A 93,865-nucleotide genomic window follows, 5' to 3' on the forward strand; every position below is an offset into this window, starting at 1 on the left:
GTGCCGGTCGACAGCGGGGTGGGCTATAACCTCGGGTATGCCCACGGTGACCGTGAGGCTTATCGTCAGGCCGACCTGACCTGGCGCTTGCAGGCCGTACAGTTGCAGGTCGGCGCGTATGGCAGCGAAGACGACACCACGCGTTGGGCCGATGCCAGCGGTTCGCTGGTGTGGATGGACGCCGGGGTGTTTGCCGCCAACCGCATCGATGATGCCTTTGTGGTGGTCAGCACCGATGGCTTTGCCGATGTGCCTGTACGCTACGAGAACCAGCTGGTAGGCCGTACCGACCGCAACGGCCATTTGCTGGTGCCGTGGAGCAGTGGTTACTACCGGGGTAAATATGAAATCGACCCGATGGAGCTACCCAGCACCGTGCAGGTGTCGCAGGTGGAACAGCGCGTAGCGGTACGTCGCGGCACGGGCTATTTGCTTGAGTTCCCGATGCAGCAGGTGGTCGCCGCGAGCCTTCATCTGGTCGATGCCGCGCAGCATGACTTACCACTGGGCAGTCAGGTGCAGCACGATCAGAGTGGTGCGCGCACGGTGGTGGGGTGGGATGGTCTGGTGTATCTGGAGGGGCTTTCGGAACACAACAGTTTGACGGTGCAACGCAGCGATGGCAGCCGCTGTCGGGTGCAATTCACGGTGCCGGGCGAACAGCCACAGGTGCCACTGATCGGGCCGCTGGTGTGTCAATGAAGTATCTGATGGGGTGTCTGGCACTGCTGGTCAGTGCCCAGGCACAGGCGTTGTGTTCAGTGGTGGCAACCAACCCGGCGAGTTTTAGCTCGTTGAATTCGACCCTGGTGCGCACGGCGATTCAATCCGCCTCAACCAACAATGCCGGCTTGAGTTGCACCGGTTCGTTGCTCAGCGTGCTGGCCAGTGACGATCATTTTTATGCCACCTTCACGCCTGTTGGCGGCACCACCGGGCTGGTTGGGCCGAAGGGCGATATCATCAATTACACCCTGTATGCCAACAACAGCATCAGCTTTCCCATCACCCGCAGCCAACGCTATGACTTCGCGCGTAATGGCATCATCGATGCGTTGGGTCTGCTCAACGGCACCACCCCCAAGAGCGTGCCGATTTACCTGAAAACCCTGATCGGCAGCAACGTGGCGGCGGGGCTCTATCAGGAGTCCTTCGTGGTGGAATGGGACATCAACTACTGCTACGGCATCGGCGTGGGCAGTGTGTGCCTGGGCCGACAGGTGTTCAAGCAAACCACCAATCTGACCGTCAGCTTGACGGTGACCAACGACTGTCAGATCACCACGCCGGCCATCAGTTTTGGCAGTGCGCCGGTGATCAGTGGCTTTGCCCCGGTCAACCAGAGCATCAGCCTGTCATGCACCAAAGGCAGCAACTATACCGTGGGCCTGGATGATGGCCAGAACGCTGCGGCGGGGCGGCGGCGGATGAAGTCTGGCAGCGCTAATTTTCTTGCTTACGATATTTTCAAAAGTGCCGGTACCCAGCGCTGGGGTTCACTCACCAGTGCACGCCGGGCAAGCAGCGACGCCGACATCAACCCGGGGGAGGGCTCCGGGACCGGCAGCCAGGTGTTCAACTACAACGCCAGAATCTACACCGACCAGAGCACACCGCCTGCTGGTACTTACCTGGACAACGTCATCCTCGACGTTCAATTCTGAACAGTGGAGGCGGGCTTGCGGGGTGGGAGCGGGCTTGCCCCGCGATTGCGGTATGTGAGCTATATAGCAATCGCGGGGCAAGCCCGTTCTCACACTGATCCGTACAAATCCCCCTGACCTGAATCTGTAACGCAGTACACCCAAACGCCAATATAACGGCCTCCGTGATGAGGTCTGAACCATGTATCAATATGACGAGTATGACCGTGCGCTGGTGTTTGAGCGCGTGGCGCAGTTCCGCGACCAAGTGCAGCGTTTCATGGCTGGCGAACTGAGTGAAGAAGAGTTCCTGCCACTGCGTCTGCAAAACGGCCTGTACATGCAAAAGCACGCCTACATGCTGCGCGTGGCGATTCCTTATGGCACCTTGGGTGCCCGCCAGATGCGCACCCTGGCGCACATTGCCCGCGACTATGACCGCGGCTACGGCCATTTCACCACCCGTCAGAACATCCAGTTCAACTGGATAGAGTTGGCCCAGGTGCCGGACATCCTCCAGCGCCTCGCTGAAGTCGAAATGCATGCCATCCAGACGTCCGGCAACTGCGTACGCAACATCACCACTGAAGCCTTTGCCGGCGTCGCCGCCGATGAACTGCTCGACCCTCGTCCGCTCGCCGAAATTCTCCGTCAGTGGTCGACCATCAACCCGGAATTCCTGTTCTTGCCACGCAAGTTCAAGATCGCTATCTGCTCGGCTCAGGAAGACCGGGCGGCGATCATGATGCATGACATCGGCCTGTACCTGTACCGCGACGGGCAGGGTCGGATGTGCCTGCGGGTCATGGTGGGTGGCGGCCTGGGGCGCACGCCGATTCTCAGCCAACAGATTCGCGAGGGCCTGCCCTGGCAGCACCTGTTGTCTTACGTCGAAGCGATCTTGCGGGTGTACAACCGCCATGGCCGACGCGACAACAAGTACAAGGCACGGATCAAGATCCTGGTTAAAGCACTGGGCATCGAGGCCTTCTCCCAGGAAGTGGAGCAGGAGTGGCAACACATCAAAGACGGCCCGGCGCAGCTCACCGAAGAGGAGTTTCAGCGTGTGGCTGCCGCCTTCGAACCGCCGGCCTACGCCAGTGTGGACAATAGCGATCTGGAGTTCGAAACCCACCTGGCCCAGGACCATGGGTTCGCCCGCTGGGTGTCGTGCTGTGTCAAAGCCCATAAAGTCCCTGGCTATGCCAGCGTGGTGCTGTCGACCAAACCCGGTGTGACCTCGCCGCCTGGCGACCTGACGGCGGCGCAGATGGAGGCGGTCGCCGACTGGTCGGAACAGTTCGGTTTCGGTGAGATCCGTATCGCTCACGAGCAGAACCTGATACTCCCTGACGTGCGCAAGCAAGACCTGCACGCCCTGTGGCGGCTAGCCTGCGAACGCGACCTGGGTACCGCCAACATCGGCATGCTGACCGACATCATTGCTTGCCCCGGCGGCGATTTCTGCGCCTTGGCCAATGCCAAGTCGATCCCCATTGCGCAGTCGATTCAGCGCTGCTTCGAAGACCTGGATTACCTGCACGATCTGGGTGAGCTGAGCCTGAACATTTCCGGTTGTATCAATGCTTGCGGTCATCACCACATCGGCAACATCGGCATCCTCGGCGTCGATAAGAACGGCAGCGAGTGGTACCAGATCACGTTGGGTGGCGCTCAAGGCAAGGACAGCGCCCTGGGCAAGGTGATCGGCCCTTCGTTCAGCGCCGAGGAGATTCCGCGGGTCATCGAGCAGATCATTGCCACTTATTGCGCTTACCGTGAGCTGGACGAGCCGTTTATCGATACGGTCCGCCGGGTCGGGCTTGATCCGTTCAAAGAGCGGGTGTACGCCAAGCGTTCCGAGGAGTTGATATGCGTAATGTGATTGCCTTGCGCAACGGTGAGCCGCAGCTGCTGGCCGACGACGACTGGCAACTGGTCCGCGACAGCGCTTCGCAGATCCCTGAGGGCGCATTGATATTGCCACTCCAGGCCTGGCTGGCGCGCCAGGCGTTGTACCCCGAGCGTCGTGACGCATTGTGGCTGGGGCCGGATGATGAAGTCGAACCGCTGCGGCCTTGGTTGGCGCAGTTGTCGCTGATTGCCGTGGACTTTCCCAGCTTCCGTGACGGTCGCGGTTACAGCCAGGCCTATCTGCTGCGCACGCGCCTGGGCTGGAGCGGCGAGTTGCGTGCCATTGGTGATGTATTGCGTGATCAATTGAGCCATATGCGCCAGTGCGGTTTCGACAGCTTTGCCATCCGCGAAGACAAGAGCGCCGAGGATGCGCTCAAAGGCCTGGCCGGGATGAGCGTGTTGTACGGGCGCTCGGTGATCGAGCCACGGCCGTTGTTCCGTCGCCGTTGACAAGGAGTGCCGGCGTCCTCAGGTAGGAGCGGGCTTGCCCCGCGATTGCGATCAGGCTGACACACCGCAATCGCGGGGCAAGCCCGCTCCCACTTCGTTGAAAAATCCTACCGAGCAGAGCGAACGCTTCCGATTGGTAAGCCCAGGTTGTGGGAATACTCTTGCGCCGTCTTAACCAAACGGCTGTCGCCGATGTTCAGTACATCCCACCCTTCGTTGCGTATCGTGCGCTGACAGCGCCGATCATCATCCCCGGTTCGCAGACTTTCTGACACCTCCATTGCCCTGCACTGCAGGGCAATGCTGGCGTCTGCGCGCCTGAATGGTGGGAAGACTGCTTAAACGCAGATGGAGTCTTTCTATGGCTGTAAAACGCACTTCAAAACACCTGGCCGCCGGCGCTCTGATGGTGGCGCTGCTTGCGTCACTCGGCGGTTGCGCCAGCGTCGCCGCGCCCACCGAACAGGTGGAGCTGACCCGCAATGCGGTCAGTCGCGCGGTCACTGCCGACGCCACGCAATTTGCCCCGGTGGAAATGAAAGACGCTCAAGACAAGCTCTACGCGGTAGAGCGAGCCTTGGGCGAGCAAGACTTTGCCCAGGCCCGGCTGCTGGCCGAACAGGCTGAATCCGACGCCAACCTGGCTGAGCGCAAGGCGCGGGCGCTGAGGGCTCAGCAACAGCTCAATGAAGCCCGCCAGGGCATCGAGGTGCTCCGGCAGGAAATGCTGCAAGCCCCCGACGCCATTGCTCCGCTCAGCCACTAAGGATTGCCCGCATGCCCATCAAAAAACTTCTCGTTGCCACTTCCATGTCCGGCCTGCTGCTCAGCGGCTGTGGCACCACCCCTGAACATGCCGGTTTGCTCGAAGCCCGCGAGCAATTCAGCGCACTGCAAAGCAAGCCTGAATCCAGCCGCCTGGCAAGCCTGGAAACCAAAGCTGCCTTCGCCGCCCTGAGCCAGGCCGACCAGGCTTCGCTCAAGGACCGCAAGGCCCCTCAGGTCGAGCAATTGGCCTATCTGGCCAAACAGAAGATCGCCCTTGCCGAACAAACCATCGACCTGCGTGTGGCCGAAGCGGGTCTGCAAGGCATTGAGGCACAGCGCACTCAGGCGCGCCTGGATGTGCGTACCGCGCAACTCAAGGCACTGCAGCAGCTCAAGGCCACCCAGACAGAACGCGGAGCGGTGGTGACTTTCGGTGATGTGCTGTTCGATACCGGCCGCGCCGAGCTCAAGGCCAGCAGCCTGCGCAATCTGGACCAGTTGACGGAATACTTGCTCGCCCATCCTGAACGTAAGGTGCGTGTCGAAGGCTTCACTGACTCAACGGGCGGCGAGCTGTTCAATCAGCAGTTGTCAGAACGCCGTGCGGCGTCTGTCGCTAACGCTTTGCGCCGTAATGGCATTGCGCCTGAGCGGGTCAAGGTAGCGGGCTATGGCAAAGAGTACCCGGTGGCTTCCAACGCCGATGCTCAGTCGCGGCAGCTCAATCGTCGTGTGGAAGTAATCATTTCTCACGGTAGTGATGCAGTCAGCGATCGTCGCTGAAGGCAGAGCGGGCCCAGCCTTGCGCTGGGCCTTTTAACGTCAGCCTTCAGAAGACGTGGCTTAACACCCAGTACAAGCTGCCGGCCAGCACAATCGCCGCAGGCAAGGTCAGCACCCAGGCCATCAGCAGGTTGAAGATGGTACGCATCTGCAAGCCTGACCCGTTGGCCACCATGGTCCCGGCCACCCCTGACGACAGCACATGGGTGGTCGACACCGGCAAGCCATACATGTCCGCAGCACCGATGGTGCACATGGCCACCAGTTCTGCCGAGGCGCCCTGAGCGTAGGTCAAATGGGTTTTGCCAATCTTTTCACCAACCGTCACTACAATACGCCGCCAACCCACCATGGTGCCCAGGCCCAAGGCGATGGCCACGGAGATCTTCACCCACAGCGGTATGTAGCGGGTGGCATCATCGAGTTGGTGCTTGAACAGCTTGAGGTTGGCCTCGGTATCGACATCGAAGGTGACCAGTTTGTGCTTGTCGATCAGGCGAATGGTTTCGCTGGTCAGGTACATGTCATTGCGCACGTTGGCCATGGCTTCGGCGGGCACTCGGTTCAGTGAACCATAGGCTTTGACTTCGCTACCAATCGAGCCGGTCAGAGCGGCGAGGGCGGGAACCAGCTCAGGGCTGGCGGCCGGTTGGCGAATGAATTCCGTCAACGTCTTGCGCGGGTCGGCCTGCAGGGTCGGCAGTTCACCGCGCTGCAAGGCGTGTTGGGTAACCTCTGCCACGGCTGCGAACTGCAGGGTCTGTTCCGCAGGCATGGTGCGGTTCAAGGCGTAAGCCATTGGCAGAGTGCCAACCAGAATCAGCATGATCAGGCCCATGCCTTTCTGGCCATCGTTGGAACCGTGGGCAAACGACACCCCAGTGCAGGTCAGAATCAGTACACCGCGAATCCACCAAGGTGGCGGGGTGTTACCGACCGGCGCCTGATACAGGTCGCGGCGCTTGACCAGATGGCGCAGGGCAATCAGCAGCAGGGCCGCACAGGCAAAGCCGACCAGCGGTGACAACAGCAGCGAATAGCCCACCTTGCTGGCTTGTGCCCAGTCCACACCGCTGGTGCCATCGCGGCCGTGCATCAGGGCGTTGGCCACGCCGACGCCGATGATCGAACCAATCAGGGTGTGTGAAGACGAGGCGGGCAGGCCAAGCCACCAGGTGCCCAGGTTCCAGATGATCGCCGACAACAGCAGGGCGAAGACCATGGCAAAGCCGGCCGAAGAGCCGACCTTGAGAATCAGTTCAACCGGTAATAGCGCGATAATGCCAAAGGCCACGGCGCCGCTGGACAGCAACACGCCGAGAAAATTGAAAAAGCCTGACCACACCACCGCCACCGAGGCGGGCAGGGAGTGAGTGTAGATCACCGTCGCCACGGCGTTGGCGGTGTCGTGGAAACCGTTGACGAACTCAAAGCCCAGCGCGATGACCAGTGCGACGCCGAGTAACAGGAAGGGAGTCCAGGTGGTGACGACCGTGCCGCTGGCATCGATGTCGTGCGCCAGGCTCCAGGCGGTGAAGAGCAGGCCTGCCAGTAACAGACCGAAGAACAGGATCAACGTGCTGCGAGCGGGCTTGTGATGCAGCTGCGGCCTTGGGTCGGAAGAGGCCAGCGACGAGCCGCTGGCTAACGTCGGGGTACGCATGATGGCTCCGGGTTGGTTACCTGGCGGCAAGCATAGAAAAATCTCCTGCCCTGAAGCTGATCCCGATCAATGAAAGGACTAGGCTGAAACAAAAAATGCAGAGGTGCCGATGATCGGCTGCAAACGCGTTTACGATCCTCCCGAGGCGGCAGATGGCCAGCGTGTGTTGGTTGATCGCCTGTGGCCGCGTAACCTGCGCAAAGCGCAGTTACAGGCACTTTGGATGCAAGAAGCCGCGCCCACTACGGCATTGCGTCAGGCGTTTCATAAGGGTGAAGTGGGTTTCGCCGGCTTTACCCAGCGCTACCGTGAACAATTGGCGGCGCACCCTGAGCATTGGTGGCCGCTGTTGGGTATGGCCGGGAAGGGCGACTTGACCCTGCTGTATGCAGGCAAGGACAGGCTGCACAATAATGCCGTGGTACTGGCCCAGTGGCTGGAAGACGAACTGGACAGGCAAGGCCCGCCGAGCTCACCAGTGTGTTATGCCAACGAGGTCGTTCCCACCTGAATGGAACCCGTCACCTTGCAACTGATCCCCGCCACCGACCAGCACTGCACTTTCGCCCGCAACCTGACCCGTCGGGCCATGCTCCGTTATTACCATGAGTTCGACCTGCTGTGGATCGAAGAGGCCTTCGACCAGGCTTGGGGCTGGCGCGAGCAGTGGTTGATCGTCGAGGGGGATACGCCGCTGGGCTTTTGTAGCCTCAGCCAAGACCGCCAGGCTTTGTACATCCGTGAGTTGCACTTGATCGAGGCGGCACGGGGGCGGGGGATCGGCACTCAGGTGCTCGAACAAATGGCCGTCTGGGCCGCCGAGCGGCGTTTGCCGTTGTTGCGTTTGACGGTGTTCAAAAGCAACCCGGCGCAGGGCTTGTACCGGCGCCGGGGTTTCGCCGCTGTCGGTGAGGACGAGTGTTTTGTGCGTATGCAACGGGTTATACGCCCGGGACACCTGTAGGAGCGGGCTTGCCCCGCGATTACGGTTTATCTGTCAAATTGCATCGCGGGGCAAGCCCGCTCCCACCGTGCTGGTACGTACCACGGGTTATGCGCCCGGGACAGCTGTAGGAGCGGGCTTGCCCCGCGATTGCGGTTTATCTGTCAAATTGCATCGCGGGGCAAGCCCGCTCCCACCGTGTTGATACGCACCACCGTGCCCTGGCGCTGGGTCGCCTCCAGTAACTGGCCTTGAACGCTCAGCAGGTCACCGATCATCAGGTTCTGCAGCAAGGGTTTGCCTTCAAAACGGTTGCCGCCCAGCACCACCTGTTGCATGCCTTCAACGCGCACCACTGCCTTGCCAGCTTTGCCCAGGGTGTTGCCACTGAGGATCATCGGGCCCGCCAGTGGCGCGGCGTTGCGCAGGCTGATGGCATATTCCGGGGTATTGCCGATGCGGTTGTTGATCAGCGCCACGCCGCTTACCTCACTGCCATCCACGGCACTGCCCTGGCTGTTGCCAATCAGGTTGTCTTCAATCAGCAGGGGAGCCTGGGCAGAAGGTGCCAGGTTGCGCAGTTGTACACCGTTGCCACGGCTGTCGCCGATCAGGTTGGCGCGTAGCAACAGGGTGCCGCGCTGATCGCTGACTTCGATGGCGGCTTTGTGTGCACCGAGGATCAGGTTGCGTTCGACCCGTGCTTCAGTGTGCCCGCGCAAGCGGATGCCGCTGTTGTTGTCGATGCCCCGCACTTGGTTGTCGAGCAGGTTGACCTGACTGTCACGCACATCAACAGCGTACTGCTGCGACTGCTCGAAGCGACTGTCATTGATCTGCGCCAAGGTGTGCTGCAGTTCCACCGCGCTGGACAGGTTATTGAAGTGGCTGTTGCGCACAATCAGCGTGGCTTGGGCTGTACCTGCGGCTTGCTGGCTGCTCAACGCGGTGCTCAGGCCTCGCGACAGGTTGGCGTTGTAACCCAGCCGCTCGAGGGTCGAGCCGATCACCTGAGTATGGCTACCGGCCCAGGCCACCACGAAGGGCCGCCAGGCACGCTCAGTATTGCCGGGTTTGTCGCCGGCAACGCTTTCAAGACGTGACTGGTTCAGGCCCAGCCAGCCCTGGTTGATCAGTGCCGTGCCGGAATAGCTATACAGATACAGGCTGGTGCCTTCGACAATCAGCCCCGCGTCGCTGCCGATCATCAGCGGGTAGCTGAGCAAGTAGCCATCCTTGTAGGGCTTGAGGATGCGCGGGTCATTCAGGCTCTGCTGCAGTTGCGCCAGGGTGATGCTGCCACCCCGAAGGATCACCGCTTGCGGGTGGTGCGCCTGGTACCCTGCGATGGCACGGAACAAGCCATTGTTGACGAAAGGCTCAAACGGCCAGCTGCCGCTCTGCGAGGAGAACATCGGTTGCAGGCTGACGCTGGCACGGCCAGCGGGGCGTGGACGTTCCTTGACGTGTAATTGCAGCGCTTGAGCGCTCTGTTGCAACTGGTGGAGCTGCGCCTGATGCTCGGGTTGGCTGATAACGCTGAGCGATTGCTGTATGGGCAGGCTTTGGCTGGCGGCCTGGGTGGTGCCAACACACAGCAGCAGAGCGAGGCTGCAAAGGGAAAGAGGGCGCTTGGCCATAGCGATTCGTCCTTGGGTTACGGCAGTTTGGGGTACAACGGCTTGAGCGGGCCGCCGATCTGGCTGTAGTTGTCGACGTCGCCGTCTTCGCTGTCATACAGCTCACGGGCCAGATGGTGCTGCGGTGCGCGTTGCAGAAAAGGGATCAGCCAGGCCAGCTTGTACGGCGCCACGCTGATCTGCGATTGCCCTTTGAGTTCGGGCAACTGGTCGGGGTCGAGAATGCTGCGCGCAGCGAAAGCGCCGAGCAGCTCCAGTGTGTGCTGATCGTCGGCGCTCCAGGGCAGGCCATTGGCGCGTGCCGATTCGGCCAGCAACACCAGCGGTACCAACGCGTACTGGCTATAGGTTGCCGCCAGCTTGCCGCGGGCGACTTCCAGTGGCAGATAGGCGTAACTGCCATCTTTCGCCCTGACGGCTTGTTGCAGGCCAAGGCGCAGATTGCCATCGGCCCATTGGATGAAATCGTCGCGCTGGATCAGCATGCCGGTGGCCGCCACCGCCCAGGCTGCCCAGTAGTCATGGTTGTTGAACCAGGCAAAGCCTTGCGCCCGACGCGGCTGATACTCGGCGATGATGCGTTCGCCCAGTTGGGCGAACCAGTCGCGTTGCAGCGCTGACAGTTGCAGCTTGCCGTCGCTGGCGGCCTGGGTCATCAGCAAGGTCGAGGCCATCGCCGCCACCGCCCATTTACGTGCCGCCATGCCGGTGCTGCTGGCGTCCGGGTTGAGCAAGGCCCCGGCTTGCGCCCAGTGTTCAAGCCACTGGTCCTGACAGGCCAGGGCCATGTTTGCTTCCTGCGGGGTTTTCGCTCGCTGGAATCGCTTGCTGGCATAGATCAGCCCGCCGATGAACTGCTTGACCTGCTTGCCGATCGCTTCGCTGTTGGCATCGGGGCTGCTGCGCAGGGTCGATTTGCTGGCGTCGCGCTGATCGTATTTGCTCTGCATCTGCAAGCTGCCGGTGTAAGGCGCAGGCGGCTCTTTGCTGCAGTCCAGGGTACGGTAGTCGGCAATCATCGCTGACTGCGCAGTAGCCCGTGGCGGCCAGATCGAACTGGCCGCCAGGCTTTGGCTCATGTGCAGGCTGGCGTAAAGGCACAGGGCCATTGCACTCCAGGTTTTCACAGGCATAGTCGGGTTTCCACCTGGGTGGCAGCGCTACCGGGCTTGGTCGGTTCCATGAACACCGAGAGCAGGTTAGCGCCGGCAAATTCCTTGGCGCGGCTCAGTTCCAGGTAGTACTGGCCGCCGGTGACGACCGCCTCGCGGCGGAACCAGACTTTGTCGCGGGCACCGTTGTCGTAGTACACGATTACGTAGAAGTCCTTGACGTTCTTGTCGCTGATGCGAATGTCGAGAAAACCACCGTTCACCGTTTTACGCGCCTCGCCCGCGTTGCTGAGTAGCTCAATGCGCTCGTTGACCTTCAGCGCAGGCCGCTGCAAGCGGTTGGCCATGACCTCGGTGGATACCGGACAGCCGCCTTTGATTGCCGGAATCAACTGGCGATACATCAGCTCAGACTCCAATTGGTAGTTGGCCGGCAGTTCCCAGATGATCAACTTGGGTGGCGCTTTGGGCTTGTAGTTCTCCGACAGTAGGTACTCGAGCAGCGAGCCATCCTGGCCTACACCGGGCAGGGCGTAGTTGAGGATGTCGACGTCCAGGTACTGCTTGAGGTAACCGTCAAAGTTGAACTGCTTGCTCTCGTCCTCCCGCGCTGCGGCGTTACTGTCGCCGACCAGGATCACTTGCGGGTCCGGGGCGTCGTCGAACAGGGCGTCGGCCCCTTGATCCGTGGGGATGGTCTGGTAGCCGCGCACGTACTGGAACCCGTAGTTGTTGCCACAGATATAGCTCAGCGCCAGGTTCAGGGTGCCATCCTTGGGCACCATTACTCCGGGCTCGGTGCGGTACTGTTTTTTGTCCAGCTCGGCGTAGAACGGCTGGCGGCGAATTTCCTCGGCCATCAGGCGGGCCGTGGCTTCAGCGCCGCTCGGCGTCCAGTGGTGATCACGGCGGAAGAAAAACTCGCCGGTGGGCGGCGTCTGCACCAGTTGCATCATCGGCGCGACGATGGCGCCACCGTTGCGCAGCTGTTGCAGGTAGTTGCTCAGGTTGTTGCTCGCGCGGTTGTAGTCGAAGCCATGCAGTTTGTCGGCGTACAGCTTGTCACGGTGCATCAGGCCACGGGTCGGCTGGATGGCCATGGCCACCTGGATGCCCTGACGATGGAAGGTGTCCATCAGGCGGGCGAACTCCGGGCGCATGGGGGCCGGAATGCCGAAGTCGTTGGTCAGGTCGACGGCTGAGCGAAACAGCCAGCGGTCCTTGCCCGGTACGATTTCGCGCATCAGCTTCATGCGCCCTTCGGTGTAGTGGCTGGGGTCACTCAAGCCGGTGCACATCAGGCATTCGAGGCCTTTGCAGGTGCCAGGGTTATTGTCGGCGGCCGCGCCTTGCACGCTGAACAGCGCGCAGGCGGCCAGGCCCAGGGCGATCAGGCTTTTCATGGTGCGACTCACTCGCTCGGGTCGATGCTGTTGGCCAGGCTCATGCTGCGATAGCCGGCGCCTTGCGGCAGCAGCACGTAGCTGTAGGAACGGCCTTTCTTGAGGAACAGTTCATCGAACTGGGCGACTTTCTGTTGTGCGTCGTAAGCGGCAAAGCCGATCTTGATCTCGTTGACCATGCGGCTGCCGGTCTGACCGTTGCTCAGGGTATCGACTACCACGCTTTTGCCATCGACGGTTTTCAGGGCCACGTTGGCTGGGGTCAGGTTGTAGAAGGCGATTTGGGCCTTTTTCGGCTCGTTGACGTACTTGTCGGCGATCAGGGTCAAGGTTTTGCCGTCGTACACCACGGTGCTGGCAGCGTTGGCCTTGAGCTGTGGCTCGATGGCGTTGGCGCCCACGGCAATCTTGTGGCTGCCGGCCGGGGTAAAACGGTAGCCGCTGAGTTGCCCGGCGGCGACTCGCTGCGGGTTGACCTTGCCACTCAGGGTCACGTCAATGTTGCTGTCGGACAGGTTGAGTACGCGTACGAAAGCCGAGTCCGCCGGGGCCACGGCATCGTACAGGTCGGCATTGCCTTCGGCAGCATTGCCGTGGACGCTGACCAGTAACAGGGTAGCGGCGGCGAGGGAGGTGAGCGAACGGTTCATGAGGATCTCCTTGAAAGGTCAGAAATGTTGGGTCTGGCCGGGGCGGCTCAACGAGCCCATGCGGTGGGCGAGCAGGGTGCGCAGCGGGAACTCCCAGATCACCGTGTCGATCTGCGGGTTGTTCAGGTCGTCGCTGGCCAGGAACTGATTCATCGCCTCGAACGGGCCGCGGGCTTCAACCGCCACACTGATCAGGTCGCGGTTCAGTGCTTCTTTGAGAAAGCCGGTGAAGTTCCAGTCGTCGAGTTTGCTGTAACTGGTGCCCACCAACAGCAAGCTCTGTTGCTCATCGGCAAACAGCGCATCGCTGCTCTGGTCAGCCTTGAGGGTTTCGTACAGGGCGATCTGGCTGGGGCCGAACTGCGGCGCCAGTTGCGCGTGGTTGAACTGGATGTAGTTCATCAGGTCGCCTTTGACGGTTTTCTCCGCCACTTTGTGCGATACATAGCGCTCATCCCCCAACAAGTCGGGGCGCTGGCGGGCCAGTTCATAGGCGGTCAGGCGCGCACCTTGCGGGCTCCAATGGGTGTCGGACTTAAGGAACAGCTCAGGGCCACTGAGGTTGCCGAGAAACGCCGAACGCACGGGCGTTACCTCGGTGTTTTGTGCTTGCAGGGCGGTGACGAAACGGTCGTACAAGCTGATCGCCCGTGGGTCGACCGACCGTTGTGTGTGGGCGCTATAGACATCCACTTTCATCGGCAGCGGCAATACGATCAGGCGTTTGTTCTGGGCCTTGAGCTGTTGTTCGACCTTGGCAATCTGTGCCAGCTGGCTGTCGAGGTTGGCTTGCAGGTTGTTCGGTACGCGGTATTCCTGATTGGTGTACAGCCAGCCGTCCTTGCCCAATACGACACCTTTGGTGCCCTCATGGAACAGGCGGTACTGGACGTTGGCCCAGCCTTCTACCGCTGGCTCACGCAGGAAAAAGCGCTTGTCATAGACCTGCTCGAACTTGCGCAGCAACTTGCCATCGACGAACAGGTTCCAGGCGTCGTTCTGGCTTTTCGCGAAACTGAACACCGGGGGTAGGGAGTACACGAACATCCCTGCCAGCACCACGCCGAAAAGAATGCCATTGACCTTGCTCGCCGAATTCATGACCGGGTACATGGCCGTCTCCTAGAACTGGAAGTACAGAAAGGGTGAGAAGGAGTTCGCCGCCAGGCTGCTCAGCGCCAGGGCGAAACCGGCCCACAGCAGCACAGCCTTGAGGCCGCCGACGTGGCGCATGAAGTAGTGCTCTTTGTTGCCGGCGTAGTAGCGCACGTTGTTGCTGCCGGCCAGGATCAACCAGCACAGGGCCACGACGGCAAACGACATGGCCATCTTCGAGGCGCCGAGCACATATAGGTCCAGCGAGCCGAAGCCGTTGAGGCCGAACAGTGCCTGGTAGATGTCCAGGCTGTGGCGCAGGTCGTTGGTGAAGAACAGCGGCATGCTCAGAATGATCAGCACGAAGGTGCGCAGGTTGCGCCCCAGGTGGTATGGCGTGGTGATCTTGGTCGCCAGGTTGTACTTGCGCTCGATAACCATCCCTAAACCAAAGAACAGGCCCCAGCAGATGAACGCAAAGCTTGCGCCGTGCCACAGCCCTGACAGCAACATGGTGTAGACCAGCGCCGGCAGTGCCCCGGCCACCCGTTTGCGCACCAGCGGCATGTACACGTAGTCACGCAGAAAATGCGCCAGGGTCATGTGCCAGCGCGCCCAGAATTCGGTGATGCTCTGCGAGACGTAAGGCTGGTTGAAGTTCTCCGGAAAGCGGAAGCCCATCATCAGTGCCAGGCCCAGGGCCATATGGCTGTAGCCGGCAAAGTCGAAGTACAGCTGCAGGGTGGAAACCACCAGGCCGAACCAGGCATCACTGAGCTGCAGGGTGCCTTCGCTGATGAACAACACGTTGATCGGCGCCAGTTGGTCGGCGATCAGCACCTTCATGATGAAGCCGAGCATGAAACGGCAGACCCCCAGGGAAAACAGCTCCAGGGAGTGGGTGCGCTGGCGCAGTTGTGGCGCCAGTTGGCTGTAGCGCAGGATCGGCCCGGCCACCAGGTGCGGGAACAGTGCGACGAATGCAGCAAAGTCGATGAAGTTGTTGGTCGGCGTAGCATCTTTGCGGTAGATGTCGACGATGTAGCTCAGGGCATGGAATACATAGAAGGAGATGCCCAGCGGCAGGAAGATGGTCTCCAGGGTCCAGGTATTGATGCCCAGCGGGGCGAGCAGGGCGGCGAGTACTTCGGCGCCGAAGTTGGCGTATTTGAAGTAGCCCAGGGTCGACAGGTTGCCGGCGATACCGATCCACAGCAGGCGCAGCGCCCAGCGTTTGTCACCAGCGTCCAGGCGCGCCTTGATGCGCAGGCCGAACCAGTAGTTCCAGTAGGTGATCGCCACGAACAGCAGCAAAAAGTCGGGGCGCCACCAGGCATAGAAGATGTAGCTGGCGGCTACGATCACGGTCGAGCGCCACTGTGGCCGGGCGAGAAAGTACACGGCGAAGAACAGCGGCAGATAGAGGAATAAAAAGACGTTGGAGGCGAAGATCATCGAAGGGTCCGTCCTTAGTAGCTGATCACGACGCCGACACTCAGCTGGTAGTCATCGCCACTGTCCAGGGCGTTGCCAGCATTGAGGTAGCTGGCGCTGACCAGGGCGTTGACGTCCAGGTGCTTGCCGTCGATGGCCACCGGAAACATCTTCCAGTAGTAATTGAGGTCGTACATTTGCCCGACCTGCTTGCTGCCGCTGCCGTTACCTTGGGCGATGGCGCGGTTGCGTTCGCTGCGCTGGTCACCGTCGATACGCACCGGCAAGGTGCCGTCGGCGTCGCGCAGCTTCAGGTCGGTCACACGCAAATCCAAGGCGCTGCGCGGGGTCGGGTTGGTTTCCAGGCTGATGCCGTAATAGCTGAGGTTGCGCAGGTCAAGGCTGACGAAGTTGCTGGTCAGACGCGTGCTGTAACTACCCTGACGGGTAATGCGGTCGGACTGGATGGCGTTCAGACGAAAACCATCGTTGTCGTTGCTCGGCTTGTCGGTCAGGCCGCCGCGTAGGGCAAGGCGTGGGGTCCAGGGCAGGTCGTGAAAGCGCTTGCCGATCTCGCCCAGGGCCGCCCAGCCGCTGGCATGGTTGCCGGTGCTGGTCACGCCATTGCCGTCGGTGTTGTCGACCTTGCCGTCGAGGCCGGCCAGCTCCAGGTGGTAGTCGCTGAACAGCGGGCTCACTTGCAGGTCGTCGGCCTTGAAGAACAAACCGTAGCGCATGCCTTTGAAGTCGTAGCGGTCTTGCGGGTCGTGGCCGCTGTGATCGTTCTCGTGCATCAGGCGCACGCCGGCCCAGTTGCGCTCACTCCAGCGGTAGGCATATTCACCCATCAGGTAGGTAGTGCGCTCTTCGCTGTCGGCCAGGCTGTTGACGTCGCTGTTGTAGTTGTAGAACTTCTGCCCCACGGCAAAAAAGCCACGAGAAAAAGTGTCGTTGTAGTTGAAACGCAGCGACTCCAGGCTGTCGTCCCACCAGATGCCGTAGTCATCAAAGTAACGTTGGCGGCCCGCCGACAGCGAGAAACGCGGGTCATCGCCGAGCAGGTTGCGTTTCACATACAACTCACGCAGTTCGGCATACCAGCCTTCGGGCTGTTCGCGGTCGAAGCTGTTGCTGTTTTCGTTCTGGGCGCTGATCGACTCGCTGGAGTCGTAGTTCAGCCACAGGCGGCCATAGACCATCCATTTGGCCCAGCGTTTTTCCGGCGAGTACCAGGCAAACGAGGGTTCGTACCGCAGGCTGTAGAACATCTCGCGGCTGCGGCCGACTTCGGAGTTTTCCGGGCCATAGCCGGTCTGCACGGTGAGCTTGTTGAAAAACTCCGAGGTGATTACGGGTGCACTGCCATCACTGGGCGCCACCCGTACCGGTTCGTTGCTGTCGGCTTCGGGGCCGGTGATTTCTTCTGCGGCTATGGCCGAATACAGCGGTGTCAGGGCCAGCAGGGCGCCGAACAGGGGGGGATGCACTTTCACAGGGTTGCCTCCTTCAACAGATCGGCGCGGGCTGCCAGGGCGCGCTCGATGTCATCCTTTTTAAGCGTCCTTTCCAGGCGCTTGATCAAGTTGCGTGCACCGTTCTCGCCGAGTGCCAGGGCCACCTGGGCATAGGTGTAGGCTTTGACCGGGTCGTTACAGATGGCCCGACCGTAGGCGTGCAGGGTGGCCATGCGGTACCAGGCGGTGGTGGATCCAGCGCGGGCCTGGGCCTGGAAGATTTCCAGGGCTTTGTCCTGGTCCGGCTCGTCCTCAACCCCTTTGCTGTAGTACTCGGCCAGCAGCAACTCGGCGTCGGGGTAGTGACTGGCAATCAACTCATCGATCAGCGTGCGGGCTTTCTGCGGGTCCAGGGTCAGCCAGTTGTTGACCATGTAGAACGAGGCCTGCAGCGCCTTGGCACGGGTCGCTTCGCGGGCGCGGACCTGATCGATCAGGGCCTGGGTTTCTTCGGCGTTATGCTCGGTGGGGTTGGAAATCATGAAGTTGGCCTTGGACACCATGGCCGGTACAAATCCACGCTCTACCGCACTTTCACGCCAGCGCTGGGCCTCGGCGCGGGCAGCGTCGAGGGCCTCGGTCCGGGCTTTTTCAGCTGCCAGTTGCGCGGCGTCGGGCGGCACCTGGGCGATGCCCATGGCACTGCTCTGACGCTGGTAACGGTCGGCTTCAAGTTCGGCGCGCTGTACGCTGTTGATGCTGTCGAGCATCGCGCCGATACGGTGCACGATGTCGACGGCCAACGCCGGGCGCTCGGCCTCCAGCGTGCGGGCAAAGGCTGGGAAGGCGCGGTCTTGGTCGTCGCCGAGGAAGCGGTAGTAGCGATCGATGGCGCGCACATCCACGCGCGCCGCCTGCTGGTACCAGTGCGCTGCCGTCTGCCGGTCGCCCTGACGTTCGGCCAGCACTGCGCGGTACAACTCGGGGCGGCAATTGAGCAAACACGACTGCTGGTACAGCGCCAGCAACTGCGCGGCCTGATCGTTGGGCACCAACTGCGGGTAGACCAGAAACACTTCAAGCGTGGTGCTGGCGTTCCGCGGGTCGAGGGTGGCCGGGTAGCGCGTCAGGGCCTGGGCGACCCAGTCGCGCTGACCAGGTTGCAGGCTTGGGGTACGGTCGAGCAGGCGCGCCAACGACGCCAGTGCCGGAACCTGCCCGCGGCCATCGGCGAACGCCTCTTTATATAAGGCAATCACTTCTTGGCGGCTGGCACCGTCAGTGTTGGCCAGCACATCACCAAGCAACAGCTTGGAGGCCAGGTCGCCACGTTCGGACAACAGGCGCAAGTCACCACTGACATTGGCACTGGGGTCTTTGTACAGCGCATAGCGGATCTGCTCCAGGCTTTGCCCGGCCGAGACTGCGCTGGCGCAGGCCAGGCTCAGGCCTGCCAGCAGCAGGCGGGAGGGCATCTTCGCGTTCATCGCCAATCCTTCCTTTGCGCTCAGCGTGAGGCCATGAACGGCAAGCCGAGGAACAGGTCAACTGCCACGGGCTTCTGGTAGGCCTGGCGCGGCAGCGGGGTATCCGGGGCGATGGTCAGGGCTAGGTTCTTGTTGGCTTCATCGACACGCGAGTCCACCACCTTGCCGCTGAAGTGCTCATCGAAGCCGAAGACTTTCAAGTCCACCGAGGTCACGCGGGAGATATCGGCCAACTTGTCGAAGGGCACGTTAGCGGTGACGAACAGGCCTTCGTCGCGAGGCAGCAGGTGCATCAGCGGTGCTTGTTTGTAGCCGTAGCCGTCCAGCGGTTTGCCAGGGAAATACACCTCGCAGTCGCATGGGCTGTTGATCACCGTTTCAATGGTGGCGCGTCCGAGCAAGGTCTGCAGGTCACCCGGCGCCAGGTCGGCCAAAGCCTTCATGTCGGCAGGGCTGGTGAAGCTGGTGGCCAGTTGCGTGGAGATATTGGCCAGAGGCTGGCCGGCTTTCACCTCAGTCTGCCCAGGCTGCAGCAGAAATTTCACGTAGCCGTTGTCCGGCATGCTGATCACCTGGGCGTTGGCCGAGACCTGAGCCTGTACCGCCGGAATGCGGAAGAACAACTGGTAGCTCTTGTAGGCAACGAAGCCCAGGGCGGCGAGGCCGGCAGCGGTATACAGCAAGGTGCCGGTCACTGCTTTGAGGCGGTCTGCGCTGCTGCGCGCACTGGCGTGCTGTTGCTTGCGTTCCTTGATGTAGTTTTCCCGCTGCATCACATTGAACAGGCCATTGATGTCGGCTATCTCACCCGACAGATAGGCACTGATGATGTAGCGCAGGATGTCGCGCTTCTGTGCGTCGAGGTCAACGAACTGGGCGCCGACTTCCTCACCCCGTTGAGAGACGATACGCACCTTGCTGTCCAGGCTCAGGTCAACCTGATTCAGGCGCAGGCGGATCGAAGCGTTGTACAGGCTGCCGGTGGTCAGTGGTTTGTCGTGACGCAAGCCGATACCGCCCAGGGAAATGTCCTGCAAGCTGGTTTCGATGTTTGGCTGGCCGGCGGCGCTCAGGGTGACGCGGGCATTGATGCGGGTGCGCACGTACTGGCGTTCGTCGATCGCTTCATGTACCACATTGGCGGCAGTTTTTGCAGAAACGGTAGGTGTACTTGAGCTACTCATGGCAGGCGCCTTTCCTTAACGTTGCGTGAGTTCGAGAAGAACCGAGATGACCCCGAAGAAGATGGCTATCGATGAAAACAGCATCGCCTTCGAGGACCAGCGGTTCAGGGCGGCATCGAAGTCGACGCTACCGTTGCTTAACGTGGTTTTCTGTCGGGTCCAGCGCTGTTGGTCCATGTGGAACAGCGCATAGATTTTCATCACCGAGCCAACAATCTGGTTGTAATAAAGAACGAAGGGGTACACCGGGCTCACCGGGTGGCCTGCGAACAGGAACAGCACGGTGACGATGCTGCGCGACAGCAGCACCCAGAACAGGTACACCAGCAGGTACTGAATGCCGAACACCAGGCCTGCGACCACCGAGGCGGTCAGGCCCATCAGGCAGGTCCACATCGACACCCGCTGATCGAGCAGCACATACAGGGTGAACAGGCCCAGGCGAGCGCGGCCGAGCAGGGCCGTGGCGCGAAAGTTCTGGCGCAGCGAGTTGCCGTACCAGCGGAACATCAGTTGTCGGGTGGCGCGCCAGAAGCTGTTATCTGGTGGATGCTCGACGGTCAGGGTATTGCTGTCGGGTACATAGAAAGTGTCCCAGCCGGCGCGCATCAGGCTCAGCCACGACGACTTGTCGTCACCGGTGAGAAACTGGAAACGACCCAGGCGCCAGTGCTCAAGAAAGTCGGCTTCCACATCACGGATGAAATCCGGATCGGTCATGACGCTGGCACGGAAGAACGACAGACGCCCGGTCAGGGTCAATACACGATGCGACAGGGCCATCGAGCACATGTTGATGTGCCGCTGCACGAAACGCATCGAGTGCCATTGGCGCATCAGGTTGCTGCCTTCGACCTCGCAGAACTCGTTGGTGGTCAGGCCACCGACCTTGGGCAGGTAGGCAAACAACTTGACCGCGCGCTCGACGCAGCCGGGCAGCATCATGGTGTCGCCATCGACCACGCCGACCACCGAGTTTTCCAGCGGCATCTGCCGTGACAGGGCGCGGAAGGCATGGGCCAGGCCATCACGCTTACCAGTGCCGCGGGCACGGACGATAACCAGCTTGATGTCGTCGCGGTCTCTGACTTCGTTGCGCATGATCTGCTTGATGAACTGCTCGTCGCCCTTTTCAACGATCGAGGCAATCACCGTGCACGGCACGTTCAGCCGTTGCACTTCCTGGAATACCGATTGGTAGACCTTGAAGGTGGTATGGGTGGGAATACGAAAGCTGGTGACCACCATGAACATGTGCGCGGGCAGCGCCGCGTCGCCCATGCGTTCAACCGCCTTGCGCATGCGCGGGAACTTCCAGTGCAAAAAGTACATGCCGCGCACAAAGTGAACGATGGCATTGCCATAGCGCCACATCCCCAGGGTACCGATGATGAAGATGAAGCTGTGGTGGCTGGGGTCCAGATACGCCGGGGCGATCATCTCCGAGGCCAGGGCGATCAGGCCGAACAGGCAGGCCCAGGCGCAGAAGCTCGCGGCTGCCCGGCGTGCGCCGGAAGGCGGTTGTTGCTGTCGTTCCATCTAACCGTTGCTCCGTTGTACAGGCGCTGCAGCCTGAGCGAAACGCGCACTTACCGGGCCCGGCCGCGGGGCGGCAGGCAAAGGCAGGTGTTCAGTTCACTCAGGCGCAGGCGTGGATGCTGCTGACCGGGTGCTCGCGACGGAGCGTGGGTGTTACCAGCAGATACCCTGTTGGTTGCGGTTGCTGCCGTGGGGCATGAAGCCAACCAGGTCGATCACCTGTTTACCCTCGGTAACATCCAGCGCCTGGGCAAAGCGTTCGTCGTTGTTGCCCAGCACGATCACATCGGCGCCATTGATCACTTGGCTGAGGTCGTTGCACAGCAGCGACGACACGTGCGGAATCTTCGATTCGATGTAGTCACGGTTGGCGCCAAACACCCGGGCGTACTCAACGTTGGCGTCGTAGATGCTCAACTCGTAGCCCTTGCCGATGAGCATTTCTGCCAGCTCCACCAGCGGGCTTTCACGTAGGTCATCGGTGCCGGACTTGAAGCTCAGGCCGAGCAGGCCGATACGGCGCTTGTCCTGGCGGGCGATGAGGTCGAAGGCATTGCGCACCTGATTGCGGTTGCTGTCCATGATCGACGCCAGCAGCGGGTGCTCGACGTCCAGTTGACCGGCGCGGTAGGTGAGGGCACGGACGTCCTTGGGCAGGCAGGAGCCGCCGAAGGCGAAGCCCGGGCGCAGGTAGTAACGCGACAGGTTGAGCTTGTAGTCCTGGCAGACCACGTCCATCACTTCGCGGCCATCGACGCCTGAAGCCTTGGCAATGTTGCCGATCTCATTGGCAAAGCTGACCTTGGTGGCGTGCCAGACGTTGCAGGTGTACTTGATCATTTCGGCGACTTCGACCGACTTGCGGATCACCGGGGCATCCAGGCCCTTGTACAGCGATTCGAGCAGGTCACCGGAATGTTGATCCAGTTCACCGATCACGGTCATGGCGGGGAAGTCGTAATCCTGGATCGCCGTGCTTTCACGCAGGAACTCTGGGTTTACAGCAACCCCGAAGTCGATCCCGGCACGTTTGCCCGAGGCCTTCTCCAGCAGCGGGATAACCACATTCTTGGCCGTGCCCGGCAGCACAGTGCTGCGTACTACGATGGTGTGGCGGCTGGCTTTGTCGCGCAGGGCCATACCGATCTCGCGGCATACCGCTTCCATGTAAACCAGGTCCAGGTCGCCGTTTTTCTTGCTGGGCGTGCCGACGCACAGTAGTGACAGTTCAGTTGCCAGCACGGCGGCCTGAACATCGGTGGTGCCGCGCAGGCGGCCGTGGTTCACGCCGTTGAGCAGCAGTTGCTCAAGCCCTGGCTCGACAATCGGCGACTTACCCTGGTTGATCATGTCGACCTTGTCCTGCGAGATGTCGACCCCCAGTACCTGATGGCCGCGGGCGGACAAACAGCCCGCACACACAGCACCCACATAACCCAGTCCAAAAATACTGATATTCATAGTTCCCTCTGCCGAGATCAGTGTTGTTGCAGTACTGATTCGGTTACTCAGTTAATCGGTGAAGTCGACTTGGCAAGCACGCATTAACACATCGCGCTTAGAACAGGCGATGGCCGTGTTGTTCGTTGTCTTATTTCTATCCTAAGGGGTGGTTTTTTAGTTATGCAAGCAATCTGTTCTATGTAATTTGAATTTATTCAGTATTTTATCGTTAAGTTTAAAAAACACTTAAAAATCAATAAGTTAAAGTTGTCAATAAGTTGTGTGTCAAAAAATAGTCTGACTCTTCATGTCAAAGTAAAGGCGTCAAAAAAACGTATTCCCGTTGTTTTTGACGATCTTTTGGCTGTTTTTCCGCCGGTTTTTTCCCGGTTTAAAACTTTAATTGACGGGGTAAAGTTGTCGGCGCAGGTGGCAGTTAAATGCTGTTTTCTGAGATTAAAGTTTCGGGAATTTGGAGCGGAAAGTTGCCTGCGTGGCATTTGGCTAGTAGCGATGTCAATGTGCGATGATGGCCCTGTACAGACAAGCACAGACAGGAAGTGCATCTGTTGACTTGTGCAGTGCTGGCGTTCCTGTGCATAGTGCTGCCTGAGCGGCCTGGCCCGCAGGTTTGCGCGGGTGGCCAGCATGGATGATGTACAAGGAAATTGAATGGCAATGAACGGAATCGGATCTCGTCTACGAGAAGAAAGGGAGCGTTTGGGCCTGACTCAGCGCGTGTTCGGTGACATCGGTGGGGTCGAACCCAATGCTCAAGGCAAGTACGAAAGCGGCGAGCGTACGCCCAAGGCAGACTACCTGGCGGCGTTGGCGGCGCGCGGGGTCGATGCTTTGTATGTCTTGAGTGGTTCGCGTACCCCCGTACCACAAGGAAGTCTGAGTCCGGAGGAAGACCGCTTGCTGGGGGTTTTCCGCGATTTGCCCGCCATGGATCAGGCGGTCATACAGCAATTGCTCGGCCGTCTTGCCGAGTCTCTGCCAAGAGGGCGCATGACAGCCTCGGGTCGCGATCCCGGTGCCATTGTGCGGATGACGCCCAAAGGTAAAATGACGTCGCTGCGATGACGTGTTCCGTTAGCTCTGGCGCTAGGTTTTTTGCTAAGGTGGCGGGATCCAATTGCCGCCGCAGTGTGAGGTGTCTGCTTGATTAGGGTCTTGGTGGTCGATGACCACGATCTGGTACGTACGGGCATTACCCGTATGCTGGCCGATATCGATGGCTTGCAGGTGGTGGGCGAGGCTGACTCTGGCGAGGCATCGTTGAAAGTGGCGCGCGAGCTCAAGCCTGATGTGGTCCTGATGGATGTGAAAATGCCCGGGATCGGTGGCCTTGAGGCAACGCGAAAATTGCTGCGCAGCCATCCTGATGTAAAAGTGGTCGCAGTGACGGTGTGTGAAGAAGACCCTTTTCCCACGCGCCTGTTGCAGGCGGGCGCCGCCGGCTACCTGACCAAAGGTGCAGGCCTCGATGAAATGGTCCAGGCGATTCGCCTGGTGTTCGCCGGGCAGCGCTATATCAGTCCGCAGATCGCCCAGCAATTGGCGCTGAAATCGTTCCAGCCGCAGGGCTCGCCGTTCGATGCACTGTCGGAGCGGGAAATTCAGATCGCCCTGATGATTGTCGGTTGCCAGAAGGTGCAGATCATTTCCGACAAGCTGTGCCTGTCGCCGAAAACGGTCAATACTTACCGTTACCGGATCTTTGAAAAACTCTCGGTCACCAGTGACGTCGAACTGACGCTGCTGGCGGTCCGCCATGGCATGGTCGACGCCAACCTCTAAGCTCATGACCCCTGTGTTCGATTCAAGTGCGTTCCTCGCGACCTGTAGCGGTCGCCCGGGCGTCTACCGGATGTTCGACGGTGAGGCCAGGCTGCTGTATGTCGGCAAGGCCAAGAACCTCAAGAAGCGCCTGGCCAGTTACTTTCGCAAAACTGGCCTGGCGCCGAAGACGGCTGCCCTGGTGGCACGCATCGTCCAGGTCGAGACCACCATCACCGCCAACGAAACCGAAGCGCTGTTGCTTGAGCAGACGCTGATCAAGGAGTGGCGGCCGCCCTATAACATCCTGTTGCGTGACGACAAGTCTTACCCCTATGTGTTTCTCTCCGACGGCCCGTTTCCGCGCCTGGGGATTCATCGCGGGGCCAAGAAGCAGAAGGGCAAATACTTCGGCCCCTATCCCAGCGCAGGCGCGATTCGTGAAAGCCTGAGCCTGCTGCAAAAAACCTTTTTCGTGCGCCAGTGCGAAGACAGCTACTACAGCAACCGCACCCGGCCGTGCCTGCAGTACCAGATCAAACGCTGCAAGGCGCCATGTGTTGGCCTGGTCGAGCCCGAGGAATATGCCGTTGATGTGCGTCACTCGGTGATGTTCCTTGAAGGTCGTAGCCATCAACTGACCAACGAGCTGAATGCCGAGATGGAACAGGCCGCCATGAGTCTGGCGTTCGAGAAGGCCGCCGAACTGCGCGACCAGATCGCCTTGTTGCGTCGGGTGCAAGACCAGCAAAGCATGGAAGGTGGCAGTGGTGACGTCGATGTGGTTGCCGCCTTCACCAACCCGGGAGGCGCCTGTGTGCACCTGATCAGCGTGCGTGGCGGGCGGGTGCTGGGCAGCAAGAACTTCTTTCCGCAGGTCGGCATCGAGGAAGAGGTGGCTGACGTCATGGCCGCGTTCCTCTCGCAGTACTACATTGGCAACGCCGAACGCGATCTGCCGGGCGAGTTGATCGTCAACGTGGTGCACGACGACTTCGAGGCAATCAGTGCGGCCATCGAATCCTTGCGTGGCCGTGAACTGACCATCAGCCACCGTGTGCGCGGTACACGTGCGCGCTGGCAGCAATTGGCGGTCACCAATGCCGAGCAGGCGCTGAGTGCGCGCCTGGCTAACCGTCAGCACATGGCGGCGCGTTTCGAGGCGTTGGCCCAGGTGCTGAACCTTGATGAAACACCGCAACGCCTTGAGTGCTACGACATCAGCCACTCCAGTGGTGAAGCGACCGTCGCCTCTTGCGTGGTGTTTGGCCCGGAAGGGCCGCTGAAGTCCGACTACCGACGCTTCAATATCGAAGGCGTAACGCCGGGCGACGACTATGCCGCCATGCACCAGGCGCTGACGCGGCGTTTCGGACGAATCAAGGATGGCGAGGGCAAATTGCCGGATGTGCTGCTGGTAGACGGCGGCAAGGGGCAGTTGAACATGGCACGCGACGTCCTCCAGGAGCTGGCTGTTCCCGACCTGATCCTGCTGGGTGTGGCCAAGGGCGTGACGCGCAAGGCTGGTTTTGAAACCTTGTACCTCAACGATGTAGCCCATGAGTTCACCCTCAAGGGTGACTCGCCGGCACTGCACCTGATCCAGCAGATCCGCGATGAGGCGCACCGCTTTGCAATCACCGGCCACCGTGCACGGCGTGGCAAGGCGCGGCGCACCTCCAGCCTGGAAGATGTTGCAGGGGTGGGGCCGAAACGCCGCCGTGACCTGCTCAAACACTTCGGCGGCCTGCAAGAGCTGACGCGTGCAAGCATCGAAGAAATCGCCAAAGCACCGGGAATCAGTAAAAAGCTTGCCGAGTCGATTTATGCCAACCTGCATAGCGAGTAGAATGCACGCTCACTTTGCAGCCAGTTGTGCCGATGAATATCCCAAATCTACTTACAGTTCTTCGCGTCCTGCTCATCCCCATCTTCATTGTGCTGTTTTATGTTCCGTATCACTGGAGCTATTTTGCAGCGAGCAGCGTCTTTGCCATCGCCGCAGCCACCGACTGGCTCGACGGCTATCTGGCCCGTCGCCTGCAGCAAAGCACGCCGTTTGGTGCTTTCCTCGACCCGGTGGCCGACAAGCTGATGGTGGCCGTAGCGCTGGTGCTGCTGGTGCAGGTGCATGCGAATTTCTGGCTGACCTTGCCAGCGGCAGTGATCATCGGCCGTGAGATCGTGGTGTCGGCCTTGCGCGAATGGATGGCCGAACTGGGCGCGCGTGCGCATGTAGCGGTATCGAACCTGGGCAAATGGAAAACTGCGGCACAGATGCTTGCCCTGGTGATCTTGCTGGCCAACCCGCCGGTGCTGACCTTCTGGGTCATCCTCGGTTACGCCTTGTTGATGGTCTCCGCCGGCTTGACCTTGTGGTCGATGGTGCACTACCTGCGCGCCGCCTGGCCGCACCTTCGCGAAGGCTCGGAACAAAAATAAAACTTTTTTGAATCAAAGGCTTGACGGCGTTTTATGAATCTATAGAATGGCCGTCACCAAATGCGGGAATAGCTCAGTTGGTAGAGCACGACCTTGCCAAGGTCGGGGTCGCGAGTTCGAGTCTCGTTTCCCGCTCCAGATAGAGATTTGCAGAATTCCATTGAGTTCTGTAAGTCAAAAAAAGACGCTTCGGCGTCTTTTTTCGTTTCTGCCATTCCCTCCAGCCGCCATGATTGAGGTGCGACAGCCTGATCTTGGCTTAAGCGTTGCCCTGGCTCTATTTGATACCTATGGGTGCCCCCCTTAACCCTCAGGCAATACAAACCGGTGAGTCGGGCGCCTGATGGTTACTTGGTTGGCTGAAAAAGTGAATCGACGCGCGGTGCAGCAACTCGCCAAGCCACATCACCAGTGCCGCCTTCTCGTAAAGTTCCTGGATTGAGACGCTGACGTGCGGGCGCACGATGCTCAAGCTGCTGCGCGAAGATCTGTCATGCAACGGCTGGGTCCAGCCATGACGCAGCCCGCATGCTTGAGCAATTTCCCAGTGCTCGGGGGCCGAGCGAAAGGTTTGAGCGGTCCACAGCAGCGGCAAACTGGAGCTACGGCAATGGGCGTCGATTGGCTCATGAGGGGTATGGCCGTGCTTTTCACAATGGTTGAGCCAGCCGGCAGGGTAGTTGGTCTTGTTGTCTCGTTGAGTGGGGCAAATGAAGGTATAGGCGTAGAAGCAAAACCCCAAATCTTTAATGAGCAACGGCAAGTGCTCCAGTAGGGCGGGCAGCTCCAACAAGTGCTGGTGTTGCACTGCAGTCCAATTTTTCATGTTACTTCCCTGTAGGAAAAGTTGGTGTTCGCTGTGAGCGTACATGCCCATGGGTGAACAGCTTAGCGGGTAATCGATACAGCACTGCGCTGTTGTACACCTGTTGTACATATGGCGCGCGTCATACGGCCCCGTCTGTCGGGTCCGGCGGCGTAATGGCAATGATTGTGCGCATCGTCGCCGCCTTGAACGACTCCAGTCATCGGGAGGGTTGTCGCCTCCTTACCACCTGACCCTGACCCCGAGGTTGCCAATTACCCCGTTCAGATCATTGTCATCGACATCACTGCTGTAGTCGGCACTGACGAACAACGCCACTTTGGGGCTAACCCGTGCCACCAGGCCCAGGCCCAGTTCCACTGTGGTCGAGTTGCGTCCGCTGCTGATCTTGTCGACTCTGTCCAGGCTGACGGTGTCGGCATTGGAAAAGTCGTGCCAGACGTTGGTGCGCACAAAGGGCTCGACGGGCATACCGCGCACGGTATAACGCGCAGACAACTTGGCACCGACCCGACCAGTCCAGTTCGGTTGCTGGTCAAAGGCTTGTTGAGTGTCGGTCTGGGTCTGGCTGCCGGGGAAGAACTGTTGGTTGATCAACTGCGCCTGTGGCTCGAAGGTCCAGTTGTTGCCCAGGGCAATGGGGTAACCGCCTTCAACCGACAGGGTCAGCGCATGGCCGTCGCCATCCAGGCGCTGGCCGTTCTCGCTACGGCCATTGACGTCGAAACGGGTACCCATGGCCACTGCGTCAATATGCCAGCCCTGGTCATGGGTCATGCTCCAGTACATACCCAGGCTTTCACCTTCGAGGCTGACGTTGGACTTTTTATCGCCGACCTGAGGTTTACGCATGCCATCGAAGCCACTTTGCAGGTTGCTGTGACCGACGAAGAAACCCACACGGTGGACATTGCCGTTCATGGTTTCACGGACAAACAGATCAGGGCTGATCTGCAGGCTCTGGTTGTTCATTTCCAGGCGCTCAGGTGCAGGTGCTCCATTTCTGGTTGGCGAAGGAAAGAACGGGGCCCACTGGCTGGCGATGGTGTCGTTGGTCATCGCGGCATTGCGTTCGGCCAGACGCTCGGATAAGGCACCCAGCGTGTTCAGGCCCAGGCCGCTGGCGCTGACCGGGGTGAGTGAAAGCGTCGGCAGGGACTGTGCTTGCACTTGAACAAGGGTGCTGAATGGGTCGTTATCCTCAACGCCCCATGCATAGGTTTCCAACGGGGTTGCCAGTAGCAGCGACGTGGAAACCGCGTAGAAAACATACTCAAAGCCAGTAGGGTTCAGAGCTTTTTTCATGGCGGATCTCCTCTGATGTAACAGCCAAGGATTCTGGCCTGATGTCACGGGCTGTAAAACAAAACCAGAGGGCGACCCAAACCAGCAAAACCGTCCCCGTCGCGCGCTGAAAGGCGCGAGCTAGAGGCCCGGAATTGAGTTATGCAATGCTGCATTACATGTAGCTAAGGAGAGGAGCGGGCGGGCGTCAAGAAGGTGTTAAATAACCGTTGTCAAGCTATTGGATGGGGCAATTTGCTGATATTAAACAATTATTTACATTCGATAGTCGTGATGGCAATTTCAACCATCACGGCTATGCCGAATCATTGTTATGGCACCGATTAAAGGTGCACTTCTACCGCCAGCGGCAGATGATCGGAGAGGTGACTCCAGGGTTTGTTGCCCAGTATTCGCGGCGCATGGCTGTTGGCATTGCGCAGGTAGATACGGTCCAGGCGCAGCAAGGGCAAGCGAGCCGGGTAGGTTCTGGCCAGCAGGCCGTGATGGCGCTCGAACGCTTCATGCAGGCCGCGATGCAAACCCAGGGTGCGGTTGCCCTGCAGCTTCCAGTCGTTGAAATCACCGGCGATGATCACCGGGGCGTCGGCCGGCAGGGCATCGAGCAGGCGGCGCAGCAGTTGCAATTGCTTTTGCCGGTGGCTTTCCAGTAACGACAAGTGTACGCACACCGCGTGGACATGAGGCTGGCCAGGCACATCCAGCACGCAATGGAGCAGCCCACGACGCTCAGGCCCGTTGATCGAGACGTCGAGGTTTCGGTGCTCGATGATCGGATATTTGGACAGCAGCGCGTTGCCATGATGGCCGTCCGGGTAGACGGCATTACGCCCATAGGCAAAGTCCGTCCACATGCTGTCGGCGAGGAACTCGTACTGGGAGGTTTTCGGCCATCCGCTGTAGCGCGCGGCGTGACGGTCGTGACTGCCCAGCACCTCCTGGAGAAAGACGATATCGGCCTGGGTGCTGCGCACCGCTTCACGCAGTTCGGGCAGGATGAAGCGGCGGTTGAAGGCCGTGAAGCCCTTGTGGGTGTTGACGGTCAATACCTGCAGACGTCGCACAGGGGGCGCTGCTTGCGGGGTGCAAAGGAGGGTAGGATCGGGTTCGACGTTCACGGTTGCTCCTGATCGACAAGCCTACTGCATGGGACCGGCCCGCTGGTGGTCAGTTCCGCTGTTCAAGTGTCGTCTATCTGCTCCAACTCCAGCAGCACCAGCGAGCGTCCCGAGACCTCCAGAAGGCTTTCGAACGCGTGGCGCTCGCCCTTGCGCAACTGCGGCCTAACAGTGTCGATCAGGCAGTTCCAGTGTTCACCTTCGGGCACCTGCGGCAGCGTAAAGGTAACGCTGTCGTGGTGAGCATTGACGATCAGCAGCAACGTGGCATCGGCGCCAGGGCGCTGAATGCCGCTGACCTGCGCACGACCATCCATGAGCATGCCCAGGCTTCGACCATGATTGTCTTGCCATTGCTCGACAGTCATTTCATTGCCCTGCGGGTCGAGCCAGGTGACGTCCTTGACCCCGATCGCTTCATTGTAATCACCCACCAGAAAACGTGAGCGGCGCAGGATCGGATACGCCAGGCGCAGTTTGGTCAGGCGCCTGACGAATTTGAGCAGGGCGGTGCCTTCGTCATCCAGCGCCCAGTTGACCCAGCCGATTTCGCTGTCTTGGCAGTAGGCATTGTTGTTGCCGTGCTGGGTACGGCTGAACTCGTCGCCGGCGACGATCATCGGCGTGCCCTGGGCCAGGAGCAGAGTGGCGAAAAAGTTGCGCATCTGACGCAGGCGCAGTGCATTGATCTGGGCATCGTCGGTGGGGCCTTCGACACCGTGATTCCAGGATAGGTTGTTGTTACTGCCGTCCTCATTGTTCTCGTCGTTGTCTTCGTTGTGCTTATCGTTGTACGAGACCAGGTCGCGCAGGGTGAAACCATCGTGTGCGGTGACGAAGTTGACCGAGGCATAGGGCCGCCGGCCACGGCGGTTGAACAGTTCGCCAGACGCGGTCATGCGCGCGGCAAAGTCGGCCAACTGGCCTTCATCGCCTTTCCAGAAGGCACGCACGGTGTCGCGAAAGCGGTCGTTCCATTCGGCCCAACCGGGGGCAAAGTTGCCGACCTGATAGCCTCCGGGGCCGCAGTCCCAAGGCTCGGCGATCAGTTTGACCTGGCTGAGCAGCGGGTCCTGGCGGCAGGCCACGAGGAAGCTGTGGCGTTCGTCAAAGCCTTCGTGATAACGGCCAAGAATGGTCGCCAGGTCGAAGCGAAAGCCATCGACATGCATTTCGCCGGCCCAGTAACGCAGCGAATCGGTGACCAGTTGCAACACACAGGGGTGACTCAGATCCAGGGTATTACCGGTGCCCGAATCGTTGATGTAGAAACGCTTGTCGTCGGGCATCAGCCGATAGTAAGAGGCGTTGTCGATACCGCGCATCGACAGGGTCGGCCCCAGTTCATTGCCTTCGGCGGTGTGGTTGTAGACCACATCGAGAATCACCTCCAGGCCGGCGTCGTGCAGGTGCGCGACCATCTCTTTGAATTCGGCAATTTTACCGTTGGCCAGGTAGCGTGGGTGCGGGGCAAAGAAGGCAATGCTGTTGTAGCCCCAATAGTTGTTCAGCCCCTTTTGCAGCAGGTGTTGGTCATTGACGAAGGCGTGGATGGGCAACAGCTCGATGGAGGAAACGCCCAGCTGCTTGATGTGGTTGAGCAACTCATCGCACATCAGCCCGGCAAAGGTGCCGCGGTTGGCTTCCGGCACCGCTGGGTGGCGCATGCTGATACCGCGGACATGGGCCTCGTAGAGAATGGTGCGATCCCAGGGCACGCCAACGCGCTGGTCGCGGCCCCAGGTGTAAGCGGGGTCGATGACCTTGCATTTGGGCACGAACGGGGCGCTGTCGCGCTCATCGAAACTCAGGTCGCCATCAGCGTGACCAATGGTGTAGCCAAACAACGCCTCGGACCATTTCAGGCTACCCACCAGTTGTTTGGCGTAAGGGTCGATCAGCAACTTATTGGGGTTGAAACGGTGGCCCTGTTGCGGCGCGTAAGGGCCGTGGACCCGGTAACCATAAATCTGCCCGGGGTGGGCGTCTGGCAGGTAGCCGTGGAAGATCTCGTCGGTGTATTCCGGCAGCTCGATGCGTTCCAGCTCAACCTCACCGCTGGCATCGAACAGGCACAGCTCAACCTTGGTGGCGTGGGCTGAGAACAGGGCAAAGTTGACCCCCAAGCCATCCCAGGTGGCGCCCAGCGGAAAAGGCAGGCCTTCACGGAGGCGCGAGGGTTCGGCGGCTGGCGTGGGCTTTTTCATGGTGCTCCTTGGGCGGGTGGGTTGATCGCGGGGCAAGCTCGCTCCCACAGTGTGCTGTGTGGGAGCGGGCTTGCCCCGCGAAAGGGATCACGCAACAGGCGGTTTCTTGCCCACCCGCGGCTTTTTCACCGCAGCCGGTTTACTCGGCGGTGCCTCTGTTGCCGGTTTAGCCTTGGCCTTGCGCGGTGTAGCCTTGGGCGCCAGCGATTCGGCTTCGGCCAGTTTACGGGCCATTTCCCAATGGCGAATTTCCTGGCCTTCGGGCTTACCTTCGGACTCCCAGATCTGATAGGCAAATTCACGAACACGTTTTTCTTCAATACTCATCTCGACGCTCCTGAGGGCTTAGGCATGATCAATCAACAGGTTGACCGGAAACTCCTTGAGTGCAGCGCTGAGTAACAGCTCCTTTGAGGCTGTGACTGCGCTGCTGGCAAAAAGTCCCGAGCAAGTGGCAGGTGACACGTCAAACGGCAAGCGCAGGCGGGTATCGTCCCAGTTCTGTGCCGGGATCAAGGGAATCGGGGTATCACCAAGCAAGCCACAGGCCAGGCGCGGGACAATCACCAGCGCGCGCGCTTCATCGCTGATCCGGGCAAACGCCACGACTTGCTCCGCGTGTCTGCCCAGCACCTGCACGGGCAGGTAGCGGCCCTGCGCAAACAGCTCGGTGTACTGTCGGCGACGTTCCAGCACCTGGCTGATCAGCGCTTGCTTGATGCGACCATTGCGCCATTGTTGAAGCAACTGCACCGTGTGGGTGCTGTCGTCCAGTGCCTGGCGGCGTGCTGAATAGTCCACGGCGCGGCGGTTGTCGGGGTCAACCAGGCTCAGGTCCCAGAATTCGCTGCCCTGATACAGGTCAGGCACCCCCGGGGCGGTCATGCGGAGCAGGCACTGGCCAAGGCTGTTCAAGGCACCCGCGCAGGCGATGGCGTTGGCCGCTTGAGCTAACGAGTGGCGTAGTTGCTGGTTTTGCGGGTCAAGCAACAGGCTGTGGATGTAGGCCAGGCAGGCGTGTTCGCAGGCTTCGTTGGGGGCGCTCCAGCTGCTGCGCAGTTTGGCTTCGCGCAGGGCTTTGCGCTGCCACTGTTGCAGACGCTCGGCGTAGGCTTGCAGTGCCAATGGGTCGCGTTCGTTGAGGTCCATCGGCCAGCTGCCGAGTAAGGTTTGGTACAGCATCCATTCGTCAGCAGGCCCTGGGGCGATGCCGTCTGCCAGCGCACTGCGCAGCGGCGTGGCGAGCTCTCGCCAATGCTCGACGCGGCTGACGAACCATTCGCTGCGCTCGCTCAGCACCGCCAGGCGTGCGCGGTGGTCTTCGCCGCGTTTGTGGTCATGGGTGGCGGTACATAACAGATTGTGAGGGAATTGCGCCTGGCGTTGGCTATTGGCGTGATGAAAGGCGCAGACCGGGGCGCTGAAGCGCTCGGCTGCAAAGCCCACGTCATTGCGTGAAAGCAACACGGCCGAGCGATAGAAGGCGGTGTCTTCCACGGCTTTAGCTGCCGTCGGCGCTGTCAGTTGCTGGAAGCGGATGCAGGCGTGGCGCAGGTGCTTACGCGCCAGGCCCAGGGGCAGGCGGCGCCAGGGCTGGCCGCCGAGCCAGCCCTCCAGCGCATCGAGCACCGGCCAGTCGCCTTCATTCAGGCTTTGCCGGGCAGCCGCCAGCGCCTGTTCACGCAACGGCGCATCCTCGGCCGGGCAACCGCCAGCGTGCAGGTAGGTACGGTAAACGGGGTAATGCTCAACCAGTGCTTGTAACGCTCGACGAATAGCGCCCAGGGTCAGGTCGCGACTGATCAGGTCATCGCGGGCCACTTGCAACAAGGCCTGGGCCACCGACTCGAAATCACCGGCAAGACTGCCCCCCAGAACCTGCTGGCGCGCCAGGCGCACCTCTTCGGCAAAGGCCGGGCGCTCGCTGAGGGCGCTCCAGGCTTCAGAGAGTGTGGATTCGCCGGCCGGGTCATGCTGCAACAGGCTGACCTGATTCATGAACTCATAGCCTGTGGTGCCATCCACTCCCCAGTCCTGATGCAACTGCTCGTTCGCGCCGAGAATTTTCTCGACGTAAAGGGGGAAGTGTTCCAGTGCCGCGTTCAGGGGCCGTTGTGCCAACAGCGCATCAACCCGCCGCCGTAATTTACGGCAGTAGCCGCGTGGGTCAGCCAGGCCGTCGATATGGTCAATGCGCAGACCGTCGATCAAGCCTTTGCCAATCAGCTCGAAAATTTTCTCGTGGGTGGCCTCGAACACCTCAGGGCGTTCCACGCGCAGGCCCGCCAGTTCGTTGATATCGAAAAAGCGTCGCCAATTGATGTCGTCGGCGGCAGTGCGCCAACTGGCCAGGCGATAGGCCTGCTGTTCGAGCAACTGGTGCAGGCGCTCGAAGCCGGTCGTGGTCCGCCCGTCGAAGGCTTCGAGCAGGCTGTCGATCGACACCCGGCGGGCCAGAGCAGCGAGTTCCTGCTGCAACAACGCTGCGGCAGTGGTGGCTTCGGCAACACCCTGCAAGGCTGTGAAGCGGGTGCCCAAGGCCTGCAGCGCAGGGTTGTCGCTGACACCCAGGATGTGCCCGTAATCGCACGGGTTGAGGGGGAAGCGATGTTCATGATGGCGGATGTAAAAGCGACCATCACTGGCTTGAAAACACAGGGGAGTGTCGCCTGCGCGCAGGGCGGCAGCGTAGTCGGTGGCGAGAAACGGCAGCAAGAGCTGGCCTTCCAGCAAAGGGTCGGTCGAGTGCCACTGGATGTCAAAAAAGCGGCTGTAGCGACTGCGCCGCCCCCAGGTCAGCAGGTCTTGCCACCAAGGGTTGTCACTGCTGACGGCCATGTGGTTAGAAACAATATCGAGGATCAGGCCCATGCCATGGGCGCGCAGCGCGGCCACCAGCCTGGCCAGGGCGGCCTCGCCACCCAGCGCCGGGTTGACCTGGGTCGGGTCGATCACATCGTAACCATGCATTGAGCCAGGGCGGGCGCTGAGCAAGGGTGATGCGTACAGGTGGCTGATGCCCAGGCGTGCAAAATAGGGCACCAGCGGCAACGCGTCGTCGAGGCTGAAACCCGCATGAAACTGCAGGCGCAAGGTGGCATTCAGGGCGCTCACCGGTCACGCTCCCAGGCCTGCTCGCGGGCCTGGGCCAGCAGCTCCAGGCGGCGTGCCGCATCGGGATCATCCAGCAACTGCACGGCGGGCTGGGCAAAACGTCGGCGCCAGTTGGGGTGGCTGTCGACGGTGCCGGGCAGGTTGGGCTGTTCGTCGACGCCCAGCAGGTCTTCCAGCGGCACCATCACCAGTGGTGCGCGGGTATGCCCCAGATAGCGGATGCAGGCGTCAATCAACTGATCACTGTCGGCATGTTCGCCATAGTTGCTGTGCAGGGCCTGTCGCAGGCCTTCACGCTCCTGATGGCGAACGTTGCGCCAGTGTCGCTCGGTGGCTTCGTCGATCAGTGACAGGCGCTGATTCCAGTCGATATCGCGTCCTTGCAACCAGCCGGCCAAAGGTGGCAAGTCGTGGGTGCTGGAGGTCGCCAGGGCGTTGTCGGGCCAGTCGAGAATGGCTTTGAAATGCCCCGGCGGTTCTTGTTCGAACTGCAGCACCCGCATCCCCAGGATGGCCCGTTCGGCGAGTTTTTCCCGCAGGCCTTCAGGCACGGTGCCGAGGTCTTCGCCCAGGACAATCGTTCGATGCCGCACCGACTCCAGGCACAGCAGGCGCAGCAGGTCATCGAGCGGATAGTGCAAGTAGGCGCCTTCACTGGCGTGCTTGCCGCGGGGAATCAGCCACAGGCGTTGCAAGCCCATGACGTGGTCGATGCGCAAACCGCCAGCGTGGGCGAAGTTGGCCCGCAGCAGCTCGATGAAGGCGCGGTAGCCGTTACGGCGCAACCCTTCGGGCGAGAAGGCGCAGATGCCCCAATTTTGCCCCGAGCGGTTGAGGATATCAGGCGGGGCGCCGACATTGAGTTCGGCCAGCAGTTCGTCCTGGCGGCTCCAGGCCTGGCTGCCGGCACCGTCGGTGCCCACGGCCAGGTCGGCAATCAGGCCGATGGCCATGCCGTTGCTGCGGGCGGCGTCTTGCGCGCGTTGCAGGCTGCGCTCGATCAACCATTGGCAGAAGGCATGAAACTGAATCTGGCTCTGATGCTCAATGGCAAAGGCGGCGACCTCGGGGCTGTCGGGGTTGTGCCAGGCGCTGGGCCATTGTCGCCAGTCCGGGGTCAGCCCTTGAGCGTGTGCTTGTTCCTGCAGCACTTCGAAGCGGCAGTGCTGCTCCAGTGGGTGGCCGGCCTGGGTGCGGTAACTGTCGAAATCGACGCGTAACGGATGATCGCCATCGATGAAGTCTTCATACAAGCACTGCAGAAGCTGGTAGCGTGCAGTGGCGGCTTCGGGCCAGTCGATCAGTGGCTGATCTTCAAGCTGCTGGAGCGTTTGTTCCAGGCCCAGGGTCTCTATTGCCATTCGCACAGCGCGCTCGCCGAGTAGCGCTGCAGGGCTGGCATACACGCTGTTGAGCCACAAGCGGCTGGACGGTGAATAGGGGCTGTAGCGCTGCGTATCGCTGGCGAACATGGCGTGTAACGGGCTGATAGCCAGTGCATCGGCACCGCGCTCGGCAGCGCTGCGGGCCAGTTGTTCAAGGGCCAGGCAATCACCGAAGCCACCATCGCCGGTGCGACGCAGGCTGTAGAGTTGCGCACTGATGCCCCAGCAGCGCGGTGTTGGCGTGCTCAGGGCATCGTTGAGGCTGAAGCAACGTGCAGGGGCCACCGCCAGGGTGAAACACTGACCGCCGATCTCGACCTGGTGGTAACCCAGCGGCAGCCCAGGGGGCAGCGCACTGTTGGCATCCAGGTGCAGATGCTGTTCGGTGCCATTCTCTTCGAGCACCCGGCAAGGGCTGTTGGCGGCGAAGAACGCTGACAGGTCCAGCGGCTGTTGCACATCGACGGTCAACAACGGCGGCAGGTGTCGGGCATCGTGGGCTACCTTCAGTGCCTGGATACTGGCGTTGATACTTTGTGCATCCGCAGCCGGGTGGCCAAGCCCGGCCAGTACCTGGCGCAGGGCCGCGTCGCTGACCCGTTGCGCCTGGCCGTTGGCGTCAATCCAGTCCACGGCGATGCCGGCCAATTGCGCCAGTTGCTGCAGGTGGGCATCAGTCATGGGCAGGCTCCGGCGTGTGGGGTGGTAGCAGGCTGACCAAGGCGCTATAGGCCGGCAGTTGATTGGCAGCAAACGCATCGACAGTGCAGCAGAACAACCAGCTGGAGGTTTCAGGCAGCGCACAGGGCACAGCGCGCGCGTCAAGGTTCAGGTCAATGCGTAACACACTGCCATCACCCAGGCGCCAGCGTGCGGTCAGCGCCTTCTCGGCAATCACCTCGGCAGCGATGGCGCGGCTGCCCGGCAGATGGGCAATGACGTGCTGATGACGCAGCTGCAACAACTGTCGGTAGAACGCCTGCCAAGGACGATTCAGTTCATCTGGCCATTGCGGGCGTGAGGCGTTGAAGGTGGCCGGTGTATTGGGATCGGCAATAGTCGCCCGTTGCGCGGCGTCGCTGAAGGCTTTGAAGCCTGCGAATTCAGCGCGTCGTCCGTTACGTACAGCGTCGGCCAGTTGCGGGTGGTGGTCGGTAAAGAACAGAAACGGTTGTTCGCTGCCGCCTTCTTCGCCCATGAACAACAGCGGGATCATCGGCGACAGCAGCAACAGCGTCGTGGCTGCACGTAGCGCCTGGGGCGGGCAGAGCCGCGTCAGCCGCTCGCCGTGGGCACGGTTGCCGACCTGGTCATGGTTCTGCAGGAACAACACAAAAGCGCTGGGAGGCAAGTGGGCGCTGGGCTCGCCGCGCGGGTGGCCGTTGCGATCAGGTTCACCCTGAAAGACGAAGCCCTGGCTCAAGCACCTTGCCAGTTTTTCAATGCTCGCTTGGCTGTAGTCGGCATAGTAGGCCTCATCTTCCCCGGTCAGCAGAACGTGCAGGGCGTTATGACCATCATCATTCCACTGCCCGTCGAAGGCGTTTTTAAGCAGGCTGGCTTGGTTGTGTTCGTTCTCCAGCACCAGCCACACATGCCGGCCGCTGGGTATGCTGCGGCGCACACGTTGGTTAAACGACAGCAGAAAATCGGGATCATCGATGGCATGCACCGCGTCCAGGCGCAAGCCATCGAAGCGGTAGTCATGCAGCCACATCAGGGCATTTTCGATAAAGAAGTCGCGCACCTGGCGGCGGCGAAAATCGATGGCAGCACCCCAAGGGGTGTGGCGGTCATCACGAAAAAAGTCGCGGGCATAGTGATTGAGGTAATTACCGTCCGGGCCGAAGTGGTTGTAGACCACGTCCAGTAGCACCATCAGGCCAAGACCGTGGGCCTGGTCGATCAACTGACACAACTGCTGCGGGGAGCCATAACTGTGTTGCGGTGCGAAGGGCAGGGCACCGTCGTAACCCCAATTGCGCTCACCGGGAAACTGCCCCAATGGCATCAGCTCGATTGCGGTAATACCCAAGGCTGCCAGGCGTGGCAGTTGCTCGATAACGGCGCTGTAGCCACCCATCAGGCCAACATGAACCTCGTAGATCACCGCCTGATGCCAAGGCCGCCCTTGCCAGTCGCTGTGCTGCCAAGGGTAAGCCGTTGGGTCGACAACCAGGCTGGGGCCGTGCACGCCTTCGGGTTGAAAACGTGACGCCGGGTCGGGCACCAGCTGTTCACCGTTGATGCAATAGCGGTAGCGACTGCCGGCGTTAGCCAGGCAGCGCCCGCGGAACCAGCCGTCGGCACCGCGCTGCAAGGGCAGACGCCGGTCTGCTTGCAGGCACACCTCGACGCTGTGGGCATTGGGTGCCCACAGCGCGAAGCGCACCGTGTTGTCGTCAAGCATCACGGCCCCGTGGGTCGCGAACTGATCTGACCTCAAGGGCATACCGGCCACCTTGGCCTCAGCGGCCCATCACCTGCGCCCGTTCGACCAGTTCCTCGTACAGCCGCGCGTAGGGCTCTACCGCCTGGCACCAGTTGAACGGCTGAGTCATGGCCAGGCAGCGCATGGCGCCGAGCAAGTCCTTTTTCCCGAACACATAGAACGCCCGGCTGAGCGCTTCGCGGTAACTTTCAACCGTGGACTCGTCGAACAGAAAGCCGGTCACGCCGTTTTCAATGGTGTCGGCCAGCCCGCCGGTGTTGCGTGCTACGGGTAGCGAGCCAAAGCGCTGTGCGTACATCTGGCTCAGGCCGCACGGCTCGTAGCGCGACGGCATCAACAGAAAATCACTGCCGGCGAACATCCGCCGGGCATCGGTTTCGTTAAAACCGATACGCACGCCGACCTGACCCGGATGGCGCAGGGCCAGTTCTCGCATGGCTTGTTCTTCTTCCGGCTCGCCGCGGCCGATGATCGCGATCTGGCCGCCCTGGCTGACAATGTAGTCGGCTACGCCGAGGGTCAGGTCCAAGCCTTTCTGGTACACCAGGCGAGACACCACGGCAAACAGCGGCCCTGTGGATGGTTTGAGTTCGAACAGCTCGCGCACCTGTTGGCTGTTGGCCGCCTTGCCGTCCCAGTCATTGAGGCTGAACGGGTGGGCCAGGTGTGGGTCGCTGGCCGAATCCCAGCTTTCATCAATGCCGTTGGGAATGCCGCTGAGCAAGCCTTGCTGAGCCTTGGCGCCGAGAAAACCATCCAGACCGCAGCCAAACGCCGGGGTGGTGATTTCCCGGGCGTAGGTCGCGCTGACCGTCGTGATGTGGCTGGAGTAGGCAAGGCCTGCTTTAAGGAAAGACAACTTGCCGTAGAACTCCATGCCTTCCTGTTGCAGGGCATGGGCGGGAATCGCCAGCTCCGGGCAGCAGGCACGGCTGACCACGCCCTGATAGGCGAGGTTGTGAATGGTGAACAGGGTGGGCGTTTGCAAGCCGCGCCAGTGCATGTAAGCGGGGGCCAGGCCGGCGGGCCAGTCGTGGGCGTGGACCAGGTCGGGCTTCCAGTGAACCATGCCCTCACCAGCGGCGATTTCGGCGGCCGCCAGGCCCAGGCGGGCGAAGCGTATATGGTTGTCCGGCCAGTCGCGACCGTTGTTGGCACCATAGGGTGTGCCTTCGCGTTGATACAGTTCCGGGCAGATCAGCACATAAATCACCAGGCCATCGGCCAGGTCCATACGGCCGATCTTGCAAGGTGGCAGTGCTGCATGGCCACCCAGTTCACCGACCAGGTGAATGGGGTTTTCGCTTTCCAGCACTTGCGGGTAGCCAGGAATCAGCACGCGCACATCGTGCAGATGACGCATGGCGCGCGGCAGGGCGGCAGAAACGTCGCCCAGGCCGCCGGTTTTGACCAGATCGGCGATTTCCGAAGTGACGAACAAGACTTTGCGCTTGTTCGGGTTGTGCCGGGAGTCGGCGCCGGGTGCCTTAGCTGTCGTGGTGAAGTCCGTGGTCACAGACGCACGGTTGTCCGGGGTGAAATGCTCTACATGAGGTTCGACAGCGGCACTGATCATACTTCTCTCCGTCCCTATGTTGCGGGTGTGGTCACCCGTAGTGTTGTTGTGTGTCTTCGTGAGGTCTCTCTGTGTGGGGAATCAACCTTGCGTTCCATGCCCGTAAATCGTGCGCGCAAGCGATAAGCGAGGCGGCGGTCCAGCCGACGGCTACAGTCGTTTGGGGGTGTTCGGGCTGCGTCTGGATGCCCAGCACTGTAGCCCCTATATGTTGCTGACCTACTGCGATTTCAGAAAGTTCGACTTATTTTTGTCGTATTTTCCGGACAATCTCGTGGCCGAATACTGAGTGTAGGAGAGATTCCGCGAAATATGTGACCCATTGGTCACTTTACTTTCGACCAAAGGCATGCCGTACAATCGGCGCAGCGCCTCGGCACCTGCCGGGCGATCCTTCTTTATAGGCAGTGGGGATGACAATGGACGTCGAAAAAATACTGATCGTGCAGGCCAATTACAGCAATCCGACGCATGCCGAGGCGATTGCAGTGGCGCTCGACCACTATGCACGCGACCCGATGGGGGGAGGGCAACCGCTCGATCCACAGTTGCTGGCGCAGTTACCGCAAGAGCTGGCCAAGCGCCCTCACGCCTTCAGCGTCCTGGCATTCGTCGATGGCAAGCCTGCGGGCCTGGTGAATTGCTTCGAAGGATTTTCTACTTTTGCCTGTCGGCCGCTGGTCAACATTCATGACGTGTCGGTGGTGCCGGCACACCGGGGCAAAGGTCTGAGCCACAAAATGCTGGTCAAGGTCGAGGAAATTGCCCGCCAGCGCGGTTGCTGCAAGCTGACCCTGGAGGTGCTCGACGGCAACCCCGCCGCCCAGGGTAGTTACCGCGCATTTGGTTTCGAGCACGCCCGATTCGACCCGGCCCACGGCGCCATGCAGTTCTGGCACAAGGCGCTTTAAGCCGTCGCACAAATTGCTCAGGCGTGGCTGGTGGGGTTGCCCGCCTGGGCTTGCTGCAGTTGCTGGCTCAGCTGTGTCACTTGTTGTTGGAGGCGGTCGCGTTCTTCCCGCAAGCGTCGCAATTCATCCCGGTGAACCGTCACGTAGAGGGTCTGGGGCGGCATTTTCGGTAGAAGGGTTCCCATTGCACACCTCGCAAATGGCAGATTTATGTTGCAAGCGTAGCCGCTCGATCGGGCGCGATTCTGAATTCTTTTGGCAACGATGGGAACTTTTTTGTTTCTCGCTGTCTCGCCGCTCGTCGATGAACCACGCCGACACAGGCTGGACTAACCTTTAACGCTTGAGCGTTCAGTTTTTAACAGTCAGGGGAGCATCGGCACATGCAACTGGGAATCGTGGGGCTGGGCCGCATGGGCGGCAATATTGCACGGCGTTTGATGCGCGGTGGCCATAGCACGGTAGTGCACGATCGTGATCACGGCGCGGTAAAAACCCTGGAAGCCGAGGGTGCCAATGGCGCACATGACCTGGGCGCCTTGGTGGCCAAACTGAAAAAACCGCGTGCGGTGTGGGTGATGCTGCCGGCAGGCGAGGCGACCGAACACACCATCACCCAACTGGCCGATCTGCTGGACGCCGACGACGTGATCATCGACGGTGGCAACACCTTCTACAAGGACGACATCCGCCGTGCCGGAGAGTTGGCCAAGCGTCAGTTGCACTACATCGATGTGGGTACCTCGGGCGGTGTCTGGGGCCTGGAGCGCGGCTACTGCATGATGATCGGTGGCGAAAAAAACGTGGTTGAGCGGCTCGACCCACTGTTTGCCACGCTGGCGCCGGGGGTTGGCAACATTCCACGCACCCGTGGGCGTCAGGGGCCGGCAGGGCGTGCTGAACAGGGCTATATCCATGCAGGCCCGGCGGGCGCCGGGCACTACGTGAAGATGATCCATAACGGCATTGAATACGGCCTGATGCAGGCTTACGCCGAAGGCTTCGACATTCTCAAGAGCAAAGGCAGCGAGGCCTTGCCCGCAGAGCAACGCTTTGACCTGGATGTGGCCGAGATTGCCGAGGTATGGCGGCGTGGCAGCGTAGTCACCTCGTGGCTGCTGGACCTGACTGCCGACGCTCTGGTGGCCGACCCGCAGCTGGGTGGCTACAGCGGCTCGGTAGCCGACAGTGGCGAAGGGCGCTGGACCATCGATGCCGCCGTCGAGCAGGCGGTGCCGGTACCGGTGTTGTCCAGTGCCTTGTTTGCGCGCTTTCGCTCGCGTCAACAGCAGGGCACCTATGCCGACCGCATGCTGTCGGCGATGCGCTTCGGTTTTGGCGGCCACGTTGAGAAGAAAGCCGAATGAGCAAACCGCAAATCGACGCGGCACCGCCGTGCACACTGTTTTTGTTTGGCGCCAGCGGCGACCTGGTCAAGCGCCTGTTGATGCCGGCGCTGTACAACCTGAGCCGCGATGGGCTGCTGGATAAACACCTGCGTATTGTCGGGGTGGACCACAATCCGCTCAGCAACGCTGAATTCGTCGAGCGCCTGCATGCGTTCATGCAAGAGCGCGATAAAGCCAGCCAGGGTGCGCAGTGCCTGGATGAAAAACTCTGGGGCCGATTGGCCAAGCGCATCGGTTATCAGAGGGGCGACTTCCTCGATGAGGCGACCTATCAAGCGATTGCCCAACAGATTGCCAAGAACCCCAGTGCCAACGCGGTGTTCTACCTGGCCATCTCGCCACGCTTCTTCAGCGAAGTGGTTCAGCGCCTTGGCGCTGCCGGGCTGCTCGATGAAAGCCGAGGCTTTCGCCGTGTGGTGGTAGAAAAGCCCTTCGGCCACGACCTGGCCAGTGCCGAAGCGCTCAACGCCTGCCTGCTGAAAGTCATGAGCGAAAAGCAGATCTACCGGATCGACCACTACCTGGGCAAGGAGACGGTGCAGAACATTCTGGTCAGCCGCTTCTCTAACGGCATTTTCGAAGCGTTCTGGAACAACCATTACATTGACCATGTGCAGATCACTGCGGCTGAAACCGTCGGTGTCGAAACCCGTGGTGCCTTCTACGATGGCACCGGGGCGCTGCGCGATATGGTGCCGAACCATCTGTTCCAGTTGCTGGCGATGGTGGCGATGGAGCCGCCCGCTGCCTTCGGTGCGGATGCGGTGCGCAGTGAAAAAGCCAAGGTCATTGGTGCCATCCGCCCCTGGTCTAAAAACATGGCCCTGAAAAATTCGGTGCGCGGCCAGTACACCGCCGGTAAGCAGGGGCGCAAGCAACTGCCGGGGTACCGCGAAGAACCGCGGGTCGATCCGCAGAGCCAGACCGAAACCTATGTAGCCTTGAAGGTCATGATCGACAACTGGCGTTGGGTGGGAGTGCCGTTCTACCTGCGTACTGGCAAGCGCATGAGTCAGCGCGACACTGAGATCGCCATCTGTTTCAAGCCAGCGCCTTATGCGCAGTTTCGTGATACCGAGGTCGAGCGGCTGCAGCCCAACTACTTGCGTATCCAGATCCAGCCTAACGAAGGCATGGCCTTTGACCTGCAGGCCAAACGCCCGGGGCAGGCGTTGATCATGGAGAACATCGAGCTGGGCTTCGCCTACAAGGATTTCTTCGAAATGCGCCCGTCCACGGGCTACGAAACCTTGATCTATGACTGCCTGACCGGCGATCAGACCCTGTTCCAGCGTGCCGACAACATCGAGAACGGCTGGCGCGCGGTGCAGCCGTTTCTCGATGCCTGGAAGGATGCGGGGGAAGTGCAGCCTTATGCGGCCGGTGAGGATGGGCCAGTGGCGGCTGACGAACTGCTGAGCCGCGACCGGCGGGTGTGGCATCCGATCGGGAAGTGAGGTTCGCCGGTAGGAGCGGGCTTGCCCCGCGATGCGATGTGACTGATCAATCGCTATCGCGGGGCAAGCCCGCTCCTACCTGGGTTCTTACAGCCAGTAGGTCACTGCCCACCAGCCAAGGCCACCCATGACCACGGTGTAAGGCAGGGCCATCCACACCATGCGCCCGTACGACAGGCGAATCAGCGGGGCAATCGCCGAAGTCAGCAGGAACAGAAACGCTGCCTGGCCATTCGGGGTGGCGACGCTCGGCAAGTTGGTACCGGTGTTGATCGCCACGGCCAGGGTTTCGAAATGTTCACGGCTCATATGGCCGTTGAGAAACGCTTGTTTAACCTCGGTGATGTAGATGGTGGCAACGAAAACGTTGTCACTGATAGCCGACAGCAAGCCGTTGGCAATGAACAGCATGCCCGGTTGCTGGTCTGCTGGCAGCGAAAGTACCCACTGGATCAGCGGGGTAAACAGTTGTTGGTCATGGATCACCGCCACAATCGCAAAGAACACCACCAACAGCGCAGTGAACGGCATGGCGTCCTGGAATGCACGGCCCAGGCGATGTTCGTCGGTGATGCCGGTAAACGAGGTGATCAGGACGATCACCAACAAGCCGATCAGGCCCACTTCGGCAATGTGCAGACCGAGGCTGATGATCAGGATCAGCGCGGCAACACCTTGTACCAGCAGTGCTGCGCGTTGTTGTGAGGTGCGCTGGGCATCGTCTTCGGCCGCATAGGCTGCCAGTACCTGGCGTACGTTGTCTGGCAGCAAGGTGCCGTAACCGAACCAGCGCAGCTTTTCCAGCGATACGCAGGTCACCAGCCCGGCGACCAGCACTGGCAGCGACACAGGGGCAACCTTGAGGAAGAAGTCGCCGAAGTGCCAGCCCATCTCATGGCCGATCAGCAGGTTTTGCGGCTCGCCAACCAAGGTGCACACACCACCCAAGGCGGTGCCGACCGCGCCATGCATCAGCAGGCTGCGCAGGAAGGCGCGGAACTGTTGCAGGTCGTCGCGTTGCTGCTGGGCGATGTCCTGATCGCTGTCCAGGTTCGACTCTTCCCGCGGGTTGGCGCCCGAGGCGACCCGGTGGTACACCGAATAGAAGCCCACCGCTGCACTGATGATCACCGCGGTTACAGTCAACGCATCGAGAAACGCCGAGAGAAACGCGCAGAGGAAACAGAACAGCAAGGCCAGCAGGGCTTTCGAGCGCACCCCGAGGAGAATGCGCGAGAACACGAACAGCAGCAGGTCCTTCATGAAGTAGATCCCGGCAACCATGAACATCAGCAGCAGGATCACCGGAAAGTTGTGCTGCAACTCGCCGTACAGCGCCTCGGGCGTGGTCATGCGCAGTACCAGGGCCTCGGCAACCAACAGTCCACCGGGCATCAATGGGTAGCACTTGAGGGCCATGCCTAAGGTAAAGATGAACTCGATCACCAGTACCCAACCGGCGACCACCGGACCCAGGGTGAACAGCAGGACAGGGTTGAGCACCAGGAACAGGCACAGGGTGGCCTTGTACCAGCGGGGCGACTGTCCGAGGAAGTTGTGGGCCAGGGCGCCGGCCAGAGAGCGGGGCATGAAAGTGTTTCCTAATAATTCTACAGGTGCGCACGGTGCCGGATACGGGCGGTCAGATCAAGGTAAAAGTCCCGGTTTTGGCACAAGCACGGCCTTGGTCGTACATCACGCCTTGATATAGTCGCGCAACTGCCCCCGACCCTCTCAAGGAACGCAATTGTGAGCGACTACCAAGCACACGAAGTCGAAACGACCGCCTATGAGGCATTCAAGGTCGAGCTGAAGAACAGCATCGCCCACATTCAGATCAATCGCCCGGAAAAATACAACGCCATGAACGCGGCGTTCTGGAGCGAGATTGTCGATATCTTCAAGTGGATCGACGACACCGACGCAGTACGCGCGGTGGTGATCAGCGGAGCGGGCAAGCACTTTTCCGCCGGTATCGACCTGATGCTGCTGGCCTCGGTGGCTAATGAACTGGGCAAAGATGTCGGCCGTAATGCCCGTCTGCTGCGCCGCACCATTCTGCGCATGCAAGCCTCGTTCAATGCCGTAGACAATTGCCGCAAGCCGGTGCTGGCGGCCATCCAGGGGTATTGCATCGGCGGCGCAATCGACCTGGTCTCGGCCTGTGATATGCGTTATTGCAGCACCGACGCGCAGTTCTCGATCAAGGAAATCGACATGGGCATGGCGGCCGATGTCGGCACCTTGCAGCGTCTGCCGCGGATCATCGGCGATGGCATCATGCGTGAGCTGGCCTACACCGGCCGCACCGTTGAAGCCCAAGAAGCGCAGCGCATCGGTCTGGTTAACCGGGTCTACGACACCCACGAGGCTTTGCTCGAAGGAGTCTTTGCCATTGCCGCCGAAATTGCGGGAAAATCCCCGATTGCCGTGGCCGGAACCAAGGAAATGCTCAGCTATATGCGCGATCACCGTATCGACGATGGCCTGGAGTACATTGCTACCTGGAACGCTGCCATGCTGCAATCCACCGATCTGCGGGTGGCCGTGGCTGCCCATATGAGCAAACAGAAACCCGAGTTCGCCGACTGATTGCAGCGGCGGGCCCGCGCAAGGAACCGGAACATGGCTGTGCGTTGGACCACCGCGGTACTGGACACTCAATTGGCTGGCGGCTTGGCAGTCGCCCGCTGCAGTGAAGGCTTTCTGGTCGATGCCAACGGCGCGTTGTTCCCACGCGATTGGCTCAAGCGCCAGGAGCTGGATGTCATGTTCGAGCATGGCATCGGCCATTTTGACGGGCAGCCGGTGTACTTGCTCGAACTCAGGCAGCCGCAGTCACTGCCTGGCTGTAGCTGGCGTGGCTTGCGCCAGTTCATGCTCGAAGGTGACTTCGACACTTACAAGATCCTCGGCTACGCCGCGCAGATCGCCACCTGGGCCCGTGAGCACCGGTTCTGCGGCAGCTGCGGCCAGCCGATGACGCAAATCCAATGGGAGCGGGCGATGTACTGCCAGCCCTGTGATCTGCGCAGTTACCCGCGCATCTCGCCAAGCATGATCGTGCTGATCACCCGCGGTGACGAAGTTCTCCTGGCCCGTTCGCCGCGCTTCGTCACCGGGGTGTACAGCACCCTGGCAGGCTTTGCCGAGCCCGGTGAGTCCGCCGAAGATTGCCTGGTGCGCGAGGTGCGCGAAGAAGTGGCTGTCGAGGTGAAGAACATCCAGTACGTCGGCAGCCAGTGCTGGCCGTTTCCACACTCGATGATGCTCGGTTTCCATGCCGAGTACGCCGGTGGCGAGATTGTCATGCAACCGGACGAGATCGAGGATGCGCAGTGGTTCCGGGTCGACGCGCTGCCGCCGTTGCCAGCGGGGCGCTCGATCGCCCGGTACCTGATCGATCTCTATGTGGCGCGGCGTTTAGGCCTGGCCGAACCAGTGCTGCCACGCTAGGCGTACGGTCAGCGCCAGCACCACGGTGATAAACACCGGGCGGATGAACTTGCTACCACCGCTGATGGCGGTGCGCGCGCCAAAGAAGGCGCCGACCATCAGCGCTGAGCCCATGGACAATCCCACCAGCCAGTCGACCTGGCCGGAAAAGATGAACACCGACAAGGCCGCCGCGTTGCTGACGAAGTTCATGCTGCGCGCCACGCCGCTGGCCTTGACCAGGTCGATGGGGTAGAGCAACAAGGTACTGACGGTCCAGAACGCGCCGGTACCGGGGCCGGCCACGCCATCGTAGAAGCCCAGCGTCAGGCTTTGAGGCAGTTGCCATTTCTTCTTTATCGGTGCATCGGCATCCAGCGGCGCCTTGGGCGTACCGCCGAACAGCAGGTAAACGCCGCAAAGGAAGACGATCACCGGCAGCATTTTGTTCAGCCATTCAGCCGGCAGGTAATGGGCAACCACTGCACCGATCAGGGCGCCGATGAAGGTGCCGATCAAGGCGTGGCGCCACTGTTTGGGGTGGAACAACTTGCGTCGGTAGTAGGTGAAGCTGGCGGTCGCCGAGCCGAAGGTCGAGCTGAGTTTGTTGGTGCCCAGCACCAGGTGCGGCGGCATACCGGCGGTCAGCAGGGCAGGGGTGGTCAACAAGCCGCCACCGCCAGCGATGGCGTCAATGAATCCGGCTACGAAGGCGACGGCGGCAAGAATGGCGAGGGTGGTCAGGTCTACGCTAAGTTCGAAAGGCATGGCATGGGCTTAATCGGGTGGGTGCAGAAGGAGCTGCGCCCGAGGCCCGGTATGGTAATAGAGTCGAGGTCCGGTGTCAGGGCCGGTTGGCGCTTTCGCGTCAGCCTGGCAATACGCCATGCAACACCAACCGGGTAATGCTCGCCACTGCACTGTCCAGGTCGGCATTCGCCGGTTTGCCGTGGTCGCTATCAGCGCTCAGTTGCGCAGTGAAATTTGCGTAGGCCTGGGTGGTCGCCCACAAGCTGATCAGGAAGTGCTTGGCATCGACGGCATTCAACTGGCGGTTATCGATCCAGTGCTGCAGACACGCCACACCTTTCTGGATCTCACCCTGCAGGCGTTCGGTCTGCTCGGCAGGCAAGTGCCGGGCGCCGTGCATCATCTCTGCAACAAACACCCGTGCCGCCCAGGGCTGGCTGCGGATGATACTGAGTTTGGCGCGGATCAAGCGATCGACGGCCTCAAGTGGATCGCTGGCCGGGTTCAACTGGGCAAAGGCGTCCAAGTAGCATTGGGTCACGCTGTCAAGCACCTGTTGGTAGAGGTTTTCCTTGGACTGGAAGTAGTAGTTGACGTTGGCCTTTGGCAAACCGCTCAGCGCCGCTACTTCACTCAGGGTGGTGGCGGCAAATCCCTTGCGGGCAAACGACTTGGCTGCCATGCGCAGAATCAGCGCGCGATTGCGCCGCCCCGGCTCGTTGGCCTTCTTCTCCACCTGGCAGTGTTCCGCACACGCTGCGCTGCCTGTCGTGCTCGCAGGTTCCTCGTACAGCATGTGTTCCATTGGCGATCTCGTCTGGGCAGATTAACAGCTTCGCAATATACAAAAATATATAGCGATAGCGGTAGTTTTCCGCAGCAGACGTCTGCGCAGGCTTTAGGTCGAGGTTCTTGTCACATTCTGCGACAACGAGCCGCACCCCGAAAATAAAGGCTTACAGACGTACGGGGCGATAGAAGCTGGAACCTTGGCAGAGCGCCATGACAAAATGTCGCGCTTTCTCGACAGGCCTCGTGCGCGAGGCGTTACACCTTCCCCAAAGGATGGTTACATGACTGATTTACTGACCCGGCGCCAGATCATGGCCGGGATCAGCCTGCTGGGCCTCGGCGCTCTGGTAGGTTGCGACCCCCGCTCCGGTGGTGCGCTCGATTTCAAATACGGCAAAGACATGAGCAACAAGATCCTGGGCCGCTCCTTCAAGCTCAAGGACACCCAGGGCAACGTACGCACCTTGTCGAGCTTCTGGGGCACCATGCCGATGGTGTTCTTCGGTTTCACCCAGTGCCCGGCGGTCTGCCCGACCACTCTGGCCCGTGCGGCGCAGATCAAGAAGCTGATGGGCCGCGATGGCGGTTTCCTGCAGGTGGTGTTCATCAGCCTCGATCCGGAACGTGACACGCCTGAGGTGCTCGATGCCTACGTCAAGGCGTTCGACCCCTCGTTTGTGGCGCTGTCCGGCACCTTGGAAGAAACCGCCGCAGCGGCCAAGGAATTTGGTGTGTTCTACGAGAAGGTGCCCAGTGGCGACACTTACACCATCTCGCACACTTCGACCAGTTACGTCTTCGATTCCCGTGGCCAGTTGCGCCTCGGGTTGTCCCATTCACTGACCGCTAAAGAGTGTACGGAAGACCTGCTCACGGTCATGGAGGTTTGCTGATGTATATGTTCAAACGCACCCTGGCCGCTTTGGCCCTCATCGGCCTGGCGCTGCCTGCCGTTGCCGACACCACCGTCAGTGATGCCTGGGTTCGCGCCACTGTGCCGCACCAGCAGTCCACCGGTGCTTTCATGACCCTTACTGCCAGCAGCGACAGCAAGCTGGTGGACGTGCAGTCGCCCGTGGCCGAGATCGTCCAGGTGCACCAGATGACCATGGATAACGATGTCATGGGCATGAAGCAAGTTCAAAGCGTCGACCTGCCGGCGGGCAAGGCGGTCAGCCTTGATCCTAACGGTTATCACGTGATGCTGATGAAGCTCAAACAGCAGGTCAAGGAAGGCGAACAGGTACCCCTGACCCTGGTGATTGAAGACGGCAAAGGCCAGAAGCAGACCCTGGAAGTCAAAGCCCCCGTGCGCGCGCTGAACGCCGAGGCCATGCACGGCCACGAGCACATGCACTGACCGCCTGTAGGAGCGGGCTTGCCCCGCGATTGCGTTTTAACTGACAAAGCTCAATCGCGGGGCAAGCCCGCTCCTACCGTTTACGGCGCCTGCCGGTGATCATCGACATCGGCAGGTTCTCTTTCAGTCGCAGGCTTTCGAACACCGCGGCGGCAATATGCAGGCAAACCAGCGCCAGCAAGGCGTTGGCCATGTACTCATGGATATCGCGCGGCATGTCTTCGCCCCAGAAGTAGTCCACTTCTTCCATCAGAAACCCGCTCAGGCCCAGGCCGAACATCAGTGCCAGCATCAGTACCATGACCAGTGCACCCAGCGGGGAATGGCCCAGTCGGTGGTAGTCTTCACCCGTTAACAGGGCCTTGAGATGCCACTTCAGCCGGCTCAGGGTCGGCCAGAAATCGTTCCAGCGCGCAGCCGGTGTGCCGACAAAGCCCCAGGCACCACGAGCCAGGACAATGGCAACGCCGTAATAGCCCAGCCAGCGATGCCAGCCATCGCCCTCTTCGGTAAAGAAGTAACCGCCGACAAACACCAACACCAATGACCAATGACAAATCCGCACCCAGGGGTCCCAGAGGCGCAGGGTGTCGTCGCTCACTTCAATCGATCTCTTCTTTCACTTTCTTGCCACTGACCGGGTCAAAGTAGATTTCAACTTTGCGCTTGTCCTTGTCCCAGCCATAGATCTCGTAGCAATTGCCATCGGTGACTTTGAATTTCTTGATTTCGTAGCCCTGGCTTTTCAAGGCTTGCTGAAAGGTGTCCGGATTTTGCCACTGAGCTTTGTCGGCGCTGGTGCATTCGGTTTTGGCCAGCGCCAACGGGCTTACGGCCAGCAGTGCCAGGAGTAGAACATTACGCATGACGAGTCCTCGTGATTGTTAAGCACGCGGCAGCACAGCCATGAAGCCGGAGTGAGTGTGTGTCAGGGCGGGCGGCTTTGCGAATGCCGCATCAAGCCGTGGTGCCCTGGGATTGTTGGTCAACGAAAGCGTGGCAGGGGGCGGTCGACTTTCAGTGAGGTCAAGGTCTTCTTGACCAGCGCCTCATCTGCTTCCACCGCCTTGAGGCTGGCGCGGATTCTGCCAGCTGCAGGTACGTCGCCCTGACGGTCGATCCAGTCGGCAATTTCTTTGCAGGCGCTGGCCAGCGTTGCTTGCCGGTGATCGATCAAAGTCAGCAGCGTAGTGATGTCTTTTTCGGACATGGTGCAATCCTCCTTTCGGCGATTTCAGTGTAGCAGTGCCCGGGAAATCTGCCGACGCCGGCCCGGCACTGTGGTTGTGACAGACCCGGGCCTGACGTACTATCCTTGCCAGCAAGCGATACCCCGCAGACTTATAACCAATTCCTCAGCGCACACGCTTCCACTCAGGGCCAATGGCCGTGAGTGCTTCATGCTGGGCGCGCACTTGCGCCTGGCGTCTGCAATCGATCTGGAGTAACACCCCCACCGATGACTACCCCCGAGGATGCGCGAGCCGGCAGCTGGCTCAGTGTAATTGCCCTGGCCCTGGCGGCTTTTATCTTCAACACCACTGAGTTCGTACCGGTGGCCCTGCTCAGTGACATTGGCGCCAGTTTCGACATGTCTACCGCTCAAGTCGGGCTGATGCTGACCATTTATGCCTGGGTGGTTGCGCTGGCATCGCTGCCGATGATGCTGCTGACCCGTAATGTCGAGCGGCGCAAGTTGCTGATGGTGATCTTTGTACTGTTCATCGTCAGCCATTTGCTGTCCGGGATGGCGCAAAGCTTTGCCACGCTGCTGGTCAGCCGTATCGGTATCGCCCTGGCACACGCGGTGTTCTGGGCGATTACCGCGTCGCTGGCGGTGCGGGTGGCACCGCCAGGGCAGCAGGCCAAAGCGCTGGGCCTGTTGGCGACCGGTACCACACTGGCGATGGTCATGGGCATTCCGCTGGGCCGGGTGGTGGGAGAGGCGCTGGGCTGGCGCACCACCTTTCTGACCATTGCCGGGGTGGCGCTGGCGACTTTGATCTGCCTGGCCAAGTCGTTGCCGTTGCTGCCCAGCCAGAATTCCGGGTCGCTGCGTAGCGTGCCAGTGCTGTTCAAGCGCCCGGCATTGGTGACGGTGTACGTGCTGGTCGCGCTGGTGATTGCCGCGCAATTTACTGCGTACACCTACATCGAGCCGTTTGCCTTGAACGTTGCGCAGGTTAGCGCTGAGCATACGACCCTGTTGTTGCTGTTGTTTGGTGGCGCCGGAGTGTTTGGCTCGGTGCTGTTCAGCCGCTACAGCGAGCGTTTTCCCAATGGCTTCCTGCTGGCTGCCATTGCATTGCTGGCCAGCTGTCTTCTGTTGCTGATGCCGTTGTCGGGGGCGTTCATTCAGCTCGGTACCCTGAGCATGTTCTGGGGCGTCGCGATCATGTGCTTCAGCCTGGCGCTGCAATCGAAGGTATTGATTCTGGCGTCTGATGCCACGGATGTGGCGATGGCCATGTTTTCCGGGATCTATAACATTGGAATCGGCGGCGGGGCGCTGATTGGCAGCCTGGTCAGCGTGCACTTGGGGGTGGCCAATATCGGGCTGGTCGGCGGCGCGCTGGCGCTGCTGGGGTTGCTGTTGTCTGCGCTGGCCACCTACCGATTTTCCAGGCCAACGGCTAGCGGGCTTGCCCGTGACCGCTCGTAGCGGGCTGTTTCAGCGCGGGTAGAGCCCGCGCTCTTCGAAGTAGGCCTCCAGTACTTGCGCATCACCATTGCTCCAGACACCGGCAACGTAGGTGTCTGGCCGGATCAGGTAGACCGCGTCGCGCACCAGGCCTGCAGCCTGATGCGCTTCGCTCCAGATGAACACGTCTACCGGGATGCCGTGGCCGCTGCACCATTGCACCAGGTTGGCGCTGACAGCGCCGTACACCTGCACTTGCCAGCACATCCGGTTTAGGCCCGCGAAGTTGTCGCGCCCGCCTTCGGCGACCCAGGGTAAGCGGTCACCGCCCTGCACGTGTCCGGCATTGCCGGTGCTTAACGGCATGTAGCGGTAGTTGAGGGCAATCTGCGAGACGCTGCGGAACAGAAACTCGCGCGCCGACCGGAACGCCACCAGCCTCGGGATCACCCTCGGCGCCAGGCGTGTGCGCAGCAAGGCGGCCAGGCGACCATCGGCGGTGACGAAGTTGAACACCTGGTCGGTGGTCGACACCAGGCGCTTGGCAAAGGCGCTGCGCTCAATTTCATAGGTGTCCAGCAGGGTGGGTTGCGCGTTGCCGTGCAGGACGCTGGCCAGTTTCCAGGCCAGGTTAATGGCATCGCCTATGCCGGTATTCATGCCCTGGCCACCGGCGGGGCTGTGAACATGCGCCGCATCCCCGAGGAGAAATGCATGCTGGCGGCCGAAGTGCTCGGCCACCCGGTGGTGCACGCGATAGGTGGAAAACCAGTTCACCTGCTCCACGTGAACGTGCAGGTGTTCGATGGCCCGACGGCTGACATCGGCGAACTGCAGTTGTTCGGCTTTCTCGGCACGTTCGTCGCGGACTGTACCGATCAGCCGTGCCCGGCCCGTGCCTGCCAGGGGGAACACAGCAAGGAAATCGGCTTCGTCCAGGTCGACATGCAGTTCGCCGTTGAGCGCCGGGCCTGAGGCCTGAACATCGGCGACATAAAACACCTGTTGATAGGTGCCACCGGGAAAACCAATGCCCAACGCCTTGCGCACGGTGGAGCGAGCACCGTCGCAACCGGCCAGGTAGCTTGCCTGGCAGAGCTGTTCCGGGCCGTCGCGATGCTGCAGGCGGGCGCTGACGCCTCGCCCATCCTGGTTCAGCTCCAGCAGTTCGGTTTCGCGCTCTACCTCAACGCCGAAACCCTGCAGGCGCTCGATCAGCAGCTTCTCGTGTTCATCCTGCGGGTAGATGTGCAAGAAGGGGTAGGGCGTAAAGCCGGCACCAATGGCGCTGAAGGGTAAATGCGCTGCCGCCTGGCCTTTGACCCAGAGATTGACCGCCGGCACGCGGTGGCCCTGTTCAAGGACGGCGGCAGTCAGGTCCAATTGACGGTACAGCTCCAGGGTTCGTGCCTGTACTGCCAGGGCACGGGAGGTGGTGCCGGGGGCGGCGGTCTTGTCGATAATGCGTACCTTGACGCCCAACTTGCTTAGCCACAAGGCCAGCACCAGCCCGGTTGGGCCGGCACCTACAATCAACACCTCACAGCGCTTCATCGCGCGCGCTCCTCAGCGCTGGGCGAACGCCAGGTTCAAGCCCAGGCCGGCAAAGGATGCAGCAAAACCGCGGCGCAACCAGTCTTGTACCCGTGGCGATTCAATCACCGCGCGCCGGAACAGGTTGGCCAGCAGACCGTACAACACAAACACCACGAAGGTCATGAGCATGAACACTCCGCTCAAGCTGAGCATCTGCCCGGTAACGGATCCGCCCTGAGGCGTGATGAACTGAGGCAGAAAGGCCAGAAAGAACAACGTCAGCTTGGGGTTGAGAATATTCAGCAGGCCGGCGCGCAGCATCAGGCTGCCAGCACTGCTCACCTTGGTGTTGCTATCGACGACAAAGGCCGAGCGATCGCGCCATGTAGCGTAGGCCAAGTATAGAAGGTAGGCCACACCGGCAAACTTCAGGGCCTGGAAGGCCACGGCGCTGGTGTGCAGGAGTGCGGACAAGCCGAGGATCGAAGCCAGCAGGTGCGGAATGATGCCAGCGGTACATCCCAGTGCGGTATACAGACTGGCTTGTTTGCCGGCCACCAGCGCGGTGGAGATGGTCAGAATGACGCCGCTGCCCGGAATCAGCACGACGATCAGGCAGGTGATAAGAAAATCCAGGCTCGGCATTGTAGGGCGCTCCATGCGGTATCAAAGGCTGAAGAATTCAACACAGGTGTTCAAGATCATTAACATACACCTGACCTCACTCAGTATTCCAGCGTTTACATAACCGGGTGTTGAGTCAATTGCAGGGCTGCCTCTTATGTGGGAATAAGATAGGGTCGCAAAGTTTGTAAGCTAGTATTTCGGATTTGCGCAGTGTCTGAAGTGAACTAGCATTTAATAAGTCGTGTTTTTGGATTGGATCCATAACGTCGGTGATGGGCGGCTCAGTGTAAAGCCCGTGTTACACCATCTCATTAAGATTGAATGTTTGGCGTGTTTAGCTATTTAGTTTTCGTGGGTGTAATGACAGCCAAATGAGTTTTATTATTTTTTAGGGGGTGAATTAGAAATTCCAACTGTGCAGGTGTGTTGAAGTGCTTGATGGCCGGAGCACTTGGGAGAACGGTAGTGGACAATGAGCATGATCTGATAGAGCGGCTACGCAGCGGTGATGCTCATGCGCTGGAGAGCCTGGTCAAAACGCATCATGCATTTCTCATCACACTTGTTACACCACTGGTCGGCCCGGATGCTGCCGATGACGTCGCTCAGGAAACCTGGTTGAAGGCTGTCGTGGCCGTCAGCCTGTTTGAGGGGCGTTCAAAATTTCGTACGTGGCTGGCAAGAATTGCTATCAACGAAGCACATTCAATCAATCGGCGCAAAGGACGTGAGATTTCTCTCGACGGCTGGGGCTTTGATCATTACTCGCCGATCATTTCCAGCGTCGATAAGTATGACGCTTGGCTGTCACCCTCCAGGCAAGCGCACCATGAGGGCCCGGAGGAACTGCTCGCTGAAGTTGAACTGCATGCCTATATCCGTAAGCAATTGCACGATTTACCGATGGCCCAGCGAAATGTGGTAATCATGCGCGAGTTTGGAGGGCTCGAATTCAAAGAAATTGCCAGTGCCCTGGGAATGACAGAAGGCAATGTGCGTGTCCAGTTGCACCGTGGACGTCAGCGTATACAGGCTATGCTCAGCCGTTTTCAGGACCAAGACCGATCTTGAGTGATCACCAACCCGGCATCAGGGCACGTCCCTGTGCGCTCGGTCAGTGTCGGCGTTCAATGCGCACTGCGGTATTCTTCTCGGTCTCTGATGATGGGGGAAGTTAACCGTGGATCAGGTTCGTTAGTTTGTGGAAGTGCTTCTTCTGTTGTTGTTACACCGGAAGCAGTAGGCTGTTCCTTGACCATCTGCACATAACGTTCGCCCGCGTTTTGATCGAATTGACTTCTTGCTGCTGCATTATCCATGTGATAGTCGATCAATCTATCGCTGCCGCCTTCGGCAAGTAACAGTACATTGTTATTGGTTGTATTCGCTGCGGAGCCGATACTACTAAAAAGGGCAGCCGCTAACACTACCGACATTTTAAATATCAGTTTCATGATGAATTCCCTCAGAAAGCTCAAGCGCTTGAGGTGTGCTATTCATAGACGCACGAGCATCCGCTTTGTTACAGCTGACTTTTGCAGTTTTTCCGACGGATGCACCTTGCTTGCCAATATGTCATGCCTTATGGTGCGAATCGTTTTTAGGCGGTCGGTCTGTAGGAACCATTGCTTATTAAGTGAGGTACTGCTTGATAAAACGCTATGCCCTTATTTCCAAATGTAGTGGTGAACGAGTAATTCGATTTCTTTCCGCTATTGTGCTCGGTTGTGGAATTGTGTGGGGAAGCGCTGTTGCCGCTCCACAGACGCAGAACACAGCGCCGATACAGACCAGCCTGCAGCGTCAGGACGCACTGCAGCGCATCAGCGACTGGCGTGCTTTGATCAGCGAGTCAAGCCATCTCTCGGATCACGAAAAGCTACGGCGAGTGAATGATTTCTTCAATCGCACGATCCGCTATGGCGAAGACATCGACATCTGGAAAAAAGCTGATTATTGGGCGTCGCCCATGGAAACCCTGGAAATGGGCATGGGTGACTGCGAAGACTTTGCGTTGGCAAAGTTCTTCACGCTGCAGCAGCTCGGTATTGCAGACAGTCATTTACGCATGGTCTACGCGACACAAACGTCAACACAGCAAGCGCATATGGTGCTGGGCTACTGGGCGGATGCTGATGCCCAACCGGTGGTGTTGGACAACCTTGAGAACGCCATACTGCCAATCGCCCAACGCAATGATTTAGCAGTGAGATTTGCTTTTGATGAGCTGGGCCTGTACAGCTTCGATCATGAGCGTCTGCAGCGGGTAAGCGGTGTCGGGCAGTTGCCGAACTGGCAGCCCTTGTTGCAACGGGCCAAGCGTGAGGAAGCGGAAGTAGCTGCTAATCAGGCAAACGGCACCCCGCCAAACCTGATGATGTCAGCGCTGAGGACCACTGAGCCTAAGCGCTGATCAGTCGGCCTTGGCGCGCACGATGCGCCCGCTTTTGATCTCGTCGGCATAGGCATGCAGTTTGTCGGAGTCTTTGTACAAACGGTTCATCAGGTGCAGCACGGCGACCACATCGACGCCGTCGATGCGCTCGGCCAGACGGCTGATTTCGCCTGCGGTGCGCTCAAGGTTGGTGGCAACGCTTTTCAGGTCGCGCTTGAGTTCGGCGGATGATTTTTTCAGGGCCATGGGACCTCCTCAGATAGTGGCTTTAATCGCGGGGCAAGCCCGCTCCCACAGTGGGAGCGGGCTTGCCCCGCGATGGTTTCTAGCCGGGAAACAGAAACGGACTGATCCCACTACGGCCATACCCTTCACGCTCCACCTCGGCATCCAGCGCCAGGGAGGCAAGGTCGTCGGCCAGCAATTCCAGATCACGGTCCTTTTCCGGGTAGAAGACTTTCAGGTAGCTGTGACAATCGTTGCAGCTTTCAGCTTTGACCGCGGCATCCTGCCGTTCCAGCGACCAGTAGTCCAGCGCGCCGGTGGCTTCGCAGTTGCTGCACTTGACCCGGACCATATGCCAGCGGCACTCACACAGGCTGCACTGCAAGTAACGCAAGCCTGCTTGCGCACCGGTCATCACCACACTGGCCAGCGGCGCGCTGGCACACACCGGGCAGTGCTGGCGCTGTTCGCCCAAATGCGCACTGGCCGAGGCGGGCAGTGCGCTGGCCAATTGAGTGAAGTACAGCGATAGGGCAGCCCACACAAACAACGCCCGGCCGCTGCCGACCTGCTCATAGCCACCGGCCAGCAAGGCGCTGGCGAGGTCTTCCAATTGCTCAGGGGGGAGCCCGCGCAAGCCGTCCAGGGTGATACGGACCGCTGTGCTGGCGTCAGGATAAAGCTGCTCGATCACTCCCTGCAGCAATTGCTGCCAATAGTGGTCGCGCGGATAGTCGCCGCTGGCCAGCGGTGCCCGTCCGTGACCCAGTCGTTCAACCAGCGAGGCTTTGAGTGCCTCGGGCAGTGGCATGCGCTCCAGCAACTGTTGCTGGGTGTCGGCCAGTTGTGCGCAGAAGCTCAGGTAATCAGCCATGGCGTTCCCTACGGCCAGCGCGCGCAGACGTGCTGCGCGTTTGGCGTAACGGTCTTTGAGCGACGGCAGCAGGACCGGGATGATCTCGTTGACCCCGCCGGTCGGCGTCTGCACGGCCGTCATCTGAATGCTGCTCATGGCTTGCTCCCGGTTTTGCCCTGCTTGCTGATCTGCCGGTACCAGCGGTCATGGTGGGTTTTGGCCCAGGTACGGCTGACGTAACCGGTGACCATGCCGCGAATCGACCCTTTGACCCAGAACGCCAGGTAGGCATGGCCAATGATCAGCAAGATCAGGCTGATGCCGGCAACCGCATGCACCAGCAGGCCGATGCGGATGGCAGGGATGGAGAACAGAGGTGCGAAGTACGGGCGCCAGATCACCACACCGCTGAGCAGCAGCACGGTGATCAGGCTCATGATCCCCCAGAACAACACCTTCTGCCCGGCGTTGTACTTGCCGATGTTCAAGGCCGGGTCATGCTTGCCGGCCAGCACCTGCTTGACGTTCTTGAACCACTGCAGGTCTTCGCGTTCCGGCAGGTTGTAACGCACGAAGCGCACGAACAGGAACATCAGCAGCACGAACACCACGACGCCAAAGAACGGATGAAGGATGCGTGCCAGCTGCGGGGTGCCGAACACCGCATTGAGGCCGTTGAACGACGGGAAGAACCACGACAGCCCCGACAACGCCACGGCGATAAAGCAGATCACCATGAACCAGTGGCAGGCACGGTCGATAAAGCGGGTGCGCAGGATCAGTTTGTCGGTGTTCATGCGTGGCTATCCTCCTCGCGTTTCTCGTCCTGTTCGTCAACCTCGTTGGGGCCGACGCCGATGTAGTGGAACAGGGTGCCGGCCAGGGTGGCGAAGAACGCCGCGGCGGCTACTGGTTTCATCCAGCCTTTCCAGCCCTGGATGGCTGTGCTGATCCGCGGGTCGGTCGGCAGTTTGTGGTACAGCTGGGGTTTGTCGGCATGCTGCAGCACGTACACCACGTGGGTACCGCCGACGCCCTGCGGGTCGTAGATCCCCGCGCCGGCAAAGCCCCGGCCCTGTAGCTCGGTGACGCGCTCGCTGGCCTGATGCAACATGTCTTGCTTGCTGCCGAAATTGATTGCGCCGGTCGGGCAGGTTTTCACGCAGGCCGGCTCCTGGCCCACCGACACCCGGTCGACACACAGGGTGCACTTGTAGGCCTTGTTGTCTTTCTGGCTGATGCGCGGTACATCGAACGGGCAACCGGCGATGCAGTAGCCGCAACCAATGCAGTGCTCGGACTGAAAATCGACGATACCGTTGGCGTATTGAATGATCGCCCCCGGTTGCGGGCAGGCTTTCAGGCAGCCCGGATCGGCGCAGTGCATGCAGCCATCCTTGCGGATCAGCCATTCGAGCTTGCCGCTTTCGTCTTCGACTTCGTCGAAGCGCATCAACGTCCAGGTGTCGGCGCTGAGGTCCGCCGGGTTGTCGTAGACGCCGACGTTATGGCCGACTTCGTCACGCAGGTCGTTCCATTCGTTACAGGCCACCTGGCAGGCTTTGCAGCCGATACAGATGCTGACGTCGATCAGCTTGGCCACTTCAGCCTGGTGGTCACGGGTGTGCGGCGCCGGGGTCAGCACGCTGGTGGCCGAGCGGCGGACGATGTCTTGGGATTGCATGGACATGGTTTCGCCCTCAGACCTTTTCAATGTTCACGAGAAACGCCTTGTACTCCGGCGTCTGGGTATTCGAGTCGCCAACGCCAGGGGTCAGGGTATTGGCCAGGAAGCCCTTGCGGGTGGCGCCTTCATAACCCCAGTGGCACGGGATGCCGATGGTGTCGACATCCTGGCCATTGACTGCCAGACGACGAATACGCTTGGTCACCACTGCTTTGGCCTTGATGTAGCCGCGCTGGGTGCTGACCTTGACGGTGTCGCCCTGCACGATGCCCTTGTCGTGGGCCAGTTTTTCGCCGATCTCGATGAACTGCTCCGGCTGGATGATGGCGTTGAGCTTGGCGTGCTTGGTCCAGTGGCGGAACAACTCGGTGATCGAGTAGGTGGTGGCCACGTAAGGGAAGTCTTCGCGTTTGCCCATGCGTTTGCGGTCGCTTTCATACAGGCGTGCGGTCGGGCTGTAGGTCACCTTCGGGTGTAATGGGTTGCTCGCCAACGGGCTTTCAGTGGGTTCGTAGTGTTCCGGGAACGGGCCATCGTTCAATGCGCCCACCGAGAACAGCCGGCCCAGGCCTTCGGGCAGCATGATGAACGGGTTGACCTTGCCACCAGGCGCCGCCGTTACGGCGAAGTCAGGCACGTCGACGCCGCTCCAGCGTTGGCCGTCCCAGCCGATTAACTGGCGTTTCGGGTCCCAGGGTTTGCCCTGTGGGTCGGCCGAGGCACGGTTGTAGAGAATCCGTCGGTTCTGCGGCCAGGCCCAGGCCCAGCCAGGGGTGCAGCCCAGGCCACTGTCGGCGTTGTCGCGGCGGGCCATCTGGTTGCCTTGCTCGGTCCAGGAACCGGCGAAGATCCAGTTGAAGCATTGGGTGCTGCCGTCATCGCGCAGTTGCGAGAAGTCGTTGAGCAACTGGCCTTTGCGCAGGATCAGGTTGCCTTGATCATCATGCAGGTCGGCCAAGGCGCGGCCATTGGACTCCTTGGCCACTTCTTCGGGTTTGGGGTCGTACGGGTCGGCGTAATCCCAGGCCATGTTAAGAATTGGCGCCGGGTTGGCACCACCTTCCTTCTCGTACAGCTCACGGATTTTCATGAACAGGTGACCGAGGATCTTGCCATCGTGCCAGGCCTCGCCCGGTGGCGCGGCACCGGCCCAGTGCCATTGCAACCAGCGCCCGGAGTTGACGATCGAGCCGTCTTCTTCGGCAAAGCAAGAGGAGGGCAGGCGGAACACTTCGGTCTGGATCGAGGCGGTATCGACATCGTGTTGTTCGCCGTGGTTCTGCCAGAAACTCGAGGTCTCGGTAGCCAACGGGTCGATAATCACCAGAAACTTGAGTTTGGCCAGGGCCGCCTGGGCTTTGTTCTTGTCCGGGAACGCCGCCACCGGGTTGAAACCCTGGGCGATGTAGCCGTTGACCTTGCCCTCGTACATGCGGTTGCTGTAGTTGAGCACGTCATAACTGTCGTCCCACTTGGGCAGCCAGTCGAAGCCCCAGTCGTTGTCGGCGGTGGCCTTTTCGCCCCAGAGGCTTTTCATCAGGCTGATGAAAAACTTCGGCGTGTGCTTGTAGTAGTTGACCTGATCCTCCAGCAGCGCTGTCGGGGTGGTCTGCTTGAGGTAAGTGGCCAGGGTGGTCTGCTCGTCGGACGGCAGATTCATGTAGCCGGGCAGGCGCAGCGACAGCAGGCCAAGGTCGGTGTAACCCTGAATGTTGGAGTGACCACGCAGGGCGTTGACGCCACCACCGGCCATGCCGATGTTGCCCAACAGCAACTGGATCATGCCCGATCCGCGGATCATTTGTGCGCCGTTGGTGTGGTGGGTCCAGCCCAGGGCATAGAGGAAAGTGGCGGTGCGATCCGGGACGCAAGTGCTGGCGAGGATTTCGCAGATCTGCAGGAAGTCACTCTGCGGTGTACCACAGATGTTCGTGACGACTTCAGGGGTGTAGCGGCTGACGTGGGCCTTGAGCAGGTTCCACACGCAGCGCGGGTGGCTCAGGCTCAGGTCGCGTTTGGCGTAGCCTTTTTCGTCCAGCTCATAGGTCCAGGAACTACGGTCGTAGCTGCGCTTTTTCTCGTCGTAGCCGCTGAACAGGCCGTCGTCGAAGTGGTAGTCCTCACGCACGATCAGGCTGGCGTTGGTGTAGTGGCGCACATACTCGTGCTGGACCTTATCGTGGCTGATCAGGTAGTTGACCACGCCCATCAGGAAGGTCACATCGGAGCCGGCACGGATCGGCGAGTAGATATCGGCCACGGCGGCACTGCGGTTGAAGCGTGGGTCGACGACGATGACCTTGGCGCCATTGCGGATCTTCGCCTCGATCACCCACTTGAAGCCCACCGGGTGCGCTTCAGCCGGGTTGCCGCCCATGATCAGCACCACGTTGGCGTTTTTGATGTCGACCCAGTTGTTGGTCATGGCGCCACGGCCGAAGGTCGGTGCCAGGGCCGAAACGGTTGGTGCGTGGCAGACACGTGCCTGGCTGTCGGTGCCGAGGATGCCCAGGGCGCGGGTGAAGCGTTGATCGAGCGAGCCGGTTTCACTGCTGGCCGCCGAGGAGCACAACATGCCGGTGCTCAGCCAGCGGTTGACGGTGGTGCCCTTGGCGTTTTTCTCGATGAAGTTGGCGTCGCGGTCGTCTTTCATCAGGCGGGCAATACGCTCGATGGCGTGGTCCCAACTGATACGCTGCCAGGTGTTAGAACCCGGTGCGCGGTATTCGGGGAACAGCAGGCGCTGTTCACTGTGCACGTAGTCCACCAGGCCTGCGCCTTTAGGGCACAGCGAGCCACGGCTGACCGGGTGATCGGGGTCGCCTTCAATGTGGAAGATGCGCGCCTTGGCGTTTTTCGCGCCGTCGCCCAGGCTGTACATGAGAATGCCGCAACCGACCGAACAGTAGGTGCAGTTGTTGCGGGTTTCCTTGGCGCGCAACAGCTTGTACTGGCGCGACTGCGTGGCTTGGGCCATACCGGGCGCAAAGCCGAGGGTCGCGCAGGTGGCGGTAGCGACACCGGCGGTACATAGCTTGAAGAACTGGCGTCTGCCAAGTCCCATGATCATCTCCTTATTCTAGTGGCGGCACACAGCAGCAGGCATAGGCATGCCCGGCAACAAGGCGTCGCAAGCGCAGTGGGCTGGAATGAAGTCACGATTGGTTGCAGGCCCTGTCTGGCGCAGGGCTCGGGTTACGCGGATGAACGGTAGTGTATTCCCGTAATAAAAGTAGGACTAATCAAGGGTGTTGATGGCGCTATCGAGCGTCTCTATCAAGCGCGGTGTGGCCCGCGTCCCAGGCGCCCTGGCGACGCATAGTGGGTGGCAGGCACTAGACTAAAGTAGCAGCGGGCTTGCTGTAGGAGCGGGCTTGCTGTGGGAGCGGGCTTGCCCCGCGAATGCGGTAGGCCTGACAAAATTCAATCGCGAGGCAAGCCCGCCCCTACCATGCTCAGTCGCGTGTCAGCGCAAAACGGCACACAGCGCCACCGCGCAGCATGCATTCCAGGTGTTGCACCGTGCCCCCACCGAGGCTGCCGATCAGGGCCAGGTCGAGTTCACAGACTTCAGGGTGGGCTTCGGCCAACTGATGAAATACGCAGTTATGGGCGACGATCTGCGCCGGGCCACCAGAGCGGAAAAACACTTCGGATTCATAGCCCACGTCTTTCATGTGCGCCGAGATCTGTTGTTCGTCGAGCTGCGTCGCGCTCAGGTCTGCCGCCATTTTCTGGCCCAGGTTACGCATCAGGCTGACCAGCGCTTCATGGCCGATCAAGCTGGCCACTTCATTGATCAACAGGTTGGCCAACAGGTGATAGTGGCGGGGGAACAATTCATGACCCGCCGCACTGAGCTGGTACAGCTGCTCAGGGCGGCGGCCGGTGGCGCGTAACTCACCACGCACCACCAAACCATCACGCTCCAGCGCCGCCAGGTGCTGGCGCACCGCAGTACGGGTGACCGCCAACTGGCTGGCCAGCTCTTCGATACTCATGCCGGCAGCCTGGTACAGCAGGGCCGAGAGCAGGTCCTGTTGTGTACGTCCCAACCCTTCGAACATCTGCAGACCTCACTCAGAACTTATCGGGGAACTGCTTGACCAGTGCTGCCGTCAGGGCATCGGCCAGGCCGAGAATATGCTCGCGCATGTGTTTCCAGGTGGCCGCTTCTGCCTTGTAGTCCTTTTTCCCTAATTCGTCGATCTGGGCAATATGGTGACCGCCGTGGGCGGCGAGCATCGTGTTGAGCGTCGCTTCGGGCAGGTAGGGGTTGGCTGTGGCCAGGAAAGTGGCCAGTGCTTTGGCGTTGCCGGTCAGCTCGTTGACCGCGGTTTGTTTGCCAGAGGTGGATTGGCTGACACTGGCATCGCTGTAGTGCTTGACCGCACCCCAATGCCCGGCGAGCAGTTTCAACAACTGCTCGGCGGCCGGTTGCCCGTAGAGCGGGGCGATGCTGTTGGCGATGGCGGTGGCGTTGCTGACCACCTCTTGGCTGGCGATGTCAGCGGCTTGGCGATTGCCTGCCTGATTGGCGATGGCGTAGTTACGGATCCAAAAAATATGTTCAACCCACAAATCGCGAAGCGCCAGGCGGGTGGTCAGGGCTGCAGGTTCGGCTTGGGGAGAAGAGGTTTGAGCCGCAGGGCTCAAGGAGGGAAGGGCGCACAAGGCTGCAAGCAGCAGCACAACCGGCAATTTGATCTTCATGGCAGTACCCTCAGAGGAGGAAGTGGCCTACAAGATCAATTACAGCATAAAAATATGTCATTAATGCTCGGGGCGCCGAACGGTCAACGTTCGGGCACCTCAGCTTTGGGGAAAGTCAGAACCAGCGGTCGTTACGCTTGCGTCCGCGGCTCAGGGCCGGAAGGATCAGGCCGGCAAGCAAGCCTGCGCCGGCGATGCCGCCGCCGTACACCATGTAGCGCATCAACACTTGCTTGTTCTCATCACCCAGCCGTGCCTGGGTGCTGCGCAGTTCCGACTGGGTGTCGCTCAACTCGGCACTGAGTGCCTTGTTGCGGGCCTCCAGTTCATCGATCAGGTTTTTGCGTGAGTCCATGGTCTCTTGCATTCCCTGAACGCGGGCCTTCCAGCCGTCGTCGATGGTTTTCAGTTGCTGGCTCAACTGGCTGACCTGTTCGGTCAGTTGCGGCAGGCGCTCGGCCTGGCCGGGAACGGTTTGCAGGTCACTGCTGGTGATCCAGACGATGTCGCCGGACTCGCCACGCACCTGGCTGAAGTTGCCTTGGGTATCGAGCAGAGTAACTTTCTGGCCGGACTTGAGGTTGCCGACGATGCGATGGCCATTGGTAGGCCCACTGCGCACATAGGTGGTCAGGCTGTCGCTGACCCAGCGTTCAGCGCTGGCGGGGGCTTCTTCGGCCTGCACCGCGCCGCTCAGGGCAATCAGGGCTCCGATCACGCCGAGGGCGAGTCTGTTGCGCGGGCGCAGCATTGCAGGGGAATCAGAAACAGGCGCCGGAGCAACAGGACGAGAGATAGGCATGATGGTCTTCGCGTGAAATAAAAAATAAAGGCCCGATGACTGGGCCGGTGAACACGGGCGTGCACGCAAGCCGCCAGCAGAAAGACCATATTTCTGTAGGCAGGTTCACTGAGTCGAGCAGGAAAATGGCAGCAAATGTTGCGGGCACATGCAGTGCCCGCACGCTGAGGCCGAGTGAGAGCAGCAGTGAATCAGGTCACGACGCGATAGCAAGGGACGTACTCAGTGCCACCGGGCAACTTCATACGGTGTTGCGCCACGAAGGCTTCCAAGAGCTTGCCCAGTGGCTGCATCACCGCCACATCGCCGTGGATTTCGTACGGGCCATTTTCTTCGATCAGGCGGATACCCTTGTCCTTGACGTTCCCGGCAACGATTCCGGAAAACGCCCGACGCAGGTTGGCCGCCAGTTCATGAGCGGGCAGGTCGCGACGCAGTTGCAGGCTGGCCATGTTTTCGTGGGTCGGGTCGAAGGGGCGCTGGAAGCTTTCTTCGATCTTCAATAGCCAGTTGAAATGGAAGGCATCGTTGCGCTCGCGGCGGAACTGTTTGACCTGTTTGAGCCCTTCGACCATTTGTCGGGCCACTTCGGCCGGGTTGTCGATAATGATCTGGTAGTAGTTCGCGGCTTCGGCGCCCAAGGTGGCCTGAACGAAGGCATCGAGCTGCTGCAGGTAGGGCTCGGCACTGCGCGGCCCGGTGAGAATGACCGGGAACGGCAGTTCGCGGTTGTCCGGGTGCATGAGGATGCCGAGCAGGTACAGGAACTCTTCTGCGGTACCGGCGCCACCTGGGAAAATGATGATGCCGTGGCCGACACGCACGAAGGCTTCAAGACGCTTCTCGATGTCTGGCAGGATTACCAGCTCGTTGACGATCGGGTTGGGTGCTTCGGCGGCGATGATGCCCGGCTCGGTCAAGCCCAGGTAGCGGCTGCTGCTCATGCGTTGCTTGGCGTGGGCGATGGTCGCACCCTTCATCGGGCCTTTCATCACGCCCGGGCCGCACCCGGTGCAGACATCGAGTTTGCGCAGGCCCAGCTCGTGGCCGACCTTCTTGGTGTACTGGTATTCCTCGGTGCTGATCGAGTGGCCGCCCCAGCACACCACCATTTTCGGCTCGACGCCGGGGCGCAGGGTGCGGGCATTGCGCAGCAGGTGGAACACGTAGTCGGTGATGCCCTGGGAGCTTTCCAGGTCGATGCGCTGGCTGGCCAGCTCGCTTTCGGTGTAAACGATGTCGCGCAGGGCGCTGAAGAGCATTTCGCGGGTGCTGGCGATCATCTCGCCGTCGACGAAGGCGTCGGCTGGCGCATTCAGCAGCTCCAGGCGCACGCCTCGGTCTTGCTGGTGAATGCGGACTTCGAAGTCCTTGTAGGCTTCGAGGATGGTCTTGGCGTTGTCGACATGCGCGCCGGTGTTGAGGATGGCCAGGGCGCACTGGCGGAACAAGGTGTACAGGCTGCCGGAACCGGCTTCACTCAGTTGCTGTACTTCACGTTGAGACAGTGTTTCCAGGCTGCCTTTGGGGCTGACAGATGCATTGATAACTTCACGTTGGGGCATTCTGGGTTTCCTGTGAGCGGGTAAACGTCCATCTTCTGTACACCACCATACCGACAATTTGTCGCAGCAACGAGTGCCTTGTCACTGCGCAGCGGTGGAAGGTGTGATCGGCTGTTCAGAATGTGAACGGTGGTGCACACGCCTGTCCAGAAACTGGACGCTCCGATTGTGTCTCGATTTACCGCTTATCCCTTCTGAACCGGGCCTTACACGGCAACTTCCGCGGCTGGCACGGCATCTGCTATGGACATTGAAACGATGTTGATGGGGGCATTGCCGCCTTTGGCCCATGACCCTGCGTTTCAGTCGAAAAAACAGAAGAAGGAATATGCAATGCGTGACTCTTTTCTGCCTGTCGGGCTTTGGAATCAACGTTACTTCACCGGTCGCTGGGAGACCGGGCCGTTGCCAACCGCAGCGGTGATCGAGCCGGCAACCGGTGAGCAGCTTGGCCAGGTTGCCAATGCCGATGCCGCCCGGATTGCCCAATCTGCGCAAGCAGCCAAAGACGCCCAGGCCAGTTGGTTCGCCCGGCCTTACGAAGAGCGTGCTGCGGTGTTCCGTCGCGCTGCGCAACTGGGCCACGAGCACTTCGACGACATCGTCCACTGGCTGGTGCGCGAAAGCGGCTCGACCCGTGCCAAGGCGGCGTTCGAAACCTCGATTTCGATCAAGGCCTTGCAAGAAAGTGCGGCCCTGCCCTCTCGCAGCCAGGGCGAAGTGTTGCCATCGACACCGGGGCGCCTGAGCCTTGCACGGCGCCGCCCATTGGGCGTGATTGGTATCATTTCGCCATTCAATTTTCCGCTGTATCTCGCTATGCGTGCGGTGGCACCGGCCTTGGCGGTGGGCAACGGCGTGGTGCTCAAGCCTGACCCGCGAACGGCCGTGTGCGGCGGTTTTGTGATCGCCCGCCTGTTTGAACTGGCCGGCCTGCCCGAGGGGCTGTTGCATGTGCTGCCCGGTGGCGCCGAGGCGGGCGCAGCGCTGACCAGCGACCCTAATGTGGCGATGATCCAGTTCACCGGTTCCACCGGTGCCGGTCGCAAGGTCGGTGAAGCGGCGGGGCGCCACCTGAAAAAAGTTTCTCTTGAGCTGGGTGGCAAGAACTCGCTGATCGTGCTCGATGACGCCGACCTGGATCTGGCAGTGGCCAACGCTACCTGGGGCGTCTACCTGCATCAGGGGCAGATCTGCATGTCGACCGGGCGCTTGCTGGTGCAACGAGGCATCTACGAGCAGTTCCTGGCGCGCCTGGCCAGCAAGGCCAAGAGTCTCACTGTCGGTGACCCGGCTACCGCTGATGTACACCTGGGCCCCTTGATCAACGCGCAACAGCGCGACCATGCCTACCGCGTGGTGCAGGCGGCGCAACAGGCCGGTGCGACGCTGGAGGCCGGTGGCAACTTCGACGGCTTGTTCTTTCAGGCCACGGTGCTCGGTGGCGTCACCCGCGACAACCCGGCCTTCAACGAAGAGATTTTCGGCCCGGTCGCTGTCGTCGTGCCGTTCGACACAGACGAGGAGGCTGTCGCCCTGGCCAATGACACCGAGTACGGCTTGTCGGCGGCGGTGCTTTCACAAGACGTGGGGCGCGCTCTGAAGCTGGGTGAACAACTGCGCGTCGGGTTGCTGCACATCAACGACCAGACGGTTAACGACGAAGTCATCAACCCGTTTGGCGGCGTTGGTGCTTCCGGTAACGGCACCAGCATTGGTGGTGTTGCCAACCACGAAGAATTCACCCAATGGCAGTGGCTGACAGTCAAAGGCGACGCCCCTGCCTACCCCCTGTAAACGCCGGAGATAATAAAAACATGGCTGAACAAGCGTTCTACAAAATTACCGCTGCCGTCACCCGTGCCAAGGGTGCACCGTTCGTGCTGGAGCCTGCGCGCATCCGCCATCCCAAAGGGGATGAGGTGCTGGTGCGCATTGTCGCCACCGGCATGTGTCATACCGACATGATCGTGCGCGATCAGTACTACCCGGTGCCGCTGCCTGCGGTACTGGGCCATGAGGGCTCGGGAGTAGTCGAGGCGGTGGGGCCGCAGGTCCAGGATCTGGCGGTCGGTGACCATGTGGTGCTGACCTATGGTTACTGCGGTCATTGTCTGTCCTGTGGCTGTGGCCAGACGGCCTACTGTCAGGAGTTTTTCGGTCGCAACTTCAGTGGTGCTGACCCGCAGGGCCAGTGCGCCATCGAAGACGCCAATGGTGAGCGCCTGCACGACCATTTCTTCGCTCAATCGTCGTTCGCCACCTACGCCTTGGGCCGCGAAAACAACACCGTCAAGGTCCCCGCCGAGGCACCGCTGGAGCTGCTCGGGCCCTTGGGCTGCGGCATCCAGACCGGCGCCGGTGCAGTGATCAACTCCCTCAAAGTCAGCCCTGCCAGCAGTTTTGCATCGTTTGGCGCCGGTGCGGTGGGCTTGAGTGCGGTGCTGGCGGCACAGGTCGCGGGGGCAACCACCATCATAGCGGTTGATGTGGTGCCTTCGCGCCTGGAGTTGGCCAAGTCGTTGGGGGCCACCCATGTGATCAACAGCAAGGACGTTGACCCGGTAGCGGCCATCCGTGAAATCACTGGTGGTGGCGTGAAGTTCGCCCTGGAGTCCACCGGACGGCCAGCGGTATTGCGCCAGGCGGTTGATGCCCTTGGCCTGCGTGGCAGTGTTGGCGTGGTCGGCGCCCCGGCACTGGGGACCACGGCGGAGTTCGACGTCAACGATCTGTTGCTGGGTGGCAAGACCATTCGCGGCATCGTCGAAGGCGACAGCGTGCCGCAGAAGTTCATTCCCGAGCTGGTCAACCTGTACCTGCAAGGGCGCTTCGCGTTCGACAAGCTGGTCAAGTTCTACGACTTCGATCAGATCAACCAGGCCGCTGAAGACAGCGAAAAAGGCATCACCCTGAAACCGATTATTCGTATCGGTCGCTGAAGTACCTGCGGGGGGTGTGCAGCCCCCCGCATCGCTTGCTCCTAATAAAAACAATCAGGAACTTCTACTGTGCCCATCCATTCCCGCTACACGCTGGGGTTGCTCGCTTGCAGCCTGATTTCCACCCAGGCACTGGCTGTAGACGTCAACGCTGGCGACTACACGGCCCTGCCGGCCGGCACCAATGTTGCTGCCTGGTACCAGCAGTACAGCCGTTCAGACCGTTTCAATGCCGATGGCGCTGCCGACAGTCGACATGATACGGGCCTCAAATCCAACATCAGCATCGTGCGCTTGATTCATTTCATGGAGGTCGCTGGCATCACTGTCGACCCGCAGATATTGCTGCCGTTCGGGCACGTCTACGACGCCCGTATCGCCGGCAACGCTCTGGGCAGTGCCAGTGGCAGAGGCGATCCGATCATTGGTGCGACGTTCTGGTTGGTCAACCAGCCAAGCGCAGGCGTCAGCGGGCGCTATGTTGGCATTACGCCGTTGCTGACCCTGCCCTGGGGCCAGTATGACCGGCACGATGCCCTGAATATTGGCGAAAACCGTTACAAGGGCGACCTGCAGTTAGGGTGGGTCGAGCCGCTGTGGGGGCGCTTGTCGATGGAGCTGTACGGCGATGTTGTGGTGTATGGCCACAACACCGAAGCCGGTGCTGGCTCACAGACCCTCAAACAAGACCCTACCTACCAACTGCAGAGCAACCTGCGGTACGACTTCAATCCCGCCCAGCGTATTGCCCTGGGGTTCAGCAGCACGATGGGCGGCAAGCAACACCTTGATGGTGATTACCTGGGGCAGAAGACCGAGGTACAGCAGGTCCGCTTCGAGGCCCAGCAGATGGTTGGCCGCTCCGTGCAACTGAGCGCGCAACTGACGCAGGACCTGCATGTGGTCGGGGGCTTCCAGGAAGATCTCGGCATCAACCTGCGGGCTTTGTTGCTATTTTGAGCAGGATCGATACCCTGAACATCTGCCCGAACCCCGAAAAAGGTGTCTCCATGGATGCCGGTGCTTTACGTCATCAGCAGCAACTGGTGCTGGCCCGCCAGCGTTTTATCGACGGTGCCCCGTTGCCTGAAGGGCTGCTCCCCGAGCCGATCAGCCGCTCCTGGCGCCGCTCCCGAGACGCCGGGCTGATGCCGGGGCAGGCGTGCCTGTCAGCCCTGGAGCCCGACCCTTGCGAACTGGGCGACAGCGACCGCCTGCTGGCTGACTGCGTAGCGCCGGAGATCGACCGCTTGTGGGGGCTGATTGGCGGGCCATCATGGACCATCTATTGCGTCAACCTGCAGGGGGTAATCGTCTACGGTCGACAACCCCACGACCGTACCAGCCCCTTGGGCCAACTGCATATCGGGCGGCGCATCCATGAGGCCCGGTTCGGCACCACCGCGCCGGTCTGTGTGCTGGCCGAGGGGCAACCCATCGTGCTGGTCGGGACCCAGCATTACCTGACCGAGTTCGAGCGCTTTTTTTGTGTCAGTGTGCCGTTGCACGGGCTCAATGGCGAGTTGATCGGCGCCCTGGACTTCACAGGCCTGGGTGAACGTCAGGCCAACTCGGTGATGGAACAACTGACGTACGCAGCGATGGCTGCTGAAAATCGTTTGTATGCCAGCCTGAGCGACTGCCAGCTCCTCTCGTTACAGCATGACCCGCGCCAACTCGACACGCCGTTGCAGGGCTTGCTCGCCGTGGACGCAGCCGGGCGTATTCAGGCAGCCAACCGTGTTGCGCAAAATCTGTTGGGCCTGGCTCGCGGCCGTAGTGTCGGCGAACACCTGGAAACCTTGCTTGGTGAGCGTTCTGCCAGCCCTTCGCCGAGCGCGCCACAGATGCTGACGCTGGCTGACGGCTCACGGCTTTACGCGCAGTTGCTCACGCCGCGATCGCGGCCCCGCCCCAAGGCCATTGCACCAGCCGAGCCTGCAGTGCTGGGGGGCGATGCGCAATTGAACAAACGCTTCGACGCTGCGCGCAAAGCCTTTGCCGCCGGAGTGCCGGTGTTGTTGCAAGGCGAGACCGGAACGGGCAAAGAGGTCTTTGCCCGTGCCCTGCACGCGCACTGGAAGCCCGATGCGCCGTTCCTCGCCATCAACTGCTCGGCGATTCCTGAAAGTCTGATCGAAGCCGAACTGTTCGGTTACAGCGAAGGCACCTTTACCGGTGCGCGCAAGGGCGGTGCCAAGGGCCAGTTGGAAGCTGCCAACGGCGGAACCCTGTTGCTGGATGAGATCGGTGATATGCCGTTGGCGTTGCAAACGCGCCTGTTGCGGGTGTTGCAGGAGCGTTGCCTGACACGGTTGGGGGCGACGACCAGTATCCCCCTGGATGTGCGGGTGATCAGCGCTACCCATTGCGACCTTCAGCAGTTGATCGCCCGCAGAGGCTTTCGTGAAGACTTGTATTACCGCCTCAGTGGTCTGGAGGTTCGCTTGCCTGCGCTGCGTCAGCGTACGGACCTGGACCTGCTGATCGACCGCCTGGCGCAACGTTACAACAGCCCGGCGTTACACCCCGAGACACGTCGTGTGCTGAAAGGGCGTGACTGGCCGGGCAACATCCGTCAGCTTGAGCAGGCTTTACGGCTGGCTGCGGCGCTGGCGCAAGGGGAATCGTGGGTGATGCCGGAGCACCTGGCATTTGAGCCGTCGGCGCCAGAGCCGCGCTCGGGACGCTTGCAGGATGCGCTGTTAAGCACTATTCAACAGACGCTGGAGGCCAATGGCGGCAACATGACGGCGACGGCCAGCCAGTTGGGCATCTCCAGAACCACGCTCTACAAGAAACTGCGCGAGGCCTGACAATCCTGGTAGGAGCGGGCTTGCTGTAGGAGCGGGCTTGCCCCGCGATAGCGATCTATCAGTGCCATCGCATCGCGGGGCAAGCCCGCTCCTACAGGTTGTTAGTGCTCTAGCGCTGTGAGAATACGGTGAGCCACTTTCACCCGTTCGGCATTCGGGTAGTTCTTGTTCGCCAGCATCACGATACCGATGCGTTTGGAGGGTACGAACAGCACGTAAGCGCCAAAGCCTCCGGTTGATCCGGTTTTGTTCAGCAGTGTGTCTGGCTGTAGCGGCTGGGGCGGATTGAGCCAGGTCAGCCGATGCGGTTCAAGGACCATCGACGTGGAATTCCCCTCCAGCAACTGCGGCAAGGAAACAGGATAGCGATACTGCTCCCAGCCCAAGCCTTGAGTCATTTCGCCCACGCGGAAATAGCCGTTCTGGGTGGTGGCAATGGCCTGCTGCAACGCCGCGCTGAGGCCCTGCGGCTGCATGTTCACCTCCAGATAATGCAGTAGGTCAGCGGAGGTGGTTTTCAGTCCGTAGGCCTCGGCGTCCAGTGGCCCCGGACCGACACGCACAGCGTTGTCGTCTTTGTCATAGCCCTGAGCGTAGCGGTCCATCTGTGCCGTAGGTACCTGAACGAAGGTGTGCTGCAGGCCCAGTTCTGCAAGCAGTTGATGTTGCATCAATTCGGCAAACGGCAGGTGCTGGCTTCTGGCCGCCAGGTAGCCGAACAAGCCCAGGCTCGGGTTGGAATACAACCGATGGGTGCCAGGGGCATAGTCGGGCTTCCAGTGGCGATAGTAGGCGAGCAGGCTGGCCGGGTCTTTGACGGCGTCGGGGAACTGCAAGGGCAAGCCTCCCGCGCTGTAGGTCCCGAGGTTGAGCAGGGTGATGCCATCGAACGCGCTGCCTTTGAGTTCAGGCCAGTGTTTGCTGGCCGCGTCGTTCAACGACAGCGTGCCATTGGCCTGGGCCAAGGCGGCAAGGGTCGCGGTGAAGGTTTTGCTCACCGAACCGATTTCGAACAGCGTATCGTTGCTGACCGCCTGGCCGGTCTGTTTCGAGGCGACGCCGTAGTTAAAATAATGGCGTTGGCCATTGACGGTGAGGGCGACGGCCATGCCAGGAATAGCGTGCTGCTGCATCAACGGCTGGATGGCCGCGTTGACGGTCGACTCCAGGCGGGTGTCGGGCAGGGGCGCTGCGACGCTCTGGCCAATGGCGAATGAAAGTGTTACAGCCGCCAGTATCCCTGGCTTGACCTTGGTTTTGTGGTGCATCATCGGCAAGGTTCCATGTGAAGTGATGGGTGTACACCTGGCTGCAGCAGGGCGTGCCAATCTAAGTGCATTGCCGCTGGGCGACAAACGATGATATTTCGCACCAGCTATTAGAAAAACTAAGGAGTCCACGTGGTCCGTCCACACCTCCCACTTAATGCCTTGCGTGCCTTCGAGGCCTCGGCCCGCCACTTGAGTTTCACGCGGGCGGCGATTGAGCTGTGTGTGACCCAGGCGGCAGTCAGCCACCAGGTCAAAAGCCTCGAAACCCAGCTCAAAGTCACCCTGTTCAAGCGCTTGCCCCGTGGCTTGATGCTGACCAGCGAAGGCGAAACCTTGCTGCCGGTGTTGCGCGACAGTTTTGATCGCATGGCCCAGGCCCTTGAACGCTTTGAAGGTGGCCACTTGCGCGAGGTGCTGACGGTCGGGGTGGTTGGCACTTTTGCGGTGGGCTGGTTGCTGCCGCGGCTGGAAGATTTTCAGGCGCAGTTCCCCTACATCGATTTGCGTCTGTCGACCCACAACAACCGCGTCGACGTCGCTGCCGAAGGGCTCGACTATGCCATCCGTTTTGGTTTCGGTGCCTGGCACGGTACCGACGCTGTGCCGCTGTTCGAGGCGCCGTTGTCGGCACTGTGCACTGCACACATCGCGGCGCAGTTGCAGTCGCCCGCCGATGTGCTGGAGCAAACGTTGCTGCGCTCTTACCGAGCCGATGAATGGAATGAGTGGTTCCTGGCTGCCGGCGTGCCAAGCCCGGCCCGACCCTTGCGGACAGTGGTTTTCGACTCATCACTGGGCATGATGGAGGCCGCCCAACAGGGCGCTGGCGTAGCCCTGGCGCCGCCGTTGATGTTCGAACGGCTGCTGGCCAGTGGCATTGTCCACCAGCCATTCGCCATCAGTATCAGCACCGGCAGCTACTGGTTGACGCGTTTGCAGTCGCGGCCCGAAACCTCGGCGATGCGAGCGTTCAAGGGCTGGCTACTGCATCACTGCAGCGCCAACTGACGGGTGATGGTCGGATCACTGATTTTGTCATCGTCGATCAACAGCAATGCCTTGGACAGGATGATCGACAGCAGTGCGTCACCTTCGAACGGTAGGTAGTCAGGGGTAGCCTTGGTGCGGGCCTTGGCGTCGGGAACAATGCACAGGTATTGGTCGTTCGGCTGCATCAGAATGTTGCTCGAGCCCAGGTGAATCTTGTAACTGCGCAGTGTGCCGGTGACTTCCAGAAAGCGTCCGTGCAGGGCCCATTTATTCTTCAGACGGGTCATGCGTGGCAGCAGCTTTTCCAATAGTTGTTTGCGGGTCTGGGCGGTGGCGCTCAGTTCGCCAAACGAATGCGCCTGCCAGTAATCACGCAGGCGGCCTTCCGGCCCCCCGTCGATCCAATGCGGATCGGTGGCCAGTGACGCTACGCCGACAAACAGGTCGATATCGCGCATCACCTCACTCAATGCCCGTGCGGGCACCTGATCCAGCGACAACGCTGCGCCATCTTCGGCATCGCTGCGGTAGAAGCGCAACTGGTCGGTACTCAGGTGCAAAAAGGTGCCGCTGTCGTTGGTGTCGACGCCATAGTTATCGCCCACGCCGTCGATCCAGAACTCGGCGCGCAGGCCATAGGCCGGCAGCTCGCGGGTGGCTGGCGGATAACTGGCGTCGACCATCAGGCGCAACGTGTTGCGCCAGCCACGGCTGATGGCCAGGGTATGGAACTGGTGCTGACGCACGATGTGCGCGGCGAAACGATTGGAGTAGGTGGCCGTCTGGCGTTCAGCATCAGTCAGCAGGTACACCTCACGGTGAGCTTGTTTGAACGGCTGGGTGATCTGCAAGGATTCGATCCGTTCGCGCCAGGCGAGGATGTCTTCCAGGGGGCGGCCGACAGGGTGCCAAAGGCTGACTTCGGCCGCGTTGGAAAAGCTCACACTGTGGCCCTCAACCGTGCGCAGGCCACCGTCGCTGAACATCACCGCAAGCGATTGCTCGCCTTCCCGGATAGCCCAGATCAAGCGGCGGGTCAGTGTGCCGACCAAGGGGTGATCGAGGTAGTGTTGTTGCCAGTGCTCAAGGGGCCAGGTTTTTTCCAGGAGAAACAGGGTGTCGAGGCGCAACGCCTGGGCGGTCAGCATCACACTGATGTCTTTGACCGCAGTTTGCAGTTCCTTGAGGGTTTCATTGGCGTCGGCCTTGACCTTGGCCGGTGTCGATTTTTGTGGCGTGCCGTCAGCGTGGAACCAGTTAAGGGTGACGTCTTTACCTTCGACTCGCAGCTCGGCGAGGTACGCACCTTCGGCAAACGCTTCGCGGCGTAGGCCCACCTGTTCCAGCCCGTAGCTCGGTACGCAGAGCTCTTCGATCTGATCACGTGGCAGTGCCAGCGCTTGGGCGGCGTTGCTGAAGGCTTTCTCCAGCTCCTTCTGTGCGCTGGTCAGCTTTACCCGGGCCTTGAGCAGGGCCAGTTGCCCCAGCGCTTCAGGTGTCGCAATCGACGACAAGGCATACACCGCAGCATTCCCAACCTTCGGGGCGCGGGCACCGATTCCGTGGACTTTGCGGTAGGCGCTGAGGGTGACCCGAGTGAGTGCACGGGTCAGCTCGCTGTCGGCCAGGAGCGGTGTCATCCACAACAAACCGCGTAGAACGATGGCATTGGTTTCGCTCATGCGTGCGCGGTCATCAATGCTTTGCCAACGGTCAAACAGCAGCGACCCGGTACGCCCGGCATCGACGTGTGCGAACCAGCGCAACAGCGCAGCTCGCAGTGAAGAGTTGCCCACGGTATCGATCAGTAAACGGGCGCTTTTGAGCCACTTCGCCGAAGGCCGGGCCGTGGTGGCTGTGGCTGCGTGGCTGAGCACGGCCAGCCAGTGTTCGCTGTGCTCAGCAGGCAGCCCGTTGAGTTCAGCGATAGCTACTTGAGTCCAGACTTCGCAGGGCATCAGCAGTTGCCAGGCACCGTTGCCCAGCAGCGGGTCGAGCTTGGCCGTCAGGTGTTGGCCGAAGCTGCCGTGTTTGGTCGAGTTACAGTACAGATCGCTGTCAGCGCACTGGCTGCGCAACAGCCTGAGCAACTGCAGCAGGGGGGCAGGCATTGGCAGGTGTTGCCTGGCAACGACCCAGTTGACCACGGTCAGCGTAGGTAACACATGGTAGTAGCCGAATCGATAACTGGTGATCCACTGCAGCACCGGCACGGCTACCTGCTCAAGCACCTCGTCGGTTTGCATCAGCAGGCTGACCAGTGTCGGCATCACGCCGTCATCGAAGCTATGGGCAAGTTCATAGTTGAGGCTGGCGCGGCTCAAGCCACTGTCGTAAGCCACTATCCGTTCGATCAACGCCAGAATCAGGCGTACCCGCTGTTGTGGCTGGGCCAGCGTTTGAATGACCGGCAGTTGAGCCAATGCCTGCGTGATCGCTTGCGGCTGACCATGAAGCGTCTGCAGCACCGGCAGCAGAGCGCTGATGGCCTGATGCTCGTGACGCAATTCGCAGCTGGCCAGCAGCGGAAAGCCATCCGGGCCGATCTGTTCGAAGGCGCCGAGGACGGTTTGCGGGGTGTCGTTGATCAAGGCATGCAGTTGCTCAAGGGCCATGGCTTAGCCTCCTACCAGCGGTGTCAGTTTGATAAAGCTGGCCACACTGTCGTGGCGGATGGTCAACACCTCGTCGAGGTGCTCGGCCTGATGCTCATCAAGCAAGACAACGAAACCGTTGCGTTCGAACGCCTGGCAGGCAACCTCGACGTGTTTGCGCCAGTCCACGGGCGCCTGTTCAGTGCTTTGACGGGGGCTGTTAAGCGTGGCCTCGAGATGCCCAGGTACCACCAGGCGTTGGCGCGATGTGGTTTGCTCATGCAGCAGAACTTCCTGGTGGACCCGCTCGCGGATCAACTGACGCACGGTGATGGTAGTGCTGGGAAACTGCAGGGTGAATGCGTCAAAGGTTTCGCCCGAGACAGACTCGTCGCGTACGGTCAGGGTTGCCATGGAAACTCCTTTTTCTGGCATGAAGCGGGGCTGGTGAGGGCGAGGATAGCAGGCTGGGCCACTCGGTAGGAGCGGGCTTGCCCCGCGATTGCGGTTTGTCAGCCACATCGTATCGCGGGGCAAGCCCGCTCCTACCGGGGTTACAAACTGCGCCCCCGAAAGAATGCCCCCGGCGGTGAGCCGAACTGCTTGCCAAACGCCGCAATGAACGCCGACAGCGAATCATAGCCGCACGCCAGGGCAACATCGGTGACCCGCTCACCGCGTTCCAGCGCTGGTAACGCATTCAGCAACCGCATGCGCTGGCGCCAGAGCCGAAAGCTCAAGCCTGTTTCGCGCTGGAACAACCGGCTCAGGGTCTTTTCCGAGACCTCGGTACGCAGTGCCCATTCACCCAGGCTGGTGCTGGCATCTGGCTGGGTCTGCAGGTGTTCGCACAGATCGCGCAGTCGAGGGTCTTGAGGCAGCGGCAGCATCAAAGGTTGTTCGACGGCCACGGCCAACTGATCGAGCAACACCTGCACCAGGCGGCCGTCGGCACCCTGTAGATCGTAGTGCACCGGCAGTTCGCTGAAGGTGCGGATCAGCTCGCGCACCAGCGGGTTGATCGCAATCACCCGGCACTGGCTGCTCGACCAGTTGGCGGGTGCGTGTTGCAGGTAAAGGCTGCGCAGGCAAGTGTCGCCAGGGCAACTGACACGGTGCTGGACCTGCGCCGGGACCCACACCGCCCGCTGTGGCGGTACCAGGTAAAAGCCCAGATCAGTGTGCACTTGCAGCACACCATTGATGGCATACGACAACTGCCCCCAAGGGTGCGCATGTCGGTAGCCCAAGACAATGTTGGGCAACGTCTGCAGATGGCCGTAAACCGGGCGTGGCAAATGCGTCAGATGCTCGAGCAAGTGAGGCTCGGGCGCGCTGGGTTGTCCGTTTGGCGACACTGGCGGCGTACCGGCGTTAGTGAACAAGGGACAAAGACCTTATCGTCTGGCGCGCCACCATACCATGTCAGGATTGACCATGAAGTACCTGCGGATGCTGTTCGATAACTTCACCCTGGCATTGTTCGGGGTCATTTTTCTTGCCACGGTGCTACCTTGTGAAGGCTCTGGGGCCGTGCTGTTCGGTGGGCTGACCAACCTCGCTATCGGCCTGCTGTTTTTCCTGCATGGCGCCAAACTGTCGCGTGAGGCGGTGGCCGCCGGGGCCGGACACTGGCGCCTACATTTGTTGGTATTTGCCTGTACTTTCGTGATGTTCCCGCTGCTGGGCATGGCGCTCAAACCGCTGGTGCTGCCGCTGGTGGGCAATGAGTTGTACCTGGGGGTGCTTTACCTGTGCGCATTGCCGGCGACGGTGCAGTCGGCGATTGCCTTTACTTCGCTGGCCCGTGGCAACGTGCCGGCGGCGATTTGCAGTGCAGCGGCGTCGAGCCTGTTGGGTATCGTGCTGACACCGGTGCTGGTGGTGCTGCTGATGGGGGTCGAAGGCGATACCGGCTCAAGCCTTGAAGCGGTGATGAAGATTGTGCTGCAGCTGTTACTGCCGTTTGTGGCCGGACAAGTGGCACGCCGCTGGATCGGTCATTGGGTGGCGCGCAACGCGCGTTGGCTCAAGGTGGTTGATCAAGGCTCGATCCTATTGGTGGTCTATACCGCGTTCAGCGATGCCGTGGTCAGTGGCCTGTGGCATTCGGTGGCGCCTTCGCGCCTGGTCGGGCTGGTGCTGGTGTGTTGCCTGCTGTTGGCACTGGTGCTGTGGTGCACGCGTGCGCTGGGGCGTTGGCTGGGTTTCAACCTGGAAGACCGCATCACTATCTTGTTTGCCGGGTCGAAAAAGAGCATGGCCACCGGCGTGCCGATGGCCCAGGTGCTGTTTGTCGGCAGTGGCATCGGCGCGATGATTCTGCCGTTGATGATCTTCCATCAGATTCAGCTGATGGTCTGTGCGGTGTTGGCGCAGCGGTATGCTGCGCGCGATGAAGGGGTGGCCCTTAGAGCAGAACGCCTTTGACCGGTTGCAGCGGCGCTGGCGCCGTTTCATCCGAGAGTTCTCGCACAGCGATCTCCAGGTTGCGGCACATGGCATCCAGGGCCAGGTCGTTGGGCTGGGTGTCGAACGGGTCGGCGATCTGGTCGCCCAGGGCATCCAGACCAAAGAAGGTGTAGGCCAGTACACAGACGGCAAACGGGGTGAACCAGCCGATGCTGTCTACCAGGCAGAACGGCAGCAAAAAGCAGTAGACATGGACGATGCGGTGCAGCATCAGAATGTAAGGGTAGGGGATCGGGGTGTTCTTGATCCGCTCACAACCACCCAACACGTAAGACATGCGACTCAGTTGTTGATCAAGGTTCGCCTGCAGGACCTCACCCCCGCCCGCGTCGCGCGCCTGGGCCATGAAGCGCTGGCCGAGTACGCCGAGCAAGCGACTGGCCGGTGCACTGCTGTTGGCCACCAGGGTGCGGGTCGGGCTATCGAGCAGGCGCTGCAGGTCGGCGCTGGGCGGCGTGCCGCGTAACTGGTCGCGTAACACATAGGCAAAAGCAATCAAGGTGTCGAGCAGGGCCCGGCGCTGCTCTGGCCCAAGGTTGGGCAACAGGCTCAAGGTTTGCCGGGTGAGGTTGCGGCTGACAATCAGCAACTCACCCCACAGCGTTCGCGCTTCCCAGAAACGCTGGTAGGCCACTGTATTCCTGAAGCCGAGGAAGATCGCCAGGGTCAGGCCCCAGAGCGTGAAGGGCGTGGCGGTGAGGATGACTTTGTATTCGAACAGGGTGCCGTGGGTGGCGACGACTGCCGAGCTGATCAGAACCGTATACAGCACCTTGCGCCATATCGCAGGAATGATCGAGCCCTTGAGCGAGAACAGCAGGACGCGGATGGAGGGTTTTTGTGGCTGGATGATCATCAAGGCAAACCTTGTACAGAGGCGCGAGAACGTGCGCGCGTAACTGTAGGACAAAGCCTTGCCGGGATACAGCTCGACTTCCGTCTGCAAGGGGTTGAATCAGAGTGCTTAGGTCGATTCCCGCTACCCGACGTGCTGCTTCTTGGCCTTGAAACAGCAACGTCGGGATGTTGCCTGGTGCGCCTGTTGCTGAGCCAGGTTCACTCGTGACAGCAGTGCGGTAGGTTGGCGCCAACCCCTTCGTAGCGGTCGTGATGGCGCACCCAGTCCATCGTACCTTCCTCGTTACGGCCCTTGGGCATCAGGTCGAGAAAGTTATAGGCCCCGACCAGGATGTCCAGACCGCGGGCATAGCTTGAGTAGGTATGGAACAGCGTGCCGTCGGCATCGCGATAGAACACGCTCAGGCCGGGCAGTTCGGTTTCATTACCCGTGTAGGGCTCGTAGTTGTACTGGCTGTTGCCGTCATCGCTGACGCTGACGCCGAACTCCCGGTTGAACGAGCTACCGTGCGAAGACACCCAGGGGAAGCGCCAGCCCATCCGTTGCTTGAAAGCCTGGAACTGGGCGAACGGCGCCCGTGACACGGCAACCAACGAGACATCATGGTGGGCCAGGTGCAGGTTAGCCCCGTCAAAGTGGTCGGCGAGAAACGAACAGCCACTGCAGCCTTCACTCCAGCCTTCGTCGAACATGAAATGGTAGACCAGTAGCTGGCTGCATGGGCCAAACAGGTCGGCCAGGCTCAATGGCCCTTGGGGCCCTTCAAAGCGATAGTTCTGCTCGATCCTTACCCATGGCAATGCGCGCCGGGCTCTACTGAGTTCGTCGCGCTGATGGGTCAGGGCCTTTTCATGCAAGAGCAACTGGCGACGTGCACTGAGCCACTCGCTGCGGGAAACCACCTGCGGGTTGCGGAAGTTGTCCATGGTGAAGCTCCGGTGGGGTGGGGGGTAATGGATGGTCGTCCGGAGCGAGAGTGATTCGACAGCGCAGTGCCAACAAATCCCATTGGCTGATGAACGGTATTAGCAGTTGAGCCAGTTTCGGTATGAGCGGGCTTGCCCCGCGATTGCGTTATTTCAGCCACATCGCATCGCGGGGCAAGCCCGCTCCCACACTGAGTATGAAATTCGCTCTCAACGTTGTTGCGGGCGTTGGATAGGCCTACTATTCATAGGCTTATGAAAAATAAGCCTAAGCTTATAACAAAAGAATGGAGTCCGTGATGATCCCACTGGATCGAATCCTGATGAGTAGCCTGCTGCTGTTTTCAGTCACCGCAGCCCACGCCGCAGACGGTCAGAAAGTCTTCAGCCAGGGTGGCCAGAACCCGGCAGCGATGGCTTGTCTCGGTTGCCATGGTGTCGACGGCAAGGGTATGGCCGCCGCTGGCTTCCCACGCCTGGCCGGGCTACCGGCCGCGTACCTGAGCAAGCAACTGCACGATTTTCGTACTGGCAGTCGCAAGAACCCGATCATGGAGCCGCTGGCCAAAGCGCTGAGCGATGAGGAAATCCAGGCGGTGACCACCACCCTGGCAGCCATGCCCAGTGATACGGTAGCCGACAATCGCCGGCAACAAATGGCCACTGACGCCACACAGAAATTGGCTCTGTACGGTGACTGGAGCCGTAAAATTCCGGGCTGTGTGCAGTGCCATGGCCCAGGCGGTGTGGGGGTGGGTGAACATTTCCCGCCGTTGGCTCATCAGCCTGCTGCCTATCTGGTAGCGCAACTCAATGCCTGGCGTGATGGCAGTCGCAGCAACGACCCTAACCAACTGATGGTCGGCGTGGCCAAGGCCATGAGCGATGAAGAAGTCAAAGCTGTGGCCGACTACTTTGCCAGCCCAGCCAGCCAGGAGGTCAAGCCATGAAACCTTTAATGTTCGCCGCCCTGGCGTTGGCCCTGAGTAACGCTCATGCCGCACCGATCGCTATGGAAGACCAGTCGCAGCTCAAGGTGCCGGCAGCAGGCAGCGCTCCCGGATTTGCCCCACCTGCGGAAAGTGAATTGCCGGACAATGCTTTCGGCAAGATGGTCCGTCAGGGGCATGCACTGTTTGTCGACACCAAGCGCTTGATGCCCGACAAGGTTGGTAATGGCCTCAATTGCAGCAACTGTCACTTGGACCAGGGCCGTCTGGGCCATTCAGCGCCGCTCTGGGGTGCCTATCCGATGTACCCGGCGTATCGCAAGAAAAACGACAAGGTCAACACCTTCGCCGAGCGCATCCAAGGTTGCTTCCAGTTCAGCATGAACGGTTCGCCACCAGCGGCAGACAGCCCGGAAATGACAGCACTTTCGGTGTATGCCTACTGGTTGGCCAGCAAAGCCCCCATCGGCGTCGAGACCCCGGGGCGTGGCTATCCCGAAGTGGCGCAGCCGGCCCAGGGCTATGACTTCAAGCGCGGCGCGCAAGTGTACAAGGAGCAATGCGCTATCTGTCACGGGGCCGAGGGGCAAGGGCAGAAAGTAGCTCAGGATTACGTGATGCCGCCGCTGTGGGGCAAAGATTCGTACAACTGGGGCGCCGGCATGCACCGGATCAACACGGCGGCCTCGTTCATCAAGTACAACATGCCGCTGGGCAAGCCCGGCTCGCTGAGCGATCAGCAGGCCTGGGATGTTGCCGCCTTCATCAATAGCCACGAACGACCGCAGGACCCGCGCCTGGTTGAGGGCTCGATCGAGAAAACGCGTCTCAAGTTCCACGCCAATGATGGCGTCAACCTGTACGGACAGACGGTCGATGGTGTGCTGATCGGTAAAGGGGTGTTGTAACGCCTGTTTTTGAGGGCTGCTCCGTGATTACAGGCGGTAAATCCCCTGAAATCACGGGGTTATATTTACGATTGCCGGGAACTATCTACACTAGGATTTCTCTATGATGGCATCGGCCAGTCGGTGGGGGCATTGTAAGGTGACCGCCGCCTGATTAGACTGCGCCGAATTTCGTACGCAAAGCCCTTGTTAAGGACGTATATGATCAAGAAATGCTTGTTCCCGGCAGCCGGTTACGGCACCCGCTTCCTGCCTGCTACCAAAGCCATGCCCAAGGAAATGCTGCCAGTGGTGAACAAGCCACTGATCCAGTATGGCGTTGAAGAAGCGCTGGAAGCTGGGTTGAACGAGATTTCCATTGTGACCGGTCGCGGCAAGCGCGCGCTGGAAGACCACTTCGACATCAGCTACGAGCTGGAAAATCAAATCAAGGGCACCGACAAGGAAAAATACCTGGTCGGCATCCGCCGCCTGCTGGATGAGTGCTCGTTCTCCTACACCCGTCAGACCGAAATGAAAGGCCTGGGTCACGCGATCCTCACCGGTCGTCCGCTGATCGGTGATGAACCGTTCGCTGTAGTGCTGGCTGACGACCTGTGCGTCAACCTCGAAGGCGACGGCGTGCTCAAGCAGATGGTCAAGCTGTACAAGCAGTACCGCTGCACCATCGTTGCAATCATGGAAGTCGACCCACAGGAAACCAGCAAATACGGTGTGATCGCTGGCGATCTGATCGGTGACGACCTGTACCGTGTGCGCAACATGGTCGAGAAGCCAAAACCTGAAGATGCCCCGTCGAACCTGGCGATCATTGGCCGCTACATCATGACCCCGGACATCTTCAGCCTGATCGAACAGACCGAGCCGGGCAAAGGTGGTGAGATCCAGATCACCGACGCCCTGATGAAACAGGCCCAGGACGGTTGCGTTATCGCCTACAAGTTCAAAGGCAAGCGTTTCGATTGCGGTGGCGCCGAAGGCTACATCGAAGCCACCAACTTCTGCTTCGAAAACTTCTACAAAACCGGTAAGGCGTATTAATAGCGGTAAGCGGTAAGCGGTAAGCGGTAAGCGGTAAGCCTCAAGCTGTAAGTGGATCGAGCAGGGCTTTTTCTAGTAGCCTGTAGCTTGATACTTGCAGCTTGAGAGCATCGAGATGCCCTACGATTTTGATTTTTTTGTAATTGGTGCCGGCTCCGGCGGTGTGCGCGCTGCGCGTTTTGCTGCAGGTTTCGGTGCGAAGGTGGCGGTTGCCGAAAGCCGTTATCTGGGTGGTACCTGTGTCAACGTCGGCTGTGTGCCGAAGAAACTGCTGGTCTACGGCGCGCATTTTGCCGATGACTTCGAGCAGGCCGCAGGGTTCGGCTGGTCGCTGGAAGACGCGCAGTTCGACTGGGGCCAATTGATTGCCAACAAGAACCGTGAAATCGAGCGGCTCAATGGCATCTACCGCAATCTGTTGATCAACAGTGGTGTGACCTTGCTCGAAGGCCATGCCAAGCTGACCGGCGCCCATGAAGTGGAAGTCGACGGCCAGCGTTACAGCGCCAGGCACATTTTGATTGCCACCGGCGGCTGGCCGCAGATCCCGGATATTCCTGGCAAGGAACTGGCGATCAGCTCCAACGAAGCCTTTTACCTCAAAGACTTGCCCAAGCGTGTGCTGGTCGTGGGCGGCGGCTATATCGCCGTAGAGTTCGCTGGAATCTTCCAGGGCCTAGGGGCCAAAACCTCGCTGCTGTATCGCGGCGATCTGTTCCTGCGTGGCTTTGATGGTGGCGTGCGCAACCACCTTAAGGAAGAGCTGGAAAAACGCGGTATGGACCTGCAGTTCAACAGCGATATCCAGCGCATCGAGCGCCAGGCTGACGACAGCCTCAAGGTAACCCTCAAAGATGGTCGTGAACTGGTCGCCGACTGCGTGTTCTACGCCACTGGCCGACGGCCGATGCTCGACAATCTGGGCCTGGAAAACACTGGGGTAGAGCTGGACCCGCGTGGCTTCATTCGTGTCGATGACCTTTACCAGACCACCGAACCTTCGATTCTGGCCATTGGTGATGTGATTGGCCGGGTGCAACTGACGCCGGTAGCCCTGGCTGAAGGCATGGCCGTGGCGCGACGGTTGTTCAAATCCGAACAGTATCGCCCGGTGGACTACCAGAACATTCCCACCGCCGTGTTCAGCCAACCACCGATCGGCACGGTCGGCTTGACCGAAGAGCAAGCGCTTGAGCAGGGTCATAACGTACAGATCTTCGAAAGCCGCTTCCGGCCGATGAAGCTGACCCTGACCGAGGTTCAGGAAAAGACCTTGATGAAGCTGGTGGTCGATGCCGACACAGATCGTGTGTTGGGTTGCCATATGGTCGGGCCGGACGCGGGCGAAATCATCCAGGGCCTGGGCATTGCCTTGAAGGCCGGGGCGACCAAGCAACAGTTCGACGAAACCATCGGTGTGCACCCGACGGCAGCTGAAGAATTCGTGACCTTGCGTACGCCAGTAGCACGTTGACTTAGTCACCCTGCGTAGGAGCTACGCAGGGTGACTGCCGTTTCCTACCTGAGCTGTTACCTAAGCGGCCAATGCCGTTAGCTGCAGCTGACATTCTCTGAGCGGGACATTCCCGATACTGGCTGAGCGTTGCATCGCAGCGCTCAGTCAGGTCGGGGCCTGATTGTCTCACTCACTCTTGAACAGAATGTCATTATGAAAGCTTCAAAAAAATCTCTGCTCGCGCTGGCTGGCTGTCTGCTGCTGGGCGTTGGCCTGGCGCAGGCCGACGGTCAGATGAGTTTCAACGGGAGCGTTTATGCCGGCACGTGCGAAGTCAATGGCGGCCATAACGATGTGGCGGTGAGCTTGCCGCCGGTGCCGACCAGCCAGCTGATCAACCCTGGCCAGGTCGCAGGTTATCAGCGTTTCAATTTGCGCCTGACCAATTGCTCGCCTGGATTGAACCGGGTGTCCACCTACTTTGAGCCCGGCCCGACCATCAGTCCGCAAGGGCGTCTGATTGTGGATGCCGGTGGCAGTGAAAATGTCGAGGTTCAACTGCGCAACGACACCAATGCGCCCATGAACCTGGCAGGCGCTCAAGGTAACCAGAACTCCCAGATCGTCGATATCACCAGCGGTCGTGCGGTACTCAATTACTCGGCGGAATACTACTCACTGGGCGGCACCACGCCGGGGCCGGTGAACACCCGTGTGCAGTACACCCTGATTTACCCGTGATATTGCCGGCAGCCCTTCATGGGCTGCCAGCCTCTGTTGTTGTCTGCCGATCCAGGAATCCCTCATGAAAAAAGCCTGCCTGCCGTCCTGGTACGGTTGGCTGTTGGCTGCCTGCCTGTTCAGTGGCGCGGCCAACGCCAGTATTGTCATTGCCACGACTCGGGTGGTTTACCCCGCCGAAACTGAGGAGGTCACCGTTAGCCTGAGTAACAAAGGGCGACAACCATTTCTGGTACAAGCCTGGATCGATGAAGGGCAGGCCGAAGTGCCGGTCGCACAACTGCAGGTGCCTTTCAGCCTGACGCCTTCATTGTTCCGCCTTGATCCGGGAAAAGGGCAAACGCTGCGTTTGTTTCAGACAGAGCACGACTTCGCCCCGGACCGCGAGACCCTCTATTGGCTTAATGTTCTGAAAATCCCGCCCAAAGGCCAAGGCAATACCTTGCAGGTTGCTGTGCGCTCGCGGATCAAGTTGTTGTATCGCCCAGCGGGGCTTGCGGGTAAGGCCGCGCAGGCGCCGCATGCGTTGAGTTGGCGCCTGCTTCGGGATGAGCAGGTATGGATGCTTGAGGCAAATAACCCCAGCCGTTACTACGTCAATCTCAGCGAACTGTCCGTGCAGGTGCAAGGGCGCAGGTACGAGGCCACCAGCAGCCATGTCGCCCCGATGTCGACAGCGCGATTTGCCGTGCAGGGCCTGGACTCGACCGAAGCCACTACGGTCAGCGTGCATTTCAGCAGCGTCAATGACTACGGCGCCGTGCTGCCCGGCCAGCAGCCCGCCGAGGTTTTCCACCGACACTGAGCACGGTGGAACCGACAGTGATGATCAAGTTTTTTGCCGCGCCAGCGGGGCCTGCGGCTGGGGCAGTGCTGTGCCTAGCAACCGCCATGGCAGGTAATGCGGCGCTGGCGGCAACGGCAGCGTTCGACGCCCGGTTCCTGCACGCCGGGGGGGCTCCTGCTGTCGATGTCAGCCGATTTCAGCATGCCGATAGTGTGCCTGAAGGGGATCAGGTGCTGGATATTGTCATCAATGAGCAGTGGAAAGGGCGCTGGCTGGTACCTTTGCGGCTGCAAGGCGATGCGCTGCGTGCGAGCCCCTGTTACAGCGATGCATTGCTGCAAGCCCTGGCCATTGATCGCGCACAGCTTGCTGCCTCGGTGCGCAGGCAGTTGCAGCCGGCCGATAGTTGTTTGCCGTTGTCGGCATTGGGCATAGAGGCCAGTGAAGCCCTGGACTATGCCGGGTTGCGTTTGACGCTACAGGTTGCCCAGCAGGCATTGCTGCCCATCCCCCTGGACTACCTGCCTGAGGAACAATGGGACAGCGGTACGCACGCCGCCTTTGTCGATTATCGCTTCAACCTGTACAAGCAGCAGAGCCTGGCGGACGGCCAACACTGGCAGCAGTCGTTCCTGGGATTGCGCAGCGGCGTCAATACCGGGGCGTGGTACTGGCGCCATGAAGGTAATCTACAAGTCGGGGACGGGATTGAGCAACGCTACCAACCCATCGCTTCGTATGTGCAGCGTGATGTTGCGGCGTGGAACGCGCAACTGACGTTGGGCGAGTCTTACAGCCGCGGCGCAGTGTTCGACAGTATTGCCTATAGGGGGCTGGGGCTTGCCAGCGACGAGCGCATGCTACCGGCATCGCAGCGCGGCTATGCGCCAACTGTCAGCGGGGTTGCCCACAGCACGTCGCTGTTGACCATCCGCCAGCGCGGTGTGCTGGTGCATGAGTCGACCGTGCAACCGGGGCCGTTCGAAATCAGTGATCTGTACGCCAACAGTTTCAGTGATGACCTGGAAGTGACCTTGAAGGAGGCCGACGGCAATCTGCGCACCTTCAGCGTGCCTTACCAAGCCGCGCCCCTGGCCCTGCGCCCGGGCGCCAGGCGCTTCGATTTCAGCCTCGGGCGCTGGCGCGACAGCCTGGGTAACACAGGCGTTGAACATCTGCAGGGCAGTTGGCAACAAGGCCTGAGCAACCGCTTCAGCGTGCATGCCGGCCTGATCAGTGCCCAAGGCTATCAATCGGCAGCGTTGGGCGGCACGCTGAACAGCCGTCTGGGGGCGGTGGCGCTGACGGTGCTTGGTTCGCAAACAGATTCGGTTCAGCAGGGGCCGATTGCCGGTCACGCGCTGCGTATGAACTGGCGTCATGTCCTGGCCGCATCAGCAACCGACCTGAGCGCCAGCCTGACCCGTAGCCGCCCTGATTTCGAAGGTTTCAATGAGTTTGCCCGTGCCCGCGTTGACGCTGGGCATGGGCGGGGAAGCCAGCAAAATGCACGTCTGAGCGCGCGTTTCGCACTGAGCCAGGGCTTGGGCGAGCAGGGCGGCCGGTTGGCTCTACAGGTGAGCCAGACACAGCGATGGCGGCAATCGGGGAGCGATGTGGGCTATTCGTTTGGCTACTTCAACCGCTACGGTGCGTTGGGCTACGGTGTTACCGCCAATCGTGAACAGTCTGCGGCGACAGGGCATCGCAACCATTTCGCCCTGACCCTGAGCCTGCCCTTGGGGGAGGGTAGCCGCAGTTCGCTGAGCAGCAGCCTCAACAGTGACGGCAAGGGGCGCAGCGCTACGTCGACGCGCATCAGCGGTGCAGCGGGTGAGCATGGTCAATGGGGGTACGGCCTGGGGCTGACCACTTCGCATGATGAACAGCGGAACTCAGCCGGTGCGGATGCCAATGTGCGCTACAGCGGACCGGGCGCTGAAATCAGCGGTTCGTTGAGCCAGCAGCGCGACTATCGCCTGGCGTCTGTGGGCGCTCAGGGGGCACTGGTTGCCCATGCTGGCGGACTGACCGCAGCACAATCGCTCGGCGAAAGTTTTGCCATTGTGCATGCTCCGGGCGCTGCCCGCGCACGGCTCAAGCAGGCGCCGCAGGTACAGCTCGATAGCGCAGGTTACGGCGTATTGCCGCAACTGCTGCCGTACAGCTTGAACACTGTTGAGCTGGACCCAAAAGGCACTTCGCACGAGGTTGAATTACAGCTGAGCAGCCTCCAAGTTATACCGCGAGCCGGTGCTGCGGCGTTGCTGTACTACCCCACACGCAGCGGGCGCAGTGCCTTGATCGATGCACGGCTGGCCGATGGCAGTGTCTTGCCGTTCGGTGCCAGCGTGGTGGATGAATCGGGCGATGAATTGGGATTGGTCGGGCAAGGCAGCCGCTTGCATGTACGCGGCGTCCGTCAACAGGGGCGCTTGCAGGTACGTTGGGGTGAAGACGCGCAACAACAGTGTGCGCTGGCCTATCGGCTGCCTGAAACCTCGCCGGCAAACAATGTCGCGACGCTAATACACGCCACCTGCGAACCGCTGCAGAACGTTGCCGGCGAATCTGGGTTATGAGTGTTCACGCTATCTAACCCAACACTTATAGCCAAAACCAATCAGCAGCATGAGCTTTGCCAATGAGCATTGAAGGAATGTATTAGCTACGATTCTCCCATCAGATTTTTCAACCCCCTGAAGGAGCGTTACTTATGCCTATCATCAACAGCCAGGTAAAACCGTTCAAAGCCACTGCTTACCACCAGGGCAAGTTTGTCGAAGTGTCGGAAGCCGACCTCAAGGGCAAATGGTCTGTCGTCTTCTTCTACCCAGCCGACTTCACCTTCGTCTGCCCGACCGAGCTGGGCGACCTGGCCGACAACTACGCTGAGTTCAAAGACCTGGGCGTAGAAATCTACGGCGTGTCCACCGACACCCACTTCACCCACAAAGCCTGGCACGACACCTCGGACACCATTGGCAAGATCCAGTACCCGCTGATCGGTGACCCGACTCACGTGATCTCGCGCAACTTCGACGTGCTGATCGAAGAAGCCGGTATCGCTGACCGCGGCACCTTCGTGATCAACCCGCAAGGCCAGATCAAGATCGTTGAACTCAACGACGGCGGTGTCGGCCGTGACGCCAGCGAACTGCTGCGCAAGATCAAAGCGGCCCAGTACGTTGCTGCCCACCCAGGCGAAGTCTGCCCGGCCAAGTGGAAAGAAGGCGAAGCCACTCTGGCGCCGTCGCTGGACCTGGTCGGCAAGATCTAAGACCGTGAGCCAGCTGAGGGCGGTGGTCTACCGCATCTGACGTTGTCACCGCCCCGCAAAACGCCCGGGCGCTTTCGCCCGGGCGTTGTTATTTCTACCGTTTGAAAAAGGAATCGCCCGTATGTTGGACGCCACGCTTAAAACTCAGTTGAAAACCTACCTGGAGCGGGTCACTCAGCCGATCGAGATCGTCGCTTCCCTCGATGACGGCGCGAAGTCCCGCGAATTACGCGACCTGCTGGTTGAAATCGCCAGCTTGTCCACCCTGATTACCTTGCGTGAGGACGGTAACGACGCCCGTCGTCCTTCGTTCTCGCTCAACCGCCCTGGTGCCGCGATCAGCTTGCGCTTTGCCGGTATCCCCATGGGCCATGAGTTCACCTCGTTGGTGCTGGCGTTGCTGCAAGTGGGCGGTCACCCGTCCAAGGCCAGCGCCGAACTGATCGAGCAGATCAGTGCACTCAAAGGTGAGTTCAACTTTGAAACCTACTTCTCGCTGTCGTGCCAGAACTGCCCGGACGTGGTCCAAGCGCTGAACCTGATGGCGGTGCTCAACCCGAACGTTCGCCATGTGGCCATCGACGGCGCTCTGTTCCAGGACGAAGTCGAAGCACGCAAAGTCATGGCGGTGCCGAGCGTCTACCTCAATGGCGAAGTGTTTGGCCAGGGCCGCATGGGCCTGGAAGAGATCGTCGCCAAGTTGGACACCAGTGCCAGTGAGCGTCAGGCTGAGAAGATCAACGCCAAAGATGCCTTCGACGTGCTGGTCGTCGGCGGTGGCCCGGCCGGTGCTGCAGCGGCCATCTACGCGGCTCGTAAAGGCATTCGTACGGGTGTCGCGGCCGAGCGTTTCGGTGGGCAGGTGCTCGATACCATGGCCATCGAAAACTTCATCTCGGTACAGGAAACCGAAGGCCCGAAATTGGCCATGGCCCTGGAAGAACACGTCAAGCAGTACGACGTCGACATCATGAACCTGCAACGTGGTGAAGCGCTGATTCCGGCTACTGAGGGTGGCCTGCACGAGGTGCGTCTGGCCAGTGGTGCCTCGCTCAAGGCCAAAACCGTGATTCTGGCCACCGGCGCCCGCTGGCGTGAAATGAACGTGCCGGGTGAAAAAGAGTACCGCAGCCGTGGCGTGGCCTACTGCCCACACTGCGATGGCCCGCTGTTCAAAGGCAAGCGCGTGGCGGTGATTGGCGGTGGCAACTCGGGTGTCGAAGCGGCCATCGACCTGGCCGGTATTGTCGCCCAGGTAACGCTGATCGAGTTCGATAGCCAATTGCGAGCCGACGCGGTGTTGCAGCGTAAACTGCACAGCTTGCCGAACGTGAAAGTGATCACCAGCGCGCTGACCACCGAAGTGTTGGGTGATGGAGAGAAGGTCAATGGCCTGCGCTACAAGGATCGCAACACTGACGAACTGCACGACATCGCACTGGAAGGGATCTTTGTGCAGATCGGCCTGTTGCCCAACACCGATTGGCTCAAGGGCACAGTAGAGTTGTCTCCACGCGGCGAGATCATTGTTGATGCCCGTGGCCAGACCAACCAGCCGGGTGTGTTTGCCGCTGGTGATGTGACCACGGTGCCCTACAAGCAGATCGTCATTGCGGTGGGCGAGGGTGCCAAGGCTTCGCTGGCCGCGTTCGATCACTTGATCCGGACTTCGGCGCCGGCCTGAAACATCGCGGGGCAAGCCCGCTCCCACAGTGGGAGCAACTGCCTTGCATCGACCATGAAGCCAGCTCCCGGTGGGAGCTGGCTTGCCCTGCGATCTGGCGCGAAGCGGCAGCTTGTCTCCACGCGGCGAGATCATTGTTGATGCCCGTGGCCAGACCAACCTGCCGGGTGTG

Annotated in this window: 83 protein-coding genes and 1 tRNA gene (1 of these 84 cut by a window edge); 38 read left to right on the forward strand and 46 right to left on the reverse strand. The window is 60.4% G+C overall.

From position 1 onward, the window contains the following. From E1573_RS17215 to E1573_RS17240, 6 genes are all read left to right on the forward strand, one after another. On the forward strand, positions 1–702 hold the final stretch of the coding sequence (locus E1573_RS17215; RefSeq protein ID WP_133215856.1) for a fimbria/pilus outer membrane usher protein. The gene continues 1,608 nt to the left of window position 1, outside the view; the window shows 702 of its 2,310 coding nt (coding positions 1,609–2,310); its start codon lies off the left edge, out of view; its stop codon occupies positions 700–702. Beyond that, a complete protein-coding gene (locus E1573_RS17220; RefSeq protein WP_133215777.1) occupies positions 699–1,664 on the forward strand; it encodes a spore coat U domain-containing protein in 966 nt (321 codons plus the stop codon). The genes E1573_RS17215 and E1573_RS17220 overlap by 4 nt, the downstream gene beginning before the upstream one ends. 181 nt (positions 1,665–1,845) lie before the next feature. Beyond that, positions 1,846–3,528 carry a nitrite/sulfite reductase gene (locus E1573_RS17225; RefSeq protein ID WP_133215778.1) on the forward strand — a complete coding sequence of 561 codons (1,683 nt, stop codon included), beginning with the start codon at positions 1,846–1,848 and terminating at the stop codon, positions 3,526–3,528. Beyond that, the gene (locus E1573_RS17230; protein ID WP_133215779.1) at positions 3,516–4,010 is read left to right on the forward strand and encodes a DUF934 domain-containing protein; all 495 of its coding nucleotides are present in this window, start codon (positions 3,516–3,518) and stop codon (positions 4,008–4,010) included. The genes E1573_RS17225 and E1573_RS17230 overlap by 13 nt, the downstream gene beginning before the upstream one ends. A 361-nt stretch (positions 4,011–4,371) precedes the next feature. After that, entirely contained in the window at positions 4,372–4,776 is a 405-nt protein-coding gene (locus tag E1573_RS17235) for a DUF4398 domain-containing protein (protein ID WP_133215780.1), read from the forward strand. An 11-nt stretch (positions 4,777–4,787) separates the two neighbouring features. Then, the gene (locus E1573_RS17240) at positions 4,788–5,561 is read left to right on the forward strand and encodes an OmpA family protein (RefSeq protein ID WP_133215781.1); all 774 of its coding nucleotides are present in this window, start codon (positions 4,788–4,790) and stop codon (positions 5,559–5,561) included. Positions 5,562–5,607: 46 nt separating this feature from the next. On the opposite strand, the gene E1573_RS17245 is transcribed toward E1573_RS17240, so the two are convergent. Then, positions 5,608–7,224: an inorganic phosphate transporter gene (locus E1573_RS17245; RefSeq protein WP_133215782.1), complete on the reverse strand. Its 1,617-nt coding sequence runs from the start codon at positions 7,222–7,224 to the stop codon at positions 5,608–5,610. A gap of 109 nt (positions 7,225–7,333) precedes the next feature. Between E1573_RS17245 and E1573_RS17250 the strand changes: the two genes are divergently transcribed. Both E1573_RS17250 and E1573_RS17255 read left to right on the forward strand, forming a co-directional pair. After that, positions 7,334–7,735, forward strand: coding sequence for a DUF488 domain-containing protein (locus tag E1573_RS17250; protein WP_133215783.1), 402 nt, complete (start codon positions 7,334–7,336; stop codon positions 7,733–7,735). Further along, positions 7,736–8,188 carry an N-acetyltransferase gene (locus E1573_RS17255; protein WP_133215784.1) on the forward strand — a complete coding sequence of 151 codons (453 nt, stop codon included), beginning with the start codon at positions 7,736–7,738 and terminating at the stop codon, positions 8,186–8,188. Positions 8,189–8,331: 143 nt separating this feature from the next. On the opposite strand, the gene E1573_RS17260 is transcribed toward E1573_RS17255, so the two are convergent. The 11 genes from E1573_RS17260 to E1573_RS17310 all read right to left on the reverse strand — a co-directional run bounded on the left by E1573_RS17260 (position 8,332) and on the right by E1573_RS17310 (position 22,626). After that, positions 8,332–9,807, reverse strand: a complete 1,476-nt coding sequence (locus tag E1573_RS17260) for a right-handed parallel beta-helix repeat-containing protein (protein ID WP_256659556.1) — start codon at positions 9,805–9,807, stop codon at positions 8,332–8,334. A gap of 17 nt (positions 9,808–9,824) precedes the next feature. Beyond that, positions 9,825–10,940 (reverse strand): polysaccharide lyase, encoded by a 1,116-nt coding sequence (locus tag E1573_RS17265; RefSeq protein ID WP_133215786.1) that lies wholly within the window; start codon positions 10,938–10,940, stop codon positions 9,825–9,827. Then, entirely contained in the window at positions 10,931–12,322 is a 1,392-nt protein-coding gene (locus E1573_RS17270) for an alginate biosynthesis protein AlgX (RefSeq protein WP_133215787.1), read from the reverse strand. The genes E1573_RS17265 and E1573_RS17270 overlap by 10 nt, the downstream gene beginning before the upstream one ends. Before the next feature lie 8 nt (positions 12,323–12,330). Beyond that, on the reverse strand, positions 12,331–12,972 hold the full coding sequence (locus E1573_RS17275) for an alginate O-acetyltransferase AlgF (protein ID WP_133215788.1): 642 nt from the start codon (positions 12,970–12,972) through the stop codon (positions 12,331–12,333). Positions 12,973–12,990: 18 nt separating this feature from the next. Continuing rightward, positions 12,991–14,085 (reverse strand): alginate O-acetyltransferase, encoded by a 1,095-nt coding sequence (locus E1573_RS17280; RefSeq protein ID WP_133215789.1) that lies wholly within the window; start codon positions 14,083–14,085, stop codon positions 12,991–12,993. 9 nt (positions 14,086–14,094) lie between these two features. Then, entirely contained in the window at positions 14,095–15,522 is a 1,428-nt protein-coding gene (locus tag E1573_RS17285; RefSeq protein ID WP_133215790.1) for an MBOAT family protein, read from the reverse strand. A gap of 14 nt (positions 15,523–15,536) precedes the next feature. Further along, complete coding sequence (locus E1573_RS17290; RefSeq protein WP_133215791.1) at positions 15,537–16,994, reverse strand: alginate export family protein; 1,458 nt, start codon at positions 16,992–16,994, stop codon at positions 15,537–15,539. Then, positions 16,991–18,442: a sel1 repeat family protein gene (locus E1573_RS17295; RefSeq protein WP_133215792.1), complete on the reverse strand. Its 1,452-nt coding sequence runs from the start codon at positions 18,440–18,442 to the stop codon at positions 16,991–16,993. Before E1573_RS17295 ends, E1573_RS17290 begins: the two co-directional genes overlap by 4 nt. 20 nt (positions 18,443–18,462) lie before the next feature. Beyond that, a complete protein-coding gene (locus tag E1573_RS17300; protein WP_133215793.1) occupies positions 18,463–19,626 on the reverse strand; it encodes a PilZ domain-containing protein in 1,164 nt (387 codons plus the stop codon). Between the two features lie 15 nt (positions 19,627–19,641). After that, on the reverse strand, positions 19,642–21,165 hold the full coding sequence (locus tag E1573_RS17305; protein ID WP_133215794.1) for a glycosyltransferase: 1,524 nt from the start codon (positions 21,163–21,165) through the stop codon (positions 19,642–19,644). Positions 21,166–21,318: 153 nt separating this feature from the next. Then, positions 21,319–22,626 carry a nucleotide sugar dehydrogenase gene (locus E1573_RS17310; protein ID WP_133215795.1) on the reverse strand — a complete coding sequence of 436 codons (1,308 nt, stop codon included), beginning with the start codon at positions 22,624–22,626 and terminating at the stop codon, positions 21,319–21,321. Positions 22,627–23,286: 660 nt separating this feature from the next. Here E1573_RS17310 and E1573_RS17315 point away from each other — a divergent pair. The 5 genes from E1573_RS17315 to E1573_RS17335 all read left to right on the forward strand — a co-directional run bounded on the left by E1573_RS17315 (position 23,287) and on the right by E1573_RS17335 (position 26,970). Beyond that, entirely contained in the window at positions 23,287–23,694 is a 408-nt protein-coding gene (locus tag E1573_RS17315; protein WP_133215796.1) for a helix-turn-helix domain-containing protein, read from the forward strand. A gap of 78 nt (positions 23,695–23,772) precedes the next feature. Continuing rightward, a complete protein-coding gene (uvrY, locus tag E1573_RS17320; protein WP_133215797.1) occupies positions 23,773–24,411 on the forward strand; it encodes a UvrY/SirA/GacA family response regulator transcription factor in 639 nt (212 codons plus the stop codon). Positions 24,412–24,415: 4 nt separating this feature from the next. After that, entirely contained in the window at positions 24,416–26,239 is a 1,824-nt protein-coding gene (gene uvrC / locus E1573_RS17325) for an excinuclease ABC subunit UvrC (protein WP_133215857.1), read from the forward strand. A gap of 32 nt (positions 26,240–26,271) precedes the next feature. Beyond that, the gene (gene pgsA, locus E1573_RS17330) at positions 26,272–26,832 is read left to right on the forward strand and encodes a CDP-diacylglycerol--glycerol-3-phosphate 3-phosphatidyltransferase (protein ID WP_133215798.1); all 561 of its coding nucleotides are present in this window, start codon (positions 26,272–26,274) and stop codon (positions 26,830–26,832) included. Positions 26,833–26,894: 62 nt separating this feature from the next. Then, positions 26,895–26,970 (forward strand) — tRNA-Gly (locus E1573_RS17335). Between the two features lie 172 nt (positions 26,971–27,142). On the opposite strand, the gene E1573_RS17340 is transcribed toward E1573_RS17335, so the two are convergent. The 9 genes from E1573_RS17340 to glgA all read right to left on the reverse strand — a co-directional run bounded on the left by E1573_RS17340 (position 27,143) and on the right by glgA (position 40,815). Beyond that, on the reverse strand, positions 27,143–27,658 hold the full coding sequence (locus tag E1573_RS17340; RefSeq protein ID WP_165957346.1) for an autoinducer binding domain-containing protein: 516 nt from the start codon (positions 27,656–27,658) through the stop codon (positions 27,143–27,145). Between the two features lie 222 nt (positions 27,659–27,880). Further along, positions 27,881–28,963: an autotransporter outer membrane beta-barrel domain-containing protein gene (locus tag E1573_RS17345; protein ID WP_133215800.1), complete on the reverse strand. Its 1,083-nt coding sequence runs from the start codon at positions 28,961–28,963 to the stop codon at positions 27,881–27,883. A 323-nt stretch (positions 28,964–29,286) separates the two neighbouring features. Further along, a complete protein-coding gene (locus tag E1573_RS17350; protein WP_133215801.1) occupies positions 29,287–30,081 on the reverse strand; it encodes an endonuclease/exonuclease/phosphatase family protein in 795 nt (264 codons plus the stop codon). Positions 30,082–30,143: 62 nt separating this feature from the next. Further along, positions 30,144–32,288 (reverse strand): glycogen debranching protein GlgX, encoded by a 2,145-nt coding sequence (gene glgX, locus E1573_RS17355; protein ID WP_133215802.1) that lies wholly within the window; start codon positions 32,286–32,288, stop codon positions 30,144–30,146. 87 nt (positions 32,289–32,375) lie between these two features. Beyond that, positions 32,376–32,615, reverse strand: coding sequence for a DUF2934 domain-containing protein (locus E1573_RS17360; protein ID WP_133215803.1), 240 nt, complete (start codon positions 32,613–32,615; stop codon positions 32,376–32,378). Between the two features lie 18 nt (positions 32,616–32,633). Further along, positions 32,634–35,402: a malto-oligosyltrehalose synthase gene (locus E1573_RS17365; protein ID WP_133215804.1), complete on the reverse strand. Its 2,769-nt coding sequence runs from the start codon at positions 35,400–35,402 to the stop codon at positions 32,634–32,636. Continuing rightward, a complete protein-coding gene (gene malQ, locus E1573_RS17370; RefSeq protein WP_133215805.1) occupies positions 35,399–37,468 on the reverse strand; it encodes a 4-alpha-glucanotransferase in 2,070 nt (689 codons plus the stop codon). Before malQ ends, E1573_RS17365 begins: the two co-directional genes overlap by 4 nt. Beyond that, on the reverse strand, positions 37,461–39,239 hold the full coding sequence (treZ, locus tag E1573_RS17375) for a malto-oligosyltrehalose trehalohydrolase (protein ID WP_256659559.1): 1,779 nt from the start codon (positions 39,237–39,239) through the stop codon (positions 37,461–37,463). The genes malQ and treZ overlap by 8 nt, the downstream gene beginning before the upstream one ends. Positions 39,240–39,255: 16 nt before the next feature. Next, entirely contained in the window at positions 39,256–40,815 is a 1,560-nt protein-coding gene (gene glgA / locus E1573_RS17380) for a glycogen synthase GlgA (RefSeq protein ID WP_133215806.1), read from the reverse strand. A 419-nt stretch (positions 40,816–41,234) separates the two neighbouring features. Between glgA and E1573_RS17385 the strand changes: the two genes are divergently transcribed. Continuing rightward, entirely contained in the window at positions 41,235–41,726 is a 492-nt protein-coding gene (locus tag E1573_RS17385) for a GNAT family N-acetyltransferase (protein WP_133215807.1), read from the forward strand. 17 nt (positions 41,727–41,743) lie between these two features. On the opposite strand, the gene E1573_RS26755 is transcribed toward E1573_RS17385, so the two are convergent. Next, positions 41,744–41,911, reverse strand: coding sequence for a DUF6026 family protein (locus E1573_RS26755; RefSeq protein WP_165957347.1), 168 nt, complete (start codon positions 41,909–41,911; stop codon positions 41,744–41,746). Positions 41,912–42,109: 198 nt separating this feature from the next. Here E1573_RS26755 and gnd point away from each other — a divergent pair, with 198 nt between their 5' ends. After that, complete coding sequence (gene gnd, locus E1573_RS17390; protein WP_133215808.1) at positions 42,110–43,093, forward strand: phosphogluconate dehydrogenase (NAD(+)-dependent, decarboxylating); 984 nt, start codon at positions 42,110–42,112, stop codon at positions 43,091–43,093. Further along, on the forward strand, positions 43,090–44,592 hold the full coding sequence (gene zwf / locus E1573_RS17395; protein WP_133215809.1) for a glucose-6-phosphate dehydrogenase: 1,503 nt from the start codon (positions 43,090–43,092) through the stop codon (positions 44,590–44,592). Before gnd ends, zwf begins: the two co-directional genes overlap by 4 nt. Before the next feature lie 87 nt (positions 44,593–44,679). Here the strand turns inward: zwf and nhaB are convergent, their stop codons facing one another. Then, a complete protein-coding gene (nhaB, locus tag E1573_RS17400) occupies positions 44,680–46,182 on the reverse strand; it encodes a sodium/proton antiporter NhaB (RefSeq protein WP_133215810.1) in 1,503 nt (500 codons plus the stop codon). Positions 46,183–46,341: 159 nt separating this feature from the next. On the opposite strand from nhaB, the gene E1573_RS17405 reads away from it, so the two are divergent. Both E1573_RS17405 and nudC read left to right on the forward strand, forming a co-directional pair. Further along, a complete protein-coding gene (locus tag E1573_RS17405) occupies positions 46,342–47,184 on the forward strand; it encodes a crotonase/enoyl-CoA hydratase family protein (protein WP_133215811.1) in 843 nt (280 codons plus the stop codon). 33 nt (positions 47,185–47,217) lie between these two features. Continuing rightward, positions 47,218–48,048, forward strand: a complete 831-nt coding sequence (gene nudC / locus E1573_RS17410; RefSeq protein WP_133215812.1) for an NAD(+) diphosphatase — start codon at positions 47,218–47,220, stop codon at positions 48,046–48,048. Here nudC and E1573_RS17415 read toward each other — a convergent pair. Beyond that, positions 48,016–48,795, reverse strand: a complete 780-nt coding sequence (locus tag E1573_RS17415) for a TSUP family transporter (protein WP_133215813.1) — start codon at positions 48,793–48,795, stop codon at positions 48,016–48,018. The genes nudC and E1573_RS17415 overlap by 33 nt on opposite strands. A gap of 100 nt (positions 48,796–48,895) precedes the next feature. Beyond that, complete coding sequence (locus tag E1573_RS17420) at positions 48,896–49,582, reverse strand: TetR/AcrR family transcriptional regulator (RefSeq protein ID WP_256659560.1); 687 nt, start codon at positions 49,580–49,582, stop codon at positions 48,896–48,898. A 268-nt stretch (positions 49,583–49,850) separates the two neighbouring features. Here E1573_RS17420 and E1573_RS17425 point away from each other — a divergent pair, with 268 nt between their 5' ends. Both E1573_RS17425 and E1573_RS17430 read left to right on the forward strand, forming a co-directional pair. Next, complete coding sequence (locus E1573_RS17425; protein ID WP_133215814.1) at positions 49,851–50,462, forward strand: SCO family protein; 612 nt, start codon at positions 49,851–49,853, stop codon at positions 50,460–50,462. Next, the gene (locus E1573_RS17430) at positions 50,462–50,929 is read left to right on the forward strand and encodes a copper chaperone PCu(A)C (protein ID WP_133215815.1); all 468 of its coding nucleotides are present in this window, start codon (positions 50,462–50,464) and stop codon (positions 50,927–50,929) included. The genes E1573_RS17425 and E1573_RS17430 overlap by 1 nt, the downstream gene beginning before the upstream one ends. A 73-nt stretch (positions 50,930–51,002) precedes the next feature. Here E1573_RS17430 and E1573_RS17435 read toward each other — a convergent pair whose 3' ends face one another. The 3 genes from E1573_RS17435 to E1573_RS17445 form a co-directional block, all read right to left on the reverse strand. Then, on the reverse strand, positions 51,003–51,530 hold the full coding sequence (locus E1573_RS17435; protein WP_133215816.1) for a cytochrome b/b6 domain-containing protein: 528 nt from the start codon (positions 51,528–51,530) through the stop codon (positions 51,003–51,005). Between the two features lies 1 nt (position 51,531). Then, a complete protein-coding gene (locus E1573_RS17440) occupies positions 51,532–51,795 on the reverse strand; it encodes a PepSY domain-containing protein (protein WP_133215817.1) in 264 nt (87 codons plus the stop codon). A 119-nt stretch (positions 51,796–51,914) separates the two neighbouring features. Then, on the reverse strand, positions 51,915–52,139 hold the full coding sequence (locus E1573_RS17445) for a hypothetical protein (protein ID WP_133215818.1): 225 nt from the start codon (positions 52,137–52,139) through the stop codon (positions 51,915–51,917). 249 nt (positions 52,140–52,388) lie between these two features. Between E1573_RS17445 and E1573_RS17450 the strand changes: the two genes are divergently transcribed. Beyond that, positions 52,389–53,591, forward strand: coding sequence for a sugar transporter (locus tag E1573_RS17450; protein ID WP_133215819.1), 1,203 nt, complete (start codon positions 52,389–52,391; stop codon positions 53,589–53,591). 9 nt (positions 53,592–53,600) lie between these two features. On the opposite strand, the gene E1573_RS17455 is transcribed toward E1573_RS17450, so the two are convergent. Both E1573_RS17455 and E1573_RS17460 read right to left on the reverse strand, forming a co-directional pair. Further along, positions 53,601–55,124, reverse strand: coding sequence for an FAD-dependent monooxygenase (locus tag E1573_RS17455; protein WP_133215820.1), 1,524 nt, complete (start codon positions 55,122–55,124; stop codon positions 53,601–53,603). 12 nt (positions 55,125–55,136) lie between these two features. Next, positions 55,137–55,751, reverse strand: a complete 615-nt coding sequence (locus E1573_RS17460; RefSeq protein ID WP_133215821.1) for a LysE family translocator — start codon at positions 55,749–55,751, stop codon at positions 55,137–55,139. A 447-nt stretch (positions 55,752–56,198) separates the two neighbouring features. Here E1573_RS17460 and E1573_RS17465 point away from each other — a divergent pair, with 447 nt between their 5' ends. Then, positions 56,199–56,804 carry an RNA polymerase sigma factor gene (locus tag E1573_RS17465; RefSeq protein WP_165957348.1) on the forward strand — a complete coding sequence of 202 codons (606 nt, stop codon included), beginning with the start codon at positions 56,199–56,201 and terminating at the stop codon, positions 56,802–56,804. Positions 56,805–56,860: 56 nt separating this feature from the next. Here E1573_RS17465 and E1573_RS17470 read toward each other — a convergent pair whose 3' ends face one another. Then, positions 56,861–57,187, reverse strand: coding sequence for a hypothetical protein (locus E1573_RS17470; protein WP_133215823.1), 327 nt, complete (start codon positions 57,185–57,187; stop codon positions 56,861–56,863). A gap of 194 nt (positions 57,188–57,381) precedes the next feature. Between E1573_RS17470 and E1573_RS17475 the strand changes: the two genes are divergently transcribed. Further along, the gene (locus E1573_RS17475; protein ID WP_165957349.1) at positions 57,382–58,146 is read left to right on the forward strand and encodes a transglutaminase-like cysteine peptidase; all 765 of its coding nucleotides are present in this window, start codon (positions 57,382–57,384) and stop codon (positions 58,144–58,146) included. Here E1573_RS17475 and E1573_RS17480 read toward each other — a convergent pair whose 3' ends face one another. The 9 genes from E1573_RS17480 to ppnN all read right to left on the reverse strand — a co-directional run bounded on the left by E1573_RS17480 (position 58,147) and on the right by ppnN (position 67,976). Then, the gene (locus tag E1573_RS17480; protein ID WP_133215825.1) at positions 58,147–58,374 is read right to left on the reverse strand and encodes a hypothetical protein; all 228 of its coding nucleotides are present in this window, start codon (positions 58,372–58,374) and stop codon (positions 58,147–58,149) included. Positions 58,375–58,453: 79 nt separating this feature from the next. Beyond that, positions 58,454–59,365, reverse strand: a complete 912-nt coding sequence (gene fdhE, locus E1573_RS17485; RefSeq protein WP_133215826.1) for a formate dehydrogenase accessory protein FdhE — start codon at positions 59,363–59,365, stop codon at positions 58,454–58,456. After that, positions 59,362–60,006 (reverse strand): formate dehydrogenase subunit gamma, encoded by a 645-nt coding sequence (locus E1573_RS17490; RefSeq protein ID WP_133215827.1) that lies wholly within the window; start codon positions 60,004–60,006, stop codon positions 59,362–59,364. The genes fdhE and E1573_RS17490 overlap by 4 nt, the downstream gene beginning before the upstream one ends. Then, positions 60,003–60,893 (reverse strand): formate dehydrogenase subunit beta, encoded by an 891-nt coding sequence (gene fdxH / locus E1573_RS17495; RefSeq protein WP_305955362.1) that lies wholly within the window; start codon positions 60,891–60,893, stop codon positions 60,003–60,005. The genes E1573_RS17490 and fdxH overlap by 4 nt, the downstream gene beginning before the upstream one ends. A gap of 16 nt (positions 60,894–60,909) precedes the next feature. Then, positions 60,910–63,960: a formate dehydrogenase-N subunit alpha gene (gene fdnG, locus E1573_RS17500; RefSeq protein ID WP_133215829.1), complete on the reverse strand. Its 3,051-nt coding sequence runs from the start codon at positions 63,958–63,960 to the stop codon at positions 60,910–60,912. Positions 63,961–64,351: 391 nt separating this feature from the next. Continuing rightward, the gene (locus E1573_RS17505; RefSeq protein WP_133215830.1) at positions 64,352–64,963 is read right to left on the reverse strand and encodes a metalloregulator ArsR/SmtB family transcription factor; all 612 of its coding nucleotides are present in this window, start codon (positions 64,961–64,963) and stop codon (positions 64,352–64,354) included. A 13-nt stretch (positions 64,964–64,976) separates the two neighbouring features. Further along, positions 64,977–65,609 (reverse strand): hypothetical protein, encoded by a 633-nt coding sequence (locus tag E1573_RS17510; protein WP_133215831.1) that lies wholly within the window; start codon positions 65,607–65,609, stop codon positions 64,977–64,979. A 115-nt stretch (positions 65,610–65,724) separates the two neighbouring features. Beyond that, positions 65,725–66,411, reverse strand: a complete 687-nt coding sequence (locus tag E1573_RS17515) for a TIGR04211 family SH3 domain-containing protein (RefSeq protein ID WP_165957350.1) — start codon at positions 66,409–66,411, stop codon at positions 65,725–65,727. 191 nt (positions 66,412–66,602) lie between these two features. After that, a complete protein-coding gene (ppnN, locus tag E1573_RS17520) occupies positions 66,603–67,976 on the reverse strand; it encodes a nucleotide 5'-monophosphate nucleosidase PpnN (RefSeq protein WP_133215832.1) in 1,374 nt (457 codons plus the stop codon). Positions 67,977–68,309: 333 nt separating this feature from the next. Between ppnN and E1573_RS17525 the strand changes: the two genes are divergently transcribed. The 4 genes from E1573_RS17525 to E1573_RS17540 all read left to right on the forward strand — a co-directional run bounded on the left by E1573_RS17525 (position 68,310) and on the right by E1573_RS17540 (position 73,734). Next, on the forward strand, positions 68,310–69,773 hold the full coding sequence (locus tag E1573_RS17525; RefSeq protein ID WP_133215833.1) for a benzaldehyde dehydrogenase: 1,464 nt from the start codon (positions 68,310–68,312) through the stop codon (positions 69,771–69,773). 20 nt (positions 69,774–69,793) lie between these two features. Continuing rightward, entirely contained in the window at positions 69,794–70,918 is a 1,125-nt protein-coding gene (locus E1573_RS17530) for an NAD(P)-dependent alcohol dehydrogenase (RefSeq protein WP_133215834.1), read from the forward strand. A 69-nt stretch (positions 70,919–70,987) separates the two neighbouring features. Beyond that, positions 70,988–71,878 carry a transporter gene (locus E1573_RS17535; protein ID WP_256659561.1) on the forward strand — a complete coding sequence of 297 codons (891 nt, stop codon included), beginning with the start codon at positions 70,988–70,990 and terminating at the stop codon, positions 71,876–71,878. Between the two features lie 50 nt (positions 71,879–71,928). Next, positions 71,929–73,734, forward strand: a complete 1,806-nt coding sequence (locus tag E1573_RS17540) for a sigma-54-dependent Fis family transcriptional regulator (protein ID WP_133215835.1) — start codon at positions 71,929–71,931, stop codon at positions 73,732–73,734. 101 nt (positions 73,735–73,835) lie between these two features. On the opposite strand, the gene ampC is transcribed toward E1573_RS17540, so the two are convergent. Further along, entirely contained in the window at positions 73,836–75,002 is a 1,167-nt protein-coding gene (gene ampC, locus E1573_RS17545) for a class C beta-lactamase (protein ID WP_133215862.1), read from the reverse strand. Positions 75,003–75,134: 132 nt separating this feature from the next. On the opposite strand from ampC, the gene E1573_RS17550 reads away from it, so the two are divergent. Beyond that, positions 75,135–76,013: a LysR family transcriptional regulator gene (locus E1573_RS17550; protein WP_133215836.1), complete on the forward strand. Its 879-nt coding sequence runs from the start codon at positions 75,135–75,137 to the stop codon at positions 76,011–76,013. On the opposite strand, the gene E1573_RS17555 is transcribed toward E1573_RS17550, so the two are convergent. From E1573_RS17555 to E1573_RS17565, 3 genes are all read right to left on the reverse strand, one after another. Then, a complete protein-coding gene (locus tag E1573_RS17555; protein WP_133215837.1) occupies positions 75,995–78,610 on the reverse strand; it encodes a DUF4132 domain-containing protein in 2,616 nt (871 codons plus the stop codon). The genes E1573_RS17550 and E1573_RS17555 overlap by 19 nt on opposite strands. 3 nt (positions 78,611–78,613) lie before the next feature. Beyond that, on the reverse strand, positions 78,614–79,003 hold the full coding sequence (locus tag E1573_RS17560; RefSeq protein ID WP_133215838.1) for a hypothetical protein: 390 nt from the start codon (positions 79,001–79,003) through the stop codon (positions 78,614–78,616). A 140-nt stretch (positions 79,004–79,143) separates the two neighbouring features. Beyond that, positions 79,144–79,947 (reverse strand): helix-turn-helix domain-containing protein, encoded by an 804-nt coding sequence (locus tag E1573_RS17565; RefSeq protein ID WP_133215863.1) that lies wholly within the window; start codon positions 79,945–79,947, stop codon positions 79,144–79,146. Between the two features lie 79 nt (positions 79,948–80,026). Between E1573_RS17565 and E1573_RS17570 the strand changes: the two genes are divergently transcribed. Continuing rightward, positions 80,027–81,019: a bile acid:sodium symporter family protein gene (locus tag E1573_RS17570; protein WP_133215839.1), complete on the forward strand. Its 993-nt coding sequence runs from the start codon at positions 80,027–80,029 to the stop codon at positions 81,017–81,019. Here the strand turns inward: E1573_RS17570 and E1573_RS17575 are convergent. Both E1573_RS17575 and E1573_RS17580 read right to left on the reverse strand, forming a co-directional pair. Further along, positions 81,000–81,917, reverse strand: a complete 918-nt coding sequence (locus E1573_RS17575; protein WP_133215840.1) for a bestrophin family protein — start codon at positions 81,915–81,917, stop codon at positions 81,000–81,002. The genes E1573_RS17570 and E1573_RS17575 overlap by 20 nt on opposite strands. Positions 81,918–82,117: 200 nt before the next feature. Then, on the reverse strand, positions 82,118–82,846 hold the full coding sequence (locus E1573_RS17580; RefSeq protein ID WP_133215841.1) for a thioredoxin family protein: 729 nt from the start codon (positions 82,844–82,846) through the stop codon (positions 82,118–82,120). Between the two features lie 299 nt (positions 82,847–83,145). Here E1573_RS17580 and E1573_RS17585 point away from each other — a divergent pair, with 299 nt between their 5' ends. From E1573_RS17585 to ahpF, 9 genes are all read left to right on the forward strand, one after another. Beyond that, complete coding sequence (locus E1573_RS17585; protein WP_133215842.1) at positions 83,146–83,796, forward strand: cytochrome c; 651 nt, start codon at positions 83,146–83,148, stop codon at positions 83,794–83,796. A gap of 62 nt (positions 83,797–83,858) precedes the next feature. Beyond that, positions 83,859–84,704, forward strand: a complete 846-nt coding sequence (locus E1573_RS17590) for a c-type cytochrome (protein WP_371925187.1) — start codon at positions 83,859–83,861, stop codon at positions 84,702–84,704. 201 nt (positions 84,705–84,905) lie between these two features. Beyond that, complete coding sequence (galU, locus tag E1573_RS17595) at positions 84,906–85,745, forward strand: UTP--glucose-1-phosphate uridylyltransferase GalU (RefSeq protein WP_133215844.1); 840 nt, start codon at positions 84,906–84,908, stop codon at positions 85,743–85,745. A gap of 115 nt (positions 85,746–85,860) precedes the next feature. Beyond that, the gene (gene gorA, locus E1573_RS17600; protein ID WP_133215845.1) at positions 85,861–87,219 is read left to right on the forward strand and encodes a glutathione-disulfide reductase; all 1,359 of its coding nucleotides are present in this window, start codon (positions 85,861–85,863) and stop codon (positions 87,217–87,219) included. Positions 87,220–87,414: 195 nt separating this feature from the next. Further along, positions 87,415–87,942 (forward strand): fimbrial protein, encoded by a 528-nt coding sequence (locus tag E1573_RS17605; RefSeq protein ID WP_133215846.1) that lies wholly within the window; start codon positions 87,415–87,417, stop codon positions 87,940–87,942. A 64-nt stretch (positions 87,943–88,006) separates the two neighbouring features. Beyond that, complete coding sequence (locus tag E1573_RS17610; RefSeq protein ID WP_133215847.1) at positions 88,007–88,747, forward strand: molecular chaperone; 741 nt, start codon at positions 88,007–88,009, stop codon at positions 88,745–88,747. A 20-nt stretch (positions 88,748–88,767) separates the two neighbouring features. After that, entirely contained in the window at positions 88,768–91,311 is a 2,544-nt protein-coding gene (locus E1573_RS17615) for a fimbria/pilus outer membrane usher protein (RefSeq protein ID WP_133215848.1), read from the forward strand. Positions 91,312–91,445: 134 nt separating this feature from the next. Further along, on the forward strand, positions 91,446–92,009 hold the full coding sequence (ahpC, locus tag E1573_RS17620; protein WP_133215849.1) for an alkyl hydroperoxide reductase subunit C: 564 nt from the start codon (positions 91,446–91,448) through the stop codon (positions 92,007–92,009). Between the two features lie 121 nt (positions 92,010–92,130). Continuing rightward, a complete protein-coding gene (ahpF, locus tag E1573_RS17625; RefSeq protein ID WP_133215850.1) occupies positions 92,131–93,693 on the forward strand; it encodes an alkyl hydroperoxide reductase subunit F in 1,563 nt (520 codons plus the stop codon). Positions 93,694–93,865: the final 172 nt, after the last annotated feature.

It is taken from the genome of Pseudomonas sp. H9 (assembly GCF_004353925.1).
In the GTDB taxonomy this organism is placed as follows: Bacteria; Pseudomonadota; Gammaproteobacteria; order Pseudomonadales; family Pseudomonadaceae; genus Aquipseudomonas.

Bases quoted from the DNA above. Each gene is read 5' to 3' on its own strand.
- E1573_RS17385 (WP_133215807.1), top strand. From the start codon at position 41,235: ATGGACGTCGAAAAAATACTGATCGTGCAGGCCAATTACAGCAATCCG.
- E1573_RS17345 (WP_133215800.1), bottom strand. From the start codon at position 28,963: ATGAAAAAAGCTCTGAACCCTACTGGCTTTGAGTATGTTTTCTACGCG.
- E1573_RS17480 (WP_133215825.1), bottom strand. From the start codon at position 58,374: ATGGCCCTGAAAAAATCATCCGCCGAACTCAAGCGCGACCTGAAAAGC.
- E1573_RS17275 (WP_133215788.1), bottom strand. From the start codon at position 12,972: ATGAACCGTTCGCTCACCTCCCTCGCCGCCGCTACCCTGTTACTGGTC.
- E1573_RS17250 (WP_133215783.1), top strand. From the start codon at position 7,334: ATGATCGGCTGCAAACGCGTTTACGATCCTCCCGAGGCGGCAGATGGC.
- E1573_RS17525 (WP_133215833.1), top strand. From the start codon at position 68,310: ATGCGTGACTCTTTTCTGCCTGTCGGGCTTTGGAATCAACGTTACTTC.
- fdhE (WP_133215826.1), bottom strand. From the start codon at position 59,365: ATGAGCAGCATTCAGATGACGGCCGTGCAGACGCCGACCGGCGGGGTC.
- E1573_RS17605 (WP_133215846.1), top strand. From the start codon at position 87,415: ATGAAAGCTTCAAAAAAATCTCTGCTCGCGCTGGCTGGCTGTCTGCTG.
- malQ (WP_133215805.1), bottom strand. From the start codon at position 37,468: ATGACTGATGCCCACCTGCAGCAACTGGCGCAATTGGCCGGCATCGCC.
- E1573_RS17420 (WP_256659560.1), bottom strand. From the start codon at position 49,582: ATGGAACACATGCTGTACGAGGAACCTGCGAGCACGACAGGCAGCGCA.
- E1573_RS17235 (WP_133215780.1), top strand. From the start codon at position 4,372: ATGGCTGTAAAACGCACTTCAAAACACCTGGCCGCCGGCGCTCTGATG.
- gnd (WP_133215808.1), top strand. From the start codon at position 42,110: ATGCAACTGGGAATCGTGGGGCTGGGCCGCATGGGCGGCAATATTGCA.
- ampC (WP_133215862.1), bottom strand. From the start codon at position 75,002: ATGCACCACAAAACCAAGGTCAAGCCAGGGATACTGGCGGCTGTAACA.
- ahpF (WP_133215850.1), top strand. From the start codon at position 92,131: ATGTTGGACGCCACGCTTAAAACTCAGTTGAAAACCTACCTGGAGCGG.
- E1573_RS26755 (WP_165957347.1), bottom strand. From the start codon at position 41,911: ATGGGAACCCTTCTACCGAAAATGCCGCCCCAGACCCTCTACGTGACG.
- E1573_RS17470 (WP_133215823.1), bottom strand. From the start codon at position 57,187: ATGAAACTGATATTTAAAATGTCGGTAGTGTTAGCGGCTGCCCTTTTT.
- E1573_RS17340 (WP_165957346.1), bottom strand. From the start codon at position 27,658: ATGAAAAATTGGACTGCAGTGCAACACCAGCACTTGTTGGAGCTGCCC.
- E1573_RS17425 (WP_133215814.1), top strand. From the start codon at position 49,851: ATGACTGATTTACTGACCCGGCGCCAGATCATGGCCGGGATCAGCCTG.
- E1573_RS17570 (WP_133215839.1), top strand. From the start codon at position 80,027: ATGAAGTACCTGCGGATGCTGTTCGATAACTTCACCCTGGCATTGTTC.
- E1573_RS17315 (WP_133215796.1), top strand. From the start codon at position 23,287: ATGAACGGAATCGGATCTCGTCTACGAGAAGAAAGGGAGCGTTTGGGC.
- E1573_RS17455 (WP_133215820.1), bottom strand. From the start codon at position 55,124: ATGAAGCGCTGTGAGGTGTTGATTGTAGGTGCCGGCCCAACCGGGCTG.
- E1573_RS17245 (WP_133215782.1), bottom strand. From the start codon at position 7,224: ATGCGTACCCCGACGTTAGCCAGCGGCTCGTCGCTGGCCTCTTCCGAC.
- glgX (WP_133215802.1), bottom strand. From the start codon at position 32,288: ATGAAAAAGCCCACGCCAGCCGCCGAACCCTCGCGCCTCCGTGAAGGC.
- E1573_RS17240 (WP_133215781.1), top strand. From the start codon at position 4,788: ATGCCCATCAAAAAACTTCTCGTTGCCACTTCCATGTCCGGCCTGCTG.
- pgsA (WP_133215798.1), top strand. From the start codon at position 26,272: ATGAATATCCCAAATCTACTTACAGTTCTTCGCGTCCTGCTCATCCCC.
- E1573_RS17540 (WP_133215835.1), top strand. From the start codon at position 71,929: ATGGATGCCGGTGCTTTACGTCATCAGCAGCAACTGGTGCTGGCCCGC.
- E1573_RS17460 (WP_133215821.1), bottom strand. From the start codon at position 55,751: ATGCCGAGCCTGGATTTTCTTATCACCTGCCTGATCGTCGTGCTGATT.
- fdnG (WP_133215829.1), bottom strand. From the start codon at position 63,960: ATGGGACTTGGCAGACGCCAGTTCTTCAAGCTATGTACCGCCGGTGTC.
- treZ (WP_256659559.1), bottom strand. From the start codon at position 39,239: ATGCCCTTGAGGTCAGATCAGTTCGCGACCCACGGGGCCGTGATGCTT.
- E1573_RS17225 (WP_133215778.1), top strand. From the start codon at position 1,846: ATGTATCAATATGACGAGTATGACCGTGCGCTGGTGTTTGAGCGCGTG.
- E1573_RS17430 (WP_133215815.1), top strand. From the start codon at position 50,462: ATGTATATGTTCAAACGCACCCTGGCCGCTTTGGCCCTCATCGGCCTG.
- E1573_RS17450 (WP_133215819.1), top strand. From the start codon at position 52,389: ATGACTACCCCCGAGGATGCGCGAGCCGGCAGCTGGCTCAGTGTAATT.
- E1573_RS17415 (WP_133215813.1), bottom strand. From the start codon at position 48,795: ATGCCTTTCGAACTTAGCGTAGACCTGACCACCCTCGCCATTCTTGCC.
- E1573_RS17505 (WP_133215830.1), bottom strand. From the start codon at position 64,963: ATGTTCGAAGGGTTGGGACGTACACAACAGGACCTGCTCTCGGCCCTG.
- E1573_RS17440 (WP_133215817.1), bottom strand. From the start codon at position 51,795: ATGCGTAATGTTCTACTCCTGGCACTGCTGGCCGTAAGCCCGTTGGCG.
- E1573_RS17220 (WP_133215777.1), top strand. From the start codon at position 699: ATGAAGTATCTGATGGGGTGTCTGGCACTGCTGGTCAGTGCCCAGGCA.
- E1573_RS17575 (WP_133215840.1), bottom strand. From the start codon at position 81,917: ATGATCATCCAGCCACAAAAACCCTCCATCCGCGTCCTGCTGTTCTCG.
- E1573_RS17285 (WP_133215790.1), bottom strand. From the start codon at position 15,522: ATGATCTTCGCCTCCAACGTCTTTTTATTCCTCTATCTGCCGCTGTTC.
- E1573_RS17300 (WP_133215793.1), bottom strand. From the start codon at position 19,626: ATGAGTAGCTCAAGTACACCTACCGTTTCTGCAAAAACTGCCGCCAAT.
- ppnN (WP_133215832.1), bottom strand. From the start codon at position 67,976: ATGCCCCAACGTGAAGTTATCAATGCATCTGTCAGCCCCAAAGGCAGC.
- E1573_RS17305 (WP_133215794.1), bottom strand. From the start codon at position 21,165: ATGGAACGACAGCAACAACCGCCTTCCGGCGCACGCCGGGCAGCCGCG.
- galU (WP_133215844.1), top strand. From the start codon at position 84,906: ATGATCAAGAAATGCTTGTTCCCGGCAGCCGGTTACGGCACCCGCTTC.
- nhaB (WP_133215810.1), bottom strand. From the start codon at position 46,182: ATGCCCCGCTCTCTGGCCGGCGCCCTGGCCCACAACTTCCTCGGACAG.
- E1573_RS17610 (WP_133215847.1), top strand. From the start codon at position 88,007: ATGAAAAAAGCCTGCCTGCCGTCCTGGTACGGTTGGCTGTTGGCTGCC.
- E1573_RS17585 (WP_133215842.1), top strand. From the start codon at position 83,146: ATGATCCCACTGGATCGAATCCTGATGAGTAGCCTGCTGCTGTTTTCA.
- E1573_RS17510 (WP_133215831.1), bottom strand. From the start codon at position 65,609: ATGAAGATCAAATTGCCGGTTGTGCTGCTGCTTGCAGCCTTGTGCGCC.
- E1573_RS17515 (WP_165957350.1), bottom strand. From the start codon at position 66,411: ATGCCTATCTCTCGTCCTGTTGCTCCGGCGCCTGTTTCTGATTCCCCT.
- E1573_RS17615 (WP_133215848.1), top strand. From the start codon at position 88,768: ATGATCAAGTTTTTTGCCGCGCCAGCGGGGCCTGCGGCTGGGGCAGTG.
- uvrC (WP_133215857.1), top strand. From the start codon at position 24,416: ATGACCCCTGTGTTCGATTCAAGTGCGTTCCTCGCGACCTGTAGCGGT.
- E1573_RS17555 (WP_133215837.1), bottom strand. From the start codon at position 78,610: ATGGCCCTTGAGCAACTGCATGCCTTGATCAACGACACCCCGCAAACC.
- E1573_RS17230 (WP_133215779.1), top strand. From the start codon at position 3,516: ATGCGTAATGTGATTGCCTTGCGCAACGGTGAGCCGCAGCTGCTGGCC.
- E1573_RS17265 (WP_133215786.1), bottom strand. From the start codon at position 10,940: ATGCCTGTGAAAACCTGGAGTGCAATGGCCCTGTGCCTTTACGCCAGC.
- E1573_RS17580 (WP_133215841.1), bottom strand. From the start codon at position 82,846: ATGGACAACTTCCGCAACCCGCAGGTGGTTTCCCGCAGCGAGTGGCTC.
- E1573_RS17255 (WP_133215784.1), top strand. From the start codon at position 7,736: ATGGAACCCGTCACCTTGCAACTGATCCCCGCCACCGACCAGCACTGC.
- E1573_RS17310 (WP_133215795.1), bottom strand. From the start codon at position 22,626: ATGAATATCAGTATTTTTGGACTGGGTTATGTGGGTGCTGTGTGTGCG.
- zwf (WP_133215809.1), top strand. From the start codon at position 43,090: ATGAGCAAACCGCAAATCGACGCGGCACCGCCGTGCACACTGTTTTTG.
- E1573_RS17260 (WP_256659556.1), bottom strand. From the start codon at position 9,807: ATGGCCAAGCGCCCTCTTTCCCTTTGCAGCCTCGCTCTGCTGCTGTGT.
- E1573_RS17490 (WP_133215827.1), bottom strand. From the start codon at position 60,006: ATGAACACCGACAAACTGATCCTGCGCACCCGCTTTATCGACCGTGCC.
- ahpC (WP_133215849.1), top strand. From the start codon at position 91,446: ATGCCTATCATCAACAGCCAGGTAAAACCGTTCAAAGCCACTGCTTAC.
- gorA (WP_133215845.1), top strand. From the start codon at position 85,861: ATGCCCTACGATTTTGATTTTTTTGTAATTGGTGCCGGCTCCGGCGGT.
- E1573_RS17530 (WP_133215834.1), top strand. From the start codon at position 69,794: ATGGCTGAACAAGCGTTCTACAAAATTACCGCTGCCGTCACCCGTGCC.
- E1573_RS17590 (WP_371925187.1), top strand. From the start codon at position 83,859: ATGGAAGACCAGTCGCAGCTCAAGGTGCCGGCAGCAGGCAGCGCTCCC.
- nudC (WP_133215812.1), top strand. From the start codon at position 47,218: ATGGCTGTGCGTTGGACCACCGCGGTACTGGACACTCAATTGGCTGGC.
- E1573_RS17360 (WP_133215803.1), bottom strand. From the start codon at position 32,615: ATGAGTATTGAAGAAAAACGTGTTCGTGAATTTGCCTATCAGATCTGG.
- E1573_RS17560 (WP_133215838.1), bottom strand. From the start codon at position 79,003: ATGGCAACCCTGACCGTACGCGACGAGTCTGTCTCGGGCGAAACCTTT.
- fdxH (WP_305955362.1), bottom strand. From the start codon at position 60,893: ATGCAATCCCAAGACATCGTCCGCCGCTCGGCCACCAGCGTGCTGACC.
- E1573_RS17445 (WP_133215818.1), bottom strand. From the start codon at position 52,139: ATGTCCGAAAAAGACATCACTACGCTGCTGACTTTGATCGATCACCGG.
- E1573_RS17295 (WP_133215792.1), bottom strand. From the start codon at position 18,442: ATGAACGCGAAGATGCCCTCCCGCCTGCTGCTGGCAGGCCTGAGCCTG.
- glgA (WP_133215806.1), bottom strand. From the start codon at position 40,815: ATGATCAGTGCCGCTGTCGAACCTCATGTAGAGCATTTCACCCCGGAC.
- E1573_RS17270 (WP_133215787.1), bottom strand. From the start codon at position 12,322: ATGAAAAGCCTGATCGCCCTGGGCCTGGCCGCCTGCGCGCTGTTCAGC.
- E1573_RS17280 (WP_133215789.1), bottom strand. From the start codon at position 14,085: ATGTACCCGGTCATGAATTCGGCGAGCAAGGTCAATGGCATTCTTTTC.